This is a genomic window from Natronoflexus pectinivorans, from assembly GCF_004345615.1.
Lineage (GTDB): Bacteria > Bacteroidota > Bacteroidia > Bacteroidales > Marinilabiliaceae > Natronoflexus > Natronoflexus pectinivorans.
In genome coordinates this window covers 57,672-173,014 of sequence record NZ_SLWK01000006.1, presented here as the reverse complement: position 1 = coordinate 173,014, position 115,343 = coordinate 57,672, and the positions used below count along the sequence as shown (strand labels likewise).

The following is a 115,343-nucleotide window of genomic DNA, read 5'->3' as shown; positions in this document are numbered from 1 at the left end:
TTTGTAACTGCCAACGAACTGGCCAACATGATGGATGTACAGGTAAACCAAATCATTGCATCATGTATGAGTCTTGGGTTGTTTGTATCCATCAACCAGAGATTGGATGCAGAAACCATTGCACTGGTGGCCGAAGAGTTTGGCTACAAAGTTGAGTTTGTCAGCGTAGATCTGGCAGAAAGCATCTCAGAATATGAGGATACTCCGGAAGATCTGAAGGACAGACCCGCCATTGTCACCGTAATGGGACACGTGGACCACGGTAAAACATCGCTTCTGGACTACATCCGGAAATCGGATGTCACAGCAGGTGAAGCCGGAGGTATTACTCAGCACATTGGAGCGTACGGTGTAAAACTGGATAGTGGTAAAAAAATCACATTTCTGGATACGCCGGGTCACGAGGCTTTTACCGCCATGCGTGCACGTGGAGCACAGGTTACAGATATCGCCATCATCATCATAGCCGCTAACGATAACGTGATGCCTCAAACCATTGAGGCCATCAACCACGCATCGGCGGCAGGCGTACCCATCGTTTTTGCCATCAGTAAAATCGATGTTCCGGGTGCAAACCCCGACAAAGTGAGGGAATCACTCGCCAATATGAACTACCTGGTTGAGGACTGGGGTGGAAAATATCAGTGCCAGGAGGTTTCAGCCAAACACGGAACCAATGTAAAACAGTTATTGGAGAAAGTTCTTCTGGAAGCAGAGATGCTGGAACTTAAAGCCAATCCGGTTAAACCGGCCGTTGGATCGGTAATTGAATCAACACTGGATAAAGGACGTGGGTTTGTTGCAACACTTCTGGTTCAGGCAGGGACATTAAAAGTTGGAGACCTCATTCTTGCAGGAAGCTATTACGGTCACGTAAAAGCGATGTTCAACGAGCGAAATCAAAAAATTGAAGAGGCCGGCCCATCAGATCCGGTACTGATACTCGGTTTGAACGGAGCACCCCAGGCTGGTGAGAAATTCAACGTAATGGAGAGCGAAAAAGAGACCAAAGACATTGCCACTAAACGTTTGCAACTGCAACGCGAGCAGGGAATGAGAGCTCAAAAGCACATCACACTCGACGAAATTGGACGACGCATTGCCATTGGTAACTTCCAGGAACTGAACCTGATTGTGAAAGGTGACGTAGATGGATCCATCGAGGCTCTTTCTGATTCTCTAATTAAACTTTCAACTGAAGAAATTCAGGTGAATGTGATTCACAAGGCTGTGGGAGGAATTGCGGAATCGGATATTATGCTTGCCGCAGCATCCAATGCCATCGTCATCGGCTTCCAGGTACGTCCATCACTTGCAGCCAGAAAAATTGCCGAAAAGGAGCAAATCGACATACGTCTCTACTCCATCATTTACGATGCCATTGAAGAGATTAAATCGGCCATGGAAGGAATGCTTTCACCCGAGATTAAGGAGCAGATTACCTCCACCGTGGAAGTACGTGAAACTTTCAAAATCACAAAAGTGGGAACCGTTGCCGGTTGTATGGTGAAAGAGGGCAAAATAAGACGAAACTCCAAAATCCGGATCATTCGCGACGGTATTGTAATATATACTGGCGAACTGGGATCTCTCAAACGCTTTAAAGAAGATGCCAAAGAGGTAGCTTCAGGATTTGAGTGCGGATTAAATGTTCATAATTACAACGACATAAAGGTTGGAGACCTGATTGAATCTTACGAAGAGGTGGAAGTTTCGAGAAAACTGTAAATCACTTTCTGATTAGAAATAAAAACGCCAACGGCTGTTCAAAGGAACAGCCGTTGGTGATTTTGATTTCTTACCTATTCTGATTTCTTCAAATGCACATCCATTTGAGGGAATGGAATGTTAAGTCCTTCTTTGGGGAATGTATTGTAAACTTTTTCGTTCATATCAAAAAATACACCCCAAAAATCGGAAGCGTTTACCCAAACTCTGACAGTAATATTTACTGAGCTGTCGCCCAATTCTCCCAGAGCTATAAATGGTGCAGGATCAGTTAAAATTCGCTGATCATCACCAATGAGTTTTAAAAGAACTTCTTTTGCTTTATCAAAACTATCACCATAGGCTATCCCAAACGACCAGTCAATGCGGCGTGTGGGAAGTGTCGAAAAGTTTGTCAGCGAATTCGTTGCCAACGAACCATTGGGAAGAATGATAGTTTTATTGTCCGGAGTTCTGAGAATCGTTACAAAAATTTGAATTTCATTAACAGTACCCGAGTATCCCGATGCAGTGATAAAATCACCAACTTTAAAAGGTTTAAAGATCAGAAGAATGACACCACCAGCAAAGTTCTGAAGAGTCCCGGATAAAGCTAACCCCACAGCCAAACCAGCGGCTCCTAGGATTGCAATAAAAGAGGTCATTTGTATTCCCACCATTCCCATCACACTAATCACCAGGAGGACTTTAAGCAGTACTACTAACATCGAACGAAGAAAAGGTCGCAGAGATACATCCAGATTCCTTTTTTCAAGAACCCGCGTGAACCATTTTGAAAACCATCTGATAAGTTCTAACCCCAAGAACAATACAATAACCGCGCCCAACAATCTTGGTCCGTAAACCAAAATCATTTCAATTAATTCATTTTTAATATTTTCCATAATTTTAGGTGTTTTGATTGTTTCTTTAAAAATATTTACTCATTAATCACTTTAATCTAACTTCCTAAATGATACGCTATACAATTTACGCATATATCTTAATCAATGTGGAAAATACACCTGATTTTTCTATCTCTCCTGGGAAAATGGCAATAAAAAACTTTAATACATACATTCAAATAAATCGTATTAAAAAGTTGCAACCTTTATCGAACCACTCCAACACCCTCTCTCCCAATAAATTTTCATATGATTCCACTCTTATACTCTATCAAAAATGGAGTTTTAAACGAGAAATTATAAGTATGTTCCACGAACAATCATGAACTAAAGCTTGACGATACAATAAGCGCATGGCAATAAATTTGACATTAAGGGTGTGAAATCTCAGTTATCGCCTCATCAAAGAACTGCAAAAATTTACAGTGAAATACCTGATTAGTTTATCATTAATAAGCCAGGCCAATATGGCCATAAAATATTTCACAAAATTAATACAGTAAACAATTGTATTGTTCGTATAAAGTATCTATATTTGCAACCGCAAAAGAGAGCTAAGAACGGTTTTAGCTGGAAACAAAAAATAAAAATACATACAATATATTGCGGGGTGGAGCAGTTGGTAGCTCGTTGGGCTCATAACCCAAAGGTCGTCAGTTCGAGTCTGGCCCCCGCTACTAAAAAAAGGGTTGTTGGTATGCCAACAACCCTTTTTGTTTTTGAATATAATTCATCTTAGCAAAAGACCATATGTATCCCTAATATTTTATAAATTTGTTGTTCCTTTTAAATTGTTACAATGGGTACAAACAAAAAGAAAAAATCACTTCTTAAAAAACTAAGAAGCAAATACAGATTGGCCATCTTTAATGAACAAACCTACGAAGAAGTTTTTGTAGTAAAGTTGTCACGTCTAAATGTTTTTACAATCGTTGGCACTGTTGGAGTTTTGCTAGTCATTCTGGTCACTATTCTTATTGCCTTCACAAGCCTAAGAGACTACATACCTGGCTATCCCGATGCGAACCAAAGACTATTGATTGTTCGTAATGCCCAAAGGGTCGACTCACTGATCGTTGAATTAGAGAAGCGTGATCGCTTTATACAAAACTTCCAAACCATATTAAGAGGAGATATTCCCGAACAGCCTGCATCTCCTGATGATGAACCATCTTTGGCAGCATCAGATCCCAATATGCCCATTGAATTTTCAAGGTCGGAGGCTGACTCACTTTTCAGAAGACAAGTTGAACGGGAGGAACGGTTTAATCTATCCATGCAACAGCCAACTAGCCGAGCTATAGCATTGGAGAGCACTTTCTTTGTCAGTCCCATAAAAGGTCTGATTGTAAACAGTTTTATGGAAACTCAGGGACACTATGGAGTGGATATTGTAGCTGCTCCAGGAACCAGGGTATCTGCCATAATGGATGGCATGGTTGTTTTCTCGGGCTGGACTGTTGAGACAGGTTATGTTATTCAGATTCAACATCCCAATAACATACTCTCCATCTATAAGCATAATGAAACGCTTCTGAAGGAAGTTGGGCAAACCGTTAAAGCAGGGGAAGCCATTGCACGCATTGGCAACACTGGAGAACTAACCACCGGCCCGCATCTTCACTTTGAGTTATGGTACAACGGAACCCCCTTGAATCCTGTAGATTATATCTCGTTTTAATCAGTCCATTTTTAGATACTAAACCAAAACAAGCAAATCTGCATGCAAAAACGTCTTGCCATATTGGGTTCAACCGGATCTATAGGGACACAGGCTCTGGAGGTTATTAAAACCCATCCTGAACTATTTTCCATCGAAGTGCTTACTGCCAACAACAATGTTGAACTTCTGGCAAAACAAGCCAAAGAATATCAACCCAATGTAGTTGTTATCGGCAACAAAGAAAAATACGATGAACTAAAAGAGGCCCTCAGCAACGAACCCATTAAGATTTATGCAGGAGAACAAGCCATTGAACAAGTAGCAGCTATGTCAACCATAGATATGGTACTAACATCCATGGTGGGATTTTCCGGCTTACTGCCAACCATAAGAGCCGTTGAAGCAGGAATCCCGGTTGCACTGGCGAATAAAGAGACGCTTGTGGTAGCCGGGGACTTAATCATGGAACTTGCCGCTAAAAAGCAGATACCGGTTATCCCAGTTGATTCTGAGCACTCTGCAATTTTTCAATGTTTACAGGGTGAAAAAGGAAATATTATTGAAAAAATCATGCTTACCGCCTCAGGCGGCCCCTTCAGGGGCAAAAGTGTAGACTTCCTGAAGAAAGTGACCAAATGCCAGGCTTTGAATCATCCCAACTGGAAAATGGGTGATAAAATAACCATTGATTCAGCCTCACTAATGAATAAAGGCTTGGAAGCCATTGAAGCCAGATGGCTCTTCAATCTTCAACCCGATCAAATTGAGATTGTAGTGCATCCGCAATCAATCATTCACAGCATGGTGCAGTTCACTGATGGCTCCATTAAAGCACAAATGGGATTGCCCGATATGCGACTGCCTATACAGTACGCCATGGCATACCCAAGACGAATTGAAAACAGTTTTCCCAGATTTAATTTTTCCGATTACCCCTCACTTACTTTTGAAAAAGCCGACGTACATGTCTTTAAAAACCTTTCACTGGCGTTCGAGGCCATGCGACAAGGAGGCAATGCTCCTTGCGTGCTAAACGCAGCCAACGAAATTGTAGTTGATGCCTTTCTAAGAGGTCGTACCGGATTTCTGGAAATGTCACACATCATTGAAAAAACCATTGAAAAAAGCACTTTTATCGATAAGCCAATGTTCCAGGATTATCTTGAAACAGATGCTGAGGCCAGAAGAATTGCTACAGAAATGATAAAATAACCATTCAGGCATAATGCCTGAATGGTACACATCTCTCTCCCAAAACAATGAAGATATTTAGAAAAAGAATATCTTTGTCAGTCGATAGATCGTTGAACTTTTTGAAAACCTGACTTAACACATAATCAAAACCATGTAATACAATCATTTACACATTACATTAAAAAGCATTGAGATAATGAATATACCATAAGGTCAGACAGTAAAACGAGCTACTATAAATTAAAATAAATAGAATTTAATGGAAATTTTAATTAAAACACTACAACTCATCCTCAGCCTCTCTATATTGGTCATTCTTCATGAATTTGGTCACTATTTCTTTGCCCGCTTATTCAAAACCAGGGTTGAGAAGTTTTATCTCTTTTTTGATCCTTGGTTTTCATTATTCAAATTTAAAAAAGGTGATACAGAGTACGGGATTGGGTGGCTTCCCCTTGGCGGATATGTGAAAATATCCGGCATGATTGATGAGTCGATGGATAAAGAACAGATGAACCAACCCCCTCAGCCTTTTGAGTTTAGATCTAAACCGGCATGGCAACGACTTTTGATTATGGTTGGTGGTGTTTTGGTGAACTTCCTGACAGCCATTGTCATATTTTGGATGATTCTTTTCAAATGGGGCGAAAGTTACATCCCCGCTGAAAATGCAAAATATGGCTTCTACTTTCATCCAATAGCACATGAAATTGGACTGCAGGATGGGGACAGGGTTTTAATGGCTGATACATTTAAAATTAACACCATTAATACAATTGCAGCTCACATTTTGCTTGATAATGTAACCACGCTAACCATTGAAAGAGACGGCTCAATCATGACTCTGCCCGTTCCTGCAGAATTTAAGCAGCAAATATTGGCCGATGAAGTAAGGGTTCTTGCCGATTTTAATCTGCCGGTTATTGTAAATAAGTTGCAATCAGGAAGCAATGCAGACAGAGCCGGGTTAAAACCCGGCGACAGCATAGTCGCTGTAAATAACAACAAGACTATCTTTTTCAACCAGTTTGCCAGAGAATTGAACAACAGCAAAGATAGTGAAGCCATCATCAGTCTATATCGCAATCAGGAGCTACTTCATATACCGGTTCAGGTAACTGATGATGGGGAAATTGGGTTTTTCCCAAAAACACCTAATGCAATATTTGGTTATACTCAGATATCTTATGGCTTTTTTGAAGCATTGCCCGCCGGAATAAATAAAGGTGTAAGCACGCTTAAAAATTATGTACGTCAATTTCGCCTGGTATTTACCCGTGAAGGAGCCAGACAAATTGGAGGCTTTGGAACCATCGGAAGCCTTTTTGCACCATCATGGGACTGGCAAAACTTTTGGTTTATGACAGCATTCCTGTCAATCATCCTCGCCTTTATGAACATTTTGCCAATCCCTGCTTTAGATGGAGGGCACGTTCTCTTTTTGATTTATGAAATAATTACACGCCGTAAACCCAGCGAAAAGTTTATGGAATATGCTCAAATGACTGGGATGATACTTTTATTATCACTTCTCTTATATGCAAACGGGAACGATATATACCGGTACATCTTCAATTAAAAAATTGTTTAAATTTGAAACCTAAATAAAATCAATATCTATGACATCGCAACTATTTTTATTAGGCATGCCCGGCGGATGGGAACTTATTGTTATCATACTGATTGTTGTGCTTCTTTTTGGTGGCCGTAAAATTCCTGAACTAATGAAAGGACTTGGACAAGGAATGAAGGAATTCAAAAAAGCCCGTAACGAAAAGGACGAGGACAACGATAAAAACAGCAAAGAAAACCCGGATGCAATAAAGGATTGATCCCATAAAAAATGTATCCAGTGTTTATATAAAGTTCCGAAGATCTCAGCAAAATAACCAACAATCGTTGTATACTTTGTGGACTTTGTAATTAAACACCCACATCAGATAAATCCATTATACGTGATGCTTCCTTTCGTTTTCAGAAATATTCAATGAATATTTCTGTAGGGAATGTAATCAGAATCTGTAAGCAACAGAAATCCAGAGACGTAAAACACAAGTTAGAAAATTAATATGAGGTATCTTTTTGTTTCTCTTCTTCTGTTTTTTATTCATCCGGCTATTCTAAAATCTGAAGAAAACAACAAACTGTCAGCTTCAATAGTGGAAAGCAGACTGGAGATTCTGGATGCCTTAACTCCTATGCCTTTGGTATACAACAGCTCTGTGCAGGCATATATTGATGTTTACACCGTGAGAAGGCGGGATCATCTTGCAGGAATCATTGGTAGGTCAGAACTATACTTCCCTTTATTTGAGGAATATCTTGACAAGATGGGACTTCCATTGGAACTTAAATATCTTGCCGTAGTAGAATCAGCCCTCGAGCCCAGAGCAAGGTCAACTTCCGGGGCAAAAGGTTTATGGCAGTTTCTTTTTCAGGCGTCACGTCTATTTGATATGCAGGTGACCTCCTACATTGACGAAAGAGCCGATCCGGTTAAATCCACCGAAGCAGCCTGCAAATACCTGAAATACCTGTATGATAATTTTCACGACTGGAATCTTGTTCTGGCAGCATACAACGGGGGAATAGCTGCAGTAAAAGAGGCCATTGAAAAATCAGGAGGCAAAACCGACTATTGGGATATCAGGCCATATCTTCCTGTTGAAACACAAGGTTATATTCCGGCATTTATCGCCGTAAATTATGCAATGAATTACTATCCTGAGTACGAAATTACTCCAAAAAACCCTCCTTTTACCTACGACGATCTTGGTTTTGTAAATCTGGATTTCAGCATATCATTCAAGCAATTGAGCGAGTTTATTGACATCCCTGTTGAAATGATTCGATTGCTGAATCCGGTATATTCCAAAGATTTTATCCCCGTAACAGAAAGTCCTGTTCAAATTGTAATACCCAAAGACAAGGTGATTCATTTCATAGAAAACAGGAGAAGCCTGATCAGAGAAGTCAGTCCTCCGGTCGAAGCCCTGCGTCCCTTTGGTTTTAATTATAATAAAAAAATGACCCGGCATACTGTTCAAAGAGGAGAGTTTTTCCATCGTATTGCTATGAGTTACAGAGTCAGGGTGGAAGACATCATGAAGTGGAACAACTTAAATTCCCGGAATCTTTATGCAGGGCAACAACTTGTCATCTGGTATCAACCAGAGGAAAACCCATTTTTCTTTGTTAATAAAGAGTACCCTTTGTTAGCTAATTAACAATCTGCACGCAACCGCGCAGCCACCTAAACAACTAAAATTTAAACCTCTGAATCAAATGACATCGCAAAAATACCATTCATAATTAATGGTATTTTTTTTGTATATTGCCAGATAGATAATTATTAAAATGAAGTACAGTATGAAAATATTACATCTATTCATAATCGCTGCACTAGCTATTATTTCTTCAAGCTGTAAAGATGGCTCATTTCACAAGCCAAACATCACCGGAAGCATGGGAGAAGTACTTGTTGTAATGGATGACAGATGGAGAAACAGCGAACCGGGAGAACAGTTACAGTACATCCTCAGACAACCTATGGAAGGACTTCCACAGGTTGAATCTATTTTCACCTTATCAATGACTCCGCACAGAGCATTTAGTGATAACATGCGAACATTTCGCAATCTGCTAATCACCAACATCGGGCCAGATGTAGATACCGAAGGGGTTCGTTTCTTCTCTGAAACAACCTGGGCCAGAGGGCAGTATATGGTTCACATCAATGCTCGAACCCCGGAAAAATTCCTTGAAATTCTGGATGAAAATGAATTGCGTATCCTTGGATTTTTCCTGCGTGCTGAGCGACAGCGAAGCATCAGCTATTTCAGGAATTATCCAAATGCAGATTTAACCGAAGAGGTGAGAAGAAAATGGGACATTGACATCATCATCCCCAACACCTTCAGGAAAAACAACAGCCAGGATGATTTCACCTGGATGTCACACGAAACGAATATTTCCAGTCAGGGACTGTTTATCTGGTCTTTTGATTATCAGGACGAATCATCTCTCTCGCGTGAATTAATTCTCAATAAACGTGACTCTTTATTGCGTGCCAATGTCCCCGGTCACCACGAGGGTTCATTCATGAGTACCGAGCATGATATTCCAATCACTTACAAACGATTTAAGCTTAATGACCACCAGGCCGTTGAGCTTAGAGGACTTTGGAAAGTGGTGGGAGATTTGATGGGAGGTCCTTTCGTTCTCTATGCACATCATGATGTTGCAAATAACCGCGTTGTGGTTACCGATGGCTATGTTTTTCTACCCAATGAACCCAAAAAAAGAAACCTGGTTTGGCAACTTGAGGCTATAAGCTATACGGTTAAATTCCCTGCCAACATAACACAAAATACAGAAACCGAGTCCTAATGGAACTGCCGGCCATTACCAAGCAACATCTTAAATCAGCTGCCTCCCGGGATGATTTAATCAGGGAAACAGCCGCTCAGATCATAAAAGACTTTGCAGAGTTCAATCTGGATATAAGTTTTTCCGGCAATACCGGTAATTTTTATTTAGAATTGTCGCAGCAAATGGTCACTCATGTTTCAGATATGCTTGCCAATAACCATTCAAGATTTCTGGGGTTAATGTACCGAATAGACATTGACAACAACCAGATTCGACAATATGAATTGGATATGCCGAATAATACCTACCCCGAAATCATTACCGAATTAATCATTCACAGGGAACTGAAGAAAGTCCTCATACGTGAATATTTCAGACAACAAGACAAAAAAGATCAGTAACATGTCATTTACAATTAGAGCAACCCTGGAGGTTCCGCAAGAAATCAGTAAAATATTTCTAATTCAAAATACAGAGCAGTTAAAAGACTTTATGTTCTCCGAAACGGAGATAGAATACATCGAAAAAAAATATCGGGAAAACGAAAAAGAGAAATCACCTTTGGTGATTATTAACAGGTTGAGTCAGTTACTGGCTGTGGTTAAGCCAACCATAGATGAACCCCTTGAAATTATTAAAGAAAGAATGCGCCGCAGAGGTGCAGAAATCCTATCGGGCTTGAAAGCTGAAAAAAATGAGAAAGCTGCAATCATTGACCTAATCAGCAATCCCCCGCTCACTCTGGCTATTGCCGAAGGTTTGGCACTTAACGCATACAGTTTTAACAAATATAAAACAGGCGAAAAAAACTCGCTTAATTACGAATTCTTAATTGTCAGCCCCCAGGTAAAAGGTTGCGACATTGCAAAACTAACCCGCGTAATTGAGTCTGTTTATCTCGCCCGCGATTTGGTTAATGAACCTGTGGGCTATCTGAATGCTGAAAAGCTTGGCGAGTTGGTTCTTGAATATGCCGAAAAATTCGGCTTCAAGGCCGAAGTTTTTAACAAGAAAAAAATCGAAAGCCTCAAAATGGGTGGTCTACTGGCTGTAAACAAGGGAAGTATCGACCCACCCACCTTTTCTGTATTAGAATGGAAACCTGAAAATGCAGTCAACTCCAAACCCTATGTGATTGCCGGTAAAGGAGTGATGTTTGATACAGGAGGTGTTAATTTAAAAACGCCTCCCGGAAGTCTGGACACCATGAAATGCGATATGGGTGGAGCTGCATCGGTAATTGGAACAATGGCTGCTGTGGCAGCCAATGAACTCCCAGTACATGTCATCGGACTGATTCCCGCAACCGACAACCGACTTGGTGGACATGCAATCGTTCCGGGTGACATACTAAAAATGCACAACGGCCTCACGGTTGAAGTCATCAACACCGATGCCGAAGGTCGCCTCATCCTTGCCGATGCTCTTAGTTTTTCTAAAAAGTACGACCCTGAGTTGGTCATTGATTTGGCCACTCTCACCGGGAATGCTGCCATTGCCATAGGAATTCACGGAATTGTAGCCATGGGAACGGCTCCCCAAACAGTTCAAAATGAACTAAACAATGCCGGAGACGAAGTATGCGAGCGTCTTGTTTGGTTCCCATTCTGGGAAGATTACGACAAAAGCATTAAATCAGATATAGCCGATATTAAAAATCTGGGAGAAAGAGAAGGCGGAGCCATCAGTGCCGGAAAATTTTTAGGTAAATTTGTTGATGCACCATGGGTGCATCTTGATATCGCAGGCCCTGCCTATGTCATGGCGGCCATTGATTATCGTCCCACAGGAGGAACCGGTGTTGGTGTGCGCTTGTTGTACCAGTTCTTTAACAGAAAATCATCATCATAATAGATTGTTAGTCCCGAATACCTCGGGATAGATTATTAGACACAAATAAACATCTTGTTATCATCTGATAGAGTGTGAGACTACCTTAAATTCGCATACATTTAATAATTGGGCAAATAAAAATGATTAACGATCGATTAATCAAAATAACAAATCATTATGAGTTCAGACAAAATCAAAATAGCCATCACACAGGGAGATATTAACGGAATAGGGTATGAAATCATATTTAAAGCTTTAGCCGACCCCCGTATTCTTGAAATTTGCACTCCCGTTATTTACGGCTCGTCAAAAGTTGCGGCTTACCACCGCAAAGCGCTCAATTTGCCTGCTATGAGCCTAAACAATATTCGCTCGGCAGACGAAGCTCATCCAAAACGCATTAATATGGTCAACTGCCTGGACGACAACGTCAGGGTAGAGCTTGGCAAACCAACTGAAATAAGTGGAAATGCTGCTTTTCTGGCTTTGGAAAAAGCAGTAGAAGACTTAAAGAAAGGAGCCGCAGATGCCCTGGTAACAGCACCCATCAACAAAAAAGTAATTCAATCAAACCAATTTGATTTCCCTGGACATACCGAATATCTGGCCAGTTCATTCTCAGGAAAACCTTTAATGCTGATGGTCAGTGACCTTCTAAGAGTTGGTGTGGTCACCGGTCACATTCCACTGAGTCAAATATGCAGTGCTTTATCCAGTGAACTGATAATAGAGAAGTTGCGCATCCTGAACCAGTCGCTAAAAAAAGATTTCATGATACGAAAACCGCGAATAGCGGTTCTGGGACTCAACCCCCATGCCGGCGATAATGGACTTCTTGGAAAAGAGGAAGATGAAATCATTAAACCTGCATTGGAAAAAGCTAAGGAAGAAGGCATCCTGGCATTTGGCCCGTATCCTGCCGACGGACTTTTTGCTACTGAAAACATCCGTAAATTTGATGCCATCCTGGCCATGTATCACGATCAGGGTTTAGCTCCCTTCAAAGCCCTTTCCTTCTCAACCGGAGTAAATTATACAGCCGGGTTACCTATTGTAAGAACCTCTCCCGATCATGGCACAGCTTATGAAATCACTGGACAGAATCAGGCCGATGAACAATCTTTTCTTTCGGCAATTTACACTGCCATTGATGTATTCAATTACAGGAAAAATTTTGAAGAATTAAGTGCGAACCCTCTGAAAACAACAGACGTAAATTCTCTGGGAGCAGACGAATAGCCACACTTCATCAATACAAATAGAGCCGGATTCATTTTATGAATCCGGCTCTATTTATATATTTCAACATAATCTCAAAAACAGATCTCATCTGCTAGTCAGAAAATAATGAATCTAAAACATCATATGGTTTGGCAATATTAATTACTCTTCTTTCTTACCTCCATTTTGGTGATATCCTTTAATAACTCCGCGCTGTGAGTTTTTCACAAACAGAATGATCTCATCACGCTCATTGGAAGCAGGTAATTCAGCTTCAATTCGTTCGATGGCATCTGAGTTGTTAAGGCCTGACTGAAACAAGACCCTGTAACAATCCTGAATATCCCGAATTTGCTCATTGGTAAAGTTTCTGCGCCGTAAACCTATTGAGTTTACACCAACATATTGAAGACGTTCACGACCTGCTTTTACATAGGGCGGGATATCCTTTCCGATCAATGAACCTCCTGCTACCATAACATGGGCTCCCACGTGCACAAATTGATGTATGGCAGACAATCCTCCAACAATGGCAAAATCGTCAACAATAACCTCACCAGCCACCTGTACGCTGTTCACCAGAATAACGTTATTTCCGATAATGCTGTCATGAGCCACGTGCACATAGGCCATCAACAAACAGTTGTTTCCAACAACTGTTTTCCCTTTTGCTTTTGTTCCGCGGTTAATGGTTACAAACTCCCTTATGGTTGTATTGTCTCCTATTTCTGCTGTAGTGTCCTCTCCGGCAAACTTTAAATCCTGAGGAACGGCTCCTATAACTGCTCCCGGAAAAATATTGCAGTTTTTACCAATGCGGCTGCCTTCCAGAATGGTTACATTTGAACCTATTCGGGTGCCTTCACCAATTATTACATTTTTATCAATGGTTGCAAACGGATCGATTACAACATTTGGGGCTATTTTTGCCTCCGGATGAATATAAGCTAATGGTTGTTTCACTAAACAATTCTTTAAATAATAATACTACTTTTTGCGATGCAAAATGATTTTCTGAAAATCACATGCTTGTCGGTTTTCACTCCTTATTTTTGGCAATTTGAGCCATAAATTCCCCTTCAGCTACAATGGTATCTCCAACAAAAGCCAAGCCTTTCATATTGGCAACTCCTCTACGGATTTCAGTCATCAACTCAAGTTTGAAAATTACTGTATCACCGGGAACCACTTTTTTTCGAAACTTAATATTGTCCTGTTTCAGGAAATATGTACTGTAAGTGTGTGGATCGTCCAACTGGCCTAACACCAGGATACCTCCACATTGAGCCATGGCCTCTACCAGCAAAACTCCGGGCATTACAGGCTCATCAGGGAAATGACCTACGAAAAACGGTTCGTTCATGGTCACATTTTTAACTCCCACAACGACCTTGTCCTGCAAATCGATTACCTTATCCACCAACAAAAATGGCGGACGATGCGGAAGCAACTTTTTAATCTGGTTGATGTCATAAACAGGCTCTTTGTTTGGATCGTAAACAGGAGCGTCTATTTTGAGCTGGCGCTTGCGAATCTCCTTTCTGAGCAGTTTAGTAAACTCAGCATTGATTTTATGACCCGGCTTATTGGCGATGATTCTTCCCTTTATGGGAGAACCACACAAAGCCAAATCTCCAATAACATCGAGTAACTTATGGCGCGCCGGCTCATTGGTAAAGTGCAAATCAAGGTTGTTCAGAATCCCCGTTGGCTTAACTTCCACTTTGGGTTTATTAAACAATGTCGCAAGGTGATCAAGTTCTTCCTGAGTTACCGGTTTATCAATGATGATGATGGCATTATCAAGATCGCCTCCTTTTATGAGGTTATTTTTAAGCAATGGCTCCAGTTCATGCAGAAACACAAATGTACGGCACATGGATATCTCATCATCAAAAGCATCCAGACTTTCAATGGTGGCAAACTGGTTTGCCAAATGAAGGGATTTATCAAAAGAGATCATGATTTGCGCAGAAAAACCACTATCGGGCAGTGCTATGATATAGCTTCCGGTTTCAGGATCTTCCACCATCATTTTTTCACGCACTTCAAAGTATTCGCGATCGGCACTCTGTTCTTTAATCCCTGCTTCCTTTATGGCCGCAACATAAAATTTGGAACTTCCGTCAAGAATGGGAGCCTCGGGTCCGTCCACATCAATCAAACAGTTATCAACCCCAAGCCCACGCAATGCTGCAAGACAGTGCTCAATGGTGCTAACTTTTGCTTCGCCTTCCTGAATAACGGTTCCTCGCTGGGTATAAACCACGTTATCAACCAAAGCCTTAATTACAGGTTGACCTTCCATATCGGTTCTGCGAATGCGGTAACCGTAGTTTTCTTCGGCAGGATTCAGAGTTAATTTTACGTTTACTCCTGTATGCAATCCCGGTCCTTGCAGGGTAACCGGTTTACTGATTGTTCTTTGTTTATCAGCCATTATGAATTAAGTTTTGTGCTTTTCTCAAAATTTGAAACCATAATAGTGGGTCATGAGTGGTGTGCTATAGGAATAATATTCGAGGTTTCATGAATCTCCTAATGAATTACTTCTTCTCTCCCTTTTCAATGGCATCAACTCTTTGCCGTAAATCAGGCAAATTCCTGAATACAACGTAAGCTTTGTTGTACTGCATGGCATCCATTGATGGTGACCCCATTTGGGTGGCGTTGGCTTTTGTGATGCTCTTACTAACTCCTGTTTGAGCAGCAAGTTTTACACCATCGGCAATTTTCAGGTGCCCGGAAATCCCTACTTGACCGCCAAACATAACGTTATTACCAATTTTTGTACTGCCTGCAATTCCGGTTTGGGCAGCCAAAACACTGTTTTTACCAATCTCAACGTTATGGGCAACCTGTATCAGGTTGTCCAATTTAGTTCCTTCACTGATGATGGTTTCGCCCATGGTCGCACGGTCGATCGTGGTATTGGAACCAATCTCCACATAATCTTCTAAAACAACTATTCCCACTTGGGGGATTTTCTCAAATTTTCCATCGGCACCCGGTGCAAAGCCAAAGCCATCCGAACCAATTACAGCGCCTGAATGAATTACGCAATTGGCTCCTATACGACAACCCTTGTAGATTCTGGCTCCCGGATAGATGATGGTGTTTTCTCCAATTTGAACGCCATCTCCTACGTAAACCTGTGGATAAATCTGTACTTTATCTGCAATTTTCGCGTTCTCTCCAATATAGCTAAAAGCTCCCACATACACAAAATCCCCCAATTGAGCAGACCCGTCAATAAAAGATGGTTGTTCAATACCGCTCTTTTTGGGTAACGACTCCTGATACATCTGCAGCAGTTTGGCTAAAGCCCGGTAAGCATCATCAACTTTTATAAGAGTCGCCTTTACAGGCTTTTCGGCCATAAAGGTTTTATTTACAATCACCACCGATGCTTCGGTGTTATAAATATGATGCGTGTATTTAGGATTGGCAAGAAATGTAAGGGTTTCAGGCTTTCCCTCTTCTATTTTGGAAACATCCCGTACAATGGCATCAGGATTGCCTTCCACCTCTCCCTGAATTAATTGAGCTATCTGTTGAGCAGTAAATTCCATTAGAAAAAAATTTCCTGCAAAACTACAAAAATATATCAGGTAAAAAAAGAATATTTAACCACGTATTGCTTTGGGATAACAGAGTATCTCTTTTTTAACGGTTTTTCCCAAAACAGTTAAATCCAGCACATCGGAAGCATCCGAAATATCTTTTACAAAACCTTCGCGATAAAGAATATTGATTTTATCGTCCAAAATGCTGTAAGCATTGTTCGAAATCGCACCGGTAAAAACAAAATAGCCGGCTTCATGAATATCTGAAAGGTACATCTCTTTTTGCAGTCTCATTTTTAACTCACTTACCCGCGAAGCGTCAAATGGGTTATCCTGAATCTCGATAGCCAGCAAATTGCGGTTCAGAAGCCCCCTGGAAAGAGATGACAAAACTTTATCGCCACATTGCGCCCAGGTTTTGAGTACCGTCATGATGTCGCTGTCATCAAGCATGGCAAACCTGGTAAGCACCTCATCATCTCTTCTGAAGTCCTCTATGGAAACCTTATTCGTCAGAAAAAAAGCAATATTGGGGAGTGTTTCAGAAAGGTTCCCCGAATTGGCCAACTCTCTGGCACGACGAAAGATGTTGGTCAACATTTTCTCTGCAACCAAAGCAGTTTTATGAAGGTAAACCTGCCAGTACATCAAACGGCGGGCAATTAGAAATTTTTCAATCGAATAAATCCCTTTCGCTTCCACGGCCAACTGATCATCGTGCACTTGTAACATTTTGATTATACGGTCGGAACTAACCACTCCCTCCGAAACGCCTGTGTAAAAACTGTCGCGGCGAAGATAATCAAGTCTGTCCATATCCAATTGACTACTGACCAGCTGATGAAGAAAGTGCTTTTTGTACCGGTTTGTAAAAATATCAATGGCCATGGATAAACGACCGCCAAAGTCATCGTTCAGTCGTTCCATAAAAAGAAGCGATATCTCTTCATGGTGAACACCCTGCACCAAAGTTGACTCCAAAACATGCGAAAACGGACCATGACCCAAATCGTGCATCAAAATGGCCGCATGAACAGCCTCCGATTCTTCATCCGTTATTTCATGTCCCTTTTGTCGCAAGGTTTCAACTGCTGCACTCATTAAGTGCATGCAACCAATGGTATGCTGAAAGCGCGTATGAGTAGCTCCGGGATAAACCAAAGGTGTCATTCCAAGTTGTTTTATCCAGCGGAGACGCTGTAAATAGGGATGTTCCATTAAATCATACAGCAATTCGGTCGGGATTGAGATAAACCCGTGAACAGGATCGTTGATGATTTTCTTTTTATTGGTTGTTCTCAAGCTAAACAGGTCTTAAAAATCTTTGCAAATTACGTAAGTAATTTGCAAAGATAACCCATATAAGTCTGGTTTTACAGATTTTTCAAATAAAACAGAACACATGACCTTCATATTTTAATCTTCTAATTAATTTTTGTATATTACAAAGAACATTAACCTATAAACAAAAAGATATGGAACGTGAAGAATTCAAACAAAAAGCATTGAAGAGCCTGGAAGAAGCATTCGAAAAAATAGGTGAATATGAAGCAAAAAAAGAGATGGCCAAGGAAGAAGTCAAAGCTGAATATGATACCATATTAGGAAAGCTTAAGCTAAAAAAAGAAGAACTTCAGGCAAAATACAATGAGGCGATGGCCAGTTCTGATGAGAAGTGGGAAGAGTTCAAAGAAGTATTTGACAGCAGCATGGACTCTTTTAAGGAAGGCTTTAGCAAACTGACTTCATTCTTTAAATAATTATGGCTGAATACATTGGCGTAATGATGCAGTTTTTTCATTGGTACACACCGGACGATGGAAAACTGTGGAGCAGTCTCTCCCAACAAGCGAAAGAACTTGCCAAAGCAGGCATCACAGCGGTATGGCTGCCTCCTGCATATAAAGGTATTGGTGGTAATAACGACGTGGGATATGGGGTTTATGATCTTTTTGATCTGGGCGAGTTTGACCAGAAAGGCTCCATCAGAACTAAATATGGCACTAAGGAGGAGTACATAAAAGCCATTAAAGATGCACAAACATCGGGCATACATGTTTATGCCGACATTGTATTTAATCACAAATTAGGCGCCGACCATCAGGAAGAGTTCAATGCCACCCCATATAAACCGGACAACCGACATGAGCCGTTAGGGGAAACACAACCCATCAAAGCCTGGACACACTTCTCATTCCCGGGCAGAAAAGGCAAGTACTCAGAACTAAAATGGCATTGGTGGCACTTTAATTCGGCCGATTATAATGCATTTGACAAACACCAGGATGCCGTATGGTTGTTTGAAGGAAAAACCTTTGACGATAGTGTGGATTTGGAAAAAGGAAATTTCGATTACCTGATGGGATGCAACCTCGACATCAATAACCCCGATGTAAAAAAAGAGCTTTTTTACTGGGGAGATTGGTATCTCAAGACCACAGGGGTCGACGGATTCAGGTTCGATGCCGTTAAACACGTTAATTCATTCTTTTTTCTTGAATGGCTTAAACATGTTAAGAAAAATGCCGGGAAAAAATTATTTGCCGTAGGCGAATACTGGTCAGGCGAAAGTGAAGCTCTACATAACTTTCTTGAAGAAACCGATGGAGCCATGATGCTTTTCGATGTTTCACTTCATTACAACTTTGCCGCAGCCAGTAAACAGGGGAAAGATTTTGACCTCACTAAAATATTTGAAAACACATTGGTCGCATCACATCCGATGCTGGCAGTTACATTGGTGAGCAACCATGATTCGCAACCTTTACAATCACTGGAGTCGGTGGTGGAAGCCTGGTTTAAGCCGCTGGCCTATGCTCTGATTCTCCTTCGAAAAGACGGGTATCCCTGCATTTTTTCAGCCGACTACTACGGAGCGCATTATAAGGATAAAGGTCGCGATGGGAATGAATATGAAATTTGGATGGATAGCCATCGCTGGCTCATCGATAAATTTTTGGAAGTTCGAAAAGAGCATGCATATAGCGAGCAGTACGATTATTTTGACCATCCCAACTGCGTTGGGTGGTCCAGAACCGGGAACGGCGACAGCGGTAAAGGTATGGCAGTGGTTATTAGTAATGGTGAAGACGGACACAAAATGATGCAAACCGATCACCCCGATACTACTTACACCGACATTACCGAACATATTAAAGAGCCGGTAACCACCAACCATGATGGCTGGGGCGAATTTCATTGCAAAGCAGGTTCTGTCTCCGTCTGGATACCAAAAAAAACATAACACACCTTACACCCTACCCTCAATTACGTGTACTTAACTATCTGTCTTACTGATACAACCAAAGATACTAATTTATGACACGAATCATTATACAACAAAAAAAGCCATCACTGCTAACCGGAATCATTGCTATGCTGTTTGGATTAATCCTCTTACTTTTTCCTACACTTACCATTGTAACCTTTGCCTTGATTTTTGGTATTGCAGTCCTGCTGGGAGGTGCAACTACCATTGCAAGTGCACTTAAAGTGAGAGACACCGGTTACAGCTACAAAAGGAAACTTACAGAAGGCATCATTGCTGCCCTTCTGGGGATCTTAATTCTCATCCAGCCTGAAACCGCAGCCGCACTATTTGTTACCATCATTGGAATATGGGCCATTTTGATTGGCGCCATTTTTATTTGGAGTTTCTACAAAATCTCCAAAGCCGGTTTTACCGGAAAACTGAGTCTTCTCTTCGGAATATTGTCGCTTATAATGGGTGCAGTTCTGATATTTAATCCTTTCGAAAGCTCTCGAATGATTGTCGTATTCATTGGAATTTACTCGCTGGTTTATGGTATTTCAATGCTATTGATTAACAGAAAAAAATAACACCCGAAAAATCACGAAATATGATCCAATCTCGCACCGCAAATTCGACAAAAATTTGCGGTGGGGGTGTGATTGGGTTCTCCACACCCATGACATTCTTTATCACTCTCGGTTCTATCTCTGAATGTTCTGGACATCTCAACCGAAACAATCCCTGTTGGGATTGCGATGATGCTATACCCCAACAACATAATAAAAGTTGCCAAAAACTTACCAAGAGCAGTTACCGGCACAATGTCGCCATAACCAACTGTAGTCAGCGTAATAACAGCCCAGTATATACTCAGTGGAATGCTGTAAAATCCATTTTTCCCATCTTCCACCACATACATAATGCTGCCGAGCATCACCACCAGAATCAGTATAAACATCATAAAGATAAATATCTTACGAAGACTTCGGCGAATGGCCAGCAACAAGAGATTCCCGGCTCTCACAAAATGGTATAGCTTTAAAATCCGGTAAACACGAAGCAAACGTATCGCCCGTATAACTATAAATGTTTGTGCATCCGGAAAAGTAAATGCAATGTAAGTAGGAATAATAGCCAAAAAATCGACAACTCCCAAAAAGCTAAACAGATACTTCTTTCGATTGGGAGCACAATATATCCGTGTAAAATACTCTATGGTAAATATGAAGGTGAAGAACCATTCCAAACTGATCAGTTTGGAGTGGTATAATTCTCTTACAGCAGGCATGCTTTCCAGCATCACAACTGCTATACTCAACACTATAAAAACCAGCAACCACACATCAAACATCCGTCCGGTATAAGTGTCCGATTCAAAAATAATTCGGTACAACCTTTGTTTTAGTGTCATATTGGAGTTTTCCATAGCTTATGTCAGAATAAATATTCAAATAAAAATATCGAAAATGTTTGTGATTAACCATATATCAACCTACAATTGTGATGAAACGAGCCCCGAGTTATTTTATGCAGTAAGATGCCAGGGCTAACGCCTCTACTTTTAACAAAATGAATTTCACACCAAAAATAAAATTTAGACATCCAATATCAAATGAGATTATAAACTCATGAAATAATTAATATCGGATAATTTTGTCTTTTTTAAATAGATTTAGCATTTACGCTAAATCTTATGAGCAAGCTCGTTCCATAACAATTCAATATACTACGTGACAAGCATTAACATCTTTAAGTTTAATTAATCTAAATAGTTTTGTAAATTTGAAGCGGAATTACCCCTTCCTTAAATAAGCATCAAGAAAAAGCAAATTATAAATCTACAATAATATAAACCATGTTTATATTATTAATGTCTATTTAATAAATTTACATTGAACCCTTTATGAGCAAGGTTGTTCATACAAATATAAGGGTACATATAATGGGATCCTGCAAAACAACATTAGCAGGAAAAATATGGTTAACCGGGATTGGGAAATGCCGGAAATCCGATTTAAACAAACAATTTTAGAGTGCATTATGGCAACAGAACAGGATAAATTACTAGAAGAAGTAACCAACAGGGAGTATCAGTATGGCTTTCATACCGATATAGAAATGGACATGCTTCCCAAAGGGCTGGATGAGGAGGTCATAAAAGAGATTTCCAGAAGAAAAAAAGAGCCTGAATTCATGCTTGAATTCAGGCTTGAGGCTTACAGAAACTGGCTTAAAATGGAATCTCCCGACTGGGCGCATCTCAAAATTCCACCCATCGATTTTCAAGATATGATCTACTATGCGGCACCTAAGAAAAAACCGCAACTTGAAAGCATGGATGAAGTAGATCCCGAACTAAGGGCAACCTTTGACAAGCTGGGAATTCCCCTGGACGAGCAAAAAGTGCTTGCAGGCGTTGCAGTGGATGCAATCATCGACAGTGTTTCGGTGAAAACAACATTCAGAGAAACGCTTGCTGAAAAAGGAATTATATTTTGCAGCATATCAGAAGCCATTCAGGAGTATCCCGATTTGGTAAAAAAACATCTAGGTTCGGTGGTTCCTCCCGGCGATAACTTTTTCGCGGCTCTCAATTCAGCCGTTTTCAGCGACGGGTCGTTCGTTTTTATCCCTAAAGGAGTGCGTTGTCCCATGGAACTTTCCTCATACTTCCGCATCAATGCGATGAATACCGGGCAGTTTGAGCGAACTTTGATTGTGGCCGAAGACGACAGTTATGTGAGTTATCTGGAAGGATGTACAGCTCCAATGCGCGACGAGAACCAGCTTCATGCTGCTGTGGTGGAAATTGTGGCTTTAGACCGTGCCGAGGTAAAATACTCCACAGTTCAAAACTGGTACCCCGGTGACAAAAATGGCAAAGGCGGAATTTTCAACTTCGTAACAAAGCGCGGAATTTGCAAAGGTGATTACTCCAAAATTTCATGGACACAGGTGGAAACAGGCTCTGCCATCACATGGAAATACCCGAGTTGTGTGCTCATGGGCGATCATACAGTTGGAGAGTTTTACTCTGTAGCGCTCACAAACAATTACCAGCAGGCCGACACCGGTACAAAAATGATTCACCTCGGAAAAAATACCCGAAGTCTTATTGTATCAAAAGGAATTTCTGCCGGATTCAGCCAAAACAGTTACAGGGGACTGGTGAAAGTTTCAAAAAGAGCAGAAAATGCCAGAAATTTCTCCCAATGCGACTCCTTGTTGCTCGGAGATAAATGCGGGGCGCACACATTTCCATACCTGGAAATTAATAACAACTCCGCTAAAGTAGAGCATGAAGCCACCACTTCAAAAATTGGTGAAGACCAGATATTCTATTGCAACCAACGAGGGATAGATACAGAAAATGCCGTCGGTTTGATTGTGAATGGATACGTGAAAGAGGTTATCAACCAGCTGCCCATGGAATTTGCTGTTGAGGCACAAAAACTTCTTCAGATAAGCCTTGAAGGTAGCGTAGGATAACCTGATATGACAAATAAGAATAGTTCGTTAATATTTTTTATTCACCTAACTATCTGATGTTTATGAGTTTGCCGTAGCACTACCCAATCAGATGATGATAAGAATCTTAACTGTATCTAACATCTAATCCCGAATGTCTCGGGAAAAGTCTAACGATCTATTGTAAAAGACAGAGTGCAAAATAACAACAATGTATAATCCAGTCGTGAAACGACACTAGAACGATAACAACAATGCTTAAAATAAAAGACCTGCATGCAAAAATAGATGGCAAAGAGATTCTTCGCGGAATCAATCTGGAAGTAAAAGCCGGAGAAATACATGCCATCATGGGACCCAACGGCTCGGGCAAAAGTACTTTAGCCGCAGTTTTAACCGGAAACGAAGCTTTTGAAGTCAACGAAGGAGAGGTGGAATTTAACGGAGAAGACCTTCTTGACATGGCTCCGGAAGACCGTGCCAGAGAAGGACTCTTTCTTAGTTTCCAGTATCCCGTTGAAATTCCGGGCGTCAGCATGACAAACTTTATGCGTACTGCGCTGAATGAGCAAAAAAAACACAAGGGCGAAGAACCACTGTCGGCCAGCGATTTTCTAAAACTGATGCGCGACCGCAAAAAACTGGTTGACATCGATTCAGACCTGACCAACCGTTCGGTTAATGAAGGGTTTTCGGGGGGTGAAAAAAAGAAAAATGAAATTTTTCAGATGGCCATGCTAGATCCAAAGCTCGCCATCCTTGATGAAACGGATTCAGGATTGGACATTGATGCGTTGCGAATTGTTGCCAACGGGGTTAACAAATTGAAACGCAGCGACAATGCCACCATATTAATCACCCACTACCAGCGGCTTCTGGATTACATTGAGCCGGATTACGTTCATGTTCTTTACAAAGGACGAATTGTAAAATCGGCAGGCAAAGAACTGGCCAGAGAGTTGGAAGAAAAAGGTTACGACTGGATAAAAAAAGAGTTTGAGGAATAGTTATGGTAAAGATAGCAGAACAAGATACATCCTTGCTGAACCTTTTTAATGAAAGCCGAAGCCTCATTGAAAAGGATTCTTCTCCATTGGTAAACCAATGGAGAACTAAAGCAGAAGAAGCATTCAAGCAACTGGGAATCCCTTCAAACAAGGTAGAAGCATATAAATACACCAACCTTCAACCATGGTTTAAGGCTCAATATGCATACTCTTTCAGCGAAAATGGATATCAGGGAAAAATAGACGAAATTTTCAAGTGTGATGTTGAGAGCATGGAGTCGCATACTGTCTTCATGGTCAACGGCAAATTCATTCCGGGAAGCAACGGCAACGTGCTTCCGCAAGGAGTTGTGATTGGCAGTTTCTCCGAATTGGCAAAAAAGCATTCTCTCATCATTGAAAAATACTATTCCAAAATAGCTCCTGTAACGGAGGACGGAATGGTTGCACTCAACACCATGTTTGCCAACGATGGGATATTTATACACGTTCCGGCAGGTAAGGTAGTCGAAAAACCTATTCAAATAGTGAATATTCTTACCGGCGAGAAAGATTTGATGGTTAACCAGCGTAATCTGATTGTAATAGAGGAAAATGCGCAGGCACGGGTGCTTTTCTGCGACCACACGCTGACTCAAAGCCGTTTTGTCATCAATTCGGTTACTGAAGCACAGATTGATGCCACGGCAAATCTTGATTTTTATAACATCCAGAACCAACACAACGGTACCATACAGGTTGGAGGTTATTATTTTAATCAGGAAAAACAGTCGGTTCTGAATGCCAACTATTTCACCCTGCATACCGGAATTGCCAGAAACAATATTTTTGCGCGTCTTGGTGGGGAACATGCCGAAAACCACATTTCCGGACTTTATCTGATTGATAAAAACCAACATGTGGATAATTTTTCGTACATCAACCACGCAGTTCCCGACTGCGAAAGCAACGAACTGTTTAAAGGCGTGATGGACGATGCCAGCACAGGAGCGTTCACCGGACGAATTTTGGTGGCTAAAGATGCTCAACGCACCAATGCGTATCAAAGCAACAACAACCTGCTGCTCACCGAAAATGCAAAAATGAACACCCGTCCGCAGTTGGAAATTTATGCCGACGATGTGAAATGCAGCCATGGTGCTACCGTTGGCCAGCTGGATGACAATGCATTGTTCTATCTGCGTGCAAGAGGCATCAGCAAAGAGGAGGCCAACATATTACTAAGGTTTGCATTTGCCTACGAAGTGATTGAAAAAATCCAAATGCCAGAGCTAAAAGAGCAAATCAGGGAACTGGTTGAAAAACGATTCCGTGGTGAACTGGATAAATGCGACTCGTGTGTGGTTTGCGGTCAGGTGGATAAAAATGCCATGAGGTGTGTTTGATTTAGTTTAGGGTTTTTATTTTAGAGTTTTTTTGTTGATGGTTTAGCCCCAGATGAGCGCAAGCAGGAAAAATCTAAAAGTGTCAAATAATCAAATGATATAGATAGATGATTAAATATCCAATAGAGGCCATACGTAAGGATTTTCCAATATTAAGCCGCCCGGTTAACGGGCGGCCTTTGGTTTATTTCGACAACGGTGCAACCTCCCAAACACCTACTCAGGTGGTTAAGGCCATGGAAAAGGTCTATCTGGAAATCAACAGCAATATTCATAGGGGAGTTCACACCCTCAGCAACTTATGCACCGAAGCATTTGAGGATGCCAGAAAAAAAGTAGCCAAATACATCGGCGCAGCATCTGAAAAAGAGGTGATTTTTACACGTGGCACCACCGAGGCCATCAACCTTGTGGCTCAATCGTTTGGAGAGACTTTTCTTGGTAAGGATGATGAAATCATCATTTCTGCCATGGAACACCATTCCAACATAGTGCCTTGGCAACTTCTGCAAAAAAGAGCCGGAATTACCTTGCGGATAATTCCGGTAAACGACGATGGCTCTCTGGATATGGAAGAGTTTTACAACCTACTCAATCCGAAAACAAAACTGGTGGCAGTAACCCATCTCAGCAATGTGCTGGGAACCATTAACCCGGTGGAGGAAATCATCGAAGCAGCACACAATATAAATGTTCCCGTTCTGATTGACGGAGCACAGGCCATTCAACACCTTCCGGTAGATGTGCAAAAACTGGATTGCGATTTTTATGCATTCTCAGGGCATAAACTCTACGGACCAACAGGCATCGGTATTTTATACGGAAAAGAAAAATGGCTCAACCAAATGGAGCCATGGCAAGGTGGTGGCGAAATGATACAATCTGTATCATTTGAAAAAACCACCTTTAACGAATTGCCTTACAAGTTTGAAGCAGGCACTCCCGATTACGTGGCTGCCATCGGTATTGGTGCTGCAATGGACTACATTCGGTCAATCGGGTTGGACATCATCAGTGAATACGAAGCAGAGCTATACCAATATGCTTTTGACAGGCTTTCATCCATCGAAGGCATGCAATTTTATGGTACCGCCGAAAAAAGAACCAGCCTCATCTCATTTTTAATTAAAGGCATTCACCCGTTTGATGCCGGAACCCTTTTAGATAAAATGGGAATTGCCGTAAGAACCGGACACCATTGTGCTCAACCACTGATGGACAGGTTCAATATTCCCGGAACCATCAGAGCCTCTTTTGGCCTTTACAACACCAAAAAGGAAGTGGACGCTCTTGTGGACGGATTAACAAAAGTGAAACAGCTATTTGGTTAAAGAGCGAAAAATGGTGAAATTTGTCCTCCAAAACTAATTAAAATGACCATAAAAGAAATACAGGACGAAATTGTGGATGAGTTCTCAATGCTCACCGACTGGATGGACAAATACTCACTGCTCATAGAAATTGGGAATGAGCTTGACAGCTTTGAAGAGGAACACCGGACAGAACAAAATCTGATTGAAGGTTGCCAATCGAAAGTTTGGCTGCATGCATGGCTTGAAGATGATAAAATTCGCTTTATGGCCGACAGTGATGCCATCATTGTTAAAGGAATCGTATCGCTTTTGATAAGAATTCTGGACAAGCGCACACCAGATGAAATTCTAAACTCCGAACTATTTTTTATAGATGAAATAGGTTTAAAAGAACATCTCTCCCCTACCCGCTCAAACGGGTTGGTATCTATGGTAAAACAAATGAGGATGTATGCTCTGGCATTCAAAACAAAGATGGAAAATTAAGAATATCTATTAAACATCTTTTCATATACAGGATTATACTGGTAGAAGCGACTAAAAACAAGAGTTATGAGCAATGAATTTTTAGGCTTGGAAATGGAGATTGTGAGTGCCATAAGGACAGTTTACGATCCAGAAATTCCTGTGAACATATACGATCTGGGATTGATATATGAGGTGAATGTGGAGGGTGACGGCAAAGTTCGAATTGTAATGACTCTGACTTCGCCAAACTGCCCGGTAGCCGACTCCTTGCCCGAGGAGGTGCGTGAAGTGGTGGCCGACCTGAAAGGCGTTAAGGATGTAGAAGTCAATATGACTTTTGACCCACCCTGGAGTCGCGACATGTTAAGCGACGAAGCCCTGTTGGAACTGGGATTGCTTTAAACCTGCCTGAATGAACCTCACTCAGCAACATATCGCCAACACAATTCGCGATAAAGCTCTGGAATTGGGGTTTGATGATGTGGGCTTTTCGCCTGCAACAGAGCTTACCGAGGATAAAGAACGCCTTAGAAAGTGGCTCAACAACGGCTATAACGCCGGAATGAAATACATGAACAACCATTTCGAAAAGCGGGTGAATCCCGCTTTACTTGTTGAAGGAAGTCTCTCGGTAATTACTGTACTCAAAAACTACAACCAGCAGAACAACCAGCTTTCAGCTGGCTTCCCAAAAATTTCACGATACGCCTACGGGAAAGACTACCACGACACCATACGTCAAAAACTATCTCATCTTTTCAATTTTATTCGCGAACACATCAACCCAGAACTGCAGGGGCGATACTTCGTAGATTCAGCCCCTTTGTTGGAAAGAGCCATTGCCACAAGAGCCGGTTTGGGTTGGATTGGGAAAAACAGCATGCTCATAAACCGAAAACTTGGTTCATGGGTATTCATTGCAGAACTGGTTGTTAATATTAAGCTACCCTACAACCATACAACCGTAAACGACGGTTGTGGCGGATGTACCCGTTGCATCGAAGCCTGCCCTACACAAGCCATCCTGCCCCATCGGCAAATTGATTCCAACCGTTGCATCTCTTATCTTACCATCGAAAACAGAAATGATATTCCCGAAAACTTTAAAGGAAAATTGGATGGCTGGGTATTTGGCTGTGATATTTGTCAGGAAGTTTGCCCCTGGAACAGAAAAGCCGTAGAGACTGACGAACCAGACTTCAAACCATCAGAGCAATTACTGAATATGATCGCCGTAGAATGGGAAAATCTCACTCCCGAAAAGTTCTCGAAACTTTTCAGGGGTTCAGCTGTAAAACGAACAAAGCACAAAGGATTTATGCGGAATTATTACTTCTCATTAAAACCACAGATGAGCCATAATAAAACCTAAATTGAATATACAATTTCTTTTTTGGTTTAATTTTCAATTTACATCTGACAAACTACGTATCGAAGAAATATTTTCAGTAAAGACCTGACAGGTTTCGATATTCTTATTAGGACAGGATGATAAAAGAAATAATATCAATAGTTACCGGAAAAAACCTGTCAGGTTTTTTCCATTGGTTCATTATCATTAATTAAAATTTCGCACTACAGATAATTTGCTAAAATTAAACATGTTGAACCCTTTCAGGGTTCTGAGTCCATTGATTATCAGCCAACCGTAAATTCCATTTATGGTTATTCATGTTCAACCACATTCGTGGTTAAAAGGCTTAAATATAAATAGTCACAGGTGCTGACTCGGGGATAAAAGTAAATTACATTTTCAAAACCAGCCCTTAAAGGGTTGAATAACTACAGAATAAGCAAGCGCAAAACTTTAGTCATTAATAATCAAGCCTCCGGAATTTTTATTGGGATTCCCGATGTTAAAATTTCATTAACTACAGGATTATCAGAATTAAAATCATTGATTACAAACGGATGTGGTTCTATTCTTAAATCAACGTTTCTTCGCATCTTCATCAATTCAATTTGAGTGTCAATTATATCGGAAACATTTTTAACTACAAGCGCTATATCAATATCACTATCCGCATGATTGGTTCCTTTAGCAAAGGAACCAATCATATAGGCTTGTAAAACAACATATATGCTACTAACCTTATCAAGATACTGATTTGCTATTTTTAAAGCTTCGCCTTTATCCATCGCTGCAAACTTATTATTTTTTTAATCCACTCTTCGGTAAACTCTTTTGTGCACTTTTTATAGAAAGCCTCCTTATAACTATCGTACCTGGCATTCATATTAAAGGTTGTTATGGTATCAAGCCAATCTAATTGCTCCTCCGCAAAATTAAATCCTGATAAAGAAGCCAACTTTGATAAGTCATGGGTGAAGGGAGCATGCTTTTTCGTCTCTTTTACAACGCAAGCCTTCAACAGTCTTTCAATCACTATATGACCTAAAAATAATGCCCAATGATAGTCCTTTGACTCAAAAATAACATAGTCTTTATCAGACGTGTTTAACTAATGATTATATGTTTTGTCAATGTCCATTTGGCATTTCTTTCTATCATATAATCAAAGATAAACAATCCCTGCCAGTAAAATAAACCGAAAATAATTCAAATGAACCACATCAAGACCGATCCATCTCTATCTCTAAATCAAATATTGCAATTCAATCCTCCCTCACTCAAAAATATCTTTCTAAGAATGGAAAATATATTTAGATTTGTAACAGTTCATTCACAAGTTACAAAAATCATCAATGGCAATAAGTCATCAAACTTTTAATCTCGTTTCCCGCGACGGAACTGTACTGCAAGGCAGATACTGGAAACCGGGACAATCACCTATAGCAACTGTTTGTTTAATTCACGGCATTGGAGAACATGCTTTGCGTTACGACAATTGGGCGCGACGATTTTGCGATGCGGGATTTATGGTTTATGCATTGGACTATCGGGGACATGGTCTTTCTGAAGGGAAAAAAGGACACATTGACCAAATAAGTGATCTTTTAGACGATATTGGGGCCCTGGTGCGGCGAAGTAAGCGAAATTTTGGAGAAATACCATCATTTCTTTACGGTCACAGCATGGGAGGAACTCTTGTTCTGGAATTTTTGGTTAAAAGACGACAGGACTTTGCAGGAGCCATCATCTCTTCTCCCTGGCTGGAACTGGTAAAACCACCTTCGCAGTTCTTACAGAATGTGGGAAAATGGTTCGACCCTGTCTGCCCGGAAGTAACCTTCTCAACAGGCATTAAATCAACTCATATGACCAGCCTTCCCAAAAAAAAGGAGAATGCAGACAAAGATCCTTTAATGCATGGGCGCATATCCATCAGAATGTTCAATGAGATAAACAAATGCACAGAAAGTCTTTTAGAATGGCAGAATCCGATAAGAACCCCACTGCTCTTTATGCATGGGACATCAGATCCGCTCACAAAACCTGAGGCATCTGAATCAATTGCCAATAAGAACACACAATTATATAAATTTATGGGTTACGAAAACACGCTTCACGAAATTCATAATGAGCCCATTGCCGACCAGGCTTTTGAAGATATAAACAACTGGATGTCACAAATAATATTAAACAGGTTGCCAAAATGAGTAACGATGTTTTCAGAACCATCGTAAAAATTGATCCGGCAGAAATTCCAATACAACCGGAATCGCGAGTACTTTTTATGGGATCATGTTTTGCCGATAATATTGGCAAACAAATGGTGGAATCACGTTTCAGAGCAATCACCAATCCTTTCGGGGTGCTATACAACCCCATTTCAATTTTACAAGCCTTTAACAACATCCTAACCAACAAGAAAACAGAAGAAAATGATCTTTTTCTTCACAATCATCTTTGGCACAGCTTTCACCATCATGGAAAGTTCAGCAAAACAACTCCAGAAAAAACCATTGAAGAAATTAACACTTCTACATTAAAAGCGCATCTGTTTTTGCAAAAAACAGATTTTATCATCGTAACCTTCGGAACTGCCTTTGTTTACCAACATAAGGAACTCAAACAGGTGGTTGCAAATTGTCACAAATTCCCGTCAAGCTATTTCAACAGATACCTGCTTAACAGTGATGAAATTGTTGAAGAATGGAAAAATCTCATAATTAATCTTCGCGTATTCAACCCTTCAATTAAACTCATCTTCACTTTAAGCCCGGTAAGACATTGGAAGGACGGTGCACATGGAAATCAAGTAAGCAAATCCACATTACTTCTGGCCATCGAGAAACTCACCTCACTTTTCGATCATGCATGGTATTTTCCTGCCTATGAAATTATGATGGATGAACTTCGGGACTACAGGTTTTATGATGGATATATGCTACAACCAAATCAGGTTGCCATTGATTATATCTGGAAAAGATTTTCTGAGAGTCAACTCAGCCGTTCTGCACAAAATTTTTATCGCGAGGCGATAAAAATACAACGAGCACGTCAACATCAGCCATCGGGAATCATGACTCCGGACTATATCATTTTTTTAAGATCCACACTGGAACAGATAAACTCCATCGCTACCCGCTATCCTGAAACTCTCATCGAAAAGGATAAAGAATATTTTGATAAATTGCTCGCCAGTAGCTCACGCCATTCAAGCGATGACTAGAAAAACCAAAGCAACACCACCCATAATACACAGATTCCTAAAAGATTATTGTTAACACTTTTTCGTTATCTCCAGTGGGAAATTAAATTATTGTTAAACATTTGAATTTACCCTATTTTATCAGTAATTTACTACAACAAATAAAGAGGGTTGTTTTCTCCTCAAAAAATCCGGAGGTAAACCTCAATACGAACATTTCCATCAGATTATTTCTTTCAGGAATGTTTGAACTTTTTGAACAAAGGATATTCCTGATGTTTTAAATTGCATTTTTGATTTACTTTAGAATGAAGTATCTAAATAATTAGCAAACATCACTTAAATAACCGGGAGCAAAACTTAACCAAAAAACATCAGTTTTTGCTTTTTTATGGGCATCCGACAGAGAGACTGGAAAATGATAATTAACACATAGTTTTCTAACCTCATTCTGGAAAGAACCAACTAAATAACCAAAATATGGCTTACTTAAACCTTGACAAATCCAAATTGGTAAATCTGGAATACTCTCTAGATCGGGAAGTTATTCGAACCAACAGAGCCGGATCATACTCCAGTACAACCATCATTGGATGTAACACAAGAAAATACCACGGCATGCTGGTATGCCCCATTGCCAATTTTAATTATGAACGTTTTGTGCTGCTATCCGCCCTGGATATATCTTTGGTGCAGCACGAACAGGTCTTCAATCTGGGTATTCATAAATACCAGGGAAACCATTATGACCCAAAAGGCCATAAATATCTTACAGATTTTGAGCTGGATCTCACTCCTAAGAGGACCTACCGGGTTGGCGGCATGTTGTTGTCAACCGAAATTATATTGTCAGACAATGAAGAACAACTTCTCCTGAAAGTGACTCTACTTGAAGCTCATTCCCCTACTTTAATCAGGTTTAAGCCATTTTTAGCCTTCAGAAACGTTCATGAACTGACCCATCAAAACATGGAGGCAAACACCCGATACGAAACATGCGATAAAGGTATAAAGATCAAAATGTACGAGGGCTTTCCGTATCTTCATATGCAGTTTAACAAGTCGAATGAATTTATTGCTGCACCCGACTGGTTCAGGGGCATTGAATATATAAAAGAGCAGCAGAGAGGTTACGAATTTAAAGAAGATCTTTTTGTGCCAGGATATTTCGAGATGGATATCTCGAAAGGCGAATCAATCGTCTTTTCAGCATCTACCTCAGAAATTAAAACAGGAGGCCTAAAAACAAGATTCACCAAAGAGCTAAAGAAAAGAACACCGCGGGACACACTCCTTAATAACCTACTCAATTCCGCGCAACAATTCATCCTAAAGAAGGAAAATTCAGCACATCTGATTTCAGGATACCATTGGTATAAGGAACGATTAAGAGATACTCTGATTGCCTTACCCGGACTAATGGCCTACCAGGAAGAAAAAGAAATTTATCTGGAAATTTTGAACCAGGCCATCAAAGATATCAGAACAACCCACCTGAAATTGGAAGGTCAAATATCTGCGGAAATAAACAAAAGTGCGGACATTCCGCTTTGGTTATTCTTCACAATTCAGGAAATGGAAAAAATGTTTCCTGAGTCTGACATCTGCGGAATTTATGGAGAAATAATGACCGAAATAATTAAACATTACACACAACTTAAAGAAGGTTCAATACAGATCCACGAGAATGGACTATTGTTCGCTCAGCAAGAAAACCGACCCCTCACATGGATGGATGCAACCACCAATGGAGAACCTGTTACCTGGCGACCGGGATATACAGTTGAAGTAAATGCGCTATGGTATAACGCACTTTGCTATTATGCTGCAAACTGCAAAAAAAGAAACAAAGGCAAAAACTCACGAGATGCCGAAAAACTGGCTGAAACCGTAAAAAGATCATTCATTGATACTTTCTGGAACAATAACGAACAGTATCTGTACGACTATGTACATGGAGAATATAACGACAACGCCATACGTCCAAACCAAATAATTGCCGCAGCGCTGGATTTTTCGCCGCTAACCATTGAACAGCAAAAGCTGGTTGTGGACATTGCAAAAAAAGAATTGCTGACCCCAAAAGGCCTCAGGACATTGTCGCCTTCATCTCCATATTACAAAGGAGTTATTGAAGGAACAACTGAACAGAGAAATCTGGCCATACATCAGGGAGCAGTCTATCCATGGCTGGCTGCTTTTTTTGCTGAAGCTTACATAAAAGTTCACAAAAAAGGAGGAATTTCATTCATTAAAAATATGGTTGAAAATTTTGAAGAAGAAATGACGGCTCACTGCATCAGTACCATATCAGAATACTTTAACGGGAATCCTCCACATCATGGGCGCGGAGCCATAAGTATGGCCTGGAATGTGGCTGCAGTAATAAGAATTATTAAACTCATTGAAAAAAACAGTTGATTTATGAGGGTACTCATGTTCGGGTGGGAATTCCCTCCCTATATATCGGGCGGTTTGGGAACTGCTTGCTATGGACTAACCCGGGGATTGTCACAAATCCCGGGTCTTCAGGTATTGTTTGTGGTTCCCAAAGCTTATGGCGATGAAGATCAAACCGGCATAAAACTGGTTGGTGCCAATCAGATACCAATCACAAAACGTCAGCTCAAAATCAAACAATTCAGCAGCACACTGGATTATATTGAAGTGGGGTCAAAACTTGTCCCATACATGAACCCCGAAGAGTTTTGGGAACATACACGATCTGAAAAAATCAGTCAGTTAAAACTCTTAAGCACAAACAACCACGGAAAAGTTGAGTTTACAGGGAAGTATGGTGCCAATTTATTACAAGAGATAAGAGACTACGCTCTGGTTGCCAATGTTATTGCACAAGACTATGCGTTTGACCTGATTCATGCTCATGATTGGTTGGCATACCCTGCTGGCATAGCCGCAAAAGAGGCCACCGGCAAGCCTCTTGTTATTCATGTTCATGCCACCGATTTCGACAGAAGCGGAGGCAGCGTGAACCCAGCGGTATATGAAATTGAAAAGCGGGGAATGAATGCTGCGGACAGAATCATTACGGTGAGCAACCTGACCCGAAAAATTGTAATAGAAAAATATGGAATCTCACCAGATAAAGTTGAAACAGTTTATAATGCCGTTGAGCCCTATGAAAATATTAAATGCCAGCATTTTAAGAAAGGGGTTGACGAAAAAATTGTAACTTTTCTTGGAAGGATCACCATGCAAAAGGGCCCCGAATATTTTATTGAAGCAGCCCACAGGGTGCTTCAAAAAATGGACAATGTAAGATTTGTGATGGCTGGAAGCGGTGATATGATGGAAAAAATGATCCGACGCGCCGCCCAGCTTAAAATTACCGACAGGTTTCATTTTACCGGTTTTTTGCGAGGTGATGATGTGTTTGAAATGTTAAAAATGAGCGACCTCTATGTGATGCCTTCTGTATCTGAACCATTTGGAATCAGCCCGCTAGAAGCTATGCAAAGCAACGTTCCGGTTTTGATCTCACATCAGTCAGGGGTAGCAGAGATATTGACCTATGCCATAAAAACCAATTTTTGGGATGTTGATGCCATGGCCGATGCCATTTACGGGGTGCTCAACTACCCCGGGATGGCCAAAATGTTTGTAAAACATGGGAAAAAAGAGGTTGACTCCTTAAAATGGGAAAACTCTGCACTTCATGTAAAACGTGTTTACGATAAAACATTGAACATTCATAAATAGAAAACACAACCTCACACCATAAAAAACTTTTGCACTATGAAAACCATCTGTTTATATTTCCAGGTTCACCAACCTTTCAGGTTTCGTAGATACCGCTTTTTTGATATAGGTAACGACCATTACTATTTTGATGACTATTCCAATGAAAGCATCATGAATAAAGTAGCAAATGATTGTTACATTCCAACCAATGATCTGCTCTTAAAAATGCTCAAAAAGCATAAAGGGAAATTCAAAGTAACATTCTCAATCTCAGGGCTGGCTATTGAACAGTTTAAACTATATGCACCTGAAGTTATTGACAGTTTCAAAAAGCTATCCGAAACGGGCATGGTAGAGTTTCTCAACGAAACCTATTCTCACTCTTTGGTATCCCTCACAGATGAAGAAGCTTTTAAATCGCAGGTTGATGCACATGCAAACCTTATGGTTGAGTTATTCGGCAGTAAACCTGCGATATTTCGAAATACAGAATTAATATATTCTGACCACATCGGAGAAATGGTCTCAAAGATGGGATATAAAGCCATGCTAACCGAAGGAGCAAAACACATCCTCGGATGGAAAAGCCCTAATTTTCTTTACTGCAACGCAGCAAATCCGCGACTTAAGATACTTCTCAAGAATTTTAAACTCAGTGATGACATTGCCTTCAGATTTGGCAACCGCAACTGGTGCGAATGGCCACTAACAGCCTCTAAATACATAGGTTGGATAAAAAATATGGAATCGCGGGAGGAGATTATTAACCTGTTTATGGATTATGAGACATTTGGGGAACATCAACATAGATCCACCGGCATATTTCAGTTTCTTGAAAACTTGCCCTCAGAGGCATTTAAACATAAAGGCATCGGTTTCGCAACACCATCTGAAATAATTGAATCCTACCAGGTGGTGGCTCCGGTTAGTGTTCCTCACCCCATTTCATGGGCTGACGAAGAGAGGGATTTAACAGCCTGGCTAGGTAACGAAATGCAACAGGAAGCATTTAAAAAACTCTATGCACTTCTACCCAAAATTCAACAGTGTACTGATCCAAAAATCCTTAAGGACTGGAACTATTTGCAATGCAGCGACCATTTTTACTATATGTGTACCAAATTTTTCTCCGATGGAGATGTTCATGCATATTTTAATCCTTACGAAACTCCCTACGAGGCATTCATAAACTATATGAATGTGTTAAGTGATTTCTCCATTCGGCTGAATGCGTCTGTTCCGCAATCCAACATGGATCAGGAAATATCCAATCTTACTGACATCCTTTACAAAAAGGATGAAACAATAAAGAAACTTGAGGATGAGATTAAAAAACTCAGGAAAAGAAGAACATCAGCAAAAAAAACGCTGACAGTAAAATCCAAAGCCTGATTAACAAACAATAATTCTTACAACCATGGTTGACAGCTATTTAAAACCGGACTACTTGTTCGAAACGAGTTGGGAAGTATGCAATAAGATGGGAGGAATCCACACAGTACTTGCTTCAAAAGCAAGTACGTTGGTTCAGCAGTTTCACGACAAACTGATTTTTATAGGGCCGGATGTATGGCGATCACCTCATAAAAATCCCGAATTCATTCCCGAAGAAAAAATGTTTGCCGATTGGCAAAATGTTCTTCAGTATGAAGGGCTCAGAGTTAAGGTCGGAAGATGGAATGTGCCAGGTAAACCGCTGGTAATTCTGGTTGACTTTACTCAGTTTGTTTCTAAAAAAAATGAGATCCTCTCATACCTTTGGGAAACCTACAAAGTAGATAGCATTTCCGGTCAGTGGGACTACATAGAACCTGCTCTCTTTGGCTATGCGTCAGGACTGGTCATTGAGAGTTTCTATAAGTTTCATTTAACGGTTGCAGATAAGGTTGTTGCTCATTATAATGAATGGATGACAGGAAGTGGGGCTCTATACCTTAAGGATAAAATGCCTCAGATAGGGACTATTTTCACCACACACAGCACCACCCTGGGACGATCTCTGGCCAGTAATGGATTCCCGCTTTACGACAATATGGATCAGTACGAACCGGATGTAAAGGCTCGTGAACTTGGCGTTATGGCAAAGCACTCATTGGAGAAAAATGCCGCAACCCATGTCGATTGTTTTACGACTGTATCGGATATTACTGCCAATGAATGTGCTCATTTTCTCAAAAGGGGTGTCGATGTAGTAACACCAAATGGCTTTGAGAATAATTTTGTTCCTCAGGGAGATCAATATACAGAGAAAAGAGAGTCGGCAAGAGAAAAACTCCGAACAGTAGCATCCGCAGTTCTTGGATATCAGGTAAATAAATCTGCGCTTCTGGTAGCAAGCAGTGGCAGATATGAATTCAGAAACAAAGGAGCCGACATCATGCTGGATGGATTAAAACTAATCAATGAGAATCCACAACAAAAACAGGAGATCATTTTCTTTGTTTTGATACCGGCAAACACCTATGGCCCTCGCAAAGACCTCATCGACAGATTATCCGGCAAAAAATACGAATCCGCTCTGCCCAACCCGTTTCTAACCCACGGCCTCAATGATCTGGGTTATGACCCTATCATTAATAAAATTCAGGAAATTCATCTTAACAACCACAAAGAAGAAAAGGTTAAACTAATTTTTGTGCCAAGCTACCTGAATGGCGATGATGGAATTTTCAACATCCCATACTATGATTTACTCATAGGGATGGATCTCACTGTTTTTCCGTCCTATTACGAACCATGGGGATACACACCACTGGAGAGCATTGCATTTGGAATACCCACAATTACTACAACTTTGGCTGGGTTTGGCATTTGGGCAAAGGAATTTTCCAAATCAATAAAAGATGGAATAGAAGTCATTGAGAGAACAGATGTCAACAATAAAGATGCAATATCAAAAATTGCATCGGTCATAACATCATTTTCACAATTAACCGAGCACGATCATCAAATCATCAGAGAAAGTTCTTTTAAATTGGCAGCGAATCTGGAGTGGAACAATCTGATTAAGCACTATTTCCAGGCTTATGACATTGCTCTTAAAGAAGTAAATAATCGCAAAGACTCCTTCGCTGTTGTTCATGATGAGCCAAAAGTCAGAGCTATTCCAGATACCATATCAACCCCTTCATGGAAAAAGCTGATTGTAAAATCCAGATTGCCTGACCGACTGGCTGTTCTTCATGATCTGACGCGAAATATGTGGTGGACATGGAACTATCAGGCTGTGGAACTTTTTGAAATGATTGATGAAGATTTATGGGAAGAAGTAAGAAAGAACCCTGTACTGCTTCTGGAAAAAGTTTCCTTCAAAAGACTTACAGAGCTAGCCGACGACCAGCAATTTACAGACAAACTGGATGCTGTACATCATCTGTTTAGAACTTACATGGATAAACCCATGCGCGATGGTGCATCCATTGCATATTTCAGTATGGAATATGGGCTCAATGATGTATTGAAGATTTACAGCGGCGGGCTTGGCATTCTTGCGGGAGACTATCTTAAAGAGGCTAGTGATAAAGGCATAGATATAAAAGCCATTGGGCTTTTATATCGCTTTGGCTATTTCAAGCAATCACTCACCATGAATGGAGAACAGGTAGCCAATTATGATATACAGGAATTCTCAAATCTACCCATCGAAGAAGTACGCTATCCAAACGGAGAACAAGTACATATTAAAGTTGACATGCCAGGGCGTGAAGTTGTTGCCGCCGTATGGAAAGCGCAAATAGGAAGAATCCCTCTCTACCTAATGGATACGGACATTCCGGCCAATAATATGCAGGACAGAGAAATTACTCACATGCTATATGGCGGTGATTGGGAAAACCGCCTGAAACAGGAGATTTTACTGGGAATTGGGGGAATTCGCCTACTGGAAGAGATCGATGAGAAGATTGATCTGTACCATTGTAACGAAGGGCATGCAGCACTAATTAACGTAGAAAGGCTGATTGATCTGGTGGAGAAAAAATTCAGCTTTGCCGAGGCAATGGAACTTGTTAAGGTCTCTTCTCTGTTTACTACTCACACACCTGTTCCCGCTGGTCACGACAAGTTTGACGAGGACATGTTCAGAGTTTATATGCGCCACATCCCTGAAAAATTGAATATCTCCTGGGCTGATTTTATGGAGATGGGACGTGAATTCAACAATCCGGATGAAATGTTCTCCATGAGCGTATTGGCGGCCAAAACTTCACACGAAGTAAATGGTGTAAGCTGGCTACACGGAGAAGTGACAAAGAAGATGTTCCGTCATTTATGGAAAGGCTACTTCCCCGAAGAGCTTCACATCAACTATGTAACCAACGGGGTTCATTACGGCACCTGGACAGCATCTGCATTCAGGAAACTCTACGAATCAAAATTTGGGGAGGATTTTCTTGAGGATGTATCAGATAAATCTAAATGGGAGGAAATTTACAAGATTCCCGATGAAGATATATGGGAAGTAAGAAAAGAACTTAGGAAAAAACTGATAGATTATATACGCTGGAGAATGGGTACGGGCATGATAGAACGACATGAAGACCCGTCTCATATAGTTGATGTTCTTGATATCATCAGAGAAGATGCTTTAACCATTGGGTTTGCCCGCAGATTTGCCACATACAAAAGAGCACATTTGTTGTTTAAGGATTTGGACAGACTCCGGAGGATTGTAAACAATCCGGATAAACCCGTTCAATTTATCTTTGCAGGGAAAGCTCACCCCGCAGATGGGGCAGGACAAGGACTCATCAAGAGCATTGTTGATATTTCAAAAAGGCCTGAGTTTGTTGGGAAAATAATTTTCCTGGAAAACTACGATATGGATCTTGGGAAAAGACTGATAAGTGGTGTAGATGTATGGCTTAATACACCAACGCGTCCTCTGGAAGCTTCCGGAACCAGCGGACAAAAAGCTGAATTAAACGGGGTGTTGAATTTCAGTGTGTTGGATGGCTGGTGGTACGAAGGATACAAAGAAGGCGCGGGATGGGCGCTGACCGACAAACAAACCTTCGATAACAACGACTATCAGGACGAATTGGACGCAACCACCATCTACAGCATATTTGAGAATGAGGTTATTCCCCTTTTCTTTAATAAGAACGAAAAGGGAATTCCTACAGGATGGATTAAATACATAAAAAATTCCATTGCCAAAATTGCGCCTGAATTTACGACCCGCCGTATGATCAACGACTACGGCACCCGTTTCTATGAACCTATGTTTGAGCGCATCAAAAAGATGAACGAGAACGATCACCGGCAGGCAAGGGAATTGGCTGCATGGAAAAGGAGGGTTTATGCAGGCTGGGAGTATGTACAGGTACTTTCATGTAATATGCCCGATATTGCCAAGCAGGAACTTGGAATCGGAGATAACTATAAAGTAGATGTCGTGGTTGATCTGAAAAGGCTTGCAGGCGTTGATATAGGATTGGAAATAGTGATTGCTGATCCCTCTAAGGATGAACACAATCCCTCCATTGTGCACATCGAACCTTTTAAGATCGTTAAAAAGGAAGGATCAATCGTTCACTTCAGCCTGGATTATAAACTAAATCTTCCGGGAGTGTATAAGTTTGGATTAAGATTGTTCCCATTCAATGGAGCACTTCCACATAAACAGGATTTCGCTTTAATAAAATGGATTTAAAAGTAAGTATAGCTGTTGAAAAAAGTCGGTTGCCGCGTTGCGGCAACCGACTTTTGGCTATACATCATAAACACTTCTTACCTTTTGTCGTTCAAGAACAAATGCAGTTCTGGCCGGAATATAGAGCTTTACCTGATGATGACTCTTATTGAGAGGCACTGGCTGGGAAAAGTGAATGGTTCTCTCATCAACCCTGTCAAAACCACCGTACTCGGGATTATCTGCTGACAGAACTATTCTAAACTTGCCCGGATAAACGGGAATCCCATAATCAGTATAGGAAACTGATGGGTTAAAGTTAAATACAAAAAGAAGAGACCCTCTCTCAAAGGCTAATACCTGATCTGTTTCATTATCCATCTTCAGGTATATTTCAGGAATCCCATTTAAAGAGTGTTTTCGTGCAAGATCAATCATTGCTTTATCGAACATTCCCAGCCAACGAAATTTCAATTTCTCATTATCAAACAGGCTCCATTGCCTGCGTGCATAATGGTATGACCAGTTATTTCCTTCCCGCGGGAAGTCAATCCATTCGGGATGACCAAACTCATTCCCCATAAAATTCAGATACCCGCCATAGGCCGTGCTAAGAGTCAATAATCTGATCATTTTATGCAAAGCAATGGCTCTGTCAACGACAAGACTTGGATGATCAATGGCCATATGGTCATACATCTCCTTATCTGCCAACCTGAAAATAATGGTTTTATCACCTACCAAAGCCTGGTCGTGCGATTCAGCGTAGGAGATGACCTTCTCTTCAGGACGATGCTGGGTTAACTCATGAAAAAGAGTTCCAACCTGCCACTCTTCATCTGCCTTCTCTTTTATCAATTTTATCCAGAAATCAGGCACACCCATTGATAACCTATAATCAAAACCGAGGCCATCCTCATTTGTGGCGGCCGTAATTCCGGGCAATCCGCTCATCTCCTCTGCTACAGAGATGGCCTTTGGATGAATCTCGTGAATCAGTTTATTGGCCAACGTTAAATACAATACCGCATCATCATCCAAACTCCCGTCAAAATAATCGTCATAACTGGTAAAAGCCTTTTCCAGTCCATGATGCGTGTAAAGCATACTGGTAACTCCATCAAACCTGAAGCCATCAAAATGGAATTCTTCTATCCAATATCTGCAGTTTGATAAAAGAAATCTCTGCACCTCTTCCTTTCCATAATCAAAACATCGTGAATCCCATGCCGGATGGTTTCCCCTATCGCCACTATGAAAATACTGGTCGTATGAACCATCAAACCTGCTGAGACCCTCCTCTTCGTTTCTAACAGAGTGGCTGTGAACAATGTCCATAATAACACTTATACCAAGATTATGAGCTGAGTTAATAAGAAATTTCAGATCTTCAGGTGTTCCGAAACGACCGGACGGAGCAAAAAAATTAGACACATGGTATCCAAAACTCCCATAATATGGGTGCTCCTGCACAGCCATAAGTTGAAGAGTATTATAACCGGCTGCATTTATGCGAGGTAGTATTTTATCTGCAAATTCTATGTACGACCCAACCTTTGGCTCCTCTTGTGCCATACCGGTGTGAGCCTCATAAATTAATACCGGCTCATCTGCAACTCTAAAGTCCTGATCAGTCCAGATGAAAGATTCAGGTTGCCATACCTGGGCACTGAACAAAAGAGTTTCAGAATCCTGAACAATACGAGTAGCGTACGCAGGCAAGCGCATTGCACCGGCACCATCCCACTCAATCCATAGTTTATAGTGGTCGCCGTGTTTTAATATTGAATCGGGCAATGCAATCTCCCAATTTCCGCCTGACGATTTCTGAAGTTTAAACTCCTGTTGTGGCTGCCACCCCGAAAAAGCACCTACCAAATATACGGCTGATGCATTCGGTGCCCATTCGCGAAAAACCCACTGATCATCTGTTTTATGCAACCCATAAAACAGATGTCGATCAGCAAAATCTTTCAGCGTTCCATACCTATTTTCAATAACATCCAGGGTATCGTTCAGCAGGCTTCTTCTCCTGATCATATGGCCTTCATACGGTGCTAGCCAAGGATCAATTTCGGTTAAACGTTTTGCCATAACAAGTTCAAGAGATTAATCCGGATTTTTTCACTCTCTCCAAGTCTTCAGGAGTATCTATTCCGATGGTTTCGTGATTTACAGTTCGCACACTTATCTTATACCCGTTTTCCAGCCATCTCAGTTGCTCAAGAGATTCGGCAAGTTCAAGAGACGAAGGTTTTAGACTTGTTATCTCTCGTAAAATATCGCTGCGATATCCATATAAACCGATGTGCAAAAAATAAGTATGGTTTAAGTGCCATTCGTTCTGGGGATATTGGCGCAAATAAGGTATTGGGGAGCGGGAGAAATAAATCGCTTCGTACTTTGGATTGATAACAACTTTCGGTTTGTTTGAATCAAACAGGTCTTCTGCTTCCTTCAAAGGTTTCACAAGTGTAGCGATCTCTGTCATTGAACTCATAAAACAACCGGTTAAAGTTTCCAATATTTCAGGCTCAATAAAAGGTTCATCTCCCTGAATATTGATAACCACATCATAACTTCTTTTCTCTTCCGATTCAACAAGGCTTAAAGCTTCCGTGCATCTGTCCGTTCCGCTTTGATGGTCTGGCGAGGTCATCACCACCTTGCCATTAAAACTTAATACGGCATCAAAAATCCGCTCATCGTCAGTAGCAACATATACATGTTTAAGAATTCTTGCAGCCTGTTCATAAACACGTTGAATCATTGGCTTGCCACCTATGTCAACCAACGGCTTTCCGGGAAAACGTGTGGATGCGTAACGTGCAGGAATTATCCCAAGTACTGAATCTAAAAGCATATTATTCTATTTAAAAAATCAATTACTAATCATTTGTCTAATTTAATCATTTTATAGAAAGGGGAACATCATTTATTTAAAGATTAACATACAAAAAGAATGCAGAGCGTTTTCCTGAAATTTCGGAACTAATATTCTACCATAAAAGGATAATTAGGTTAACTAAGCTCCATTGAGCCGTACATCAATCAACGCTAATTAATATTATGATTTTTCACAGTTTTTAATCAACACCAATGCATTCTTATAAAAATTTCGCTAATTTTGATGCATAACCTTTTATAAATAAAGCATCATGAATTTACCTGAAAGCTTAAAGTACACCAAAGACCATGAATGGGTGCGCATTGAAGGCAATATAGCTACCGTTGGCATTACTGAATTTGCACAGGGAGAGTTGGGCGATATTGTTTTTGTTGAAATTGAAACTGAAGACGAAGACCTCGACAAAGAAGAGGTATTTGGTACAATTGAAGCCGTAAAAACTGTTTCAGATCTTTACATGCCATTGTCCGGTAAAATCATTGAAGTAAATGAAAACCTCGAATCCCAGCCTGACCTGGTTAACAAAGAACCATATGATGGTGGGTGGATGGTTAAAATCGAAATTCGGGATAAATCTGAAATCGAAACACTCATTACAGCAGAACAGTACAAAGAACTTATTAACTAACTCTGTAGATTACTGATGTTTTTCAAGCCACAAAGAACACTAAGAGTTTCTTTAGGAACAGAAAAACCTATTTAAGTTACCAGTTAGCTTTTTAACCTGCTTTATTCATGAATTGTCGTTATGAGATATTTTATGAATAATGCAGGTTTAGTTCTTCACGATTACTTTCTGCTCTTTGTGGTTCAGTCGTTTATCAAAGCTCCTTATCCTTTAGTAAATTATAGATTGTAGATTTCCCAATCTCTAGCTTTTCAGCCACTTTCATTACATTTCCATACTTATCCAGATAGTATCTGATGATTTTTTCATTATACTCCCTTAAAGTCATCTCCTCGGTTAATATATCAGGTACCTCATTAACTGAATTAAAAACAATATCCTCTTCTTCTATCTTTCCGTTATTTGACAATACTGCAGCAAGTTCAATGATGGCTTTTAGTTCACGCACATTTCCCGGAAACGAATAACTGAGAAGTTTTCGTCTTGCTTTTGATGCTATTTCCCGCTCAGAAATCCCATTTTGATGACAAAATTGTTTTAGAAAATAATCAGCAAGCAACAGAATATCCTTTTGTCTTTCCTTCAATGAAGGTAACACCACCGGCAACCCCATAAGCCTGAAATACAAATCCTCACGAAAGGTTTGCTCTCTAACCATTTCAGACAAATCAACACATGAAGCTGAGATAACCCTAACATTTACTTGGAACTTCTTTGTGCCTCCCACCCTCTGCATAAATCCATGTTGCAACAGATTTAAAAGCCTCAGTTGAACCTCCTCCCCCATCTCCTGAATCTCTTCCAGATAAATGGTTCCCTCATTGGCCTCCTCTATTTTTCCAGGACGCATAACAACATTGCCATTAATACCGGCTTGTTCATAGCCAAAAAGCTCTCCCTCAATCATGTCAGGAGGTAGTGTTGTTAAATTTAGGGACACAAATGGTCTTTCCCTTCTGTTTGAGTTATAATGGATGATCTTAGCCATTAATTCCTTCCCTGTACCGGCTTCTCCACGGATGCTTACATTGATGTTAGGGATTTTCAAAGCTTTATCAACCAAAGCGGACACCTCCTTTATGGCCTTGCTTTCACCAATAATTGCATGTTGATAATCATACTTTTGTGCCACCTGATTTTTAAAAAAGGATAACTCCTTTTGTAAATTTAACTGACTAAAAATATTATCTATCGCCTTCTGTAATCGCCCCCGGGTACTTTCATCCTTGGTGATATAGTCGTAAGCACCTTGTTTAAGCAATTCTACAGCTGTACGTATATCGTCCTTGCCGGATATAATAATGACCCGGATGTTTGGATTGAACCTGACTATCTGATTAAAAACATCTTCCCCCGAAAAATCAGGTAACCCGAGATCCAAAGTTACAACATCAGGAAGATCGGCCAATTGTCTTAAGAAATCAGACCCGTTAGAGAACATTACCACTTCAACATCCTCATTGGATTTCAAAGTACGTTCAATTATTTTTCTGAACAACGGATCGTCTTCTACAACAAAAACCTTCATCGCATTTTATCGTTATTATGAGCAACTGTCATTATTAAATCTTCAAATTTAATCTGTACATCAAAGCAAAAAACAAAGGCAAAAGAGCCAAAAGAAATTTATTATCACATAACTTTGTATTCTTGTGAAATCCCTGATAATCTTTTATTATTAATCCGTTTGCATCTTCAGTTTTAAAACATTCGGAATTTCCAACCTCTTGTAAAAATATAAAAATGTTTTTGTTCCTTTTGGCATTTTTTGTGTTAGAATAAAATAATTTTGTCAAAAGCATGTTTTATCATTACGAACGTCTTTCAATTGAAAATGACTTTAAGAATAGTTTACATATCGATTGCTGCTTTTCTGCTTGTATCATGTTCCACTCAAAACAACACATGGTTAAGCAGGAATTACCATAGTATTACCTCTAAGTACAACACTTTGTTCAATGGTGAACAAAGTTTCAAAAGAGGAGAGCAGCAATTAATGCGCAATCATCAGGATAACTTCACTCACATACTAAGTATGTTTCCATACTCAGGTGAAGAAAAAGCCGGAGCTGTAAAGGGAGAAATGGATCGAGCCATCAGCAAGGGACATAAAATCATTGCCAATAAATCCATCACAGCCAGACCCCGGCGAAGGCCTCCCCGAAACAGCCCCAGATATCATAATTTCTACAATCGCAGAGAATTCAACAGGTACATGGACGATGCTTTTCTTCTGGTAGGAAAGGCGCATCTTTACAACCATGAGTTCAACGATGCGCTTGTAATGCTTGATTATGTTGTTCGTGAATTCCCCAATCAATCCACACGGTTTGATGCGCTTATTTGGATGGCAAGAACGCGAATTGAAATGGGCGACCTTGATAATGCAGCTATACTTCTTGACCGTTATGATGCGATGGGACAAGCTCCTGACAGATTGTACGGCGAATATATGGCAACTTTTGCCGAGTTTCATATCAGAAGTGGAAATCTTCGGGAGGCCATTCCATATATGAAAGTGGCCGCAGATGAGGCCAGCGGCAGATGGAACAGAAACCGCCGGGCATACATCCTTGCGCAGCTCTACAAACAAACAGGGTCTCATGATCTTGCAGCAAGTACATTTCGAAGGGTTATAAGATCCAGTCCCAATTATGAAATGGAGCTTAATGCCAGAATCAATTACCTAATGCTGCAGGGACATCTTGACGGCAATCACGACCGCGCCCGTCAACAACTTTACAGACAAGTTAATCAGGCCAATAATCGTGAGTTCAGGGATCGAATTTACTACGTACTTGCACAAAGCTATCTCAGTGAAGGGGACACCATTATGGCCATTACAAACCTCAGGTTATCCTCTGGCTATAATTTTGGAAACCAATCACTAAAAACGGAGACCTACTTACAACTGGCAGAACTCTACTTTGAATTACCAGCGTATATTCCTTCATACGCATACTATGACAGCACAATTGTCTCCATTCGTGATACCGATCCACGCTACAGAAAAATCAACCACCGTCATGCAGGGCTAAAAAACCTATCAACTCATTTTGAAACCATCACCAGAGAAGACAGCCTTATGCGATTGGCGCAGATGCCCGAGGCCGAATTGGAAGATTTTATCTTGGCTCTTATAGAAGAAGAGAGACAGGCTCAGTTAAACTTATCAATAGGCGCAAGGGACGACCAGAGAAGAACCGGGGGTGACCATATGTTTCAGAGAGATTTCGGTAGCCAGCTAAGCAGAGCAACAGACAGTCAGGGACAATGGTACTTTTACAACCAATCCACTATAAGCCTGGGTAAAATGGAGTTTGAACGCCGATGGGGACGTCGTGGCAATGAAGATAATTGGCGACGTGCTGATAAAGGGACAGTAGAGGCTGTGGACTATGAAATGACTCCCACCCAACCCGGAGAGCCAGGCTTTGGAAATGGTGCCTTACCGGTTGAAGGCCAACGTGAAACAGCCCCCCGTGCTCAATTGATAGAACTGCCCACCAAAGAAGAATTAATGGCAGACATCCCCCTCACTGAGGAACAAAAAGAAATAACAAAAGAGCGATTGGCCAACGCCTGGTTCCAATCAGGAATCATATTCCTTGATCATTTCAACGACCCCACAAGAGCCATCGAAATGTTCAGAATGTTCCTCAACGATTTCCCAACCCATGCACTTGCGGAGCAAGCGTGGTTTTGGGCTTACATGGCGTACAACCAATTGGAAAATGAAGCCGGCGCATCACAAATGAGAGATGGGCTAATCAGACATTTTCCCGATGGGCAATATGCTGAGTTTGCAAGAAATCCTCAATACGCAGAGGCCAAACGCCAAAGGAGACAAGAGTTAAATGAACTCTACAATGACGCATTTAATGCTTATATAAACAACAGATTTAATTCATCAATCAGCAAATCCACCCTCATAATTATTGAAACAGAGGAGGAAGAATTGCTTCGTAAAGCCAGACTTCTTAAAGCAGCGGCTTATGCCCGGCAAGGCAACGTGACAAACTTTGAAAATGAGCTAAACATCTTAACCAATGATTTCGGAACAACGCGGGAAGGAAAATTAGCTGAACGATGGCTCGCCATGATGGCTGAAGGCAAACTTCCGGCTATTGGTCCGGTAACCCGTCAGATGACAACAGCAACAGACGAATCAGATATTCCAGAAACACCTATAGAGGAAGTGGTTCCTGTTGACCGGTTTAATTTCGAACCCGGTCAAGAACACTTTATTCTTATTGTAGTTGAAGAAGATGCTGACATCAACCGGCTGTTGTTCAACCTGGCAGATTATAATTTCAGCAGATTTCTGTTGGCCGACTACGAAATAGAAAGCAGAACACTCCCAGATTCCCGAAGACTTTTAAGTATTGGCTCTTTTGCCAATAACCGGGAAGCTATGGATTATTATTACGGGCTCCGGTCAAATCCAGGCCTGCTTCGGGCAGAAAATGTGAACGCTCCAATGCTTATGGCCGGATCAGTATCAAATAAAAACACTCTGATATCAACTGGAGAAACAACAGAGTTCAGGGATTTCTTTTCTAAAAATTACCTTGGTGGCGGAGGAGGAATCACCATTCAAATGGCATTTGTAGATCAGGAGCCGGAAGATGCTGCTGCAACAGGTGCAAAATCCTTTACCACAAGCGATGGCACCCATTGGGTTATGGTTGTTTTACCTCCACGCACCAATACCGGAAGAGTCAGTGGATTCCTGACCAGCCATGCATTAAACAGCTTTAACCTCCGATTAAACACCCGAACCATAAACCTTTCAGGGGGAGAAACTGTTTTGTTAGTGGAAGCATTCCAATCTGCCAGTCAGGCCCAAGAGTTCACGACCTCATTAAATGCCAACAATTTCTGGAACAACCAACTGAGAGCTTCCAATTGGGTAATGGCTTCAGTAAGTCCTGATAACTTTAAAATAATAGAACAAGAAGGAACAACCGAAGAATACATCAAATTTTACAAAGAGTAACTTGAGGTGGTAAAGTTTCAGAAAACTGAATTTCAAAAAACGAGCCCTGTGGCTCTGACACACCCGCCAAGTAAGCATTATAAACTTTTACCTAAACCCGATTTGCTTAGGCAAAATCAAAATTTAGTTGTAACCAAATTCCTAAATTTTAGAATATGGATGACACTACCAGGATCAAACTTTTATGGGTAGATGATGAAATTGAACATCTAAAACCACATATATTCTTCCTCAAAGAAAAAGGCTTCCAGATAGAAACTGCCACCAATGGCAAAGATGCCATTGGTTTAATCGAAAAACAAAACTACAACCTCATATTTCTGGATGAAAACATGCCGGGATTAAGCGGTTTGGAAACCCTGACCAGGATAAAAGAGCTAAAACCCAATCTACCGGTTATCATGGTAACCAAAAGTGAAGAAGAATCCATCATGGACCAGGCCATTGGAAGTAAAATTGCCGATTACCTCATCAAACCGGTAAACCCCAACCAAATTTGGTCTTCCATAAAAAAGACCCTTGCCAGAGAATCTTTGATATCAAAAAAAGCCACGACAGACTACCAGTCGGCCTTTTCGAAAATCGGCATGAGATTAAATGACAGACTCAACCATGAAGAGTGGAGGGAGGTTTATAAGAATCTTGTTTTTTGGGAATTGGAGCTTCAAAGTACAGACAGCCACATGAACGAGGTGCTTTTAATGCAAAAAAACGAAGCCAACAATCAATTCACCCGGTTCGTTAAAGATAATTATACCGGCTGGCTCCAAAATGAGGATGATGCGCCATTGATGTCGCATACCATCCTAAAAAAAAGAATCACCCCCCTGCTAAAAGAGAAAAAACCGGTGGTTTTTATTGTTGTTGATAATTTCAGATACGACCAATGGGAGATCATCCAAAAGGAGATCAATCCATACTATACTGTAAAAAGTGACGAGCTCTATTTCAGCATTTTGCCAACAGCCACTCAGTTTTGTCGCAATTCCATTTTTGCCGGACTTTTGCCTTCAAACATCGCCAAAATAAGACCCGATTTATGGGTTGATGATGATGAAGAAGGAAGTAAAAATCAATACGAGGAAGAGCTTTTGAACGACTATTTTAAAAGAACACGGCAGGACACCAAGGTTTTTTATGAAAAAATAAACAACGTAGAAAGTGGGAAAAAGCTGCTTGACAACTATAAAAAGCTAAAAGACTATCAACTATCGGTGGTGGTAGTAAACTTTGTTGACATGCTGTCGCATGCACGTACCGAAATGAAGATGTTCAGGGAACTTATTTCAGATGAATCATCCTACAGATCTCTAACCCTTTCGTGGTTCAGACATTCTCCCCTGTTTGATTTGCTTAAAAAACTGTCGCAGGAAGATGTTACTGTTGTCATTACCACCGACCATGGAACCATAAGAGTTCAAAACCCGTTGAAGGTGGTTGGCGACAAAAACGTAAATACCAATTTACGTTTTAAGCAGGGTAAAAATCTGGCTTACGATGAAAAGGATGTCTTCGAAGTAAAAAAACCTGAACAGGTTTTTTTACCAAAGCCAAATGTATCAACCACATATATTTTTGCCACAGGAACTGATTTTTTTGCCTATCCCAACAACTATAATTACTATGTGAGTTATTACAAGGACACCTTTCAACATGGAGGAATTTCCATGGAAGAGATGATGATTCCGTTTGCAGTTCTTGAACCGGTAAAATAACCATTTGATAAAAATGAACACATTTATTGCCAAATCAATATCTGAACTCAACCCAATTGCCAATGAACTTATAAAACTATTGAAAGAGACTCCTGTTGTTGCATTTTACGGCGAAATGGGTGCAGGCAAAACCACATTTATAAAAGTTTTGTGCCAACAAATGGGAGTTGAAGATGAAGTCAACAGCCCCAGTTTTGCCATCATCAATGAATACAGGACAGATAAAAACCTTCCGGTTTTTCACTTTGATCTCTATAGGCTGGAGGACGAAGTGGAGTTATTGGATATTGGATGTGAGGAATATTTTGACAGCGGAGATGTTTGTCTTATTGAATGGCCTAATAAGGCAGGTTCGCTGCTCCCTGAGCAGCGAGTAAATCTGACCATTGAGGAACTTCCTGATGGTTCTAGAAAAATAACCATATTAAAAACACTTTAAAATCTCTGAATTATTTATTAATTTCAAACCGGATAAGTTGCCAATAACCAGACTTTAGCATTATGACCAAAATAGAAAAACGCGTATCCTACTTTGCCATCAGGCAAACACAGATGATTCCACGCGAAGAGATGCTGGAAACAGGGAGGCAACAACGCTCCATCTCAATCGGGATTCCAAAGGAAACCGATCCTTCTGAAAACCGCGTAGCTCTTACCCCTCAGGGAGTTGAACTTCTCTGCGAAAATGGTCATAAGGTAACCATGGAAAGTGGTGCCGGTGATGCAGCCAACTATTTCGACAAAGACTTTTCCGAAGCCGGCGCAGAAATTGTAAAATCCAAAGAAGAAGTTTTTAAAAGTGAAATCATACTCAAGATTGCTCCCCCCTCCGCTGACGAAATTGATCTGATGCATCCATATCAGTTACTTTTGTCATTTCTTTACATGCCTCATCAATCAAGAGATACCATCAGGCAGTTAATGGACAGGAGGATTAATGCCATTGCATATGAATTCCTAAAAGATGAAAGCGGCTGTTACCCGGTCATCCGCAGCATGAGCGAAATTGAAGGTTACGCTGCCATTACCATTGCATCAGAGTACCTAAGCAAAGCGCACGGTGGCAAAGGGGTTCTTTTAGGTGGTATCACAGGCATCTCTCCCACTGAAGTGGTTATTATAGGAGCCGGCACTGCAGGCGAATTTGCTGCCCGCGCAGCTCTCGGTCTGGGTTGCCAGGTAAAAGTATTCGACAACTCCTACCAAAACCTAAAAGAGTTGGAACGAAATGTTGGACAACGACTTTTTACATCCATTCTGCATCCAAAAGTATTAACAAAGGCTTTAAAGTCAGCAGATGCCGTAGTTGCCAGTTTGAGGTGCTTTGATTGCGATCACGGATTTTTTATTACCCGTGATCAGGTGAATAAGATGAAAAAAGGATCGGTAATTGTTGATTTGAGTGTAGGGAACGGGGGATGCTTTGAAGCAAGCCAAACAAGTAATTCACCCGGCCACCCGTTCGTAAACGAACGTGGTGTTATTCACTATTTTGTACCAAACATTGCCTCACGAGTGGCACGTACGGCCTCCATTGCGTTGAGTAATATTTTTGCTCCAATATTGTTAAGGCTTGCTGAATCTGGCGGAGTTCATCAACTAATTAAAACAGATACCGGTGTAAGTAGCGGCACCTATATATACAAAGGTATACTTACCAATAGCCATATCGGGAACCAGCTGGGGATTCCCTTTAAAGATATTGGATTGCTTCTTGCAGCATTTTAAAGTTTAAACGGCTACCACTTCCTTTATAACGGGGACGTTGCTTTTAATGACCATCTCAACCCCATTCTTTAGGGTTTGAACACTCATAGGACATCCTTCGCAAGCACCCTGTAACCGAACTTTGACAACCATGTCGTCAGTCAACTCCACAATGGAAATATCACCTCCATCGGCCTGCAAATAGGGACGGATTCCTTCAAGAGCAATCTTTACCTGCTCCATAACCTCTTGCTTCTCCATAGTATAATATTCTGTAATCATAACTATTAAAAATCTGATAAGTTTAACATCTACATTCTATCTCACCAACAACTTAATCATCAAATCGTGTTCCAAAAAAATCAGAACAAACTGTTGTTCAACCCAAACACCTATCAGACCTCTTCTCTTTGTATTCTCTTATACCAGATCTTATAAATTTCTTCGAATTACTTTTTGGTTATTTCAACAATTTTTGTCGGTGGCAACTGTTCGTTGCGCTTCTTCACCGAGTCAACCACTGCCTCTGCCAATTTGGCAAATGCCACCGAAGTCATGGTGCTATCTTCCATTGCAGCAGGCACACCTTCGTCACCTCCCTCTCGAATTCCCTGAACAATAGGAATCTGACCCAATAATGGAACATTGAGCGTTTCAGCAAGTTTCTTACATCCATCCTTACCAAAAATATAATAGCGGTTTTCAGAAAGCTCTTTAGGGGTAAACCATGCCATGTTCTCAACCAATCCAAGTACCGGAACATTGATCTGCTTTCCGGTAAACATGCTGATGCCTTTTCGTGCATCGGCAAGAGCAACTTCCTGAGGTGTGCTAACCACTACAGCACCTGTTAAAGGCACCGTTTGCACAAGGGTTAAATGAATGTCACTGGTTCCGGGAGGTAAATCAATCAGCAAATAATCCAATTCGCCCCACAATGCATCATTTATGAGTTGTTTGAGCGCATTGGTAGCCATGGCTCCACGCCATACCAAAGCATCATCAGGATTCACAAAATACCCAATACTCAACAGTTTTACTCCGTACTTTTCAACCGGAACAATCCGATCCTTGCCTTCCACCTTTTGAACCATCGGACGTGCATCTTCTGTGGCAAACATCTTTGGTATGGAAGGACCAAAGATATCTGCATCCAGCAAACCTACACGATACCCCAAACGTGTAAGCGAAACAGCCAAATTACTTGATACCGTTGACTTCCCAACTCCTCCCTTACCGGAAGCTATCGCAATGACGCTTTCAACTCCGGGAAGAACAGGAGCCTGTTCATTTACCTCGCGGGGCTTAACTTTTACATATATATTTCCTTCTATTTCGGCATCTTCACCAACGTATGTTTTCACTGCCTGAAGGCATGCCGACTTTATGGCACCCACCATAGGATCGTTGGCACGATCAAATAAAAGAGAAAAACTAATCCGTTTCCCATCTATCCTGATATCATCTTCAACCATTCCAAGCGACACGATATCTGCCCCCTTACCGGGATGAACCACGTGACGCAAGGCATCTATCACCAATTTTGGATAAAAACTCATTGTTATATTAATTTAAACTCTTTAAACTTAAGCGCAAAGATACAAAAAAAAATGAAGCAACTGCTTCACAATACTTCCTTTGGATCCCACAACACAGATTTGAGGTCAACAACCTTATCGTCAACAACATCCACCCCCTCGTTTTTCAGCAATTCCTGCATGGTTGTGCTGCCGCCAAAATAGTGCTTCCCCGACAAAATTCCATTCCGGTTTACCACACGATGCGCAGGCACAAATGGCGTTTGGGTAAGACTTTTATTCAAAGCCCAACCTACCATTCGCGCAGCTCCCGGTGAACCAATGGCAGCAGCAATTGCCCCGTAAGTAGCCACTTTGCCAAATGGGATTAACCTGGTGACAGAATAGACCTTTTCGAAGAAATCGTCACTATCTGACATCAAGTTTTGGCGGAGCTTTTTCGTCATTGTGATACAATTTTACACCTCGACCGGCATTGTGATAAATGTCTTTTGGAATATCAATATCGGGTTCAGCCAACTGATGCCGCTCAGGTAGAATAAAACAGAGATACTTTATGGGAACAGCATGCGCCATAAATCTCTCTTCATAATAAGTTTTGATTTCTTTAAGCTCTGCAGGTGCATCATCATTGTGCAAATCAGTGTAATCATGAATCACCGTTAGATTATTGGTCTCACAAACCGCTTTGGCATATGAATATTGAAACCAACTATCGGTTTTTAAATGAATTCTGCCACCGGGCTTCAGAAATCCCGAATAGTGCGACAAAAAACGAGTAGAGGTAAGCCTTTTGCGGGTTTTGTTCATCTGCGGATCGGGAAAAGTCAACCAAATCTCATCGACTTCGTTCGATGCGAAGAAAGAGTTAATCATTTCAATATGCGTACGAATAAACCCCACGTTTTTTAAACCCTCATTAAAAGAAGCTGATGCCCCTGCATGCATCCTTGATCCTTTGATATCAACCCCCAGAAAATTTTTTTGTGGATACCTTCTTGCCAAACCAACGGTGTACTCCCCTTTTCCACATCCCAACTCCAATACTACCGGGTTCATATTTCCAAAAAAATCTGAACTCCACTTCCCTTTTAATTTGTAGTCTTTTTGAAAAACCTCATCAAATTCCGCCTGTATTACATGCGGAAACCCATCCATCTCTTCAAATTTTTGAAGCTTATTCTTACCCATGTGGTGTGTTAAGTTATTTATTTCGCACAAGCAAATTCCCCTTGTAACTAATTTCTTCTTTTACTCCTGTTAGCAACAAAAAGGCTCTATCGGCTAGACTGTACCCAAAACTCAACCGACTTTAAATGTGGCAGCAACTCTCGCCGCATACCGTGTACAACAGAGAACTGATATTCACCCGGGTGAGCCATTTTTATCTCATGACGGTATAAAGCAGATATTTCATAATTGCCTTTTTTCTTTCGTCCCAGCCATCTACCAGATGACTCAGCCAAAAACAATTCCAACGTATCAGTAATTTGAACCTGATCGGGTCCCTTTATAGTTAAAAACAACCACAAATTACTGTAGGGATATCCATCGGTATGATTAAAAGTCAGCCCCATATCCAATACCTGAGAAGTATCGGCTATTTCCACATTAAAACTGGCAGGGTCATCTTTATGCCACCCCCTCGGATCCATTTCCAGCCTCTCTTCAAACACTACCCTGTCAGCGCAGGACACAGTCACTATCGCTAAAAACAGAGCGAGCAATTTGATATAACTTTTAGTTATTACCATCTCCACGATTGTTGTTGTTGTTTCTGTTTTTGTTATATTTTTTCTTTTTCCTTCGTTTCGAAGGTTTCTTAGTTTTGTCATCAAATCTGGTGATGCTGTCCTCCTCCACTACGTTTTCGTAACCCACCTCTTTATTTGCATTACTTTGAACGGCAGGCTGGTTTCCAAACTTAGGCGCTTTTTGCCCTTTCTTGTTCAGAGCAATGACCTCCTTTACCGTATCAACATCCAGCATGACTGGGTTACCGGAATGATCTCTGGACGGCACATACCACATCAAACGTTTAAAAACATCTGTTTTGAAGTGATAATATGTGGCTTCTTCAGTCTCCAGGGAGATTGAGGTATTTGGAAAGTCTTGCTGCGCATCAAGGTAGGCATCCAATTCATAGTTTAGACAACACTTTAGTTTTCCGCACTGCCCGGCAAGCTTTTGAGGGTTTAACGAAATCTCCTGATAACGTGCCGCATTGGTTGTTACCGATACAAAATTGGTCATCCATGTAGAACAGCATAACTCCCTGCCACAAGGTCCAATTCCTCCTATGCGTCCTGCTTCCTGGCGAGCTCCAATTTGACGCATCTCAATGCGTACTTTAAATCTGTCCGCCAACACTTTTATCAACTCACGAAAGTCGACCCGCTCATCAGCTATGTAGTAAAAAATGGCTTTTGTTCGGTCACCCTGGTATTCTACATCACCTATTTTCATGTTTAGACCAAGGTTCCAGGCCATTGTGCGTGATTCAAGCATGGTTTCACGTTCCAAAGCCTTCGCCTCCTCCCACTTTTCTATGTCGACAGGCTTAGCCTTTCGATACACCCTTTTAAACTCGTAGGAGGATGGTGAAATGTTGTTCTTTTTCATTTGCAACAACACCAACTCGCCGGTAAGAGTAATAATACCGATGTCGTGACCCGGAGATGCTTCAACGGCCACCACATCGCCTTTTTGAAGGCGTGTCTGACTCGTATTCCGATAAAACCCTTTACGGGTATTTTTAAACTGAACCTCTACAATATCAGTTGGATCAGGTATCTCCGGCAAATCACCAAGCCAATCATACACTTCCAGTTTCCCACACCGGTCTCCACATGAATCACATTTACTTTTTGGGGCACTTGATATATTTTGTTCCATCGCGGTATTTTTGAATGACAGGTTGCACCTACGTGCAACCCGGATATATATATAAACAATTACTTTTTAAAACAGATGGTTAACTTCACTGCCATATCAAACAAAACAATGCGTGAATTCCCATTTTGTTCAATGTGGGCATGAGCAAGTTGCAATTCTTCAACCATCGTACCAATATTTCCTTCATTTACAAAAGGAGCAAACTTGGCAACAAACTCCTCTTCAGATGGCGTGAGATATACCAAATCCGGCTGTTTAAAATTATACACATAGCTCTCGCGCAACATATTCACGGCATAATCAAAAAAGCCTTTTATTTTATCGCGGGACATGGCAGCCAAAGAATCAGACCATTTTATGATCTCGAATATCTTTCGTGTATAAATGGCTCTCATCATTTCACCAAACAAATCAAAATATCCTGAATTATCCCTGGTACTGTCTAAAACAGATGCTGCCTTAACATAGTTGCCACGAGACAAACGAGCGGCAACTCGTGCCTCTTCTTCCGGAACTTCAAGCCTATTACTTAATACTCGGGTTAAACTCTCAACATCAATGGGCGGGATATTTAATTGTTGGGTCCGGGAGAGAATTGTAGGTAGCAATGTAGCCGGATTTTCTGATATTAACAAAAAAACAGTGCTTTGGGGAGGTTCTTCCAGAATTTTCAAAAGTTTGTTCGATCCTGAATCATTCATTCGCTCCGGCAACCAGATGATCATTATTTTATATTTCCCCTCAAAATTTCTCAAACTGAGCTTTTTTACAATGACTTCACTTTCGTCTGCATAAATCATTCCTGATTTCTTCCCATCCGAAATATGTTCAAACCATTGTCCTGCGTTGAAGTAATTCTGTTCTAAAACAAAGGCTCGCCACTCGTTGATTTTATCATCACTTACAGCCGCCTGCCCGCTTTTTTCCTTGATAACGGGAAATACGAAATGCAAATCGGGATGAACCAGCTTGTTAATTTTCAAGCATGACGAACAAACGCCACAAGCATCATCTTCCCCGGGGTTTTTACAATTGAGATACCCTGCATATGCGATTGCAAGCAAGAGAGAGCCGGTCCCTTCTCCTCCTGAAAAAAGTTGGGCATGCCCTACCCTATCCTCTTTAACAGTGCGGATTAAATGATCCTTAATTGTTCGTTGTCCTGCAATATCGCTGAATCGCATACTTTCGCATCTAAATTATAGCTTCATTAATTCTGTCAAATATACGAAAATCATAAAATCTATCCAGCCAAAAAAGCAACCTGCAAAATGTTTGATTGAATTTGTCGCAGAAGCAAAAAAGCACCGATGAGAGTTATCGAGAACCAGTCTTTTATCTTTTCAACAGAACGCTTACCGCTTTCATTTGTCCACCCATTGGAGGGTTCATTTTCGATACCTTAACCGTGGCATGAATGATAGCCGGAAAATCTCTAAAAAGCCTGTCGATGATACGTTTTGTTACATGCTCAAGCAGATGAGATGTTTTCATCATCTCCTCTTTAACAACATTGTAAACCTCAACATAGTTGAGAGCATCCTGAATTTTATCCGAAGCGGCTGGCGTTGATATGTTTGTTTCAAGTGTAATGTTAACCACGAATTTATTACCAACCACCTGTTCCTCCTTATAGCAACCATGGTAGGCATAAAAATCCATTTTTTCCAACTCAATAATGGCTGTCTGATCTAAATAGCTCATTTCCCTTAAGAATAAAAATACAAAGATAATGCTTCCGATCAGTTGTAACAAATGCAATATTTGATCAGAGATAAAAATGTTATTATATTGCATAAGGAAGAATAATGAGGCGGTTAATTCACTGATATTTCGCAAGTGATTGTTAATGCAAGTGAATAAGATTTAACAGGCTAGGATAAAACATGATCGCGGTCATTTTTTTTGTATCTTTACAATCTTGAAAAACATGAATAAACAATAGTTTTTATTCACTTCCTGGTATAAAAATAAATAACCTAAATAAATAAAACAGCATGTCGAAAATTGAAAACTACAATTTTTCGGGAAAGAAAGCCATCGTTCGCGTGGATTTCAACGTTCCTTTAAATGAGAAATTTGAAATTACCGATGACACCCGCATTCGTGCAGCGATGCCAACGATTAAGAAAATTTTAAAGGATGGCGGATCTGCTATCATCATGTCACACCTTGGGCGTCCAAAAGGGAAAGTCAATCCGGATTTCTCTCTGAAACACATTCAGGCTCATCTGGCAAAAACAGTAGGAACAGATGTCATTTTTGCTGGTGATTGTGTTGGCTCCGAAGTTAAGGCCAAAGCTGAAGCTCTCAAACCCGGACAGATTCTGTTGCTTGAAAACCTTCGCTTCTATCTTGAGGAAGAAGGCAAGCCTAAATTGCCTGAAGGCGCCTCAGATGAAGAAACCAAGGCTGCCAAAGCAGAAATGAAAGAGAAGCAGAAAGCGTTCTCAAAGGAACTGGCATCTTTAGCTGATGTATATGTGAACGATGCTTTTGGAACTGCGCATCGTGCACATGCTTCCACCGCTGTTATAGCCAATTACTTTGATACCGACAGCAAAATGTTTGGTTTCTTGATTGAAAGTGAAGTACAAAGTCTTGACAAAGTGGTAAAAGAGCCCAAGCGTCCCTTTACTGCCATCATGGGTGGAGCAAAAGTTTCTTCCAAAATCACCATCATCGAAAACCTTCTTGATAAGGTTGACAACCTGATTCTTGGAGGTGGAATGACTTTTACCTTTATGAAGGCACGAGGAGGAAAAGTCGGAAATTCTATTTGCGAGGACGAATATCTCGATCTTGCCAAAGAAATTGAGAAAAAAGCCAAAGAGAAAGGTGTAAACCTGTTGTTGGCATCAGATGTTGTTGCTGGTGACAGCTTCTCAAACGACGCAAACACACAAATTGTATCCGCAGATGAAATTCCTGAAGGTTGGGAAGGATTAGATGCAGGTCCTAACTCTGTGAAAGAGTTTTGCCATGTTATTGAAAACTCAGCAACCATTTTATGGAACGGGCCTGTTGGTGTTTTTGAAATGGATACTTTTGCAAAAGGTTCACGAGCGGTTGCTGATGCCATTGTTGCCGGCACTAAAAAAGGCGCATTCTCTCTTATTGGAGGAGGAGACTCTGTGGCTTGTATTAACAAGTTTGGCTTGGCTGATGGTGTAAGTTATATCTCAACGGCCGGTGGAGCTCTTCTTGAGTACCTTGAAGGAAAAGAACTTCCGGGAATCAAAGCCATTCGAGGATAACCACAATCTACATATTTTTAAAAGGATTGCCTTCTTGGGCAATCCTTTTTCATTTATTGATAGTATAATAATAGTTCGTTAATCTTTTTTATTTGCCTAATTATCAAATGTTTATGAATTCTCCGTGACATCATGCAATCAGCTGATAATAAGAGCCTTACTTATGTCTAATATCTAATAATCTAAAAGTCTAACGATCTATTGAGCATAATATACTACCGGAAAAATTGTTTGCACTCCCTGCCTGGTGCCACTGCCAAGAAATTTGGACTTCTAAAATCAGTATGGTTACAACGCAAACTATCGCCATCAGGCCATGTTAACACACATCCCCCGGCTGCTTCAATAATTGCCTGTCCTGCTGCAGTATCCCATTCCATAATACTATCCATACGGGGATAAAGGTCTGCTTCACCGGTAGCAACTTTACAAAATTTTATAGAACTTCCGGTCTGATGGATCTGTACTGGTTTTAATTTCTGATCTATAGATTTTATGAAATCGATGGTTTCGGGAGACAGATGACTTTTACTGGCAACAACGGTTAACACATCATTTGATTTTGAAAGTGGCAAAGATATCTTCTTGCTTAGCAAGGCCGCAACCGAAGGAGCGTTCCCTGGAGAAATATTCTCCCACATGCACGCTTGCTGATTTATTGCACCGGCAAACAACAGGTTGCTGCAAGGAATATAAATAACACCAAAAACCGGTTGCTCATTCTCTACAAAAGCGATGTTTACTGTAAACTCGCCATTACGGCTTATGAATTCATAAGTCCCATCCAACGGATCAATAAGCCAGTACTTTTCCTCAGTTTTGATTTTCTTCTGATGTTCAGGGGAATCTTCCTCGCTTAAAACAGGGATATTGGTTGATTTTAAACGCGAATGAATAATCTGATGGCTCTTCATGTCAGCCAGGGTGACGGGTGTATTATCAGATTTACGAGTGACATTAAACTCGTCGGAGTTATATACTTCAAGAATGGCAGAACCTGCTTCCAGAGCAGCAATAAACGCTGTTCGATATGTGCTTATAAAATCCATCTAAAAAATATTTTCAATTTTTTGAAACAAGTTAGCCAATAATTATTATTGATTTCCTGACAAAATAAAAATACCAGATCAACGGTAACCCTATTCAACTTATCTGTTGCTGACGCCAACATGAGGCTTAATCAGCCATTTAATCTCAGAATGCGGCAACAATGTCCAATTTGTTTTATCAAAATTTTTCAGTAAAAGAACTCCTGGTGATTTCCCAGTTGCAAGTTGTCCTAAGTCTCTGAAGCTTCCAGCTTCAGAAGCTTGCTCACAAATATTTGCAAGTTGTGAAATCGGAAAACCTGAACAACTTCTAACCCTTTCGAACAGCGGAGTATTAACTTGAACAGCATCTCTTCCGGCTTCTTGGGGAAGATTAGAACCGTCATCCAGTGACTTTACAAGCAAAGGAAAACCCGACTGCTCACATGAGGCAACATCAGAAACTCCAAGAATAATGGTTCCACGCGAAAAATGTCTGTTTTTTAATTTGACATCGGGATTAAAATGAATATTGGTTGGTGCAATATCAATAAATGCCGGAATCATCATTCCACTGTGAAATTCAAGCCCCGGTCTCTCCTTGAATTTCTCAAAATCCGGTTCTATATGAATGATGGTGCCATGATCGTCAAAATGAATGATTGGCCATCGGCCAATCTGACCTTCTGGCAGGAGAATATAATGAGAAGAAAAAAAACGATTGGACATTTCTCCAAAGTTAATCAGTTTTTAGTCAATTAGTTCCTGTTCCATCATTTCCAATGGAAGAAGGTGTTCCCCCTCAATAGCTCTTCGTGCATTTTTAACGGTATCGGACGGAATATTTCTAAGCTTTATATCTGATATCTCCACAGAAATATTCAGCAGAGTATCCTGTTTTAAAAGGAAACCGTAAATGGAATGTGGATGCATATTATCCTTTAGAGCTAATTCCAACTCCACTCCTTTTCGCTGGAATGAGTGCGGAACATTGGCATAAACTGTATCGGCGGTACTATCAGGGTAAAACGCCGACAACATCACTCGTGGCGATTTGCTCAGATCTTCTTTCAGGAACCTGTAGAAGGCCGTAAGTTTTACAGAACCTTCCAGCTCCAATGTATCAACCTGATAATGGAAAGGTCGCTTTTTCCAAAGGGTATCTGATGGAGAAATTTTTATAAAGGTTGTATCCTTCCAGAGGTTTTGCCTTTTCTCCTTTTCCCTTTGAAGTTCAGCTAATTGTTGCTGTTGCTCCCGTTCTCGTTCAATCATAATGCGAACTTCCGCTTCCCGCTCGCTCAATTTGGTGATTACCATTTCATAAGTCCTCTGATAAATTTGAGGATGTTGAACGTACCATTTTCGTATGGTATCGAACTCAGCCGGAGTAAGGTTGTGCCGCTCCAGTATAAACTTATAATGACCAGGGATATTTCTGTCCGCTCTGGGACCTGTGATCGAAGGAGCATGCGTCAGAGTACTTTCAGCGATATGAATGTCTGCCAGAATTTCGGCCATTTTATCCGGTTTGGGAAAACCACGCGGAACCTTAGGGCCGGAGCATGCAACAGCAGCAAATATGAGGGTAAATAATACTAAAGTTAGTTTGATATCTCTCATCTGCCATTAATTAATTTCTATAAATAAATTTTTGCCGGGCTCTGTCACATTACTTGCCATCTCCCTTTATCATCGTTCTTATGGTTTTCAGAAAAATAATAAAATCCAGTTTAAGAGACCAGTTATCAATGTATTGGAGATCCATTTTCATCCACTCCTCAAAAGGAATATTATTACGACCTGAAACCTGCCATATGCAGGTTATACCCGGCTTCATGGATAGTCTTCTGAGTTGCCAACGCTCATATTCTTTCACTTCATCAGGCAATGGAGGGCGTGGGCCAACCACCGACATTTCTCCCAATAAAACATTAAAAAACTGAGGCAGCTCGTCCAGACTTGTTTTACGAAGAAATCTGCCAACTTTGGTTACCCGGGGATCATCAGTAATTTTAAAAACAGGTCCATCCATTTCGTTTTTCTCCAACAATTGTTGACGCAGCTCCTCGGCATTTACAACCATGGTTCGGAATTTATAAACCAAAAACTTTCGTCCCCTTAACCCGACTCTCTTTTGCTTAAAAAAGACAGGCCCCTTTGAGTCAATTTTTATGGCCAACGCAATTGCCAAATATACCGGAGACAAAAAAAGCAGAACTCCGAAAGAAAAAAGCCTGTCAAAAATTTCTTTGGCTTTTAACTCAAGGTAGTTAGTAGGAGAGTTTGATATAGTAAGGAAAGGCGTAGTGCCAAAAAAATGCAACTGAGTTTTGTTGGCAAGCATGTTAAAAAATGATGAATACATTCTGAAAATCACACCCACATCTGAACAAATTTGTGCCAACTCTTCAATTTCCCCAAGATTTGGAGATTCTTTGCAAACAACTACCTCATCAATTGTTTTTTCCCTTAATAGATTTTCTATATCAGTGTTTTCGGGAAGAAAAGGCGCAACTGTTCCACATTGATTTTCTAAATCATTTGTACCAATGATGGCTGCTATTCTGTAACCCCATTCGGGATGTTTCATAATCTGTCTTATAAACGGAACAGCCGACCGATCGCCTAATATTATAAGATTCAGATAATTAAACCCCTTTTTTCTGGCTGATTTTAGCATTTGATAGGTGATTGTTTTTATACCGAATGTTAAAACCAGATTAATAACAGCAAATATCACAAATATCTTAATTCCCAGATAAAAAAGGTTGAATGCCCAGGCAGACAGAATAAGGAGCAATGTCCCTGCTATGGTTAATCCAAGGCAATTAAAAAGAACAGCAGAATATGGACGCGAACGATACATGATGTTAGTTCCCATTCCGTTACTCAAAAGTGTCCAGAAAATTATAATCAGTAGTTGAAGAATGATGCTGTCTTTATGATGAAGCAGCGAAACCCGGCCAAACTCCAAATATAAAGCCAGGTTAAAACAGACAATGGCCAAAATAATGTCAACCATTGTCATTAAAGTGTTGATAGCTTTCGCTTTCTCTTTAAGCATTTGTGTGTGTGGTTTGTGTTTGCGAATATACTTCTATTATCTAAAAAAACCAATGATAAAAGATCGTAAGTATAAACTCAATTAAGAACTAAAACCGCCATTGTGCTCCAATTTTCATGCCAGCTGCATCAAAGATTTCGCCACGGTCAAGAGCAATCGCACCATTAAAAGTGAGGTTATCTATTACAGATGGGCTCCATGTAACTTCAATTAACGAATAAAGTTGGTTTCGCCCTCCTTTGAAGTAGTAGTTTTCGGTTTCGTCCCAGGTATACCTGCCGGGATATTGGTGGAAATAGGATCCAAAATTTCGGCTGAGGGTGATCATGGTTTTCCAGGAAATTTGTTCAGAGAATCCCCCTTGAGCTCCAATATGAATGGCCTGAAAACGATCGTTAATGATGTTATTACGATTGTAGATTCCCAGGTTTGGATTTAAATGTGCCACCTGATTGTAAGTGAGGTTCAGCGGTGAACCCATGATGTAATCATGATAAGTCCAACCTGCAGGATATGTACCATTGCTCATGTAGCCATCACGTCCGCCAAATTTATTTCCATGGTTGATTTCTTCTCGGAGAAATTGTTCTACTTCGCTTTTGGTGAAGCCTCCTTCTTTGTATTGGTTGAAATGAGCCATTACTTCATTTCTAAAGTCCTCATTGTCAAATTGGGCTGAAACAATCAACCCGTATCCTTCTACAATGGCATCCGGCATCCCATTACCAGATTGATGGCGTGTGTTGATCCACTCTACAGTGAGATTCTTTAAAAAAGTACTGTTCCTTGGGTGCCAGTTAACACCTGCTATCTGATCGATATTTCGTTGGAGCACTCTCATGCCTGAACCATCGGCAAATGGTGCCTGATAGTATATATGAAAACGACCGACAGGACTACGCCAGTACAGACCAAAGTCGTACAACCCCATGTGCGCACCTGCCGCATTGGTCTCTTCGCCTCCGCCAATCTTTTCAGAACCTGAAGCAAAGAAAGTAGCCATAAAGTCAATCGGAATTTTCGAATCCGTGTAGGCATCATTTCTGAAATAATACCCTCCCATAAAGGCAGAATGGTTAATTCCTGCATACGGTTGAATTTTGTTGGCATCCCAGCGGATGTAAGCAAATTTTTCATGAAGGAGTACCTCTTTGTGATACCTGAAGTCGTTAGCATCATCAAGCCAACCATGGCTAATGCCTCCTCGTATTTCAATTCTTCCAAATGGGAAAGGCAGCTTAGTGTATTGAGGGATTCCGGCTGTAACCCTGGTTATGGGTCGATTATTATCGCCAAAAAGATAAGAGCCGTGACCACTGTTGGTCTCAGTAAATATAGGATCAAAAATATGGCGACCTGCTGTCAACTCCATAAAACGCCAGGAAGCCGACAAATATCCGGTGTGTAGAATAAAATCATCAAAAGCAGAGTTGTAGTTGATTTCAGCCGTGGCCTTCAGGTTCCAGTTTCTGTGTGGAGTATAATTTACAGAGCCTACAGCAGCTGATAAAAATTGATTGTTTTCTGTATGATTCCAACGACCCTGTTGCCTTGAATGAAACCAAAAAGGGCTGGAGTCGCCACCGCTAAAAATAGCAGAGGTATTAACCGAACCGGAGAACTCGGGTTCAGCAGCATTGGTTTCTAATAATCCGGTAAAAGCAACAAATGCAAATGCTGTGATGAATTTCTTCATATTCATATCTATATTTGACAGGTTGAGTTTTGCAGTGTGCAATAAAATGAAAAAACACTATCGAAAAACAGACCTTCTCACGTGTTTTTCAGCTTAATACATAAATCTAAACGGGATAATCGAATTCCAAGGCTTAAAATTACTACTTTTGCAGAACTAAACAGAGTAAAATATGGCTGAATTAAGTTTTCTGGAAATATTGTCGGCATTTATCGTACTATTTGCCGTCATTGATATATTGGGATCCATTCCCATCATCATCAACATCCGCGAGCAAGGCGGGGTAATAAAGTCATTTCAGGCATCCTCTATTTCCTTTGTCATCCTCTTCATATTTCTTTTCCTGGGAGAGGCTCTTCTCGGGTTATTCGGTGTGGATATTTCTTCATTTGCCATAGCCGGCTCCTTCGTTCTGATGTTGATGGCCATTGAGATGATTTTAGGGGTGCAGATTTTCAAGCACGACTCCCCTGCGGGTGCTTCCATTGTTCCCGTAGCATTTCCACTTATTGCCGGAGCTGGTTCATTTACTACACTGTTGGCATTGCGCGCAGAGTTTGCTCTGGCGAATATCATATTGGCATTGTTTTTAAATATCGTTGTGGTATTTCTGGTTTTAAATTATACCGATAGAATTGAACGATTAATTGGTGCAGGCGGTGTTTATGTACTAAAAAAGTTCTTCGGCATCATCCTGATGGCCATGGCCATCAGGCTTTTCATGTCCAATTTTGCCAATTTGCTCATCGATTTCTTACCAAAAATACGATAGAGTATGCCAGCTCAAAAATTCTATGTGGTTTGGAAAGGACGAAAACCCGGGATATATAGATCCTGGGATGAGTGCCGTCAACAAACCGATGGTTTTGAAGGTGCAAGATATAAGAGCTACAAAACAGAGGAAGAAGCAAAGGTTGCTTATAAGCAACCTTCACACATCGTTTTTCAGGGAGCCGGCAAAAAGAAATTCACTTCTTCATCTATTTCAAACAACACATCCATTATAAAAAACAGCCTTTCTGTAGATGCTGCCTGTAGCGGAAATCCGGGAAAGATGGAATATCGCGGTGTGCATGTAGGCAGCGGTGAAGAGTGGTTTTTAATGCAATTCGATTTAGGAACCAATAATATTGGAGAATTTCTTGCCATTGTGCACGGACTTGCCGAGCTCAAACGTCGACGGCTGAATATTCCTGTTTATACTGACTCCATGACTGCCCTGAGTTGGGTTAAAAAGAAGAAATGTGGATCAAAACTACCTGATAACGCCTCAACAAAACAGTTGTTTGAACTGGTTCGAAGGGCTGAAAAATGGCTACAAGAAAACACTTGGGAACAGCCACTTTTAAAATGGGACACTGAAAAATGGGGAGAAATTCCGGCCGATTTTGGCCGGAAATAGATTATAATTCTCCTAAAGAATATGGAGTTGACTGGTATACATAGTAGTTTAACCAGTTGGAGTATAACAAATGAGCATGACTCCTCCATGTCACTACAGGCTTTTTCTCAGCGTTGTTTTGCGGGTAATAATTCTCGGGAACGGCAATCTCCATTCCCTTATTTATGTCACGCCAATACTCTTCTCCCAAAGTGTTTTCTTCATACTCGGGATGCCCTGTTACAAAAATCTGCTTCCGATCTTCAGATGCGACAATAAAAACCCCGGCCTCGGGGGATGTGCTCAGCGTAATCAATCCCGGATGCGCATCAATCTCCTCCTGCTTTACATCTGTATATCTGGAATGTGGAGCATGAAAGTGGTCATCGAAACCTCTCAACAGAGGTTCCTTTGGTGTAAGAACCTGATGATTGAAAACACCAAACATTTTTTTACCCAATTCATATTTCTTTATTCCGTAATGGTGATAAAGGCCAGCCTGCGCACCCCAGCAAATATGAAAAGTGGATGTAACATGTTTTTTACTCCAATCCATTATTTCGCATAACTCGGGCCAGTAGGTAACCTTTTCAAAATCGATTAACTCCACAGGCGCCCCGGTAATAATTAAACCATCATAAAAGAGGTGCTTTATTTCGTCAAATGTTTTGTAAAATGCCACCAAATGCTCCTGAGGTGTGTTACGTGGAGCATGAGTAGAAGTCATCAACAATTCGACCTCTACCTGCAATGACGTATTGGATAAAACCCTTAATAGCTGTGCCTCGGTCACTATTTTTAAAGGCATTAAGTTTAAAATGAGAATTTTAAGCGGGCGAATATCCTGTGTCATCGCCCTGCTCTCTCCCATTACAAATACATTTTCAGCTTCCAGTAGCGCCTTAGCCGGAAGCGTATCAGGAATATTGACTGGCATAATCAATTGGTTATAAATCAACTCACTAATATCTCACGCACATATCATGTGGACGCAGATTGTTTTTTACGAATCTACAAAGTTACTATTTATCGTTTGATTACGCCATAGAAAAGAATGTTAAGAATATTCTCAAGTTGCTCGTTTAAATCTTCTCTTTTTGTATCGCCTTTAAATAACGGAATTTCAAGTCCCCTGAGCGCAGTCGCTATTCCAATTGCTCCCATCTTAGGGTTTTTAATCTGAAACACATCAGTCATGATACCTTCATTGATAATCGAAAGCAACAAATCCTCTTCCAATAATTCACCTTTCGATTTAATGGACTCGAGGTATTCGTATCCTTCATATAAGGACTCCTTCATAACTTTTTGGTAGTTTTCCAGGCCACTGATGGTTTCCATCCGAATGATTACATAATCTCTTAATTTATTTTTAGGATCACGATCTGAGTTCACAACCTCCTTCAAACGGGCAAACAATGTGTCTGATTCGGTCTCAATAACGGCCTGAAAAATCTCCTCTTTATTCTTAAAATAGTAATAGAGAGAACTTTTCCCTTTACGAAGTGCCATGGCAATATCCTCCATGGTTGTTTTCTTATACCCAAATCGGGCAAACAGATCACGGGAAGCGTCTAGTATGGCATTGCGTGTTGCATCCTGGGAGGGAGTTAATGCATTATTTTCCAGTGTCATGGTTTTTAATTTTAGAATTAAACGTCTTTTAGTTTGGTTGTTGATCTATTTAATAAGTGATTCTTCATTTGAAAGGACAAAATCAAGTTGCCTCTTTTCAAGGTTGGCTCGTGCTACCTGAATGTTTAGTTTGTCACCCAACTGGTATACTTTTCGCGATTTCTTTCCAATCAGGCAGTAATTCTCTTCATCAAAACGATAGAAATCATCATCCAGATCACGGATGGGAATCATACCTTCACATTTATTGTCGATGAGTTCAACATATAAACCCCACTCGGTTACTCCCGAAATTACACCGGCAAAAACCTCTCCCTCATGAGCTTTGAGGAATTCCACCTGCTTGTATTTAATTGAGGCTCTTTCAGCATTTGCGGCTCTTTGCTCCATCTCAGAACTGTGCTCACACATTTCTTCGTATTTATCACTATTTACTGACTTCCCGCCATCCAGGTAACTTTGAAGTAACCTGTGAACCATCATGTCAGGATACCTTCGAATAGGGGACGTAAAATGCGAATAATGCTTAAAAGCCAGCCCATAATGACCAATATTGTGAGTTGAGTATATGGCTTTAGCCATCGTTCTGACGGCAAGAGTCTCAACAATGTTTTGTTCTGCTTTACCCTGAACCTGCTTGAGTAGTCTGTTTAGTGCCTGACTAACACTCTCTTTTCCCTCCGGGTTTGCCTCCAGGCCAAATTTTCGGACAAAACGACTAAAATTCTCAAATTTATCGGGATCCGGCACATCATGAATTCTGTAAACAAAGGTTTTTGCGTTTTTGCGTTTTCCCGGATCCAGTTCATTTTTTCCAATCAGCTCAGCAACTCGCTTATTGGCTGCCAGCATGAATTCTTCAATCAGTTTGTTTGCGTCTTTGGACTCTTTAAAGAAAACCCCCAGAGGCTTACCATTTTCATCAATATCAAATTTCACTTCAATCCGTTCAAAGCTGATTGCACCTTTCTTGTATCTTTTTTCACGAAGTTGAATGGCAATTTGATTCATGATTTTTATCTCATCTGCAAAATCACCCTGTCCGGTTTCAATAACCTCCTGCGCCTCTTCATATGAGAATCTACGGTCGGAGTTTATGACAGTTCGTCCCACCCAGGAATCGAGTATCTGACCACTTTCATCCATCTTAAAAACCACCGAGAAGCAAAGCTTATCTTCATTAGGACGGAGAGAACAAAGAAAATTACTTAACCGTTCGGGAAGCATTGGAACGACCCTGTCAACAAGATATACAGAAGTCGCACGATTGTATCCTTCTTCGTCAATAATTGTATCGGGTTCAACATAATGTGTCACATCTGCAATGTGAACTCCAATCTCCCAATAACCATCAGATGTTTTTTGCAGCGAGAGAGCATCATCAAAGTCCTTGGCATCGGCCGGGTCAATTGTAAAAGTTGGAACCTCTCTAAAATCCCTCCTTTTCTTTATTTCTTCAGATGGGATTTCGTCCGTAATTTTCTCTGCAGCGTCAATAACTTTTTGCGGATAGGTGTAAGGCAGATTAAACTCGGCCAGTATGGCATGCATTTCAGCATTGTTGTTGCCGGTATCTCCAAGAATATCAACAATTTCTCCAACAGGATTTTTGGCTTTTTCCGGCCATTCAACAATTCTAACAACAGCTTTCTGTCCGTCTTTAGCTCCCTTTAATTGTTCTAAAGGAATAAAAATATCTCTGTTAATGACTCTTGAGTCGGCTACGAGAAAGGCAAAGTTGCTACTCACTTCCAATGTTCCAACAAAAAGCTCTCGGCCTCGCTTAAGTATCTCCACCACTTCTCCTTCAGGCTGATGTCCTTTACGGCGTGCATATTGCATAATTCTTACCTGATCGCCATTGAGTGCATGCTTCAGGTTTGATTGAGATACAAAAACATCCTGTCCCCCATCCTCAGGTACAATATAGGCGGCACCTGAAGCAGTCATGTCCACGATGCCGGTTAAATGAGAACCGCGCGAGAGTAATTTAAAGCGTCCAGTAGCAACAGAACTAAGAAATCCAGTTTCCTGAAGTTCGAACAACAAGACCTCTATCAATTGCTTGCTACTTTTCTTATTCGCCCCAATCATTATTGCAATCTGCTTATAATTAAAGGTTTTCTTGGGGTTATTGAAAAAAATCTCCTGTATCAGTGCTTTTATTTCCGACCTTTTTAGTCGTTTTTTTTCTTTTTTTGGCATTTCCTTGATTTTTCTATGTTTGTTGTATGCCTTCCTGATTAATTTTGAATTAAAGTGGTATGGTAATCTTTTCGATATATCACATTACTTCCATTAGAACGTTTAATAATAATCTAAAATTATTCCTCCCACAGGCTTTCATTTTTTTATCTCATTCAACTTATATATTCTTTACAAACAAGTAGTTAGGAGCTATAATTATAGAAGAGTTCGGACAATATTTGTGCCTGAATGCAATTAATTCATATCAAATATAACAAATATTCTGATCTAATATCGAACATTTGAATAAAAAAAACTACACAACACAATATTAATCATTGCTTATCAGGGCATTGCAATTTCGAACGCGCTAACTTAATAAAGATGCTACTGATATGAGTCTTTCGCAATTTTCAGCATTGTAAAACAGAGAAAATGGGGCGATTATTTCATGAACGAAAAAGTTTATCGAAAATTTGCTCAATGTATGACAATTTCAACCACATACGTGGTTAAAATGCGTTTAAAATGTAACCTTATTTGGTTTATTACGAATACCTTAATGATAGAGATGAACACGCATTCTGAACAATTGATTTAATGATCATGATGATAGCAGTAAAGAAAAACATCACATATAAATACATGGCACTTGCCTGCTTTTTGTTTGTTTTTTCAGGATTATCGGCACAAGATGATCCGGCTAATTTATACAATGAATCCGGCCAGAAAGCCGGTTCCTGGATTTTTCATTACGACAATGGACAACCTGAGAAGGCAGGGGAGTTTAAAAACGGAGAAAAACATGGCATCTGGACAGGTTGGTATGCCAATGGCAACATAAGATACGAGATAACCTATGAAAACGGATCGGCACGCGGACCTGCAAGAATGTATTATTCTGACGGGACTTTACGTGAAGAAGGCAATTGGCAGGAGCTATTCTGGGTTGGCGAATATCGATTTTTCCACCCCAACGGACAGCTGTTTTACGAATGGTCATATAATAACTCCGGTCGTCGCGAAGGAGAACAGCGCTATTTTTACGCCAATGGGAACAAAATGTACCTAGGAGAATGGATGAATGGTAGTATCAGCGGGCATGTAGAAGTTTATGATTCCACCGGCATGATGGTTCAGGTTAGAAATTACGAAGGAGGAAAATTTGCCAGCAGCTCAGAGGTTAACGTTACAACTCCTGCTGAAAGCGGAATGGTTCCATTTAAAGGAACCGGCTTCCATACCATCTATCGAATGAGTGGAGAGGTATACCGGAGAGGTTATTTCCGTCAGGGAGAGTTGAAAAAGGGTGAAGAGTATGTATACGATGACGATCATGTTCTTCGGCAGATTAGGGTTTATGAAGCAGGAAGAGTTGTGAATATCAAATCTGGAACTGAGCTGGATCGGGTTCTGGAGAGATAGTTATTTTTGGCCAGATTAGCAGCTATTTCGGAAGCAGCGCATTGAAAAAATATTATCATTCCTTAATACACCGTACAGAAAAGCCATAATTCTTACTAAACGCACCACGATAGAGATATTCAAACCGCGGAAGAATATAGCGACTCCAGGCCGATGTTTCATCTTGTTGCGACATGGACCACCAGTAAGCATAATCTCCCAAACTATTATATGACCCGTCGAAACTTCTTCGGCCTGCAGGTGTGGCAGAAAAACCATGGATATTTGAACCCGGATGACCACCCCATCCTGAGATTGATTTAAGATGCAAGCCTGCATTTACTCCCCTCCACCCTGTTGCAGTAGGGTTATTTATTTCCGGATCGATATAGCTTTCGAGCAGAAACCAGTCTTCATCAAGTGGCATTCGCCAGCCATCGGGGCAAAGACGTGAATCGCTTACTGTATACCAGTTATACAGTGCCCCGTGGGTGGCGCTGTAGTTTTGATTATGTTCATACCAGGAATATGCAGGACTGTTAAGCTCTCTCCAAAGCAAACTGTTTTGAATGTGTCTGATGCTGGTTCCATCTCGAAATGTAGTTGTGCGAAGGTTCTCGGCCATCCATATCTGATCCCCAATTGTTACAACAGCATAATGATTCTCATCAAAATCCATACATGGAATAAAATTAAAATCGAGGTGGGTAGTTTGAACAGGTGACACGACTTTTATACGGGAATGATTATCGGCGAAGGCTTTAAATAAGAGTGACTCACCCTGTAAAAACCGCATGGGTATCGGTTCGGAAATCAGATCCCCGGTTTTACCATTTCCGCTATTGTCAATAAGCAGAATAGAAGCGTTGCCATTGGCATAATTCGCAGACGACATCACCCAATGGGTGTGGTCATGATTAGGAGTGTTTACAACCACTTTGTGAGCGCCGGAATTTAATCCTGAAATTTTGAAACGATGAGTTCCTCTTGTCAGAAAAGTCCTGAATTCGGCAACTAAAATATCTCCGGCATTATAAACTTCCACAGAGCTGTTTCCCGGATAGTTTAAGGTCATTTCAACAGAACATGATCCGGCCTGCATATTCGGAGTGATGGTCAATTCCGGTGCTGGTTCATTTTCTGATGATCTGTCGGCATTTGTTAATATGAGAGCCTCAGTACCATCAATTGTGACAGTCTGTCTGCTGGTCAGATTCTGCACTTCAATATAATCAATATGACCCACGGCACCTGATGCGGAAAAAGTAACAAGGTATTCCTGACTTCCAGCAATGCTGGAAACAAGAGTGGTGCATAGGAAAATTATCAGAAGAGATCTATACATGCTGCTAGGTAAATGACATCTTATTCTTTCGGTTCATTATTCAATTTTTGAATAATGAATGAATATTCCTGTTTTATTTCTTCTAATATTACAACTTTTTCCTGATCGTTTAACCCTTTTTCGGTCAAAATTTTCTCTGCCAGATCAGACATCTTGTTCAACTCCATATTTAGAGCCAAGCCTTTAATGCTGTGACTAATGGTCTCAGTTTCAAACAAGTCTCTCTTTTCAATGGCTACGGATAATCTGTTGATATAGGTTCTTAACTGTTCGGGCAGATTTTTTATTATTTTCTGATATAATGTCTGATTGTGCCTGATCCTTTCTAAAAGCGCCTTTCTGTTAAAGTGATTGTCAATTTTATCAGAAATAACAGGGTATTCAATTATGACTTCTTCTGTAACAGACAGATGTTTTTTTAAAACTTCCATCATTGTGGAGGAGTTAAAAGGTTTCGTCAGAAAATCATTAATGCCCGCAGCCAGTGCACGCTCCTTTTCATGCTGAAGCACTCCTGCCGTAATTGCAACAATCGGAGTCTGTTTGCTATCCCCTTCTTCTTTTTCACGAATCATCTTTGAAGCATCAATTCCGTCAAGAATCGGCATCTGAATATCCATTAACACCAAATCAATCTTATTTTGTGTGAAAATTTTAACGGCTTCTTCGCCGTTAAAAGCCTCAAAGAATGTCGCTTCAGGAGCCAACTTCATAATCATATTCTTCAAAAGCTCCATATTCATTTCCACATCTTCAGCCAGCAGAATATTTGGATTTTTATTAATGCGTGATTCTGCCTTCTCCCCTCCTACACCAACCTGATGCCCTATTTTCTCAAAAGCGAAATCAATCGCTGATGGCTCTGGGATTGATTCATCTTTAAACTCATATTTTGTTTTGATTGAGAAGAAGAAACGTGATCCTTCTCCATACTCACTTTCATACTCTATCTGACTGCCAAACTTTTCCAATATCAGGTTGGAAATGATCAATCCCAGTCCGGTTCCTCCAAATTTACGTGTTATGGAGGAGTCAGCCTGGGAAAAAGCTTTAAAAAGCTTTTCACCTTGTTCGGCAGTAATTCCAATTCCTGTATCACGAACAGAAAAAAAGAACCTGCCATAATCTTCACCCTCCGGTTTAAACCTAACTTTTAACTCAACCACTCCCTGTTTTGTGAATTTAACGGCATTTCCCAATATGTTTAAAAGCACCTGCTTTAGTCTGTTTGAATCAGTATAAATTACGGCGGGCAGATCATCGGGGACATCCAGAATAAGCTTTATCTCTTTTTGTAAGGCCTGATACCGGACAGTGTCCATGCTTTGCTCCATTATGTCTGAAATCCGTGTGGGGTTGATTTCTATATCCAGTTTACCGGATTCAATTTTCGAAAGATCGAGGATATCATTGATGATGTGCAATAATGAATGGCCGGATATGTGAACGTTGTTCACATATCGCTGCTGAACCGGAGAAAGGGGAGTTTTTTTGAGCAACTCAGTGAAACCAATGATTCCGTTCAGAGGTGTTCTTATTTCATGACTCATGTTGGCCACAAACTCGGACTTTGCTCTATTGGCCGCCTCGGCCTCTTCTTTTGCATTTTCCAGCACCTTACCGGCCATGATCTTTTCAGTTACATCAATAAAAACCCCATTCCAGCGGACGGAACCACTGGATTGTTTTTCAGGATAAGCACGGGTTTCAATCCAAAGTACTTCATTATTCTTCTCTATCTCAAAGGTTGAAGTAAAGAGTGAATAATCTCTGAATGATTTCAGGAAACTCAGTAGCAACCTTTTCTTGTAACCCAATTTTACCCGTTGAAGTATTTTTTCAGGTCGTGTAAGAACCTCGTTTACCGGAATGTTGATAAATTCCTCAATTCTATCGCTCACATATGTGAACCTGAAAAGTTTGAGTTCCTCCATCTCACATTGAAAAATTCCAACAGGAATGCTTTCAGAGAGTTGCTTGTACCTGGTCTCACTCTCCAGAAGCTGCTGTTCCGCTTCTGATTTGATCAGTGCATCGGCAATTGAATTGGAGATGATTAAAAGATTATTAATATCTGACGAATTCCAGATTTTAGTTCTTGAAAAAGTAGAGAACACAAGATATCCCATTGTCAGATCGTGAAACTTTATGGCAATGGATAATACAGAGCGAATATTAAAGTTTTGAAATGAGCTTCTTTCGATGGATGCCTCTTCGGGCAGCTCGTTTATATCCTCAAGGATCAGGTAATTTTTCTTTCTAAATTGATTCTTCCACCATACCCAGTTGGTAAATCGAAATTGAATAATTTTGGCTGTTTCATCATCCATCTTTCCCGAATACCAATTGCAAGCATTGCTGCAAATATCTTTATGAAACAATGTTAGGAAAGCGTGTTCTGCGTCAAGGAAAGATCCGGTCAGATGAAGCATTCTTTTGATTTTCTCCTCAAAATTATAGACATTGCAACTTATAAAGTCTGAAGTAATTATACCAATCAGTTTCTGAAACTCAAATTGCCGGTTAAAACTTTGTTCCACATCCAGTCGCTGCATGAATATCCCGGTCATGTCAGCCAATGTTTCAGCTAGTGTAGAATTGATGAGTTTTTCATCTTTCCTAAAAATAAGTGTGTAATCTCCAATTTTAACTGATTTATTGGTTGCTTTAATAACGGCACACTGACCCAGTTTAAACGTTTTTTCAAGAAGTCTGACAGCCTTTGCCGGTGTAGCATAACCTATTAAATCTGTTAAGGTATCAAAGTAGGTGGTTTTTTTATGTTGAATGAGCTCTTCCCGGTGCGGATCAAAAGGCCACTCCTTGTTAACTACTTGAAAGCCTAATATCTCAACTCCTTTAATTATATGGTTTTTAATGCCTGCAAATGCTACAGTTGTGTAAAAATTTCCAGATTTATCATATTTATTCAGAGCAACATATGACGCACCGCTGATTTGCACCATTTTCTGACAGAGATAATCATAGGCTTCAATATCGTTGTGCTGCCCGTTTAAATATGCCGAAACTTCCGAAAGAACATAGTGATCTGTAATGTCAGTGAAAAAAGTTGAAAAATATAATCTTTCACTTGAAACAGCCTGAACACGATACCATTTTGCTAATGGTGCAGCGTACTGATCAAACTCCTTTTGTCCACCTGCTAAGGCCAGTGAACCATAAAACTCAATCCAGTTAAATTTATCCTTTTTTATGTCAGGTAAAACTTCAGTAATTTTTTTATTGATCACCTTTCTCTTTAAGAAACCAGTCAATTTCTCAAAAGCCGGGTTTACATCCAATATGATGTAATCAACCGGCAATCCATCTTCATTCAACACAATTTTGTGATGAGCATATGCGTATGGTGCACTTTCTATAATGTGGTTATTGCGGACAGGTTTCATTACGGGTATGGTTATCAAGATTTACATTACTCCATTTCGCTTAAAATTTGTTTGATACTATTCCACTCCGATTCAATTTCTTTATATACTGTATATACTAGTTTTATATCATCAATTGTTTCAATCTTTTTTGTTAAAAATGCCATTCTGTCAAAACTCAGATTCATGCTCACACCCTTTATGGTGTGAGCAATGTCTTTAATTTCTTTTAGATTGCCCTTACTAACTGCATCGCCAAGTTGGTCAATAAAATCGCCAAGTTGATAACTAATGGAATGTATTAATCTTTCCATCAGAGAGGAGTTTTGATTAATGCGCTCGAGCAATTCTTTATAATTGAACGATACTAGTTTATCGAAATCTGAAAATTCATCAGCCAATTCAGTTTCGTCTTCCACCTTCTCAGTTAAAAGGAATCTGATTAGAGTATTTTCAAGTTTTGAAGTATTGACTGGTTTTGAGAGGAATTCATTCATCCCGGCCTCGTAGCAAAGAATCCGATCTTCTTTTAAGGCACCGGCAGACAAAGCAATGATTGGAGTATTACAATTGGGATTTTTCTCAGATGACCGAATGATGCGGGTTGCTTCAATACCGCTGATTTGTGGCATCTGAATATCCATAAAGATGATGTCAACCGGATGTTTTTCGGATTTCTCAACAACTTCTTTTCCGTTTAATGCTTCAATAATCAATGAGTCGGGAATCAGACTCTTAATAAGAGCTGTTAATAACTCCAGGTTCATTTGAATATCTTCGGCTATTAAAACAACAGGTTTCTGTCTGTCCAGGATGCTGTGAGGCTTTCCTTTAACAGGGCTATCCGTGGAAATTGGATTATGGAAACCCGCGTGGGATATGATGCTTAAGATATCTTGATATTTAATGGGTTTGGAAATTTTTTGGCATAAGGTCTCCTCATATTCCTCAGTACTGTTTTTTTGGGAGATAAGGCGAATAACTTCTAATTGCTTCTTTTTGCACAGATGAAAAACATTATCAAACACCTCCTTGTTGGAGGAGTTGATCAGATTGTTGTCTGCAAATACTATATCAATCTGTTTGTTCTGGTGAAGCACGTTTAGTGCTTCACCGGGATCTGTGAATCCGTAAAAGCTGACTCCAAAATGATTCATCAGGGTTTTCATGCTTTCCAAAAGCGTTATGTTATCATCAATAAACATAACAGTTCTGTTTTCAAACCCAGAGAATGTTGTCTCTTTGAATTTAAATAGAGTTTCAATGGTAAAGTAAAAAGTGGAACCCTCACCCGGAGCGCTCACTAACTCTATCTTCCCTCCCATTTTCTCAACAATCAGGCTGGAAATAACCAACCCCAGTCCGGTACCTCCATACTCCCTGGTAGTTGAAGAGTCTGCCTGTGAAAAAGATTTGAAAAGTTTTGCTTGCTGTTCTTTTGATATCCCAATTCCTGTGTCCCTAACTTTGAAGGCATATAATCCTTTGTTGTTCTCTTTCTCCTCGAAGGAAACCGAAATTTCAATTTCGCCATGGTTTGTGAATTTCACAGCATTGCTCATGAGGTTTAGCAAAACCTGCCGCAAACGAATAGGGTCGGAAACCATTATTTCGGGAATTCCCGGCTGAATGTTAACAATCAGCTCAAGATCCTTTTCGAAAGCCTGAAATTGAACAATATCAGCCACCTGTTGCGCAATTTCACAGACATCCATTTCAATGCTTTCAAGATCAAGTTTCCCTGCCTCAATTTTCGAAAAGTCCAGAATGTCATCAATAATACTGAGCAGGGAATTGGATGCCGTGATTGTGTTGTCCAGATACTTCCTTTGAATGCCTGACAATGGGGTGTTCTTAAGAAGCTCGGAGAAACCTGTTATTCCGTTGAGCGGAGTCCGGATTTCGTGGCTCATGTTTGCTAAAAACTCAGATTTGGCTTTACTTGCAGCCATGGCCTCTTCTTTGGCGCTGATCAGTTTCTGTTCAGCTTTAATTTTCAATTGTGTATCGGCCAAGGAGTTGGCGATGGTGTGTATCAAAGAGACTTCATATTCATTCCACTGCTTTGTCTGCTTTACCGAATCATAACCAATAATTCCCACCACTTTTTTCCTATATATGATGGGTATGGTAATCATGGATTGTATCTTTTGGCGTTTAAATTCGGCTTTCTCGCTGTGTGCTTCTTCGGGAATTTCATCGAGGCTGTGAATAATCACATCTTCACCCTTCAAAATCCGACCAGACCACCAAGGCAAGTATACAAAATCAATATTTTGCAGATGGATCATTTCAGAAGAGATGCCATCCGCACACCATTCATGTGTATTAGATAGAGTTCTTCTCTTTTTGCTTAATGAAAATACGTATGCTCTGTCAACTCCAAAAAAATTACCGGATTGCTGCAACATATTTTCTATCTTAGAATCAATGTTGTCGGTATTTGAACTGATGAAGTCAAATGAAATATCAGCCACCAATTTTTGTGCATCGGTTTGGAAAGAGATGATCTCCCTGGCTTTTTTCTGTTCGGAGATATCGCGAGAAACCCCGAGGATTCCAATAAACTGATTATTTTTATCGTATATTCCTGATATAGTTGCTTCAGTAAAGATGGTGGAACCATCTTTACATGGCTGTTCCAACTCCACGCGGGTGTTCGGAAATGGCTCACCCCGCTTAATGGCATCCTGAACCAACTGCATACCTTGAGTAAAATGAATAAGAGATTGCCGGGTCAGCATCTCTTCCGGTTCCTGTTCCATAACTTCCTCAGGTTCTAAACCTCTGAGTTTTTTAACCGAAGGACTCACGTAAGTAAATTTGCCGTTGAGATCCATCGTCCAGATGACATCCGTAGAATTATCTGCCAGCAGACGGTGGCGCTCTTCACTCTGTTTCAAAAGATCCAGAGATAATTTTTGACTGGTAATATCTTCAATAACACCTTCTATCCAATTTTTATCTTTCACCAATTTAATTGAAAGTCTGATCCAAATATTGACTCCGTCAACTTTTGTAAATTCAAGCTCCCGGTTGTTCACTTCACCATTTAGCCTTAACTCTGCTAGCAGCTTATCCCGATCATTAATATTTCTGTATCTTTCAGCTATTACAAATCCGGATTTTATTAATTCTTCACGGGATTTAAATCCGGCCATTCTTGCAAAAGCTTCGTTTGCATCAAGAAGAATACTACTCTCCAGGTCAGATCGGAAAAGACCGATCTGCGAGTTTAAAAAGATATTTCGATAAGTTTCTTTTGCTAATTTAATGGATTCCAGGTTTTTTTTCTGCTCTGTAATATCCTCCAGAGTTTCTATGACTGCCGAAACATTTCCATCGGGATCGAAGACCGGGCTGGAAATGACATTAAAATATCTATCCCCCAATGATGTTTTCTTTGTTTTGATGAGTGATTGCGGGGTTCCTTTAATAAAGGCATCCTTGGTTTGGCAACCGGGACAAACTTCTTCCCTCTCCTGAAAATCGAGACACTTAAAACAAAAAGGTTGTTTCTTTGGGTCAGCATTTGGGAACCAGTCACGAGCTACTTTATTTATCTCTAATACCTTCATTTCTGGGGAGATCAATGCAACCCCTTGTGTAAGGTTGTTGAATAAGGATTTATACTTTTCGTTGCTTAAAGTGAGTTCTTTTTTAGCAATATAATGTTGCCTGTCGTACCAATAAAGAAAAGAGATCGCTATAAGCAAAACAATGAAGTAAACGGTCATATAATTGACCGGAAAGTGGGCAGTCACCAAATTGAATTGTGACAGAGCAAAAAGAACCAAAAGTATGATATATAAGAGCCCTGAATATAGAGCTCCAATATGGTAATGATTTAAACGAAAAGCCAAAAAAGGAAATAGAAATGACCACAACAAACCCGCACTTTCTATGCCTCCGGAAAAAAACAAAATAGTTGATAAAACTCCTGTTAGCAATATAACGGCATGACTCCAGAACACTCTGTTTTTTAAAAATAAATAGATAATAGAAACGGCTAATACGGTCACAAAATAGCCAAAGGCAATGACCATACTGCTGTGCAGGTTGTTTAATAAACTGTATATGGTCATAGCCAACGCCACTGAAAGCATTAATCCGGCAATGCTTTTTATGGCTTTGTCTGAGAGTTCAATTCTTAACCGCGTCATCAATTAAATTTAACAAAAGTTATTTAAAATCGCAACAACATGCTTCCGACTGTTATACCACCTAATATAAATGAACGGGTTAAAATATTGACTTACAGAACCAGCAAAATTTCATTTAACCGGTAAATGAATGTTCTTTTTAAAGTGATTGATTGCTAAGCCTATTAAAGAATCTCTTGTTTCGTGGCGTTTTTCAAAGTCGACCATGTATTCAACCACCAACAAGAGTTTTTCATCGATTACATCAATATAAACAGAGAGGAACTCGTTTTTGTTTGTAATGCGCTGCATATCATTTACCATCAAACTTTTAATTTCTTTATGGTTTTCGGGAATGCCCGAAAGCTGAAAAGAAATCTTATCGTGATACAAATTCGTGCCGAGTTTCACAATGCTTTTCTCCAGGAAAATTCTGTTTGGTATTCTTGTAAAATTTTCAGGAAGATGATCCGTATTATCCAGCAGAACATAAAAAGTTCCTATATGCAGGACTTTTCCTACATCATCTCCAATTCTGATGTAATCTCCAATTCTGAATGGCTTTTTTCTGAGTAGAATCATCCACCCGAAAAACGAGAGCAGAACATCTCTGATGGCAAAGGCCAATCCCGTTGCCAATAGACCAATGAACAGGGTAATATTTCCCAACGAGACTCCAAAATGATGTAGGATTACAAACGCTCCAATGCTGTATACCGTCCAGCTATAAATTTTTGAATAAAAGATGCTCTCCTCAACCTCATCAAACAGATTGTAAACACGTTTAATGGAAAATCTTAACAGCAATGTGGTAAAAAAGATGGTTGCTATAACAAGTTTGATGCTGTTGATTATTTTCAGAAACTCATTAGGTATGCAAATGATTTTTTGCTGATCCAGATATCCTGCAGTTTGCAACAGAATTAAAGTAATGAGGGTTACCACAACTGAAACACTCAAATATTTCAGACGAATCTGTTTTATATTAGGCTTCTTCATATTACAATAGATCGTTAGACTTTCAGATATTAGATTTAAGATATAATCAAGATTTTTATTATCAGATAATTGCATTTTTTTGTTTGCAGACTTATATGTATCTGATAGTTAGGTGAATAAAAAAGATTGACAAACTATTATATTAGGAAATTGATAAAAATGTTTTAGGTTTTAAAAACAACACACAACAATCCGCCATAAAAATACTCTTTTTTTAGCATGAAATTACAGATGCACGAAGTCAAAAATTGCTCACACAAGGGGTGATTATTTGGTGAGTTTCCGATTCTCGGAATAAAATCTCCCGATAGCACAAAGCAGACTATCTGGTTACTTAATACAAATTATAGACAGATGATTTGCATCCCTGATCTGATTATGCGCCTGCTTATGATTCTATTTTAAAATAGGGGCATAGCCCTGACATCTTTTTTCATAAAACAAACCTCACCGCAACCAGCAATGTTCATATATAACATACTACCCAGATTTTCTGTGTCTAAAACTTACACTATAAGGACACAGAGAACTCCTCCCGAAGCCTCGGGACTCGTTTCAGGGTTACGCCCCTCAAATCCAACAGATCAGAAAAACCCTCAACGTAAACGATTGACAGTTCGTTATGTTTTTATTCACTTAAATATCAAGCGTTTATGGATTTGCTGTAGTGGTGCATAATCAGCTTCTAATAAGGAATTTACTTGCGTCTTATATCTAATAATCTAATCCCGAGATATTCGGGACTAACGATCTATTGAACGATTGCATACATATAAAATAACCACAAAGAGCACCAGGGATTTCCTTTGTGATCTTTGTGGTTAAATCTTACTTAGTCAGCTCTACTTATATAAGGTAAACTGAAATTTATTTTTTAATCATAGGTTTATTAATTACACTGCCATCTTCCAAAACAAGAGTCACAATATAAAAGCCTGCCGGCAAGTGGCTTGTGGCAATGCTGTTTTTACCATCCATGTGTTCCTGAATAAGAGTTTGACCGTTGATCGATGTCATTCTTATCTCTTTTATACCCTCGGCTGAAGAAATAGATATCTGATTGCTAAAGGGATTTGGAAATATTGAAACAGATGGTAGTTCTGCATTGGGAACAGAAACTGATTCGTCTTCTATAACCAAAGAGTATCGACTGAATCCACCATGAATCCTGAAAGAAAACACACCGTCCTCCAGATAAAAGTCATCAGTATTGTTTGCTTCAGGTGATGCCGGGCTTCCGGTTTCTCCAAATTGAGTGCGAACCACCATTATATCATCCACAGCAGTGCCTTCAGGAATATTTCCTAAAGCAACATCCACCCAGTGAGATTGTAGAAATGGCAATATATTAAGATCAACCTCCACAAAAAAGCCCTGACCGTTAGGGGCGGCAGAAATATTTAACCCATCGCTAAGTTGCGCCAGTTGATCTCTGTTGTCGATGATATTGAGCCATGGGAAGTAGATGGATCCATGGTCTTCCCTTATAAAAGTTATGCCTTCATCGGTATTATACAGATCATGTATCTGACTAAAGTGAGGATGTGAAGTGATATCTCCATCCGGAATTGAAACGCCTACAATGGCCATACCTCTGTCACTGCCTTGTTGGGAATAATAAGCATACTCATAAGTGTCGAAAACAGGAAATACTATTGGTTCGGGAAGTGGTTGCTCAACCATACCTCCAGGACCCATGTCAATCATGATTCCTGTTATTTTCAATCCTATTACTCCGGTAACATCGTTGTTGCCAATGTCTCCACTTATTGAAAAAGCATTCCCATTAATTTTAGAAACAACAGGCGTGTCGGAAAAAACATTAGGAACTTCACTCGCTTCGAAATAGGTATCCGGGCCGGAAAACAGCACAACAGAAAAAACCAATTCTGAATTATCGGGGATCGCGGGGTCAGTGGGTGGGAGTGTTATATTGGCACTGAAAAAGTCTCCCTCGAAGTAAACGTTGTCGGCATCTCCATCATTTATATCTATAAATAATTCATTAGGATCCGGCACAAACGGGGTCATTAAAACAAATACATCGTCATTTTCTGTCACATTAATCGTTCCTGTATAGGTATTATACCCCATTGCAGAAATTGTAAAGTTGTAATTGCCTATGGGTAGCGGAATGTCTGCTATGCCGTTATCTCCTGTTTGCCAAGGCCATTGATGACCTTCAATATAGATATTTGCCCATTGCACAGGACTTCCAGTATCCTGATCGTTTACTCTGAAGGTGATGTCATATACTTCGGCAAACTCAAGATTTGATACATAAAGAACACTCCCTTCGTTATTTTCTCCCAACCAAAGGTTAATCCTTAGTCTTTCGGGGGTGAAATCGTTATCAAAATCATGCAACTGGAATCCCTTCTGAACAAATTCCTCGCTAGGTTCTAAAGGAAACCAACCACCTCCCTGTTCTGCTTCTTCCCCATCTCTTGTTCCGTAAAATGTAACATAGAGGCTTGCTTCTGGCGCTCCTGTCGGTTCATATTTATAACTAATAAGTATTGCAGGCGGGGCATCCGCAGTATATGCAACCCCTCTGACAAAATCATTGTCCTGCAAAAACAGAACACCTACCAGATCACCCCAATCGGACATTACATTGGTTATTTTCACTCCTGATACTCCGTCTTCGTCAAACTTTGTTACTGGTAGAAGACCATCTGATACTTCCAAATTATATGATCCCCAGCCAACAGGCTCGTAAACAAACACATCTTCCCACTCTTCGAAACTTCCATTTGTAATGCTGATAGGCGTTGGATCTTCTCCAAGGGTAAGATAAACCTGATCTACATTTAAGTAAGACCCAACAACAGGAGAGTATTCTCCTGGTGTAACTCCTACTATCTCATAAACAACATCAATGGCACTGCTTAAAAAAGCCACAAAAATTGCATCGGCAGCAGTCGGTGTTCCTCCTGTAAAATCAATTGGAACTTCAAAAGTCTCCCACGCATCTGAATTGCCGGTAATTTCCAGGAAACCAACTCCGATAGGGTCACTATCTGAATATAAGATAACTACAGCTAATGCTGCGTCATTTTCTTTTACATCATAGCGAGCTGAGAAGTGAAACTTATCAGCTGTATTTTCCCATGGAGAACCTATCGGCCCATCTTCATTAAAATCCCCTAAAATCGCAAATCCAATAAATGGATCATCTTCATCTTTCAAATCCTCAACGGTAGTAAATTCAACTGAAAAATTGCCGTCAACTGCATTTTCACTCTTTTGGATGGAACTAACCCCCTCAGGGGCAACTTCTGTATGCCATCCCTGTGGCTTACTCATAAGAAATTTATCCTCCCATTCAGAAAAATCATGATTGGGTATTTGCGCAAACTGCGCATTGGTTAATATGTTTCCGAGCATAAAAAGAAATAACACAGAAACAGTAAACAGTAAATGTTTTTTCATCTTGCTTTTATGTTTTGGTTTAATAAAAATAACTATGGTTTAAAAATACAACCTAAATTATTACGCAGTCACAATGTAAAATGTTTTAGTTTTTGCACACAAATTAACATCCTCGGGTCGAGCAGAGTTCTCATATGATGATATCATCTGATAATAATATAACCCAACGCATAATCAAACACGCTACTCTTCTGACAATGCTGCACATAACAAAAAATGGTTATACATTAAATCTTGTCGGCGTTTATTGATACAGGTTTCATTTCATTTTTTGTAACTTAGCGGCTTATATCAGATTTTCATTAATAAAGTTATGCATAAAAATTTAAAAATATTCAATTCTCTATCCCGAAAAATTGAACTTTTCGAACCTTTAAATACTCCAAATGTGGGATTGTACGTATGCGGTCCCACAGTTTATGGAGACCCGCATCTTGGTCATGCAAGGCCTGCCATCACTTTTGATATTCTATACCGCTATCTTCAACATTTAGGCTATAAAGTTCGCTATATAAGAAACATTACCGATGTGGGGCACCTGGAGAATGACGCCGATGAAGGGGAAGATAAGATTGCCAAGAAAGCTCGACTGGAACAATTGGAGCCCATGGAGGTGGTTCAGTACTATACAGACCGTTATCATGAATTCATGAAACTCCTGAATGTAAAGAGCCCGTCCATTGAGCCGCGTGCCTCTGGCCATATTATTGAACAGCTGGGGATTGTTGAAAAAATTCTTGAGAAAGGATATGCCTACGAGAGCAATGGCTCGGTTTATTTTGATGTTGAAAAATACAACAAAGAACATAAATATGGCGTGCTATCGGGGCGTGTTCTAGAAGATTTGTACAGTTCAACCCGAGATCTGGAAGGACAGAGCGAGAAAAAGAACAGTTTTGATTTTGCCTTATGGAAAAAGGCCAGCCCAACGCATATCATGCGTTGGCCGTCTAAATACAGTGATGGATTTCCCGGATGGCACCTAGAATGTACCGCCATGAGTGCCCGATATCTGGGAGAAACCTTTGACATTCACGGAGGCGGCATGGATTTGCTGTTTCCTCATCATGAATGTGAAATAGCTCAAAGCGTCATTGCCCACGGACATGGTCCGGCAAAATACTGGATGCACAACAACATGATTACCATCAACGGTCAAAAGATGGGTAAATCACTTGGGAACTTCATTACATTAGAGGAGTTTTTCACTGGCAAGCATCAATTGCTAAAGCAAGCCTGGACACCAATGACCATCCGTTTTTTCATTCTTCAGGCACATTACCGGAGCACCGTTGATTTCTCAAATGAAGCGCTGGAAGCGGCAGGCAAAGGGTTGAAACGCCTGATGGAAGGCATGGCTCAAATTGAAAAAATTAAAGCCGGGAAAAATGACCAATTCAATGTTGAAGAATGGAGCGATAAGTGCTTTGAGGCACTTAACGATGATCTAAACACCCCTGTTTTGATTGCTCATTTGTTTGATGCTGTTAAAGCCATCAATTCAGCAGTGGCAGGCAAAATTGAAATGTCTGAAAACTCAGTGAAACAGCTGCACGACCTGTTTAGGTTATTGGTTGTAGAAATTCTTGGCCTTGAAACAGAAACAGCAGCTGAAGAAACTTCCGAAACGCTTTCCGGGGTAATGGATCTGGTTCTCAACATTCGTCAACAGGCAAAAATGAATAAAGATTGGGCAACAGCTGATAAAATCAGGGATGAATTACTTGCAATGGGAATTGTGGTTAAAGATGGCAAGGAGGGAGCGACTTGGGAGGTTAAATAAGTTTGAGGTTCAAAGTTCTAAGTTTATGGTTCTGGGTTGATTGTTTAGAGTTTGTTGTATGTTTTTTATCAGATGCTTGGAGTGTGTTTGAGGGTTTTGATTAATAGGCAGACGATATGAGTTTTGCTCGTATCTGGTGCCTGTAGTTCTAAAATTTTAAATATCTATTGTATTAATAGTTCGTTAAGCTTTTATATCTATTTGATTTCCAGACATATGAAAAAACACTTGTGAGGCACGTAATTTGCTTATAATTAAGTGTTTGCTTTTGTCTAATCCCGCTGAGCGGGACTTCGCTGTGCTCAGTATCATTTTAATAATCTTTGAGTCTAACGATCTATTGTTGTATTGTACTAAAGAAAATATTATCGGATGAAGAATAGTGTATTATTTTTGGTGGCTATCCCCCTGCTTTTAATAGCATGTGGTCAGGGATCCGGAAATCAACAACGTTCTGTTGTTGCGACTGTTGAAAAGCCTGATTTAGTTACTCCGGAATTCAATGCTGATTCTGCTTACTATTTTATTGAAAAGCAGGTGAGTTTTGGACCCAGGGTTCCAAATACCCCGGAGCACATTGCCTGTGCTGAGTATTTGGCTGCAACTTTAGAGAGGTTCGGTGCCGACGTAATAGTACAAGAAGCTGAAGTGAGGGCCTTCGATAATACACGATTAAACATCAGAAACATCATCGGGCAGTTTCAACCTGAAAAGAGTGAAAGGCTTTTACTATTTGCGCACTGGGATACAAGGCCTTTTGCAGATCATGATCCTGACCCTGCCATGCGTAACACGCCAATTTTGGGAGCCAACGACGGAGGTAGCGGAGTGGGGGTTCTTCTTGAGATTGCTCGACATCTGCAAGAAAACCCAACCCATCCGGGCATTGATATCATCTTTTTTGATGCCGAGGATTACGGAATTCCGGATCATATCCATGTTCCATATCGACCAGACACCTGGTGTCTGGGAAGTCAGTATTGGGGTCAAAATCCTCATGTGAGAAATTATTACGCCCGCTTTGGCATTCTGCTGGATATGGTTGGAGCTAAAGATGCCCAATTTTACAGAGAACAGCACAGTCTTCGCTTTGCTCCCCGGTTGGTGGATCACATTTGGAACATCGCTCATGAACTGGGTTATGGTGCGTGGTTTAACTTCGGAATTGGTGGCCTTATCACCGACGATCACGTATACGTTTATAAGCATCTGAACATCCCAAGTGTCAACATCATTCAGCACGACCCTACCTCTCCAACCAGCTTTGGTAGTTACTGGCATACCCATGCCGATAATATGGACATCATTGACAAAGCCACATTAAAAGCAGTAGGACAAACTGTAATGGAGGTGATTTATAGGGAGAAGTGATTGTTTAAGTTTTAGGTTCAAAGTTTGAAGTTCTAAGTTTAAGGTTAAGCTCCCAGTGAGGAAAACTCTTAAATTTTCTTAAATGTCTTATGTGGTTATAACATGTCAGGTAAGTTACTGAAACATCCACTGAAATCATCTCTTCTACCGGGGAGGCTGGAGGCAGGATGCGATGAGGCTGGTCGGGGCTGTCTGGCAGGACCGGTGGTAGCTGCTGCAGTCATACTGCCGGACAATTTTAGTCATCCATTTTTGAACGACTCCAAACAGCTGTCGCATAAAAAGAGGATGGAGTTACGTGAAATAATTGAGAAAGAAGCCATCAGTTGGGCTGTTGCCTTAGTCGACAATGAAGAGATTGACAAGATCAATATTCTAAAAGCCTCCATTCTGGCCATGCATAAAGCAGTTGGGCAACTATCGGTAAAACCTGAGTTTCTATTAATTGATGGGAATCGCTTTTATCCTTATGACGGCCTTTCGCATCAATGCGTAATAAAAGGTGATGCTACTTATCTTTCCATTGCTGCGGCAAGCATTCTGGCCAAAACTCATCGTGATGAACTGATGGATGCAGCTCATGAACAATATCCATTCTATGGATGGGATAAAAACAAAGGTTATCCAACAAAAACTCACAGAGAAGGAATTACGGCCAACGGAATATCACCTCTTCACAGAAAAACTTTTCGATTAACGGATGGGCAATTGAGTCTGGGACTTTAATATCGATTATTTTGTAAAAAAAATGCTGTCTCACGACAGCATTTCTTCTATATTTAAAGAACTCATATCTAAAACAAAACACCAACCGACAACACAAGTTGCCCAGTCCAAGTAGTTTCATATTTAATCTCTCCAAAAAACATCCCCATATTAGCTCCGGCACCTAGGTTTAACCCTATTTCACTGCTTGATACACTTAATCCACCAAAACTAGAACTTAATTTCGAATAATTCAAACCTGCAAGTCCATAGAAATTTAATTCCTCATCCCCGGCAAAAGTATAATGTACATCTCCGTTTAAGGCCCAAGAGGTATAGTCAGAATCAACAAACCAATAGGTGAAGTTACTTGCAACTCTAAAATTTTCGTTGATGGTATAGTCAGCACGTGGACTTAGCCCGAAGCCTAAATCTCCGGCATCCGCTTCTGTTCCTAATGATAATCCACCACCAAATCTCCATTGACCAAATGATGTGGCAGTACCAATAACCACCAATGCTAGCACGAATAAAATTTTCTTTCTCATAATAGTTTGATTTAAGATTAATATAATATTTAAAGGTGCTCCTTTTAGTTTTTAATAACAATAATTGTTTTATTAACTAAGCATTTTCTTTGACGTTTATCGCTTTTTTGTTGACAAAGGGTTAAAAAAAGTGAATTTAAAGTTACTTAATTCTTATACCGGATAAATTTCAGTTGTTCTGTTTTTAAAAACTTCTATATTTAGTGCTTTAATGATGTGTTAAAACAAGATTATTCAACTTTGTAAAATGAGAAAAATATTAAAGGGTATTATCATTCTGATGGTTATTGCTTTAGCCAATGCCAAAGCCGATGAAGGAATGTGGGTGCTTCCCCTTCTGGAAAAATTAAATATGGAGACCATGCAGCAGATGGGGCTCCAATTAACAGCTGAAGAGATTTACAGCCTGAATGAATCTTCGATGAAAGATGCCATCGTGATTTTTGGACGTGGCTGTACAGGTGAAATGATCAGCGATAAAGGGCTCCTGCTAACCAATCACCATTGCGGCTATGGGCAGATTCAGGAGTTAAGCACATTGGAGAACAACTACCTCGACAATGGTTTCTGGGCAGCAAATTTGGAGGAAGAACTTCATGCTCCGGGTCTCACCGCGACTTTTATGAAATGGATGCGGGATGTAACCGATGATGTTCTTTCAGTAGTGGAAGATGGAATGAATGAACAATCCCGTCAAGCGGCCATCAACGAACGGATAAGAGAATTGACTACAGCAGAACAGGAAGATAGCGGATATCAAATTCAGATACGCGATTTTTTCGCCGGAAACCAGTATTTCATGGTGGCTTATGAGGTTTTCAATGATGTGCGCATGGTTGGTGTACCACCCAGCAGCATCGGGAAATATGGATACGACACCGATAACTGGATGTGGCCACGCCACACCGGTGATTTTGCCCTTTTTCGAGTGTATGCCGATGCAGACGGAAATCCGGCTGAATACAGTCGCGACAATATACCATATCAACCAAAACACCACTTACCAATATCCATCAAAGGTTACGAAAAAGGTGATTATGCTATGACGTTGGGATATCCCGGCAGCACACAGAGATATCTTTCGTCCTGGGGAATTGAAGAGAGGATGAATATTTTCAATCAAACATTGATAGATGTACGTGGCGTTAAGCAGGACATTTGGGCTGAAGCCATGGCTGAAAACGATAAAGTAAGGCTTCAATATGCCACTAAATTCTCACGAAGTTCCAATTACTGGAAAAACAGCATTGGCATGAATCGCGGTCTTGAAGCACTGAATGTTTTGGATCAAAAACGGGAATTGGAGAATGAATTTGCGCAATGGGTTAATCAGGATGAATCACGAAAAGAGAGATATGGAGCAGTGCTAGCAATGTTGGAGCAGGCTTATGAAAACAGAGCCGACCACTACAAGGCAAACAATTACATGCGTGAAACTCTATTGAGAGGAACTGAACTGCTTTTCTTCGCATCTAACGCACGAGAACTTGAAAACGCTCTTAAAGACGGAAATGAAGAGGGAATTCAAACGGCCATTTCTGATTTCAGAGAAAGAGCAGAAGAGTTTTACCGCGACTATCATGCACCACTTGATAGAAAAGTGATGGCTGCCATGCTAAGAGAGTATGCAGAAAATATCCCTGAAGAATTTCATCCGAAGTTTTTTAAAGAGATTCCTCGCAGACACCAGGGCGATTATGAGGCGATGGCCTCCTATTTCTTCTCCAGATCATTTTTTGTGAATCAGGATGATTTAAATGCATTCCTGGATCGTCCAAGGTTAAGAAGGCTGCTCAACGACCCTGCTTATAAGGCTGGCATTTCAACCTTTGAGACCTACCGTGAACTTTTGCGAATGAATCAGGAGGCAGAACGCCAATTGAGTGAAGCAAACAGGCTTTTCATAGCAGGGTTAAAAGAGATGAAACCTGATAAAGTTTTTTATCCCGATGCCAATTTTACCATGAGGCTTAGTTACGGAACAGTTGGTGACTATGAACCCCGCGATGCCGTCATATACAAGCATTACACCACCCTTGAGGGAGTGATGGAGAAAGAAGATCCGGATAATTTTGAGTTTTACGTACCTGAAAAACTCAAGCAGCTGCACCGCGATAAGAACTATGGTCGTTACGCAGATGCCGATGGACGAATGTATGTAAACTTTACCACCAACAACGATATAACAGGAGGAAACTCCGGAAGTCCCGTCATCAATGGCAATGGTGAACTGATTGGATTGGCATTTGACGGAAACTGGGAAGCCATGAGCGGTGACATCGCCTTTGAACCCGAGCTCCAAAAATGCATCAATGTGGATATCAGATATGTACTTTTTATTATTGACAAATTTGCAGGTGCCGGTCACTTAATTGAAGAGATGACGATTGTTGAGTAAACACACCTTACGAAAGTGTAATGAAGTTTATGGTTTATAGTTAAAACTATAAACCATAAACTATAAACAAATTAATTTTTCGTTTTACATAACAACCAAGCCATATTCTCTCCCAATGTATGCATGGTTTTTAAAGCTTCATCATCTTTCAACACATCGCCTTTATCTTTTCCATACCCTACGTTCCAATAACTGGAGCCCGGAATGATCATCTCCATAATCAGAAAAAACTGGTTCATATTAACAAAGGTATTGGTTCCACCTGCTCTGCGAGCCACAGCCACAGCTGCTCCTGCTTTTCTTCGCAATGAATTACCACATCCCCTGAGTGCGTAACCTGAAACATCAATTAAAGCTTTCATTTCCGGGGTCATATCCGAGAAATAGACAGGCGAGCCCAGAATGATTCCATCTGCTTCACGCATCTTTTCAATGCATTGGTTAATGATGTCGTTCTGAATATGACATTTACCATCTGCCTTTTCACGGCACTTGTTACAAGCAGTGCAACCATTCACTTTTTTACCGCCAAGCTGAAACACTTCTGTTTCAATCCCATGTTTTTCAAGAGTTTTAAACACTTCTTGAATCATTAATTCTGTATTCCCGCCTTTTCGGGGACTTCCATTAATTGCAAGAACTTTCATCTGTTTAAAATTTGTTTTTAGTTATCAGATGGAACTCGCCAGATAATCATCCCCCTGTGTGAGAACTATTTCTCATGGCTCGTTTCATGTTATCGGTTTTAGACTTTTATTTTCGACTCAGGTTTTACTAATGATAGTTGAGGTTCTATTTTATAATGTTGAACAAAAATATAAAGAAATCTCAGAGTTCATAGGTTAGATTTGCAATACAGCATGTTTTCAGAATCAATGGAGAATGGAAAGGATCAAGATCCAATGAGGCTCCCAAGTTTGGGATCAGGGCGAAAATGGAACCACTAATTTAAAATATACTGGTTTATGTATAAAATAGATAAAAAGATCAATGCTTCATTTGGATTTCTCAGATGGTTTGTAGAAACCATTCCGGAAATTTTTGATGACCACCCCGTGGTCATCAAAAATCACCGAAACGTGGTTAAAGTATTCAAAGTAGGAGACATACAACTGGTGGTTAAATATTACAAAAAGCTCACACTCGCAAACCGCATAATCTATAAATTGTTTAGAAAATCAAAGGCAGAACGATCTTATGAGTACGCATTAAAACTGACTGAAATGGGAGTCACTACCCCAATGCCGGTTGGATACATTGATCTCTATGAAGGCATATTTCTAAAACAAAGCTACTTCGTTAGTCTGTATGTCAGATGCAAACCAGTTAAAGAACTTTTCTCCACAGCATCTACGGAGAGCGAAAAAGGGCTTTCTGATTTTGCAAGGTTTACCTACGATTTGCATCGCAAAGGAATTTTTCATGGCGACTTCTCTCTCAAAAACGTGCTCTACTACCCCATCCCCGATGGATACGGGTTTTGTCTTATTGACATCAACAGACTTCGCTTCCGGGACTATTCACGTAATATAGCCATTCATAATTTGAGAATGCTCGATTTACCAATGGATATGCTTGCTTCATTGATGGTCGAATATTCTCAGATTGACCAGTCTGACGCATATTTAACAACCGGACACCTACTGTTTTTTAAATGGTGCCGTAGAGTAATATCTTCTATTAAACGCAGGTTGAAATCCATCATTCGTATTAAATGAAACCACCCACAACGCTCAGCAATTCAGACCTCAAAATTAAAGCTCTTATTTCGATGACCATAATGAGTTTTAATTTGTATGGTTTTGATGACATGGGTGATTTATCTGTCTTGAATGGAAAAATCAAGATCCAACCAGATAATCAGAATCATTGGCTGATGCCGGATTTCTATTCTGCACAAATGATGCGAAGAGCCGGTTTTGTTTCCATGGGAGCTGGATACCATGTTCTTAACTTTTATGAGCCAACGATATTCGTTGGCTATATGTATCAAAATCTGGATAAAACCCGAACAACCCCGGTTCTTTCTCTAAAAAACAGTTTTAACCTTGTTCGAGAGCATTTCTATAGAGACTTCAACATCCGTGCAGGTGTTTCCCTTAACCTGAACCTATCGGGAAATACATATCATGAGATTCCACAGCATATTAAAAGGCGATACTTTTTTAAAAATGACATTTATCTGGCTCCTTTTCTTGGTGCCGACTGGAAAATAATTAAAGGAAATGGACTTTTTCGAAATGGAGCACTCTTTTTTGAAATGGTAACATTGGACTCTTATATGGATGAGTTCATCAACAGTAGTTTTGTTGATTTTGAAGACATCTGGAGCTTAAATATCGGGGTTACCTTTTATTTAGAGTGACTCCTCCCTATCACTTCATATCCAGAAAATGCTCTTTCGGTCTCCAATTATATTCTTTCCGCAACATTTTTCCAATACCAACATGAGGACACTTTATATTTGCATTGTATCTAATGTCTTTTGATGAAACGAGGCCCGATGCTTCGGGACGAGTTCTCCAGAGTACTCGGGAGTCTATAAAAATCAGATTTAAACAGATGAATTTATAACATGATATTTTTCTTTCTAGTTTGGTTGATCAGGAAAAGGAGGAAGGGTGCAACGGCATCTATGCCTCCTTTTCTTTTATCAAAACAAGAATATTGACTAATTTGCGATAATATCGATAACTAAATCGAAACCTGTAAAGCATCAACTAAACCATAATAAATACAGAATCAAGACGGTTATAAACCGTCCCTCAGAATTCAAACTGAAGATTTTAAAATATGCCAATAAACAATTTCACACCGGGAGTACAGCCTCGCTATTTTGATTTCCGGCGAATTGCCATTGAATTAATTGCCTCAGTTTTTATTTCCTGGCTAATCATGGCATTGGTTGGAGACGATTCTGTAAAGCTCGATTCCGAAAGTTTCAAAGCATTTACCTTTGTTGTAGTTACCCTGGTTTGCTTGTGTGAAGGAATTTTTATATTTGATGCACTAATTTCCCAAAGATACCCCTGGCACACTGCCGTTCGTAAACGAATGGTTGCTCTCTTTACATTTTCTGTGGTGTGGCTTCATACAGTGGGCTTTATGGCTGGAAAAATGTCTAAATTATTGTTTATTGAACACGCCGGGCGTGAACCCGGCGATGACCATTATGTAGCTGTCACAATTCTGATTCTTTTTACCATTATTTATGTCATCAGTCTCATTGGGTACAATTATCATGAAACTCTAAAAAGGTTTATCGTAGAAAATGAACGCTTACAAAGAGAGAAACTTGAATTGGACTATTTTGCATTACAGGATCAGTTAAATCCACATTTCCTGTTCAATAACATGAGTACACTGATGGCAATGATTCCCGAGAATAGTGAAAAAGCCCTGAGTTTTGCCGGAAATTTCACCGATGTTTACCGATATGTACTCATGAGCAGCCGCCATAAGCTGGTTTCGTTACAGGATGAACTTATGTTTATCAAATCATATGTTGCCATTCATCAGGAAAGGCTGGTTAATGGATTAATGGTTGCGTATGATGTTCCGGAGAGTGAAACAAAAAGAAAAGTACCGGCATTAAGCCTTCAGTTTTTGGTGGAAAACGCCATTAAACACAACGTGGCAACTAAAGAGAATCCTTTGCAGATTAGAATCAGCATAGAAGAAAATATGCTGAAAGTAACCAACAATCTGCAACCTAAACTATCGACTTACTCCACCAATACCGGCTTGCGAAACCTGAAACGCCGCATTCAGTTTTTGGCTGAGGATAAAGATCTGGTTGTAGAAAGCGATGACAAACATTTTACCGTTAAAGTGCCTGTATTTGACTAATTAAAAGTTGATGATATGGAATGGAATGCAGTGATAGTAGAAGATGAGCATTATCTGGCTCAGGTTTTGGAGAAAATGATTACTGAGGTAAAACCAGATTGCAATATATTGACAAAACTTACCGGGGTAAACCAGTCCATTGAATGGTTCAGGAATCATCCTGAACCATGTTTGGTATTCATGGACATCCAATTGGCTGATGGCATCTGTTTCGATATTTTTGAAGCCGTTGACCTAAGCAATAAGGGCATTGTGTTTACAACAGCATATGACGAATACATGTTGGACGCCTTTGAACACAACAGCATCTCCTATCTTTTAAAACCAATAAAAAAAGATTCCCTCGTAAAGGTTTTCGAAAAGATTGAAAAGATAATGAACACCTTTGCCCAAGATCAGAAAGATGATTATCAGCATCGATTATCCCAATTGGCTCAACACATCGGTAAAATTGCACCACGCTTCCGCCAACGGTTTATGATTGCCAAGGCCGATGGATATATTCAGCTTCCGGTTCATGATGTGGCCTCCTTCTTCGTTGTAGAGAAAGTGGTACAAGCTTTAACTTTCGGAGGTAAGATTCACGTTTTGGATTTTACTCTCGATAAACTTGAAGAGGAGCTGGATTACGATACATTTTTCAGAGCCAACCGGCAATACATCATTAACCTCAATGCCATCGAACGCATAGAAAACTATTTTGGAGGGAAGTTAATTGTCAGACTTAAACCTGAAATCAGCAAAGAAAAAATAGTCGTAAGCCGCTCAAAAGCACAAATGTTGAAGAGATGGCTGGATAGATGATAAAAAAGAAGAGCCTGCCTGTGCTGCCAGGAAAACAGCAACCACAAAGATCACGAAGTAATTCACAGAGTTCGCAAAGAGTACAATTTCAATGAGCATTCATCTCTTTACGTATCCTTTGAGAACTTTGTGGTTACCTAAACTTTTAATACCCCTCCTTGAATTCTTCTTATTTATTCACCTTAGCCCAGCTATCCCTCAAACCCACCGTTTTATTAAAAATCAGTTTCTCCTGAGCGGACTCCTTATCTGCACAGAAATATCCAAGGCGCTGAAATTGGAATCCATCCAACGGCTTACTCTCTTTTAGGAAGGGCTCTACTTTGCAGCCGCTTAATATTCTTAGAGAATCCGGATTCAAAAACTCTTTAAAATCTTTCTCTTTGTGACCATCGGGTTCTTCATCCATAAACAGACGATCGTAAAGTCTCACCTCCGCATCAATGGCATGTCTGGCCGAGACCCAGTGCAGGGTTCCTTTTACTTTCCGATTGCTTTGCGGCATCCCGCTTTTGGTTTCAGGATCGTAGGTGCAATAAATCTCTGTAATATTGCCATCTGCATCTTTCTTAAAATCTTCACATTTCACAATGTATCCGCTTTTGAGACGAACTTCTCTGCCAGGACCCAAACGGAAATACTTCTTTGGCGGATCTTCCATAAAATCATCACGCTCAATGTAAAGTTCCTTACAAAAAGGGATCTCCCTTGCACCCATACTTACATCCTCCGGATTGTTGATGGTCTCCATCATCTCAACCTGATCTTCAGGATAGTTGGTGATGATCAGTTTTACCGGATTCAAAACAGCGTTCACACGCATGGCGCGTTTGTTCAGGTCTTCACGAATGCAATACTCCAGTAGACCCATATCAATTACGTTTTCACGTCGGGCAACGCCCACTTTGTCCGCAAACATACGAATAGAAGCCGGCGTATATCCTCTTCGTCGTAACCCGGAGATGGTTGGCATGCGGGGATCGTCCCAGCCTGCTACAATACCTTTCTGAACCAGTTCCAGCAATTTGCGTTTGCTCATAACGGTGTAATTCAGATTCAAACGGGCGAATTCTATTTGCCTCGGACGAACTTCAGGTGCGGATTCTCCTTCCAGTATCTGATCTAAAAACCAGTTGTATAGAGGCCGGTGTACCTCAAACTCCAAGGTACAAATGGAGTGGGTGATGGCTTCAATAAAATCACTCTGCCCATGAGTGTAGTCGTACATGGGGTAGATGCACCACTTATCTCCGGTTCTATGATGTGGTTTATGGATGATTCTGTACATAATCGGGTCACGCATGTGCATATTGGGCGAAGCCATATCAATTTTTGCACGGAGAATTTTCTCACCATCTTTAAACTCCCCTTTTTTCATGCGCTCAAACAGGTCAAGGTTCTCATCAACGGAGCGATTCCGGTAGGGGCTTTCTGTTCCCGGAACAGTAGGAGTGCCCTTTTGTGCTGCAATCTCTTCGGGGGTGAGTTCGCAAACATATGCTTTGCCCTTTTTGATGAGCTTTACGGCCCAGTCGTAAAGTTGGTCAAAGTAGTCTGAAGCGTATTTTGGCTCCCCTTCCCATGCAAACCCCAACCATTTAATATCTTCCTGAATGGAGTCCACATATTCCACATCTTCCTTAACCGGGTTGGTGTCGTCAAACCGGAGGTTGCATGCAGCTTTATAATTTTTGGCTATGCCAAAATTAAGACATATGGATTTTGCGTGACCGATGTGCAGATACCCGTTTGGTTCAGGTGGAAACCGGGTCAGGATTTTCCCGCCATTTTTACCTTCTGCGAGGTCTTTATCTATTTCCTGGTAAATGAAATTGTTTTTTATCTCGGGTGTTTCAGGTTTAGACATCTCGTTACTCATATAATATCCAATGTTATGATTAAATTCCTGGTTGAAAACCAGTTTAGTCTGGTTCAACACTTCGTCATGCAAAAGTAAAATAATTTACGTGCATATTTAGTATTAGAGTAACAGAGTTTTTGTTTTTTTGGACATAAGCAGGTTTTACTCAATAATGAAAAGCAAGACTAAATATTGCATGGCGGGACATTGTAATATGAAACGAGCCATGAAAATCGCTAAATCAACTGAGTTAATGTGGATGAATTAAGGGATCTCCCGAAGTATCAGGAATAACCAATGTACGTTCTTTTGCAATTTAGGGGCGTTAGCCCTGCAATCTTCGTAGGATAGTACATTAAGATTGGAAAACAGAGGGGCGTTAGCCCTGATATCTTTGTTAATTATGAACAATGCCCCTATGTGCTCAGAATAACTAATTATGCTGCGCATTCCTGCCAGCTTTGGTCTATCTTATTTATTTCAGACTTCGGCAATTTTTTTGAACGAAAATGTGGTTTAGACTGAATTGATATGGTATTTTTGCCATGTTTTTATCACACACTCATATTGCTGTTCCTGAAAAATATTGATTATGCGGATACTATATAACATCGGAATACAGTTTTACCATTTCATGGTAAAACTGTTAAGTCCGTTTAATAAACAGGCCTCCATGTTGTCCCGGGGGCGTTCGGAAGTTTGGGATAAAATTGATTCGCTTACCCTCAGGGATAAAGTTATATGGGTTCATTGTGCATCCTTAGGCGAGTTTGAGCAGGGGCGTCCGCTCATCGAAGCCATTCGTACTAAAAAGCCGGATTGCTCCATTGTGCTCACATTCTTCTCACCTTCAGGGTATGAAATTCGCAAAAACTATGATATGGTTGATGTCGTGCTATATCTCCCGGCAGACACAAAAAAGAATGCACATCGCTTCATTTCAGTCATCAAGCCCACAGCGGTCTTCTTTGTGAAATATGAGTTCTGGTTTCATTACTTCAACGAACTTAAACGTGCAAACATCCCATTATTTAGTGTCTCTTCCATATTCAGGGAAAACCAGATATTCTTTAAATGGTACGGAAGCTGGTTTAGAAAAACCCTTCAATGTGTTACGAAATTCTATGTGCAGGATGAAACATCCGGAGAACTCTTAAAATCTTTAGGGATTGACCATTTCATTGTGGCCGGAGATACCCGTTTCGATAGAGTTGCGTCCATTGCTAAATCAGCAGCGGATGTGCCTTTGGCAGAAACTTTTGCACGTGGTGCAAAAGTATTGGTGGCAGGCAGCACCTGGCCTCCGGATGAAGAGATTCTTGCTTCATACATCAATCAATCTTCTCCTTCTGAAAAATTCATCATCGCCCCCCATCAAATACACGATTCGCATATCAGGCAAATTGAAGAGCGATTATCGGTACCAACCATTCGGTTTACAAAAACTGAGAATGGAGAATTGCCGTCAGAAGCAAAGGTCTTGATCATTGACACCATTGGCATGCTGTCGGCCATTTATCGCTACGGAAGTGTGGCGTATATAGGTGGTGGTTTTGGAAAGGGTATCCACAACACGCTTGAGGCTGCAACCTACGGAATGCCTGTTGTTTTTGGACCAAAATACAAGAAGTTCAAAGAAGCTGTGGATTTGATTAATGAAGGTGGCGGATTTGCCATTCAGGAAGAGAAAGATTTTTTTGAACTGATGAGTAGATTTTGGGGAGATGGGGATGGCAATGAACTTGAACGATCAGGAAAAGCAGCCGCATCCTATGTAAATAGGATGCTGGGCGCCACTGATAAAATCATTGAAGAGATTCAGGATCTTGAAACCTGAAGCCCCTGATTACTGATTTCCATTTCTACGAAACGGGCTCGGGTATTGGGAGGATTTTTCTCCAGAGTCTCTTTGATTTTTTGGCCTGCCTGTGGTGATTTTGCACAAATAAGCAGGTAGCCTCCACCGCCTGCTCCTAATAGTTTCAATCCCAAACAATCGTCGTCCACTTGGTCAACGATGGATTGTATCTCAGGCGTATTTGTGCCGGGATCCAGATTTTTGTTTAATTCCCAGGATTTCCGGATCATTAATCCTGTTTGATGCAAATTGCACTTCTGAATGGCTTCACGGGTGGTGAAGGCGTGCTCCTTAATTTGATCGGCAATGCGCAGTCGGCTGCCCTCATTCAAAAACATCCCACAAACAATCTCTGCTAGTATGTTTTTGGCTACTCTTGTTATGCCAGTGTAATACAGCAACCAGCAATCTTTAAATTCAGCCTTAGAGAAAACAGTGTCGGGTAGCCAGTCGATGCTGATTTTGCTTTGCATTCCCGGTTGAGACGAGAGATGCTTTAAGCCGGGGAAAACTCCTCCGTACTGATCCTGCCAGCCACCTCCTGTTGTGAGCATTTGCTCAAGAATTAATGCTTTGTTGCAGATGTCGTGATCATTCCAGCCAAGTTTACAGAAATCTGACAGTGCACCAAGTATGGTGGCTGCCAATATGGATGAAGTCCCCAACCCGGAACCTTTTGGTATAGCCACCAGCAGGGAGATTTCAAGCCCGCTTCCAAATTCCCGGAGTTGTTCAGAAAGTGAACTGAATTGTTTGTTGTTATAGTCAGGGTGGAAACCGGCCAGACACAATGCAGCTCGAGGTATGCTGAAAGCCGATTCAACATCATTATATCCTGTTATATCATTATAGTTCTCAATGGTTTCGCTGACTCCATTGTCGATGCTTCTAATGGTGATTTTATGTTCCGGCGAGGTGCGGATAAAAACCTGTAAAGGAGGTTGACCGTTGAGGTTAACAGCCAGATTTACAACGCTACCTCCCGATTGTATGCAGTAAGGTGGTGTGTCTGACCAACCTCCTGCCAAATCTAAACGGGCAGGACTCCTTGCCCATACAATCTGATCAGGAAAAACATTCAATTGCGGGTTCACATGATGATTGTCTGTTGTGTATATGAACTTTTGCAATGCCTGGTGAGCCTTGCTTTCCAAGGGAGACGGGTTGTTGCCTTTGAATCGCTCTATCTCCGCAAGAAGCATTTGCTGACGGGCAACAATCAGTGGCGAAATATCTGTTGGCGACAATTGCGGTAATGGCAGCTTTTTTGCTGCGTAACCTATGGCCAGTTCTTTCAGATTCGATTGGTAGAAGACGCTTCTTTTATAGTTTTCGGCCAGTTTTGGAACAGATTGCCAGGCAAACTTTACCCTTTGGGCAAAAAGTCTTTTAAGGTTTGCTTTTGCACTGATCTCCGTAGCCGACCATCTTTCACAATTGATCCAAAATTTAGTATGGTCTCTGTTTTCTGCATCAAAGTTAAGAAGCCATTCCACAAATTTCTGTGTCAATTCATCTTTTCCTACCAATGGGAACAGTTTACAATCCTGTATATCCTCATCCGGGTTTATCCCGGCTTCATCAATATTGATTTTTTTATGGCTAAACCATTTAATAAGCGAACACTCCTGCCAGTTTGCTTGCTTCACTGTCCCGCTGAATGAGTCGGTTATGGCATATGGCCTGATACAATATTTATCAATTCCGGCAGGAATGATGTCCAGACAGATTCCGGCAGGGATTTCAATGTTCCAACTGTTTTCGGGAACTCCGGTTATAATGTGGTGGTTTTTTAATTTCCATTTTGAGCCAATGTGGCTGTTTTCAATCCATATATGGTGATTATTGCCGGTAAGAGTGATATCGGTTTGAGCATTTTGCACAAACAGAGTGGGGTGAGGCTTCACACGGTGGTGCAATATGGCTCTTTGATCTTTTATTCTGTTTTGAATTTTCTCAGAAGAAGTTATCAATTCCAGACTTGTACCGTAATGGTAAAACTCCCCGTTTTCCAGTGGAAGCAGTGCCACAGTCAGTTCCGAAACCGCGGGGTCAGGTTGGTGCGGTTCTGCCCCCAAGGCAGAGCCAAACGCCGAGTACATATCGTAGAATTCTGGAAGGCCATTCTCAAAACTATTGCCATTCCATCCACATTTTTTCATCAGCACTTTTACTGCTTTGTCGCTGAGCATCCATATACCGGCATCCATCATAAAGAGATGATCGCTGGTAAGTTCTTCTATTTTTTCATGGGTTGGCTTTTGAAGCATGAACTTTAATTCGCCGGGATTTTCGCGTGGCGTGAAAAACACGCCATGTCTTGAAGCCAGGTGTGGATCAGCCCATATTCCTGCGCAAACCACATCCGTCTCAGGAATCTGTTGAAATTGCTGCCCTGAAATAATAAGCACATCCCCGCTTGCAATCAGTGTATTGCAGTTACCCGATGAAACAGACAGCAGTTCTTCATAGAGAGGTTTTTGAAGATCAAGCAGCGTCTGAAACAAACTTTGACCGCGGCTCCATCTAAAAACCGGAATTGGAGTGAGAATCTTCCCGGAAGGTGCGTAGGCCGGCAATCGCCGGCTTTGGCCTCCGGCATGAATGATGAGTTTTTTCTCATTTCTAAGAAATTCATCGAAGGATAAATTCTTTTTTATTTCAAAATACTTAGCAAGAAGCCAGGCCGTGCCACCTCCTGAACCAATTTTTGTGCCTGTCGGATCTGACAAGGCAAAAATATCTTTATCGGATGAAATGTTTAATGCCCTAAACTGACTTGCAAGGTTTTCAGGTACCGAAAGTAGTGTCTGCATGCCTGGATTTTTTTTATGAATTTCAAATATAATATCAAAATTGGTATTTGGTAGAATTATGCAGGTGTTGTTATATATTATTCTTTTTGGTGAAATGTGAACAACCTGGGCAAAGAAATTACAATATGGTCTGTTGAGTTATCTATAGTAGCTGCTGACTCAAAAGTAAATTTTAATTTTCCACATCTTTCAAATCGCAATGTTTTGCATATACAATTCACCCCTCCAATCCTCCCACTTGGGGGAGGTTTGGAGGAGTGAAAACGAGTTTGATTACAAACTGTATGTGTTGAATATTATTATTCTACTTTTGAGACAGCCTTTGGGTGCCACTGATAAAAATTCCTGATAAACAGTTTAAAAGATTCTATTTGTATTAATTCATTAATCTTTTTTATTTATCTAATTATCAGCCGTTTACAAACTTGTTGTAATGCTGCACAATCACCTGATAATGTGAAGTTTACTTATATCTAATATCTAATAATCTTAAAGTCTAACGATCTATTGTATTTGGAAACTTATTATTTTTTACTCGAAATTGATAAAAAACGTTATTTTTGCCTGTTTGTATTTTAATAATTGTTAAAAACTCTAATTCAATGAAATCTAAAATCTTATTACTTCTCGTTTTTCTTATCGGATACAACACCATAGAGTCACAAAGAGTACGCAGCGAAATAATACAAGTAAAGAAACGGAATTCTGCTTTTATCCCTCTGCCGCTAGAGGCTAAAACATTTTCTTCTAACAATGTATATCTTCAGATTCATGGCCTTGAACGGGTAAACTCCGATGCAGATCTGAGAATTGTCGGAAAAATGTTTCCCGCATACAGGCATAGCGAATGGGCGATCGGCTCAAATGTCTATCTTACCAGAACTAGAAGCGAGGACATCTTGTTCTCTCAACCTGTTGAATTAACGATTACAGACAGAGATGGGCAAATTCTTTATTATCGTGTATTTAATTATTTCAAATTCACCAGGGATTCGGAAACATCCCCTAATGTATATATGGAGAGTGACATGTTTGCTTATAATGGGATATCTGAACACTTATCCTATATGTTTTCGCCACTTTATGAACCTGAGTTCAGAACACGTTTACACTACATCCACCGGAGCGATGACCATGATGATTTAAACCATGCATACAACATCGCCATGGAAGCTGTAGAAAAATATAATGATGGGAACACAGAGCCTGCACTTAAACTGTTTTATGAAGCCATTGACATATGGCAAAACGCCCTTAAAGAAGCAGATCTTAATAACCGCAGAAGCAGAATTAACAGAAATATTGCAGAGGGAGTATATCGAAATCTGATGCAAGTGTTATCCATTACAGGGCGTTTTGAAGAAGCAGGGCAGATAATTGAAGAAAGCAAAGAAGCAATGGGGGTAATGTTTAACCTCCGAATCGCCAGACATGAGTATAATAAACAGAGAATGGAGCTAATGGCCAAAGGCAAGGATGAACGCTTTACAAACTTTTTTCATTTTGAATTAGATCCAGATCAGAAGCCATTATTAAGTGGCGGACATCAGTTTTTACCATCAGGAATCCCCGCTATTAGTAACTATATTGTGGGAAGCTGGAGGTATTATGCTGTCACCCCCGATGGGTTGCCTCATTCTGCGGAAGACTTTGATGCATTGAATCATACCGCTAATTTGCCTGATGAAACTGTTGAGCTACTTCATCTGCTCCCTGACGGGTCTAAAATAAACCAGGAGGGGTCATGGGAACGTTCCGAACGTTACCGGCTGGATGATCCAATGCCTTTTTGGAGAGTTTTTAATGGGCCAGATGGACATCCATATTTGATTTTCGCCTACGAACAGGAAGAATTTGATGATATCGCAGGTAATATGAGGCATTTGGACTTGCACAGAATCTTTCATGTTTGTGATGAAAGGCTCGTTTTAATGTCTCCAAACTTCAATCCGAATTCAGATGTATCCGGTAATTTTATTCATTTGCAAAGGGTCGGACTGGTAACAGATTTATAAATCGCTCAAACTTTTTTAGCCGACTAAATAAAATTTAAATTCAGGAGCTCTCGAGTTGTTAAAGCTCAAAGCTTCTGATATTTAATTTTATATTGCTAACGTGATGGTGAGTCCGGCGTTTTTGCTTCAATTCTTTTTCATTTCAGGCTTGATTCTGTTCAAAATGAAAAATAATATCAAGGAGAGCATGTTGGGTTCGAATTCAGCACTGATCTCTTCCGAATCCTCGGGTTTATTTAGCTTTTCTCATTTTTTCAGATAATCTCTGTAGAGAGTTTAGAATCATTTCAAAGTTGCAATCAGAATTTGTCCTGAGTTCGAAAAACTCCTAACTTAGCTCAAAATAATTGGTTGTATGGGGGCAAATGATCAATAATCAACGATGCTTTTGCTATTTTTTTAGTGTGTTATTTTTACACTAACGTTTTTTTTTGTTTTTTTGTACTTGAAGAGTGATCAAAAGGAGGATATAAATAAATCAACTAAATAAACTTTACAAGATGAAAAAACAACTATTATCTGGATTAATTGTATTAGTCATCTTCTTTGGCTGTGCAACACCAAAGAAACAGGATGCAGCTTCAATGGTTGAGCGAATTCCTGAGGTTGAGGCCTTATTAAAACAGATGACGCTTGAAGAGAAAGTGGGTCAGATGGCTCAGTTGACTCTTGACGCTCTAACAGTTGGAGCGAATCATTTTCATACTGAGGAGCCCATGCGACTGGATATGGATCTTGTACGCAGAGCCATTGTTGACTATAACCTTGGTTCGGTATTGAATACCGCTTCTACCCGAGCCAGAACTGTGGAGGAGTGGCATACGATTGTCAGTCAGATCCAGGATGTGGCCATGAATGAAACGCGCCTGGGCATTCCCGTAATTTATGGAATAGATGCCATCCATGGCGTAACATATACCGCCGGGGCAACATTCTTCCCACAACAAATTGGGCAGGCTGCCACTTTTAACCCGGAGTTAGTTCGTCGTGCAGCCGAAATTACAGCATATGAAACCCGTGCCTCTTCTTTGCCATGGAACTTTTCACCGGTTCTGGACATTGGTCGTGACCCAAGATTTCCAAGAATGTGGGAGACCTTTGGTGAAGATGTCTATTTAACCAAAGTTCTTGGAGTGGCAATGGTAGAAGGATATGAAGGCGATGACATTGGAAGCCCTTACAGGGTCGCATCTTGCCCCAAACATTTTCTTGGCTACTCAACACCGCTTTCCGGTAAAGATCGTACACCCGCATTAATTCCGGAAATAGAATTGAGAGAGCGCCACATTCCTCCATTCAAGGCTGCTATTGAAGCAGGTGCACATACCATCATGCTTAACAGTGGATTAATAAATGGCGTACCCGTTCATGCCAGTTATGAACTGATTACTGAACTGCTAAAAGAAGAGCTTGGCTTTACAGGGTTGGTTGTAACAGACTGGGCTGACATTGACAATCTTCACAATCGCGACAGAGTGGCCTCTTCACCAAAGGAAGCTGTTAAGCTGGCCATTAATGCAGGTGTTGATATGTCGATGATTCCATACACGCTTGATTTTTGCGACTACTTAATAGAGTTGGTTGAAGAAGGTGAAGTGCCCATGTCCAGAATTGATGATGCAGTTCGCAGGATTTTGAACACTAAATTTAAATTAGGCTTGTTTGAGACCCCGGTTACCCATTACGAAGATTACCCGCTGTTTGGAAGCGATGAATTTATTGCTGAAGCAATTAAAACGGCACAAGAATCTATGACACTGCTAAAGAATGAAGAGAACATTCTTCCTTTATCAAATAACTCCAGAGTTTTGGTTGCTGGTCCAAATGCGAACAGTATGCGCGCACTCAACGGAGGCTGGTCGTACACCTGGCAGGGAAGCAATGCCGATGAGTTTCATGAAGGATACTCTACGATTTTGGATGCCATTCGTGATAAAATTGGTTCAGCAAATGTTATTTTCCGCGAAGGAGTTCGTTACGATAACAATGCAGCATACTGGGTAGATGAGGCTTTTGATATACAAGGAGCGGTTCGTGCCGCAAGAAATGTTGATTACATCATTCTTGCTCTTGGGGAAAACAGTTATTGTGAAAAGCCCGGTGATTTGCATGATCTCACTCTATCCAGAAACCAAATTGACCTGGCTAAGGCATTGGCCGAAACAGGTAAACCCATTATTTTGGTTTTGAACCAGGGACGTCCTCGCATCATTCGGGAAATTGAACCGCTCGTAAGCGGGATAATCAATGCCTACCTGCCCGGAAACTATGGAGGCATAGCTGTTGCCGATGTTATTTTTGGTGACTACAACCCAAACGGTAAACTTCCGTTTACCTATCCAATGTATGTAAACACTTTGGTTACTTATGACCACAAGCCTTCAGAACATCAGGAAAGAATGGCCGGAATGTATGATTATGAATCAGATTTTGCCATTCAATTTCCATTTGGCTTTGGTTTGAGCTATACCTCTTTCGAATACAGCAACTTATCTGTGAGCAGTGATGTTTTAAGACCAAATGGCAGCATCAATATTTCGGTAGATGTAAAAAACACAGGCGATCGGCAAGGTCAGGAAGTTGTTCAATTGTATACTTCAACTCACTTTGCGTCAATAACACCTGATGTTCGTCGTTTAAGAAGGTTTGAGAAAATTGCATTGGAACCGGGAGAAACTAAAACCGTTAGTTTTAGTATTGCGCCTGAGGACATCAGCTTTATCAATGCACAAAATAAAAGAGTTACCGAGCCTGGAGCTTTTGATGTTTTAATCGATGACCTTAAAGCTACGGTGAATTATACAGAGTAAATCTTAATATAATATCGAATTCAATAAAAAACTACAAGAAAGAGAAAAAGGGTGTCCGTTCGGACACCTTTTTTTTGCTAAAATAAAGTCAGTTCTAAAACAATAATTATGCGTTAAAAAACATCAATACGAGAATGTTTTTATATGTTATATAAATGTCGATATCGATGTTATCACCCTCCATCTCTGCACTTTATTGTTTTTATCAGTTTTTTGATGTGAGTATTTTGTGAGCCAATTCAATTATGAAATATGAGGTTAATATGAGGTGTTTCATAATACATAAACGGATTGAATACAATAATTTTGACTTATGGGATTTTAACCTGATTGAAATTACGCAAAACAAAGATACCCATCGTGAATGTTCTGCTAAATCGCAATATTCTATAACAATTCTAAAAATTGAAGAAATGAAAAAATCACTGCTTATTGGCATGTCGGTACTGCTTTTTATCTTTGGTTGTGCCTCAGAAAAAACAGATGACGCTGCTGCCACGGTTGAGAGAATTCCTGAAGTGGAAGCATTGTTGGCTCAAATGACCCTTGAAGAAAAAGTTGGTCAGATGGCACAAATTACCCTGGATGTCATCACCAAAGGAGAAAACGAAATGGTTTCCGATGAACCGCTGGTTCTGGATATGGACCTTGTTCGCCGAGCCGTAGTGGATTATGGTGTAGGTTCAATTCTGAATACGGCCAACAATCGAGCCAGAACTGTAGAGAAATGGCATACAGTAATCAGCCAGATTCAGGATGTTGCCATGAATGAGACCCGCCTGGGGATTCCTGTTTTATATGGTATTGACGCCATTCATGGAACAACATACACCGCTGGTGCAACTTTTTTCCCGCAGCAAATTGGTCAAGGTGCTACCTTTAACCGAGATTTGGTTCGTAAAGCTGCTGAAATCACTGCATATGAAACGCGGGCTTCTTCCATACCATGGAATTTTTCACCTGTGCTGGATATGGGACGTGACCCCAGATTTGCAAGGCTCTGGGAAACTTTTGGCGAAGATGTATATCATACAAAAGTTCTTGGACTGGAGATGATAAAGGGCTACGAGGGGGATGACATCAGCAGTCCCTACCGTGTTGCTTCATGCCCCAAACATTTTCTGGGTTACGGAACTCCTCTTTCCGGAAAAGACAGAACGCCTGCCTTGATTCCTGAGATTGAACTCAGAGAGCGCCACCTTCCCCCTTTCGAAGCTGCAGTAAAAGCAGGGGTACAAACCATCATGGTTAATTCCGGATTGATCAATGGTGTGCCTGTGCATGCATCATATGAACTGCTGACAGAACTGCTAAAAGAAGAATTGGGTTTTACCGGTCTGCTTTTGACAGATTGGGCCGACATTGAAAATCTTCACAACAGAGACAGGGTGGCTGCATCACAAAAAGAAGCCGTCAAACTGGCCATCAATGCGGGTATTGATATGTCCATGATTCCTTACAATCTTGATTTCTGCGATTATCTGGTTGAACTGGTAAAAGAAGGAGAGGTTCCAATGTCCAGAATTGATGATGCAGTTCGCAGAATTTTAAATACCAAGTTTAAATTAGGTTTGTTTGACACACCCGTAACTCATTACGAAGACTACCCGCTGTTTGGAAGTGAGGAGTTTGAATCAGTGGCTTTAGAGACAGCACAAGAGTCAATCACTCTTTTAAAAAATGAGAACAACATCCTTCCCCTATCAAAAAACAGCCGCATTCTGGTAACGGGACCTAATTCCAACTCGATGAGAGCATTGAATGGCGGATGGACTTACAGCTGGCAGGGAGAGAAAGTTGATGAGTTTGCACAAGACTACTCAACCATTCTGGATGCCATCAGAGGCAAAGTTGGAGCTGGAAATGTTATGTTTAGAGAAGGTGTGAGGTATGACAATGATGCTGCTTACTGGGTTGACGAGGCCTTTGATATTCCCGGAGCTGTAAGAGCAGCTGCCAATGTGGATTACATTGTAATTGTTCTTGGTGAGAACAGCTATACCGAAAAACCGGGTGATTTACATGATCTTACTTTGTCTCAAAACCAAATTGACCTGGCAAAGGCTCTGGCTAGAACAGGAAAACCTATGATTTTGGTTCTGAATCAGGGACGTCCACGGATTATCCGTGAAATTGAACCACTCATGAGCGCTGTAGTGAATGCATACTTGCCTGGTAATTTTGGAGGGTTGGCGATTGCAGATGTTATCTTTGGCGACTATAACCCAAACGGAAAACTACCATTTACCTATCCAATGTATGTTAATACTTTGGTTACATATGATCATAAGCCATCTGAAAATCAAGCCAGAATGGAAGGTGTATATGATTATGAATCAGATTTTGCCATTCAATATCCTTTTGGATTTGGTTTGAGCTACACAACCTTTGAGTATAGTCATCTGAAAGTCAGCAGTGATCAACTCACAGCAAATGAATCCATAGAAATTTCTGTAAATGTTAAAAACACAGGTGACCGTCAAGGAAAAGAGGTGGTTAAGCTGTTTACCTCGCTTCATTATGCCTCCATCACTCCTGATGTACAACGCTTAAGACGATTTGACAAAATCACTCTTGAGCCGGGAGAAGAAAAAATGGTAACCTTTACATTAACACCGCAAGATATTAGTTTCATAAACGCTCGCAATGATAGAGTGAATGAAGCAGGATATTTTGATGTGATGATTTCTGATCTTGTTGAAACCATTAGCTTCATTGAATAAGGATTTGCCAACAATTGATTTTTTATGATCTGAACAAAAAGGCGGTTTTAGAAGAGGATTTAACCACAAAGTTCACGAAGTATTTACAAAGCTCACAAAGATTTAATGCGCTGTCATGCAGGTCATTGTGTGCTCTGCGTAATCACCGTGATCTTTGTGGTTTTATTCTTTCCCTATCTGGCGTTTATTAAATCTTTCAGAGTTCAAATTGACAATCTGTTATCTCATCATTTAAAAACAATGGTTATTTGAATATAATTTAACTATTTTTGTCTCTTCATCACCAGATACCCAGAATAATATGAAACTCGTCCCGAGGCCTAGGGAGCCATTGAATAGCAAGTTAGAGTATATGAAAATTCTTTCAATAACCATCTGCATTTTTCTTATGACAGCACTCTTCCCTTTTTGGGGAATTGCTGGTACATTAGGAATCCAAAAAGGATCGTATGATGATCTTCAATCCAGAATTTATGAATCCATTGAGCATCAAACAGGTAACACAAGAGAATTAATCAGTGAATTTAAACGGCTGGGAGGCTTTGATGCAGATCTTTTGTTGGGGATGGCCTACTACTTTAAAGCAGAGCTAAATTATTCTGAAGCCGCATGGAATGAAGCCATAGAGAATTACAGTGCAGCAATCAGATATTTTGACTCCCTGAACGAAACAGGAAGATTGGCAATTACCTACAACAATCTTGGGCTGGTGTATTCTTTCATCGGAGAATATGACAACTCGCTCGATGCCTATTCCAAAGCGTTGGCACTGGAACTGGACATGGGTGATCAAACTGCGATAGCAGAAACCTATCAAAACATGGCAAATGTTTTTTCAGCAGGCGAAAACTACGACAAGGCTCTGGAGTTTCATCAAAAAGCACTGGATGTTTTCCTGCAAGAAAGAAACGATATCAGAATTGCTGCTACATATAATAATCTGGCTACCATTTTTGCCCGAACTCAAAAGTATGATGAAGCTTCGCAGAATTATTTAAATGCCCTGTCAACATACAGGAAACTTGGAATGGAACATGAAGAATCCATAGTTCTATGTAATATTGGTAGTTTGAAAACCAGAGAGGGAAGTTACAATGAGGCAGTCATTTATCTTGAAAGAGCTCTGGTTATTCTTAAAGCAAGAGTAGACCGCATTGGAGAAGCAAGAGCCTACTCCCTTCTTGCAGACACTTATGCCAAAAGAAACGACCATCAACATGCCATTTTCCTTCACAGAAAGGCCTTGAATATAGCAACAACCTATAATCTTAACGATGTTTACATCGATTCGAAATTTTCACTTTATACCACCCATAAAAATGCCGGAAATTGGGAAAAGGCATTAGCTGCCTATGAAAATTACATAAAATCTCGAGACCAATTACTAAAAGAAAATCCTGCCTTTGCCGGAGGGGTGTTAGACAAAGAACTTGAGCACAGGATTATTGAAAGAGACAGAATGCTGCAGAGAGCACAGTTAAGGGAACGGATTCTCTTCGGATTGTTTGTGTTTGTAGGTGTATTGGCTTTCCTTGCTTTTATCATAGCAACATACAGACGTCGCATCATCAGAAGCCAGAATGAGTATGAAAAAGTGAGGAGTAAGCTTTTGAAGGAGAAGTTTAATGCCACTGCTGTTATCGATTACCTCAATTCCATCAGGGATGAGATGATTAAGGGGGATAATCAAAACGCTGTATCCCAGCTAGATGGCTTCTCAAACATGATGCAGATCATGATGGAAAATTCCTGCCAGCAATTCATCTCTTTACGAAAAGAGATTGAATTTCTAAGAAGCTTTCTTGATTTTCAGAAGGAGCGCTACAACTGCGATATTGAATGCAACATCGAGTCCAATGTAATTCATAATGCCGATCAGGTGATGGTACCGAGCATGCTCACTCAATCCTTTATTGAACATGCATTTGTAAACTCTGACTGTGCAGAAACAAAACCAACTTTGAATTTTGCATTTATGAGAAGAGGAAATGTGCTGGATGTCATCATTGAAAACAATCTGAATTCTTCAGCAGAGAGTGCTATTCTGGAAGAACGGCACAGAAATCTTGGAATTTCCATGGTTCACCATAAATCCTCCGGGTATAAAATGCACCGATTATTAAATCACCTCGGACCGCTTCACACAGAGGTCAGGACTGTTGGTGGCCGGGAAGCCGGACATCGCGTAAGATTCAGCCTGCCGTTTATGGTGAATTAGCTACTCGGAAATATCAAACTTATTTAATACTATTCACTGATGTCCGATAAAAAAAGAATTTTATTAAATAAAAATAGGTTTGAATACAAATAAAGACAGGTTACTGTATTACCTTAATGAAAACGTATGAGATCCGATGTGAAACCCATCGGCAAAAATGTCGGCAGTATATTCGCCACTTGTTAATTCACCTACATCGGCATTGTAAAAAATGCACACATCAAGTTCTTCCCCGCCATACTCAACTGCTCTTTTGGCTGAGAAATTAATCTGTGTGTTTTCATGAGTGAAAACATCATCTCTGGAATGCATCAGAAGCTGTCCGTCCGGCCTCTCAATCCGAAGGTATATCTCTTTCATCCCAACGGGTGCAGTCACATTTCGCAATATCGTAAAGCACACTTTAATCCTATTGGCTCTCGAACTTCGGTTTGTTGATCTACCACTGGGGTTTAATCCTTCGGCCATCATGTTAATGACATCAAGCCTGCTTGCAATGGTCACTTTTTGTTCGAGGTTTGCTCTGGTAGCTTCCAATTGTCTGACCGAGGTTTGAATTTCACTATACCGCCGCCTATGCTCAATATTTTCTCTGGTTAATTCCTGATTGATGGTGTTGAGTGAGTCTATTTGAATGATGTAACTTCGAAGCACTCCCCGTAAAGTAGTCAGCTCACGCTGATACTCCCGGATTTTGGCTGTGTTTGTGGCGCGGATTGTTTTCAGCTCTTCAACCAGGTTGGCAATTCTTTGACGCTCCATTTCAAGCATGTAATTCAACGTATCATTATCGCTTTGCAAGGAGTCGAAGTTAAACATCAGGTTCTGGTACTCCTGTGTCAGTATGTTTTTTTCTTCCGTCAATCCATCAACAATTACAGTTAACTCTCTGTTTTGCATATAGTAAAGAACAGAAAGAACAATTACCAATAGCGCTGCGGCTGATAATGAGATGTATAGAATTTTTGAATTATTGTTTTTTTGCTGA

Annotated in this window: 85 protein-coding genes and 1 tRNA gene (2 of these 86 cut by a window edge); 49 read left to right on the top strand and 37 right to left on the bottom strand. The window is 40.4% G+C overall.

Features of this window, described 5'->3' with window-relative positions; genetic code table 11:
- A protein-coding gene (gene infB, locus EV194_RS09925) for a translation initiation factor IF-2 (RefSeq protein WP_132433883.1) crosses the window boundary here: on the top strand, positions 1–1,728 show its 3' portion. Its footprint begins 1,242 nt before the window's first position; 1,728 of the gene's 2,970 nt are visible here — the last part of the coding sequence; its start codon lies off the left edge, out of view; the stop codon is at positions 1,726–1,728.
- Between the two features lie 74 nt (positions 1,729–1,802).
- On the opposite strand, the gene EV194_RS09920 is transcribed toward infB, so the two are convergent.
- Complete coding sequence (locus EV194_RS09920; protein ID WP_132433882.1) at positions 1,803–2,612, bottom strand: mechanosensitive ion channel family protein; 810 nt, start codon at positions 2,610–2,612, stop codon at positions 1,803–1,805.
- Between the two features lie 604 nt (positions 2,613–3,216).
- Between EV194_RS09920 and EV194_RS09915 the strand changes: the two genes are divergently transcribed.
- The 10 genes from EV194_RS09915 to pdxA all read left to right on the top strand — a co-directional run bounded on the left by EV194_RS09915 (position 3,217) and on the right by pdxA (position 12,912).
- Positions 3,217–3,289, top strand: a tRNA-Met gene (locus EV194_RS09915).
- A 122-nt stretch (positions 3,290–3,411) separates the two neighbouring features.
- The gene (locus EV194_RS09910; RefSeq protein ID WP_132433881.1) at positions 3,412–4,293 is read left to right on the top strand and encodes a M23 family metallopeptidase; all 882 of its coding nucleotides are present in this window, start codon (positions 3,412–3,414) and stop codon (positions 4,291–4,293) included.
- A gap of 42 nt (positions 4,294–4,335) precedes the next feature.
- The gene (locus tag EV194_RS09905) at positions 4,336–5,487 is read left to right on the top strand and encodes a 1-deoxy-D-xylulose-5-phosphate reductoisomerase (protein WP_132433880.1); all 1,152 of its coding nucleotides are present in this window, start codon (positions 4,336–4,338) and stop codon (positions 5,485–5,487) included.
- Between the two features lie 241 nt (positions 5,488–5,728).
- On the top strand, positions 5,729–7,048 hold the full coding sequence (gene rseP, locus EV194_RS09900) for an RIP metalloprotease RseP (protein ID WP_132433879.1): 1,320 nt from the start codon (positions 5,729–5,731) through the stop codon (positions 7,046–7,048).
- Positions 7,049–7,088: 40 nt separating this feature from the next.
- Positions 7,089–7,301 (top strand): twin-arginine translocase TatA/TatE family subunit, encoded by a 213-nt coding sequence (gene tatA / locus EV194_RS09895; protein ID WP_132433878.1) that lies wholly within the window; start codon positions 7,089–7,091, stop codon positions 7,299–7,301.
- 237 nt (positions 7,302–7,538) lie between these two features.
- Positions 7,539–8,696, top strand: coding sequence for a lytic transglycosylase domain-containing protein (locus tag EV194_RS09890; RefSeq protein ID WP_132433877.1), 1,158 nt, complete (start codon positions 7,539–7,541; stop codon positions 8,694–8,696).
- Between the two features lie 142 nt (positions 8,697–8,838).
- Positions 8,839–9,858, top strand: coding sequence for a DUF4837 family protein (locus EV194_RS09885; protein WP_243699380.1), 1,020 nt, complete (start codon positions 8,839–8,841; stop codon positions 9,856–9,858).
- Positions 9,858–10,241: a hypothetical protein gene (locus EV194_RS09880; RefSeq protein WP_132433875.1), complete on the top strand. Its 384-nt coding sequence runs from the start codon at positions 9,858–9,860 to the stop codon at positions 10,239–10,241. Before EV194_RS09885 ends, EV194_RS09880 begins: the two co-directional genes overlap by 1 nt.
- Position 10,242: 1 nt before the next feature.
- Positions 10,243–11,691 carry a leucyl aminopeptidase family protein gene (locus tag EV194_RS09875; protein ID WP_207915987.1) on the top strand — a complete coding sequence of 483 codons (1,449 nt, stop codon included), beginning with the start codon at positions 10,243–10,245 and terminating at the stop codon, positions 11,689–11,691.
- A gap of 159 nt (positions 11,692–11,850) precedes the next feature.
- Positions 11,851–12,912 carry a 4-hydroxythreonine-4-phosphate dehydrogenase PdxA gene (pdxA, locus tag EV194_RS09870; protein WP_132433874.1) on the top strand — a complete coding sequence of 354 codons (1,062 nt, stop codon included), beginning with the start codon at positions 11,851–11,853 and terminating at the stop codon, positions 12,910–12,912.
- Between the two features lie 144 nt (positions 12,913–13,056).
- On the opposite strand, the gene lpxA is transcribed toward pdxA, so the two are convergent.
- The 4 genes from lpxA to EV194_RS09850 form a co-directional block, all read right to left on the bottom strand.
- The gene (lpxA, locus tag EV194_RS09865; RefSeq protein WP_132433873.1) at positions 13,057–13,857 is read right to left on the bottom strand and encodes an acyl-ACP--UDP-N-acetylglucosamine O-acyltransferase; all 801 of its coding nucleotides are present in this window, start codon (positions 13,855–13,857) and stop codon (positions 13,057–13,059) included.
- 76 nt (positions 13,858–13,933) lie between these two features.
- Complete coding sequence (locus tag EV194_RS09860) at positions 13,934–15,334, bottom strand: bifunctional UDP-3-O-[3-hydroxymyristoyl] N-acetylglucosamine deacetylase/3-hydroxyacyl-ACP dehydratase (RefSeq protein ID WP_132433872.1); 1,401 nt, start codon at positions 15,332–15,334, stop codon at positions 13,934–13,936.
- A 106-nt stretch (positions 15,335–15,440) separates the two neighbouring features.
- On the bottom strand, positions 15,441–16,466 hold the full coding sequence (gene lpxD, locus EV194_RS09855; protein ID WP_132433871.1) for a UDP-3-O-(3-hydroxymyristoyl)glucosamine N-acyltransferase: 1,026 nt from the start codon (positions 16,464–16,466) through the stop codon (positions 15,441–15,443).
- 54 nt (positions 16,467–16,520) lie between these two features.
- Positions 16,521–17,762: an HD domain-containing protein gene (locus tag EV194_RS09850; protein WP_243699379.1), complete on the bottom strand. Its 1,242-nt coding sequence runs from the start codon at positions 17,760–17,762 to the stop codon at positions 16,521–16,523.
- A gap of 173 nt (positions 17,763–17,935) precedes the next feature.
- Between EV194_RS09850 and EV194_RS09845 the strand changes: the two genes are divergently transcribed.
- The 3 genes from EV194_RS09845 to EV194_RS09835 all read left to right on the top strand — a co-directional run bounded on the left by EV194_RS09845 (position 17,936) and on the right by EV194_RS09835 (position 20,300).
- Positions 17,936–18,220 carry a sll1863 family stress response protein gene (locus tag EV194_RS09845; protein ID WP_132433870.1) on the top strand — a complete coding sequence of 95 codons (285 nt, stop codon included), beginning with the start codon at positions 17,936–17,938 and terminating at the stop codon, positions 18,218–18,220.
- 2 nt (positions 18,221–18,222) lie between these two features.
- Positions 18,223–19,704 carry an alpha-amylase gene (locus EV194_RS09840; RefSeq protein ID WP_132433869.1) on the top strand — a complete coding sequence of 494 codons (1,482 nt, stop codon included), beginning with the start codon at positions 18,223–18,225 and terminating at the stop codon, positions 19,702–19,704.
- Positions 19,705–19,778: 74 nt separating this feature from the next.
- Positions 19,779–20,300, top strand: a complete 522-nt coding sequence (locus tag EV194_RS09835; protein ID WP_132433868.1) for an HdeD family acid-resistance protein — start codon at positions 19,779–19,781, stop codon at positions 20,298–20,300.
- Between the two features lie 11 nt (positions 20,301–20,311).
- On the opposite strand, the gene EV194_RS09830 is transcribed toward EV194_RS09835, so the two are convergent.
- Positions 20,312–21,139, bottom strand: a complete 828-nt coding sequence (locus EV194_RS09830; protein WP_132433867.1) for an ion transporter — start codon at positions 21,137–21,139, stop codon at positions 20,312–20,314.
- 614 nt (positions 21,140–21,753) lie between these two features.
- Between EV194_RS09830 and sufB the strand changes: the two genes are divergently transcribed.
- The 7 genes from sufB (at position 21,754) to queG (ending at position 28,726) form a co-directional block, all read left to right on the top strand.
- A complete protein-coding gene (gene sufB, locus EV194_RS09825) occupies positions 21,754–23,202 on the top strand; it encodes a Fe-S cluster assembly protein SufB (protein ID WP_079557473.1) in 1,449 nt (482 codons plus the stop codon).
- Positions 23,203–23,435: 233 nt separating this feature from the next.
- Positions 23,436–24,188, top strand: a complete 753-nt coding sequence (sufC, locus tag EV194_RS09820) for a Fe-S cluster assembly ATPase SufC (RefSeq protein WP_132433866.1) — start codon at positions 23,436–23,438, stop codon at positions 24,186–24,188.
- Positions 24,189–24,190: 2 nt separating this feature from the next.
- Entirely contained in the window at positions 24,191–25,573 is a 1,383-nt protein-coding gene (sufD, locus tag EV194_RS09815) for a Fe-S cluster assembly protein SufD (RefSeq protein WP_132433865.1), read from the top strand.
- Positions 25,574–25,680: 107 nt separating this feature from the next.
- On the top strand, positions 25,681–26,904 hold the full coding sequence (locus EV194_RS09810) for an aminotransferase class V-fold PLP-dependent enzyme (RefSeq protein ID WP_132433864.1): 1,224 nt from the start codon (positions 25,681–25,683) through the stop codon (positions 26,902–26,904).
- Between the two features lie 42 nt (positions 26,905–26,946).
- The gene (locus EV194_RS09805; RefSeq protein ID WP_132433863.1) at positions 26,947–27,372 is read left to right on the top strand and encodes a SufE family protein; all 426 of its coding nucleotides are present in this window, start codon (positions 26,947–26,949) and stop codon (positions 27,370–27,372) included.
- 66 nt (positions 27,373–27,438) lie between these two features.
- A complete protein-coding gene (locus EV194_RS09800; RefSeq protein WP_132433862.1) occupies positions 27,439–27,756 on the top strand; it encodes an SUF system Fe-S cluster assembly protein in 318 nt (105 codons plus the stop codon).
- Positions 27,757–27,766: 10 nt separating this feature from the next.
- On the top strand, positions 27,767–28,726 hold the full coding sequence (gene queG, locus EV194_RS09795) for a tRNA epoxyqueuosine(34) reductase QueG (protein WP_132433861.1): 960 nt from the start codon (positions 27,767–27,769) through the stop codon (positions 28,724–28,726).
- A 449-nt stretch (positions 28,727–29,175) separates the two neighbouring features.
- Here the strand turns inward: queG and EV194_RS09790 are convergent, their stop codons facing one another.
- Complete coding sequence (locus tag EV194_RS09790; protein ID WP_132433860.1) at positions 29,176–29,493, bottom strand: nucleotidyltransferase domain-containing protein; 318 nt, start codon at positions 29,491–29,493, stop codon at positions 29,176–29,178.
- On the bottom strand, positions 29,472–29,741 hold the full coding sequence (locus EV194_RS09785) for a HEPN domain-containing protein (RefSeq protein WP_243699378.1): 270 nt from the start codon (positions 29,739–29,741) through the stop codon (positions 29,472–29,474). The genes EV194_RS09790 and EV194_RS09785 overlap by 22 nt, the downstream gene beginning before the upstream one ends.
- A 319-nt stretch (positions 29,742–30,060) precedes the next feature.
- Here EV194_RS09785 and EV194_RS09780 point away from each other — a divergent pair, with 319 nt between their 5' ends.
- The 6 genes from EV194_RS09780 (at position 30,061) to glgP (ending at position 41,265) form a co-directional block, all read left to right on the top strand.
- On the top strand, positions 30,061–30,915 hold the full coding sequence (locus EV194_RS09780; RefSeq protein ID WP_132433859.1) for an alpha/beta hydrolase: 855 nt from the start codon (positions 30,061–30,063) through the stop codon (positions 30,913–30,915).
- The gene (locus tag EV194_RS09775) at positions 30,912–31,931 is read left to right on the top strand and encodes a GSCFA domain-containing protein (protein ID WP_132433858.1); all 1,020 of its coding nucleotides are present in this window, start codon (positions 30,912–30,914) and stop codon (positions 31,929–31,931) included. The genes EV194_RS09780 and EV194_RS09775 overlap by 4 nt, the downstream gene beginning before the upstream one ends.
- Positions 31,932–32,390: 459 nt before the next feature.
- Entirely contained in the window at positions 32,391–34,331 is a 1,941-nt protein-coding gene (locus tag EV194_RS09770; RefSeq protein ID WP_132433857.1) for an amylo-alpha-1,6-glucosidase, read from the top strand.
- A gap of 3 nt (positions 34,332–34,334) precedes the next feature.
- Positions 34,335–35,630 (top strand): glycosyltransferase family 4 protein, encoded by a 1,296-nt coding sequence (locus tag EV194_RS09765; RefSeq protein WP_132433856.1) that lies wholly within the window; start codon positions 34,335–34,337, stop codon positions 35,628–35,630.
- A 36-nt stretch (positions 35,631–35,666) separates the two neighbouring features.
- On the top strand, positions 35,667–37,004 hold the full coding sequence (locus tag EV194_RS09760) for a glycoside hydrolase family 57 protein (RefSeq protein WP_132433855.1): 1,338 nt from the start codon (positions 35,667–35,669) through the stop codon (positions 37,002–37,004).
- A 25-nt stretch (positions 37,005–37,029) separates the two neighbouring features.
- Entirely contained in the window at positions 37,030–41,265 is a 4,236-nt protein-coding gene (gene glgP / locus EV194_RS09755; RefSeq protein WP_132433854.1) for an alpha-glucan family phosphorylase, read from the top strand.
- A gap of 57 nt (positions 41,266–41,322) precedes the next feature.
- Here the strand turns inward: glgP and EV194_RS09750 are convergent, their stop codons facing one another.
- Positions 41,323–43,338, bottom strand: a complete 2,016-nt coding sequence (locus EV194_RS09750) for an alpha amylase C-terminal domain-containing protein (RefSeq protein ID WP_132433853.1) — start codon at positions 43,336–43,338, stop codon at positions 41,323–41,325.
- A 7-nt stretch (positions 43,339–43,345) separates the two neighbouring features.
- Positions 43,346–44,107, bottom strand: coding sequence for a 3-deoxy-manno-octulosonate cytidylyltransferase (kdsB, locus tag EV194_RS09745; protein ID WP_132433852.1), 762 nt, complete (start codon positions 44,105–44,107; stop codon positions 43,346–43,348).
- Positions 44,108–44,402: 295 nt separating this feature from the next.
- Here kdsB and gcvH point away from each other — a divergent pair, with 295 nt between their 5' ends.
- Positions 44,403–44,780, top strand: a complete 378-nt coding sequence (gcvH, locus tag EV194_RS09740) for a glycine cleavage system protein GcvH (protein ID WP_132433851.1) — start codon at positions 44,403–44,405, stop codon at positions 44,778–44,780.
- Positions 44,781–44,973: 193 nt separating this feature from the next.
- Here gcvH and EV194_RS09735 read toward each other — a convergent pair whose 3' ends face one another.
- A complete protein-coding gene (locus tag EV194_RS09735) occupies positions 44,974–46,308 on the bottom strand; it encodes a sigma-54-dependent transcriptional regulator (RefSeq protein WP_132433850.1) in 1,335 nt (444 codons plus the stop codon).
- A 306-nt stretch (positions 46,309–46,614) separates the two neighbouring features.
- Between EV194_RS09735 and porW the strand changes: the two genes are divergently transcribed.
- From porW to EV194_RS09715, 4 genes are all read left to right on the top strand, one after another.
- Positions 46,615–49,779 carry a type IX secretion system periplasmic lipoprotein PorW/SprE gene (gene porW, locus EV194_RS09730; RefSeq protein ID WP_132433849.1) on the top strand — a complete coding sequence of 1,055 codons (3,165 nt, stop codon included), beginning with the start codon at positions 46,615–46,617 and terminating at the stop codon, positions 49,777–49,779.
- A gap of 155 nt (positions 49,780–49,934) precedes the next feature.
- Positions 49,935–51,494 (top strand): T9SS response regulator signal transducer PorX, encoded by a 1,560-nt coding sequence (gene porX, locus EV194_RS09725; RefSeq protein ID WP_132433848.1) that lies wholly within the window; start codon positions 49,935–49,937, stop codon positions 51,492–51,494.
- 13 nt (positions 51,495–51,507) lie between these two features.
- The gene (gene tsaE, locus EV194_RS09720; protein WP_132433847.1) at positions 51,508–51,933 is read left to right on the top strand and encodes a tRNA (adenosine(37)-N6)-threonylcarbamoyltransferase complex ATPase subunit type 1 TsaE; all 426 of its coding nucleotides are present in this window, start codon (positions 51,508–51,510) and stop codon (positions 51,931–51,933) included.
- Positions 51,934–51,995: 62 nt separating this feature from the next.
- Positions 51,996–53,222: an alanine dehydrogenase gene (locus tag EV194_RS09715; RefSeq protein WP_132433846.1), complete on the top strand. Its 1,227-nt coding sequence runs from the start codon at positions 51,996–51,998 to the stop codon at positions 53,220–53,222.
- Between the two features lie 3 nt (positions 53,223–53,225).
- Here EV194_RS09715 and EV194_RS09710 read toward each other — a convergent pair whose 3' ends face one another.
- From EV194_RS09710 to folB, 8 genes are all read right to left on the bottom strand, one after another.
- Positions 53,226–53,462, bottom strand: a complete 237-nt coding sequence (locus EV194_RS09710) for a NifU family protein (RefSeq protein ID WP_079557472.1) — start codon at positions 53,460–53,462, stop codon at positions 53,226–53,228.
- Between the two features lie 188 nt (positions 53,463–53,650).
- On the bottom strand, positions 53,651–54,760 hold the full coding sequence (locus EV194_RS09705; RefSeq protein ID WP_132433845.1) for an Mrp/NBP35 family ATP-binding protein: 1,110 nt from the start codon (positions 54,758–54,760) through the stop codon (positions 53,651–53,653).
- A 65-nt stretch (positions 54,761–54,825) separates the two neighbouring features.
- Entirely contained in the window at positions 54,826–55,185 is a 360-nt protein-coding gene (locus tag EV194_RS09700) for an MGMT family protein (RefSeq protein WP_243699377.1), read from the bottom strand.
- A complete protein-coding gene (trmB, locus tag EV194_RS09695; protein ID WP_132433844.1) occupies positions 55,148–55,930 on the bottom strand; it encodes a tRNA (guanosine(46)-N7)-methyltransferase TrmB in 783 nt (260 codons plus the stop codon). Before trmB ends, EV194_RS09700 begins: the two co-directional genes overlap by 38 nt.
- A gap of 86 nt (positions 55,931–56,016) precedes the next feature.
- Entirely contained in the window at positions 56,017–56,493 is a 477-nt protein-coding gene (locus EV194_RS09690; protein WP_165921854.1) for a gliding motility lipoprotein GldH, read from the bottom strand.
- Positions 56,480–57,634, bottom strand: a complete 1,155-nt coding sequence (locus tag EV194_RS09685; RefSeq protein WP_132433842.1) for a PSP1 domain-containing protein — start codon at positions 57,632–57,634, stop codon at positions 56,480–56,482. Before EV194_RS09685 ends, EV194_RS09690 begins: the two co-directional genes overlap by 14 nt.
- A 59-nt stretch (positions 57,635–57,693) precedes the next feature.
- Positions 57,694–58,818, bottom strand: coding sequence for a DNA polymerase III subunit (locus EV194_RS09680; RefSeq protein ID WP_132433841.1), 1,125 nt, complete (start codon positions 58,816–58,818; stop codon positions 57,694–57,696).
- A gap of 151 nt (positions 58,819–58,969) precedes the next feature.
- A complete protein-coding gene (gene folB, locus EV194_RS09675) occupies positions 58,970–59,338 on the bottom strand; it encodes a dihydroneopterin aldolase (protein ID WP_132433840.1) in 369 nt (122 codons plus the stop codon).
- Between the two features lie 293 nt (positions 59,339–59,631).
- Between folB and EV194_RS09670 the strand changes: the two genes are divergently transcribed.
- Positions 59,632–60,891, top strand: a complete 1,260-nt coding sequence (locus tag EV194_RS09670; protein ID WP_132433839.1) for a phosphoglycerate kinase — start codon at positions 59,632–59,634, stop codon at positions 60,889–60,891.
- A gap of 215 nt (positions 60,892–61,106) precedes the next feature.
- Here EV194_RS09670 and cysQ read toward each other — a convergent pair whose 3' ends face one another.
- From cysQ to EV194_RS09645, 5 genes are all read right to left on the bottom strand, one after another.
- The gene (gene cysQ / locus EV194_RS09665; protein WP_132433838.1) at positions 61,107–61,940 is read right to left on the bottom strand and encodes a 3'(2'),5'-bisphosphate nucleotidase CysQ; all 834 of its coding nucleotides are present in this window, start codon (positions 61,938–61,940) and stop codon (positions 61,107–61,109) included.
- A 99-nt stretch (positions 61,941–62,039) separates the two neighbouring features.
- Positions 62,040–62,648: a hypothetical protein gene (locus EV194_RS09660; RefSeq protein ID WP_132433837.1), complete on the bottom strand. Its 609-nt coding sequence runs from the start codon at positions 62,646–62,648 to the stop codon at positions 62,040–62,042.
- A gap of 21 nt (positions 62,649–62,669) precedes the next feature.
- Positions 62,670–63,542 (bottom strand): DUF4296 domain-containing protein, encoded by an 873-nt coding sequence (locus EV194_RS09655; protein ID WP_132433836.1) that lies wholly within the window; start codon positions 63,540–63,542, stop codon positions 62,670–62,672.
- A gap of 49 nt (positions 63,543–63,591) precedes the next feature.
- Positions 63,592–64,986, bottom strand: coding sequence for a sugar transferase (locus tag EV194_RS09650; RefSeq protein WP_132433835.1), 1,395 nt, complete (start codon positions 64,984–64,986; stop codon positions 63,592–63,594).
- 88 nt (positions 64,987–65,074) lie between these two features.
- Positions 65,075–66,682 (bottom strand): capsule assembly Wzi family protein, encoded by a 1,608-nt coding sequence (locus EV194_RS09645; protein ID WP_165921853.1) that lies wholly within the window; start codon positions 66,680–66,682, stop codon positions 65,075–65,077.
- 172 nt (positions 66,683–66,854) lie between these two features.
- Here EV194_RS09645 and EV194_RS09640 point away from each other — a divergent pair, with 172 nt between their 5' ends.
- A complete protein-coding gene (locus EV194_RS09640; protein WP_132433833.1) occupies positions 66,855–67,454 on the top strand; it encodes a MarC family protein in 600 nt (199 codons plus the stop codon).
- A gap of 3 nt (positions 67,455–67,457) precedes the next feature.
- Positions 67,458–68,084, top strand: coding sequence for a ribonuclease H1 domain-containing protein (locus EV194_RS09635; protein WP_132433832.1), 627 nt, complete (start codon positions 67,458–67,460; stop codon positions 68,082–68,084).
- Position 68,085: 1 nt separating this feature from the next.
- Here the strand turns inward: EV194_RS09635 and metA are convergent, their stop codons facing one another.
- From metA to rnr, 3 genes are all read right to left on the bottom strand, one after another.
- On the bottom strand, positions 68,086–69,000 hold the full coding sequence (gene metA / locus EV194_RS09630; RefSeq protein ID WP_132433831.1) for a homoserine O-acetyltransferase MetA: 915 nt from the start codon (positions 68,998–69,000) through the stop codon (positions 68,086–68,088).
- Positions 69,001–69,089: 89 nt separating this feature from the next.
- Entirely contained in the window at positions 69,090–69,698 is a 609-nt protein-coding gene (locus tag EV194_RS09625) for a TetR/AcrR family transcriptional regulator (RefSeq protein ID WP_132433830.1), read from the bottom strand.
- Between the two features lie 45 nt (positions 69,699–69,743).
- Positions 69,744–71,903, bottom strand: a complete 2,160-nt coding sequence (gene rnr / locus EV194_RS09620; RefSeq protein ID WP_132433829.1) for a ribonuclease R — start codon at positions 71,901–71,903, stop codon at positions 69,744–69,746.
- 588 nt (positions 71,904–72,491) lie between these two features.
- Here rnr and EV194_RS09615 point away from each other — a divergent pair.
- Positions 72,492–73,310: a toxin-antitoxin system YwqK family antitoxin gene (locus EV194_RS09615; protein ID WP_165921852.1), complete on the top strand. Its 819-nt coding sequence runs from the start codon at positions 72,492–72,494 to the stop codon at positions 73,308–73,310.
- Positions 73,311–73,365: 55 nt separating this feature from the next.
- On the opposite strand, the gene EV194_RS09610 is transcribed toward EV194_RS09615, so the two are convergent.
- The 5 genes from EV194_RS09610 to EV194_RS09590 all read right to left on the bottom strand — a co-directional run bounded on the left by EV194_RS09610 (position 73,366) and on the right by EV194_RS09590 (position 86,596).
- The gene (locus EV194_RS09610) at positions 73,366–74,634 is read right to left on the bottom strand and encodes a fibrobacter succinogenes major paralogous domain-containing protein (RefSeq protein WP_132433827.1); all 1,269 of its coding nucleotides are present in this window, start codon (positions 74,632–74,634) and stop codon (positions 73,366–73,368) included.
- A 20-nt stretch (positions 74,635–74,654) separates the two neighbouring features.
- Positions 74,655–78,041, bottom strand: a complete 3,387-nt coding sequence (locus tag EV194_RS09605; protein WP_132433826.1) for an ATP-binding protein — start codon at positions 78,039–78,041, stop codon at positions 74,655–74,657.
- 26 nt (positions 78,042–78,067) lie between these two features.
- The gene (locus EV194_RS09600) at positions 78,068–82,183 is read right to left on the bottom strand and encodes a PAS domain S-box protein (protein ID WP_132433825.1); all 4,116 of its coding nucleotides are present in this window, start codon (positions 82,181–82,183) and stop codon (positions 78,068–78,070) included.
- Positions 82,184–82,294: 111 nt separating this feature from the next.
- Entirely contained in the window at positions 82,295–83,161 is an 867-nt protein-coding gene (locus EV194_RS09595) for a mechanosensitive ion channel domain-containing protein (protein WP_165921851.1), read from the bottom strand.
- Positions 83,162–84,028: 867 nt separating this feature from the next.
- Positions 84,029–86,596 carry a T9SS type A sorting domain-containing protein gene (locus EV194_RS09590; RefSeq protein ID WP_132433823.1) on the bottom strand — a complete coding sequence of 856 codons (2,568 nt, stop codon included), beginning with the start codon at positions 86,594–86,596 and terminating at the stop codon, positions 84,029–84,031.
- Positions 86,597–86,909: 313 nt separating this feature from the next.
- Here EV194_RS09590 and cysS point away from each other — a divergent pair, with 313 nt between their 5' ends.
- From cysS to EV194_RS09575, 3 genes are all read left to right on the top strand, one after another.
- Positions 86,910–88,379 carry a cysteine--tRNA ligase gene (cysS, locus tag EV194_RS09585; RefSeq protein WP_132433822.1) on the top strand — a complete coding sequence of 490 codons (1,470 nt, stop codon included), beginning with the start codon at positions 86,910–86,912 and terminating at the stop codon, positions 88,377–88,379.
- A 372-nt stretch (positions 88,380–88,751) separates the two neighbouring features.
- The gene (locus tag EV194_RS09580; protein ID WP_132433821.1) at positions 88,752–89,750 is read left to right on the top strand and encodes a M28 family peptidase; all 999 of its coding nucleotides are present in this window, start codon (positions 88,752–88,754) and stop codon (positions 89,748–89,750) included.
- Positions 89,751–89,852: 102 nt separating this feature from the next.
- Entirely contained in the window at positions 89,853–90,476 is a 624-nt protein-coding gene (locus EV194_RS09575) for a ribonuclease HII (protein WP_132433820.1), read from the top strand.
- 68 nt (positions 90,477–90,544) lie between these two features.
- Here the strand turns inward: EV194_RS09575 and EV194_RS09570 are convergent, their stop codons facing one another.
- The gene (locus EV194_RS09570) at positions 90,545–91,003 is read right to left on the bottom strand and encodes an outer membrane beta-barrel protein (protein WP_132433819.1); all 459 of its coding nucleotides are present in this window, start codon (positions 91,001–91,003) and stop codon (positions 90,545–90,547) included.
- 247 nt (positions 91,004–91,250) lie between these two features.
- Between EV194_RS09570 and EV194_RS09565 the strand changes: the two genes are divergently transcribed.
- Positions 91,251–93,401 carry a S46 family peptidase gene (locus tag EV194_RS09565; RefSeq protein WP_132433818.1) on the top strand — a complete coding sequence of 717 codons (2,151 nt, stop codon included), beginning with the start codon at positions 91,251–91,253 and terminating at the stop codon, positions 93,399–93,401.
- Between the two features lie 71 nt (positions 93,402–93,472).
- Here the strand turns inward: EV194_RS09565 and EV194_RS09560 are convergent, their stop codons facing one another.
- Positions 93,473–94,048, bottom strand: coding sequence for a flavodoxin family protein (locus EV194_RS09560; protein ID WP_132433817.1), 576 nt, complete (start codon positions 94,046–94,048; stop codon positions 93,473–93,475).
- Between the two features lie 318 nt (positions 94,049–94,366).
- On the opposite strand from EV194_RS09560, the gene EV194_RS09555 reads away from it, so the two are divergent.
- The 4 genes from EV194_RS09555 to EV194_RS09540 all read left to right on the top strand — a co-directional run bounded on the left by EV194_RS09555 (position 94,367) and on the right by EV194_RS09540 (position 98,054).
- On the top strand, positions 94,367–95,119 hold the full coding sequence (locus EV194_RS09555) for a lipopolysaccharide kinase InaA family protein (RefSeq protein ID WP_132433816.1): 753 nt from the start codon (positions 94,367–94,369) through the stop codon (positions 95,117–95,119).
- A complete protein-coding gene (locus tag EV194_RS09550; protein ID WP_132433815.1) occupies positions 95,116–95,766 on the top strand; it encodes a hypothetical protein in 651 nt (216 codons plus the stop codon). Before EV194_RS09555 ends, EV194_RS09550 begins: the two co-directional genes overlap by 4 nt.
- A 428-nt stretch (positions 95,767–96,194) precedes the next feature.
- The gene (locus EV194_RS09545; protein WP_243699376.1) at positions 96,195–97,250 is read left to right on the top strand and encodes a sensor histidine kinase; all 1,056 of its coding nucleotides are present in this window, start codon (positions 96,195–96,197) and stop codon (positions 97,248–97,250) included.
- A 15-nt stretch (positions 97,251–97,265) separates the two neighbouring features.
- Positions 97,266–98,054, top strand: coding sequence for a LytR/AlgR family response regulator transcription factor (locus EV194_RS09540; RefSeq protein WP_132433814.1), 789 nt, complete (start codon positions 97,266–97,268; stop codon positions 98,052–98,054).
- A gap of 169 nt (positions 98,055–98,223) precedes the next feature.
- On the opposite strand, the gene EV194_RS09535 is transcribed toward EV194_RS09540, so the two are convergent.
- On the bottom strand, positions 98,224–99,933 hold the full coding sequence (locus EV194_RS09535; protein ID WP_243699375.1) for a glutamine--tRNA ligase/YqeY domain fusion protein: 1,710 nt from the start codon (positions 99,931–99,933) through the stop codon (positions 98,224–98,226).
- A gap of 574 nt (positions 99,934–100,507) precedes the next feature.
- On the opposite strand from EV194_RS09535, the gene EV194_RS09530 reads away from it, so the two are divergent.
- Positions 100,508–101,752, top strand: coding sequence for a 3-deoxy-D-manno-octulosonic acid transferase (locus EV194_RS09530; RefSeq protein ID WP_132433813.1), 1,245 nt, complete (start codon positions 100,508–100,510; stop codon positions 101,750–101,752).
- Here EV194_RS09530 and EV194_RS09525 read toward each other — a convergent pair.
- Positions 101,734–104,589: a bifunctional fucokinase/fucose-1-phosphate guanylyltransferase gene (locus EV194_RS09525; RefSeq protein WP_132433812.1), complete on the bottom strand. Its 2,856-nt coding sequence runs from the start codon at positions 104,587–104,589 to the stop codon at positions 101,734–101,736. The genes EV194_RS09530 and EV194_RS09525 overlap by 19 nt on opposite strands.
- A 602-nt stretch (positions 104,590–105,191) precedes the next feature.
- On the opposite strand from EV194_RS09525, the gene EV194_RS09520 reads away from it, so the two are divergent.
- From EV194_RS09520 to EV194_RS09505, 4 genes are all read left to right on the top strand, one after another.
- Complete coding sequence (locus tag EV194_RS09520) at positions 105,192–106,604, top strand: hypothetical protein (protein WP_132433811.1); 1,413 nt, start codon at positions 105,192–105,194, stop codon at positions 106,602–106,604.
- Positions 106,605–107,104: 500 nt separating this feature from the next.
- On the top strand, positions 107,105–109,414 hold the full coding sequence (locus tag EV194_RS09515; RefSeq protein ID WP_132433810.1) for a glycoside hydrolase family 3 N-terminal domain-containing protein: 2,310 nt from the start codon (positions 107,105–107,107) through the stop codon (positions 109,412–109,414).
- Positions 109,415–109,827: 413 nt separating this feature from the next.
- Complete coding sequence (locus tag EV194_RS09510; RefSeq protein ID WP_132433809.1) at positions 109,828–112,137, top strand: glycoside hydrolase family 3 N-terminal domain-containing protein; 2,310 nt, start codon at positions 109,828–109,830, stop codon at positions 112,135–112,137.
- A gap of 352 nt (positions 112,138–112,489) precedes the next feature.
- Positions 112,490–114,355: a tetratricopeptide repeat protein gene (locus tag EV194_RS09505; RefSeq protein ID WP_165921850.1), complete on the top strand. Its 1,866-nt coding sequence runs from the start codon at positions 112,490–112,492 to the stop codon at positions 114,353–114,355.
- Between the two features lie 108 nt (positions 114,356–114,463).
- Here the strand turns inward: EV194_RS09505 and EV194_RS09500 are convergent, their stop codons facing one another.
- Positions 114,464–115,343, bottom strand: the 3' portion of a protein-coding gene (locus tag EV194_RS09500; RefSeq protein WP_132433807.1) for a hypothetical protein. 8 nt of this gene lie beyond the right edge of the window; 880 of the gene's 888 nt are visible here — the last part of the coding sequence; the start codon falls outside the window, past its right edge; the stop codon is at positions 114,464–114,466.

What these genes read in the sequence shown, in the direction of transcription:
- EV194_RS09920 (WP_132433882.1), bottom strand. Translation starts at nt 2,612, where the DNA reads ATGGAAAATATTAAAAATGAATTAATTGAAATGATTTTGGTTTACGGA.
- EV194_RS09770 (WP_132433857.1), top strand. Translation starts at nt 32,391, where the DNA reads ATGGCTTACTTAAACCTTGACAAATCCAAATTGGTAAATCTGGAATAC.
- EV194_RS09710 (WP_079557472.1), bottom strand. Translation starts at nt 53,462, where the DNA reads ATGGAGAAGCAAGAGGTTATGGAGCAGGTAAAGATTGCTCTTGAAGGA.
- EV194_RS09875 (WP_207915987.1), top strand. Translation starts at nt 10,243, where the DNA reads ATGTCATTTACAATTAGAGCAACCCTGGAGGTTCCGCAAGAAATCAGT.
- EV194_RS09760 (WP_132433855.1), top strand. Translation starts at nt 35,667, where the DNA reads ATGAAAACCATCTGTTTATATTTCCAGGTTCACCAACCTTTCAGGTTT.
- cysS (WP_132433822.1), top strand. Translation starts at nt 86,910, where the DNA reads ATGCATAAAAATTTAAAAATATTCAATTCTCTATCCCGAAAAATTGAA.
- lpxD (WP_132433871.1), bottom strand. Translation starts at nt 16,466, where the DNA reads ATGGAATTTACTGCTCAACAGATAGCTCAATTAATTCAGGGAGAGGTG.
- EV194_RS09660 (WP_132433837.1), bottom strand. Translation starts at nt 62,648, where the DNA reads ATGTCCAATCGTTTTTTTTCTTCTCATTATATTCTCCTGCCAGAAGGT.
- tsaE (WP_132433847.1), top strand. Translation starts at nt 51,508, where the DNA reads ATGAACACATTTATTGCCAAATCAATATCTGAACTCAACCCAATTGCC.
- EV194_RS09805 (WP_132433863.1), top strand. Translation starts at nt 26,947, where the DNA reads ATGACCATAAAAGAAATACAGGACGAAATTGTGGATGAGTTCTCAATG.
- EV194_RS09715 (WP_132433846.1), top strand. Translation starts at nt 51,996, where the DNA reads ATGACCAAAATAGAAAAACGCGTATCCTACTTTGCCATCAGGCAAACA.
- EV194_RS09810 (WP_132433864.1), top strand. Translation starts at nt 25,681, where the DNA reads ATGATTAAATATCCAATAGAGGCCATACGTAAGGATTTTCCAATATTA.
- metA (WP_132433831.1), bottom strand. Translation starts at nt 69,000, where the DNA reads ATGCCAGTCAATATTCCTGATACGCTTCCGGCTAAGGCGCTACTGGAA.
- tatA (WP_132433878.1), top strand. Translation starts at nt 7,089, where the DNA reads ATGACATCGCAACTATTTTTATTAGGCATGCCCGGCGGATGGGAACTT.
- EV194_RS09635 (WP_132433832.1), top strand. Translation starts at nt 67,458, where the DNA reads ATGCCAGCTCAAAAATTCTATGTGGTTTGGAAAGGACGAAAACCCGGG.
- porX (WP_132433848.1), top strand. Translation starts at nt 49,935, where the DNA reads ATGGATGACACTACCAGGATCAAACTTTTATGGGTAGATGATGAAATT.
- EV194_RS09700 (WP_243699377.1), bottom strand. Translation starts at nt 55,185, where the DNA reads ATGACGAAAAAGCTCCGCCAAAACTTGATGTCAGATAGTGACGATTTC.
- EV194_RS09615 (WP_165921852.1), top strand. Translation starts at nt 72,492, where the DNA reads ATGATGATAGCAGTAAAGAAAAACATCACATATAAATACATGGCACTT.
- EV194_RS09555 (WP_132433816.1), top strand. Translation starts at nt 94,367, where the DNA reads ATGTATAAAATAGATAAAAAGATCAATGCTTCATTTGGATTTCTCAGA.
- porW (WP_132433849.1), top strand. Translation starts at nt 46,615, where the DNA reads ATGACTTTAAGAATAGTTTACATATCGATTGCTGCTTTTCTGCTTGTA.
- EV194_RS09515 (WP_132433810.1), top strand. Translation starts at nt 107,105, where the DNA reads ATGAAAAAACAACTATTATCTGGATTAATTGTATTAGTCATCTTCTTT.
- EV194_RS09830 (WP_132433867.1), bottom strand. Translation starts at nt 21,139, where the DNA reads ATGGAAAACTCCAATATGACACTAAAACAAAGGTTGTACCGAATTATT.
- EV194_RS09575 (WP_132433820.1), top strand. Translation starts at nt 89,853, where the DNA reads ATGTCAGGTAAGTTACTGAAACATCCACTGAAATCATCTCTTCTACCG.
- kdsB (WP_132433852.1), bottom strand. Translation starts at nt 44,107, where the DNA reads ATGCTTTTAGATTCAGTACTTGGGATAATTCCTGCACGTTACGCATCC.
- EV194_RS09860 (WP_132433872.1), bottom strand. Translation starts at nt 15,334, where the DNA reads ATGGCTGATAAACAAAGAACAATCAGTAAACCGGTTACCCTGCAAGGA.
- EV194_RS09640 (WP_132433833.1), top strand. Translation starts at nt 66,855, where the DNA reads ATGGCTGAATTAAGTTTTCTGGAAATATTGTCGGCATTTATCGTACTA.
- EV194_RS09625 (WP_132433830.1), bottom strand. Translation starts at nt 69,698, where the DNA reads ATGACACTGGAAAATAATGCATTAACTCCCTCCCAGGATGCAACACGC.
- EV194_RS09845 (WP_132433870.1), top strand. Translation starts at nt 17,936, where the DNA reads ATGGAACGTGAAGAATTCAAACAAAAAGCATTGAAGAGCCTGGAAGAA.
- EV194_RS09775 (WP_132433858.1), top strand. Translation starts at nt 30,912, where the DNA reads ATGAGTAACGATGTTTTCAGAACCATCGTAAAAATTGATCCGGCAGAA.
- EV194_RS09545 (WP_243699376.1), top strand. Translation starts at nt 96,195, where the DNA reads ATGCCAATAAACAATTTCACACCGGGAGTACAGCCTCGCTATTTTGAT.
- EV194_RS09605 (WP_132433826.1), bottom strand. Translation starts at nt 78,041, where the DNA reads ATGAAACCTGTCCGCAATAACCACATTATAGAAAGTGCACCATACGCA.
- EV194_RS09510 (WP_132433809.1), top strand. Translation starts at nt 109,828, where the DNA reads ATGAAAAAATCACTGCTTATTGGCATGTCGGTACTGCTTTTTATCTTT.
- EV194_RS09910 (WP_132433881.1), top strand. Translation starts at nt 3,412, where the DNA reads ATGGGTACAAACAAAAAGAAAAAATCACTTCTTAAAAAACTAAGAAGC.
- EV194_RS09780 (WP_132433859.1), top strand. Translation starts at nt 30,061, where the DNA reads ATGGCAATAAGTCATCAAACTTTTAATCTCGTTTCCCGCGACGGAACT.
- EV194_RS09650 (WP_132433835.1), bottom strand. Translation starts at nt 64,986, where the DNA reads ATGCTTAAAGAGAAAGCGAAAGCTATCAACACTTTAATGACAATGGTT.
- sufC (WP_132433866.1), top strand. Translation starts at nt 23,436, where the DNA reads ATGCTTAAAATAAAAGACCTGCATGCAAAAATAGATGGCAAAGAGATT.
- EV194_RS09890 (WP_132433877.1), top strand. Translation starts at nt 7,539, where the DNA reads ATGAGGTATCTTTTTGTTTCTCTTCTTCTGTTTTTTATTCATCCGGCT.
- EV194_RS09690 (WP_165921854.1), bottom strand. Translation starts at nt 56,493, where the DNA reads ATGGTAATAACTAAAAGTTATATCAAATTGCTCGCTCTGTTTTTAGCG.
- EV194_RS09600 (WP_132433825.1), bottom strand. Translation starts at nt 82,183, where the DNA reads ATGACGCGGTTAAGAATTGAACTCTCAGACAAAGCCATAAAAAGCATT.
- EV194_RS09610 (WP_132433827.1), bottom strand. Translation starts at nt 74,634, where the DNA reads ATGTATAGATCTCTTCTGATAATTTTCCTATGCACCACTCTTGTTTCC.
- EV194_RS09570 (WP_132433819.1), bottom strand. Translation starts at nt 91,003, where the DNA reads ATGAGAAAGAAAATTTTATTCGTGCTAGCATTGGTGGTTATTGGTACT.
- sufD (WP_132433865.1), top strand. Translation starts at nt 24,191, where the DNA reads ATGGTAAAGATAGCAGAACAAGATACATCCTTGCTGAACCTTTTTAAT.
- EV194_RS09885 (WP_243699380.1), top strand. Translation starts at nt 8,839, where the DNA reads ATGAAAATATTACATCTATTCATAATCGCTGCACTAGCTATTATTTCT.
- EV194_RS09540 (WP_132433814.1), top strand. Translation starts at nt 97,266, where the DNA reads ATGGAATGGAATGCAGTGATAGTAGAAGATGAGCATTATCTGGCTCAG.
- EV194_RS09550 (WP_132433815.1), top strand. Translation starts at nt 95,116, where the DNA reads ATGAAACCACCCACAACGCTCAGCAATTCAGACCTCAAAATTAAAGCT.
- EV194_RS09655 (WP_132433836.1), bottom strand. Translation starts at nt 63,542, where the DNA reads ATGAGAGATATCAAACTAACTTTAGTATTATTTACCCTCATATTTGCT.
- pdxA (WP_132433874.1), top strand. Translation starts at nt 11,851, where the DNA reads ATGAGTTCAGACAAAATCAAAATAGCCATCACACAGGGAGATATTAAC.
- glgP (WP_132433854.1), top strand. Translation starts at nt 37,030, where the DNA reads ATGGTTGACAGCTATTTAAAACCGGACTACTTGTTCGAAACGAGTTGG.
- EV194_RS09880 (WP_132433875.1), top strand. Translation starts at nt 9,858, where the DNA reads ATGGAACTGCCGGCCATTACCAAGCAACATCTTAAATCAGCTGCCTCC.
- EV194_RS09840 (WP_132433869.1), top strand. Translation starts at nt 18,223, where the DNA reads ATGGCTGAATACATTGGCGTAATGATGCAGTTTTTTCATTGGTACACA.
- EV194_RS09505 (WP_165921850.1), top strand. Translation starts at nt 112,490, where the DNA reads ATGAAAATTCTTTCAATAACCATCTGCATTTTTCTTATGACAGCACTC.
- cysQ (WP_132433838.1), bottom strand. Translation starts at nt 61,940, where the DNA reads ATGGATTTTATAAGCACATATCGAACAGCGTTTATTGCTGCTCTGGAA.
- rseP (WP_132433879.1), top strand. Translation starts at nt 5,729, where the DNA reads ATGGAAATTTTAATTAAAACACTACAACTCATCCTCAGCCTCTCTATA.
- EV194_RS09590 (WP_132433823.1), bottom strand. Translation starts at nt 86,596, where the DNA reads ATGAAAAAACATTTACTGTTTACTGTTTCTGTGTTATTTCTTTTTATG.
- EV194_RS09580 (WP_132433821.1), top strand. Translation starts at nt 88,752, where the DNA reads ATGAAGAATAGTGTATTATTTTTGGTGGCTATCCCCCTGCTTTTAATA.
- EV194_RS09905 (WP_132433880.1), top strand. Translation starts at nt 4,336, where the DNA reads ATGCAAAAACGTCTTGCCATATTGGGTTCAACCGGATCTATAGGGACA.
- queG (WP_132433861.1), top strand. Translation starts at nt 27,767, where the DNA reads ATGAACCTCACTCAGCAACATATCGCCAACACAATTCGCGATAAAGCT.
- folB (WP_132433840.1), bottom strand. Translation starts at nt 59,338, where the DNA reads ATGAGCTATTTAGATCAGACAGCCATTATTGAGTTGGAAAAAATGGAT.
- EV194_RS09750 (WP_132433853.1), bottom strand. Translation starts at nt 43,338, where the DNA reads ATGGCAAAACGTTTAACCGAAATTGATCCTTGGCTAGCACCGTATGAA.
- EV194_RS09565 (WP_132433818.1), top strand. Translation starts at nt 91,251, where the DNA reads ATGAGAAAAATATTAAAGGGTATTATCATTCTGATGGTTATTGCTTTA.
- EV194_RS09705 (WP_132433845.1), bottom strand. Translation starts at nt 54,760, where the DNA reads ATGAGTTTTTATCCAAAATTGGTGATAGATGCCTTGCGTCACGTGGTT.
- gcvH (WP_132433851.1), top strand. Translation starts at nt 44,403, where the DNA reads ATGAATTTACCTGAAAGCTTAAAGTACACCAAAGACCATGAATGGGTG.
- EV194_RS09735 (WP_132433850.1), bottom strand. Translation starts at nt 46,308, where the DNA reads ATGAAGGTTTTTGTTGTAGAAGACGATCCGTTGTTCAGAAAAATAATT.
- rnr (WP_132433829.1), bottom strand. Translation starts at nt 71,903, where the DNA reads ATGCCAAAAAAAGAAAAAAAACGACTAAAAAGGTCGGAAATAAAAGCA.
- EV194_RS09645 (WP_165921853.1), bottom strand. Translation starts at nt 66,682, where the DNA reads ATGAAGAAATTCATCACAGCATTTGCATTTGTTGCTTTTACCGGATTA.
- EV194_RS09685 (WP_132433842.1), bottom strand. Translation starts at nt 57,634, where the DNA reads ATGGAACAAAATATATCAAGTGCCCCAAAAAGTAAATGTGATTCATGT.
- EV194_RS09530 (WP_132433813.1), top strand. Translation starts at nt 100,508, where the DNA reads ATGCGGATACTATATAACATCGGAATACAGTTTTACCATTTCATGGTA.
- EV194_RS09525 (WP_132433812.1), bottom strand. Translation starts at nt 104,589, where the DNA reads ATGCAGACACTACTTTCGGTACCTGAAAACCTTGCAAGTCAGTTTAGG.
- sufB (WP_079557473.1), top strand. Translation starts at nt 21,754, where the DNA reads ATGGCAACAGAACAGGATAAATTACTAGAAGAAGTAACCAACAGGGAG.
- EV194_RS09680 (WP_132433841.1), bottom strand. Translation starts at nt 58,818, where the DNA reads ATGCGATTCAGCGATATTGCAGGACAACGAACAATTAAGGATCATTTA.
- EV194_RS09595 (WP_165921851.1), bottom strand. Translation starts at nt 83,161, where the DNA reads ATGAAGAAGCCTAATATAAAACAGATTCGTCTGAAATATTTGAGTGTT.
- EV194_RS09800 (WP_132433862.1), top strand. Translation starts at nt 27,439, where the DNA reads ATGAGCAATGAATTTTTAGGCTTGGAAATGGAGATTGTGAGTGCCATA.
- EV194_RS09535 (WP_243699375.1), bottom strand. Translation starts at nt 99,933, where the DNA reads ATGAGTAACGAGATGTCTAAACCTGAAACACCCGAGATAAAAAACAAT.
- EV194_RS09835 (WP_132433868.1), top strand. Translation starts at nt 19,779, where the DNA reads ATGACACGAATCATTATACAACAAAAAAAGCCATCACTGCTAACCGGA.
- EV194_RS09765 (WP_132433856.1), top strand. Translation starts at nt 34,335, where the DNA reads ATGAGGGTACTCATGTTCGGGTGGGAATTCCCTCCCTATATATCGGGC.
- EV194_RS09790 (WP_132433860.1), bottom strand. Translation starts at nt 29,493, where the DNA reads ATGGATAAAGGCGAAGCTTTAAAAATAGCAAATCAGTATCTTGATAAG.
- trmB (WP_132433844.1), bottom strand. Translation starts at nt 55,930, where the DNA reads ATGGGTAAGAATAAGCTTCAAAAATTTGAAGAGATGGATGGGTTTCCG.
- EV194_RS09520 (WP_132433811.1), top strand. Translation starts at nt 105,192, where the DNA reads ATGAAATCTAAAATCTTATTACTTCTCGTTTTTCTTATCGGATACAAC.
- EV194_RS09560 (WP_132433817.1), bottom strand. Translation starts at nt 94,048, where the DNA reads ATGAAAGTTCTTGCAATTAATGGAAGTCCCCGAAAAGGCGGGAATACA.
- EV194_RS09670 (WP_132433839.1), top strand. Translation starts at nt 59,632, where the DNA reads ATGTCGAAAATTGAAAACTACAATTTTTCGGGAAAGAAAGCCATCGTT.